General features: G+C 67.2%; 109 protein-coding genes and 2 tRNA genes (1 of these 111 running past the window's edge). 54 read left to right on the top strand and 57 right to left on the bottom strand.

Annotated elements, in window-relative coordinates; all coding sequences use genetic code 11:
* Window positions 1-114, top strand: the 3' portion of a protein-coding gene (locus tag NO876_RS15425) for a DUF5779 family protein (RefSeq protein ID WP_256422561.1). Its footprint begins 171 nt before the window's first position; the window shows 114 of its 285 coding nt (coding positions 172-285); its start codon lies off the left edge, out of view; the stop codon is at window positions 112-114.
* A gap of 142 nt (window positions 115-256) precedes the next feature.
* Here NO876_RS15425 and NO876_RS15420 read toward each other — a convergent pair whose 3' ends face one another.
* A complete protein-coding gene (locus NO876_RS15420; RefSeq protein WP_256422560.1) occupies window positions 257-1,033 on the bottom strand; it encodes a VOC family protein in 777 nt (258 codons plus the stop codon).
* A 129-nt stretch (window positions 1,034-1,162) separates the two neighbouring features.
* Here NO876_RS15420 and NO876_RS15415 point away from each other — a divergent pair, with 129 nt between their 5' ends.
* On the top strand, window positions 1,163-3,466 hold the full coding sequence (locus NO876_RS15415; RefSeq protein WP_256422559.1) for a hybrid sensor histidine kinase/response regulator: 2,304 nt from the start codon (window positions 1,163-1,165) through the stop codon (window positions 3,464-3,466).
* Between the two features lie 24 nt (window positions 3,467-3,490).
* Here NO876_RS15415 and NO876_RS15410 read toward each other — a convergent pair whose 3' ends face one another.
* The 3 genes from NO876_RS15410 to NO876_RS15400 all read right to left on the bottom strand — a co-directional run bounded on the left by NO876_RS15410 (window position 3,491) and on the right by NO876_RS15400 (window position 6,486).
* Entirely contained in the window at window positions 3,491-4,327 is an 837-nt protein-coding gene (locus NO876_RS15410; RefSeq protein ID WP_256422558.1) for an RAD55 family ATPase, read from the bottom strand.
* 91 nt (window positions 4,328-4,418) lie between these two features.
* Window positions 4,419-4,745, bottom strand: a complete 327-nt coding sequence (locus NO876_RS15405) for a cupin domain-containing protein (protein WP_256422557.1) — start codon at window positions 4,743-4,745, stop codon at window positions 4,419-4,421.
* Between the two features lie 49 nt (window positions 4,746-4,794).
* Window positions 4,795-6,486, bottom strand: coding sequence for a sensor histidine kinase (locus NO876_RS15400; protein ID WP_256422556.1), 1,692 nt, complete (start codon window positions 6,484-6,486; stop codon window positions 4,795-4,797).
* A gap of 631 nt (window positions 6,487-7,117) precedes the next feature.
* Here NO876_RS15400 and NO876_RS15395 point away from each other — a divergent pair.
* The 3 genes from NO876_RS15395 (at window position 7,118) to NO876_RS15385 (ending at window position 10,526) form a co-directional block, all read left to right on the top strand.
* The gene (locus tag NO876_RS15395) at window positions 7,118-8,353 is read left to right on the top strand and encodes an HD domain-containing protein (protein ID WP_256422555.1); all 1,236 of its coding nucleotides are present in this window, start codon (window positions 7,118-7,120) and stop codon (window positions 8,351-8,353) included.
* Window positions 8,354-8,458: 105 nt separating this feature from the next.
* The gene (locus tag NO876_RS15390; protein WP_256422554.1) at window positions 8,459-9,472 is read left to right on the top strand and encodes an amidohydrolase family protein; all 1,014 of its coding nucleotides are present in this window, start codon (window positions 8,459-8,461) and stop codon (window positions 9,470-9,472) included.
* Between the two features lie 127 nt (window positions 9,473-9,599).
* Entirely contained in the window at window positions 9,600-10,526 is a 927-nt protein-coding gene (locus NO876_RS15385) for a hypothetical protein (protein ID WP_256422553.1), read from the top strand.
* Window positions 10,527-10,559: 33 nt separating this feature from the next.
* Here the strand turns inward: NO876_RS15385 and NO876_RS15380 are convergent, their stop codons facing one another.
* The 4 genes from NO876_RS15380 to NO876_RS15365 all read right to left on the bottom strand — a co-directional run bounded on the left by NO876_RS15380 (window position 10,560) and on the right by NO876_RS15365 (window position 14,907).
* Window positions 10,560-10,892, bottom strand: coding sequence for a DUF7126 family protein (locus NO876_RS15380; protein ID WP_256422552.1), 333 nt, complete (start codon window positions 10,890-10,892; stop codon window positions 10,560-10,562).
* Entirely contained in the window at window positions 10,889-11,806 is a 918-nt protein-coding gene (gene guaA / locus NO876_RS15375; protein WP_256422551.1) for a glutamine-hydrolyzing GMP synthase, read from the bottom strand. The genes NO876_RS15380 and guaA overlap by 4 nt, the downstream gene beginning before the upstream one ends.
* Window positions 11,806-13,464: a glutamine hydrolyzing CTP synthase gene (gene pyrG, locus NO876_RS15370; RefSeq protein WP_256422550.1), complete on the bottom strand. Its 1,659-nt coding sequence runs from the start codon at window positions 13,462-13,464 to the stop codon at window positions 11,806-11,808. Before pyrG ends, guaA begins: the two co-directional genes overlap by 1 nt.
* Window positions 13,465-13,710: 246 nt before the next feature.
* Window positions 13,711-14,907, bottom strand: a complete 1,197-nt coding sequence (locus tag NO876_RS15365) for a saccharopine dehydrogenase family protein (protein ID WP_256422549.1) — start codon at window positions 14,905-14,907, stop codon at window positions 13,711-13,713.
* Window positions 14,908-15,010: 103 nt separating this feature from the next.
* Here NO876_RS15365 and NO876_RS15360 point away from each other — a divergent pair, with 103 nt between their 5' ends.
* Window positions 15,011-15,811: an aldo/keto reductase gene (locus NO876_RS15360; RefSeq protein ID WP_256422548.1), complete on the top strand. Its 801-nt coding sequence runs from the start codon at window positions 15,011-15,013 to the stop codon at window positions 15,809-15,811.
* Window positions 15,812-16,043: 232 nt separating this feature from the next.
* Here the strand turns inward: NO876_RS15360 and ppc are convergent, their stop codons facing one another.
* Window positions 16,044-18,737 (bottom strand): phosphoenolpyruvate carboxylase, encoded by a 2,694-nt coding sequence (gene ppc / locus NO876_RS15355; protein ID WP_256422547.1) that lies wholly within the window; start codon window positions 18,735-18,737, stop codon window positions 16,044-16,046.
* A 202-nt stretch (window positions 18,738-18,939) separates the two neighbouring features.
* Here ppc and NO876_RS15350 point away from each other — a divergent pair, with 202 nt between their 5' ends.
* Both NO876_RS15350 and NO876_RS15345 read left to right on the top strand, forming a co-directional pair.
* The gene (locus NO876_RS15350; RefSeq protein WP_256422546.1) at window positions 18,940-19,785 is read left to right on the top strand and encodes a ubiquinol-cytochrome c reductase iron-sulfur subunit; all 846 of its coding nucleotides are present in this window, start codon (window positions 18,940-18,942) and stop codon (window positions 19,783-19,785) included.
* A gap of 151 nt (window positions 19,786-19,936) precedes the next feature.
* Entirely contained in the window at window positions 19,937-20,488 is a 552-nt protein-coding gene (locus NO876_RS15345; protein ID WP_256422545.1) for a DUF7344 domain-containing protein, read from the top strand.
* 152 nt (window positions 20,489-20,640) lie between these two features.
* On the opposite strand, the gene NO876_RS15340 is transcribed toward NO876_RS15345, so the two are convergent.
* On the bottom strand, window positions 20,641-21,063 hold the full coding sequence (locus tag NO876_RS15340) for a disulfide bond formation protein B (RefSeq protein WP_256422544.1): 423 nt from the start codon (window positions 21,061-21,063) through the stop codon (window positions 20,641-20,643).
* A gap of 317 nt (window positions 21,064-21,380) precedes the next feature.
* On the opposite strand from NO876_RS15340, the gene NO876_RS15335 reads away from it, so the two are divergent.
* From NO876_RS15335 to NO876_RS15320, 4 genes are read left to right on the top strand one after another with little or no spacing between them, the layout of a single operon-like run.
* A complete protein-coding gene (locus NO876_RS15335) occupies window positions 21,381-22,319 on the top strand; it encodes a branched-chain amino acid ABC transporter permease (protein ID WP_390276923.1) in 939 nt (312 codons plus the stop codon).
* Window positions 22,316-23,650, top strand: a complete 1,335-nt coding sequence (locus tag NO876_RS15330) for a branched-chain amino acid ABC transporter permease (RefSeq protein WP_256422542.1) — start codon at window positions 22,316-22,318, stop codon at window positions 23,648-23,650. The genes NO876_RS15335 and NO876_RS15330 overlap by 4 nt, the downstream gene beginning before the upstream one ends.
* Window positions 23,643-24,545 carry an ABC transporter ATP-binding protein gene (locus NO876_RS15325; RefSeq protein ID WP_256422541.1) on the top strand — a complete coding sequence of 301 codons (903 nt, stop codon included), beginning with the start codon at window positions 23,643-23,645 and terminating at the stop codon, window positions 24,543-24,545. The genes NO876_RS15330 and NO876_RS15325 overlap by 8 nt, the downstream gene beginning before the upstream one ends.
* Entirely contained in the window at window positions 24,542-25,324 is a 783-nt protein-coding gene (locus NO876_RS15320) for an ABC transporter ATP-binding protein (protein ID WP_256422540.1), read from the top strand. Before NO876_RS15325 ends, NO876_RS15320 begins: the two co-directional genes overlap by 4 nt.
* Before the next feature lie 105 nt (window positions 25,325-25,429).
* Here NO876_RS15320 and NO876_RS15315 read toward each other — a convergent pair whose 3' ends face one another.
* The gene (locus tag NO876_RS15315) at window positions 25,430-26,845 is read right to left on the bottom strand and encodes an ABC transporter substrate-binding protein (protein ID WP_256422539.1); all 1,416 of its coding nucleotides are present in this window, start codon (window positions 26,843-26,845) and stop codon (window positions 25,430-25,432) included.
* A 302-nt stretch (window positions 26,846-27,147) separates the two neighbouring features.
* Here NO876_RS15315 and udk point away from each other — a divergent pair, with 302 nt between their 5' ends.
* Both udk and NO876_RS15305 read left to right on the top strand, forming a co-directional pair.
* A complete protein-coding gene (udk, locus tag NO876_RS15310; protein ID WP_256422538.1) occupies window positions 27,148-27,840 on the top strand; it encodes a uridine kinase in 693 nt (230 codons plus the stop codon).
* A 63-nt stretch (window positions 27,841-27,903) separates the two neighbouring features.
* Window positions 27,904-28,923, top strand: a complete 1,020-nt coding sequence (locus tag NO876_RS15305) for an AIR synthase family protein (RefSeq protein WP_256422537.1) — start codon at window positions 27,904-27,906, stop codon at window positions 28,921-28,923.
* Between the two features lie 22 nt (window positions 28,924-28,945).
* Here NO876_RS15305 and NO876_RS15300 read toward each other — a convergent pair whose 3' ends face one another.
* Window positions 28,946-29,440 (bottom strand): DUF309 domain-containing protein, encoded by a 495-nt coding sequence (locus NO876_RS15300; protein ID WP_256422536.1) that lies wholly within the window; start codon window positions 29,438-29,440, stop codon window positions 28,946-28,948.
* A 59-nt stretch (window positions 29,441-29,499) separates the two neighbouring features.
* On the opposite strand from NO876_RS15300, the gene NO876_RS15295 reads away from it, so the two are divergent.
* Window positions 29,500-30,318, top strand: a complete 819-nt coding sequence (locus NO876_RS15295; RefSeq protein WP_256422535.1) for a M14 family metallopeptidase — start codon at window positions 29,500-29,502, stop codon at window positions 30,316-30,318.
* 51 nt (window positions 30,319-30,369) lie between these two features.
* Here NO876_RS15295 and NO876_RS15290 read toward each other — a convergent pair whose 3' ends face one another.
* Window positions 30,370-30,819, bottom strand: coding sequence for a UPF0179 family protein (locus NO876_RS15290; RefSeq protein WP_256422534.1), 450 nt, complete (start codon window positions 30,817-30,819; stop codon window positions 30,370-30,372).
* 115 nt (window positions 30,820-30,934) lie between these two features.
* Here NO876_RS15290 and NO876_RS15285 point away from each other — a divergent pair, with 115 nt between their 5' ends.
* Entirely contained in the window at window positions 30,935-31,342 is a 408-nt protein-coding gene (locus tag NO876_RS15285) for a hypothetical protein (RefSeq protein ID WP_256422533.1), read from the top strand.
* A gap of 45 nt (window positions 31,343-31,387) precedes the next feature.
* Here NO876_RS15285 and NO876_RS15280 read toward each other — a convergent pair whose 3' ends face one another.
* The 4 genes from NO876_RS15280 to NO876_RS15265 form a co-directional block, all read right to left on the bottom strand.
* Window positions 31,388-32,425, bottom strand: coding sequence for a dipeptide epimerase (locus NO876_RS15280; RefSeq protein WP_256422532.1), 1,038 nt, complete (start codon window positions 32,423-32,425; stop codon window positions 31,388-31,390).
* Window positions 32,426-32,428: 3 nt separating this feature from the next.
* On the bottom strand, window positions 32,429-33,481 hold the full coding sequence (locus tag NO876_RS15275) for an N-acetyltransferase DgcN family protein (RefSeq protein ID WP_256422531.1): 1,053 nt from the start codon (window positions 33,479-33,481) through the stop codon (window positions 32,429-32,431).
* Window positions 33,482-33,560: 79 nt separating this feature from the next.
* The gene (locus tag NO876_RS15270) at window positions 33,561-34,463 is read right to left on the bottom strand and encodes a Vms1/Ankzf1 family peptidyl-tRNA hydrolase (RefSeq protein ID WP_256422530.1); all 903 of its coding nucleotides are present in this window, start codon (window positions 34,461-34,463) and stop codon (window positions 33,561-33,563) included.
* A 159-nt stretch (window positions 34,464-34,622) separates the two neighbouring features.
* A complete protein-coding gene (locus NO876_RS15265) occupies window positions 34,623-35,303 on the bottom strand; it encodes a helix-turn-helix domain-containing protein (protein ID WP_256422529.1) in 681 nt (226 codons plus the stop codon).
* A 220-nt stretch (window positions 35,304-35,523) separates the two neighbouring features.
* Here NO876_RS15265 and NO876_RS15260 point away from each other — a divergent pair, with 220 nt between their 5' ends.
* On the top strand, window positions 35,524-36,492 hold the full coding sequence (locus tag NO876_RS15260) for a VOC family protein (protein WP_256422528.1): 969 nt from the start codon (window positions 35,524-35,526) through the stop codon (window positions 36,490-36,492).
* Between the two features lie 72 nt (window positions 36,493-36,564).
* Here the strand turns inward: NO876_RS15260 and NO876_RS15255 are convergent, their stop codons facing one another.
* The 3 genes from NO876_RS15255 to NO876_RS15245 all read right to left on the bottom strand — a co-directional run bounded on the left by NO876_RS15255 (window position 36,565) and on the right by NO876_RS15245 (window position 39,854).
* On the bottom strand, window positions 36,565-37,683 hold the full coding sequence (locus NO876_RS15255) for a hypothetical protein (protein ID WP_256422527.1): 1,119 nt from the start codon (window positions 37,681-37,683) through the stop codon (window positions 36,565-36,567).
* Window positions 37,684-37,826: 143 nt separating this feature from the next.
* Window positions 37,827-38,606, bottom strand: coding sequence for a CehA/McbA family metallohydrolase (locus tag NO876_RS15250; protein WP_256422526.1), 780 nt, complete (start codon window positions 38,604-38,606; stop codon window positions 37,827-37,829).
* Window positions 38,607-38,696: 90 nt separating this feature from the next.
* On the bottom strand, window positions 38,697-39,854 hold the full coding sequence (locus tag NO876_RS15245; RefSeq protein WP_256422525.1) for an NAD(P)/FAD-dependent oxidoreductase: 1,158 nt from the start codon (window positions 39,852-39,854) through the stop codon (window positions 38,697-38,699).
* A gap of 145 nt (window positions 39,855-39,999) precedes the next feature.
* Here NO876_RS15245 and NO876_RS15240 point away from each other — a divergent pair, with 145 nt between their 5' ends.
* The 3 genes from NO876_RS15240 to msrB are packed head-to-tail and all read left to right on the top strand — an operon-like array spanning window position 40,000 to window position 41,583.
* The gene (locus NO876_RS15240; RefSeq protein ID WP_256422524.1) at window positions 40,000-40,704 is read left to right on the top strand and encodes an RAD55 family ATPase; all 705 of its coding nucleotides are present in this window, start codon (window positions 40,000-40,002) and stop codon (window positions 40,702-40,704) included.
* Between the two features lies 1 nt (window position 40,705).
* Complete coding sequence (locus NO876_RS15235; RefSeq protein WP_256422523.1) at window positions 40,706-41,119, top strand: DUF8057 family protein; 414 nt, start codon at window positions 40,706-40,708, stop codon at window positions 41,117-41,119.
* Window positions 41,120-41,175: 56 nt separating this feature from the next.
* The gene (msrB, locus tag NO876_RS15230; RefSeq protein WP_256422522.1) at window positions 41,176-41,583 is read left to right on the top strand and encodes a peptide-methionine (R)-S-oxide reductase MsrB; all 408 of its coding nucleotides are present in this window, start codon (window positions 41,176-41,178) and stop codon (window positions 41,581-41,583) included.
* 75 nt (window positions 41,584-41,658) lie between these two features.
* Here msrB and NO876_RS15225 read toward each other — a convergent pair whose 3' ends face one another.
* Window positions 41,659-42,093 (bottom strand): universal stress protein, encoded by a 435-nt coding sequence (locus NO876_RS15225; protein WP_256422521.1) that lies wholly within the window; start codon window positions 42,091-42,093, stop codon window positions 41,659-41,661.
* A 438-nt stretch (window positions 42,094-42,531) separates the two neighbouring features.
* On the opposite strand from NO876_RS15225, the gene NO876_RS15220 reads away from it, so the two are divergent.
* Window positions 42,532-44,112, top strand: coding sequence for a spermidine synthase (locus tag NO876_RS15220; RefSeq protein ID WP_256422520.1), 1,581 nt, complete (start codon window positions 42,532-42,534; stop codon window positions 44,110-44,112).
* Window positions 44,113-44,162: 50 nt separating this feature from the next.
* Here the strand turns inward: NO876_RS15220 and NO876_RS15215 are convergent, their stop codons facing one another.
* From NO876_RS15215 to NO876_RS15190, 6 genes are all read right to left on the bottom strand, one after another.
* The gene (locus tag NO876_RS15215; RefSeq protein WP_256422519.1) at window positions 44,163-45,455 is read right to left on the bottom strand and encodes a glycosyltransferase; all 1,293 of its coding nucleotides are present in this window, start codon (window positions 45,453-45,455) and stop codon (window positions 44,163-44,165) included.
* Between the two features lie 81 nt (window positions 45,456-45,536).
* The gene (locus NO876_RS15210; protein WP_256422518.1) at window positions 45,537-46,292 is read right to left on the bottom strand and encodes a hypothetical protein; all 756 of its coding nucleotides are present in this window, start codon (window positions 46,290-46,292) and stop codon (window positions 45,537-45,539) included.
* Window positions 46,293-46,519: 227 nt separating this feature from the next.
* Window positions 46,520-46,714 carry a cold-shock protein gene (locus NO876_RS15205; RefSeq protein ID WP_049987241.1) on the bottom strand — a complete coding sequence of 65 codons (195 nt, stop codon included), beginning with the start codon at window positions 46,712-46,714 and terminating at the stop codon, window positions 46,520-46,522.
* A 241-nt stretch (window positions 46,715-46,955) separates the two neighbouring features.
* A complete protein-coding gene (locus NO876_RS15200) occupies window positions 46,956-48,296 on the bottom strand; it encodes an FAD-dependent oxidoreductase (protein WP_256422517.1) in 1,341 nt (446 codons plus the stop codon).
* A 201-nt stretch (window positions 48,297-48,497) separates the two neighbouring features.
* Window positions 48,498-50,378, bottom strand: coding sequence for a PAS domain-containing sensor histidine kinase (locus NO876_RS15195; RefSeq protein WP_256422516.1), 1,881 nt, complete (start codon window positions 50,376-50,378; stop codon window positions 48,498-48,500).
* Between the two features lie 61 nt (window positions 50,379-50,439).
* A complete protein-coding gene (locus NO876_RS15190) occupies window positions 50,440-51,600 on the bottom strand; it encodes a PAS domain-containing response regulator (protein ID WP_256422515.1) in 1,161 nt (386 codons plus the stop codon).
* Window positions 51,601-51,848: 248 nt separating this feature from the next.
* Between NO876_RS15190 and NO876_RS15185 the strand changes: the two genes are divergently transcribed.
* A complete protein-coding gene (locus tag NO876_RS15185) occupies window positions 51,849-52,022 on the top strand; it encodes a DUF5786 family protein (protein WP_256422514.1) in 174 nt (57 codons plus the stop codon).
* A gap of 166 nt (window positions 52,023-52,188) precedes the next feature.
* On the opposite strand, the gene deoC is transcribed toward NO876_RS15185, so the two are convergent.
* On the bottom strand, window positions 52,189-52,839 hold the full coding sequence (gene deoC / locus NO876_RS15180; RefSeq protein ID WP_256422513.1) for a deoxyribose-phosphate aldolase: 651 nt from the start codon (window positions 52,837-52,839) through the stop codon (window positions 52,189-52,191).
* A gap of 91 nt (window positions 52,840-52,930) precedes the next feature.
* Here deoC and NO876_RS15175 point away from each other — a divergent pair, with 91 nt between their 5' ends.
* The 11 genes from NO876_RS15175 to NO876_RS15125 all read left to right on the top strand — a co-directional run bounded on the left by NO876_RS15175 (window position 52,931) and on the right by NO876_RS15125 (window position 63,082).
* Window positions 52,931-53,620, top strand: coding sequence for a hypothetical protein (locus NO876_RS15175; RefSeq protein ID WP_256422512.1), 690 nt, complete (start codon window positions 52,931-52,933; stop codon window positions 53,618-53,620).
* Entirely contained in the window at window positions 53,602-54,858 is a 1,257-nt protein-coding gene (locus NO876_RS15170) for a hypothetical protein (protein ID WP_256422511.1), read from the top strand. Before NO876_RS15175 ends, NO876_RS15170 begins: the two co-directional genes overlap by 19 nt.
* Window positions 54,859-55,014: 156 nt before the next feature.
* Complete coding sequence (locus tag NO876_RS15165; RefSeq protein WP_256422510.1) at window positions 55,015-55,836, top strand: DUF63 family protein; 822 nt, start codon at window positions 55,015-55,017, stop codon at window positions 55,834-55,836.
* Window positions 55,837-55,990: 154 nt separating this feature from the next.
* Window positions 55,991-57,178 (top strand): LolA family protein, encoded by a 1,188-nt coding sequence (locus NO876_RS15160; RefSeq protein WP_256422509.1) that lies wholly within the window; start codon window positions 55,991-55,993, stop codon window positions 57,176-57,178.
* 452 nt (window positions 57,179-57,630) lie between these two features.
* Window positions 57,631-58,002 (top strand): ArsR/SmtB family transcription factor, encoded by a 372-nt coding sequence (locus tag NO876_RS15155; protein ID WP_256422508.1) that lies wholly within the window; start codon window positions 57,631-57,633, stop codon window positions 58,000-58,002.
* Window position 58,003: 1 nt separating this feature from the next.
* Complete coding sequence (locus tag NO876_RS15150) at window positions 58,004-58,315, top strand: DUF7521 family protein (RefSeq protein WP_256422507.1); 312 nt, start codon at window positions 58,004-58,006, stop codon at window positions 58,313-58,315.
* 324 nt (window positions 58,316-58,639) lie between these two features.
* Window positions 58,640-59,005 carry an ArsR/SmtB family transcription factor gene (locus NO876_RS15145; RefSeq protein ID WP_256422506.1) on the top strand — a complete coding sequence of 122 codons (366 nt, stop codon included), beginning with the start codon at window positions 58,640-58,642 and terminating at the stop codon, window positions 59,003-59,005.
* A gap of 83 nt (window positions 59,006-59,088) precedes the next feature.
* Window positions 59,089-59,952, top strand: a complete 864-nt coding sequence (locus NO876_RS15140) for an ATP-dependent ribose-1-phosphate kinase (RefSeq protein WP_256422505.1) — start codon at window positions 59,089-59,091, stop codon at window positions 59,950-59,952.
* Window positions 59,953-60,105: 153 nt separating this feature from the next.
* Window positions 60,106-60,675: a hypothetical protein gene (locus NO876_RS15135; protein ID WP_256422504.1), complete on the top strand. Its 570-nt coding sequence runs from the start codon at window positions 60,106-60,108 to the stop codon at window positions 60,673-60,675.
* Window positions 60,676-60,825: 150 nt separating this feature from the next.
* Window positions 60,826-61,554 carry a guanosine phosphorylase gene (locus tag NO876_RS15130; protein ID WP_256422503.1) on the top strand — a complete coding sequence of 243 codons (729 nt, stop codon included), beginning with the start codon at window positions 60,826-60,828 and terminating at the stop codon, window positions 61,552-61,554.
* A 1-nt stretch (window position 61,555) separates the two neighbouring features.
* Complete coding sequence (locus tag NO876_RS15125; protein ID WP_256422502.1) at window positions 61,556-63,082, top strand: universal stress protein; 1,527 nt, start codon at window positions 61,556-61,558, stop codon at window positions 63,080-63,082.
* A 101-nt stretch (window positions 63,083-63,183) separates the two neighbouring features.
* On the opposite strand, the gene NO876_RS15120 is transcribed toward NO876_RS15125, so the two are convergent.
* From NO876_RS15120 to NO876_RS15090, 7 genes are all read right to left on the bottom strand, one after another.
* Window positions 63,184-64,416, bottom strand: a complete 1,233-nt coding sequence (locus NO876_RS15120) for an NAD-binding protein (RefSeq protein ID WP_256422501.1) — start codon at window positions 64,414-64,416, stop codon at window positions 63,184-63,186.
* 93 nt (window positions 64,417-64,509) lie between these two features.
* Window positions 64,510-64,770, bottom strand: coding sequence for a DUF7511 domain-containing protein (locus tag NO876_RS15115; RefSeq protein WP_256422500.1), 261 nt, complete (start codon window positions 64,768-64,770; stop codon window positions 64,510-64,512).
* A gap of 220 nt (window positions 64,771-64,990) precedes the next feature.
* A complete protein-coding gene (locus NO876_RS15110) occupies window positions 64,991-66,061 on the bottom strand; it encodes an AbrB/MazE/SpoVT family DNA-binding domain-containing protein (RefSeq protein WP_256422499.1) in 1,071 nt (356 codons plus the stop codon).
* Window positions 66,062-66,140: 79 nt separating this feature from the next.
* Window positions 66,141-67,064, bottom strand: coding sequence for a phosphate ABC transporter ATP-binding protein PstB (gene pstB, locus NO876_RS15105; RefSeq protein WP_256422498.1), 924 nt, complete (start codon window positions 67,062-67,064; stop codon window positions 66,141-66,143).
* Window positions 67,057-68,691: a phosphate ABC transporter permease PstA gene (gene pstA / locus NO876_RS15100; RefSeq protein ID WP_256422497.1), complete on the bottom strand. Its 1,635-nt coding sequence runs from the start codon at window positions 68,689-68,691 to the stop codon at window positions 67,057-67,059. The genes pstB and pstA overlap by 8 nt, the downstream gene beginning before the upstream one ends.
* Entirely contained in the window at window positions 68,691-69,833 is a 1,143-nt protein-coding gene (gene pstC, locus NO876_RS15095) for a phosphate ABC transporter permease subunit PstC (RefSeq protein ID WP_256422496.1), read from the bottom strand. Before pstC ends, pstA begins: the two co-directional genes overlap by 1 nt.
* A gap of 67 nt (window positions 69,834-69,900) precedes the next feature.
* On the bottom strand, window positions 69,901-71,115 hold the full coding sequence (locus NO876_RS15090) for a PstS family phosphate ABC transporter substrate-binding protein (RefSeq protein WP_256422495.1): 1,215 nt from the start codon (window positions 71,113-71,115) through the stop codon (window positions 69,901-69,903).
* A gap of 176 nt (window positions 71,116-71,291) precedes the next feature.
* Here NO876_RS15090 and NO876_RS15085 point away from each other — a divergent pair, with 176 nt between their 5' ends.
* The 4 genes from NO876_RS15085 to NO876_RS15070 all read left to right on the top strand — a co-directional run bounded on the left by NO876_RS15085 (window position 71,292) and on the right by NO876_RS15070 (window position 75,272).
* Entirely contained in the window at window positions 71,292-72,230 is a 939-nt protein-coding gene (locus NO876_RS15085; protein WP_256422494.1) for a halo transducer protein, read from the top strand.
* A gap of 195 nt (window positions 72,231-72,425) precedes the next feature.
* Window positions 72,426-73,679, top strand: a complete 1,254-nt coding sequence (locus NO876_RS15080; RefSeq protein ID WP_256422493.1) for a potassium channel family protein — start codon at window positions 72,426-72,428, stop codon at window positions 73,677-73,679.
* Window positions 73,676-74,959, top strand: a complete 1,284-nt coding sequence (locus NO876_RS15075; RefSeq protein ID WP_256422492.1) for a TrkA C-terminal domain-containing protein — start codon at window positions 73,676-73,678, stop codon at window positions 74,957-74,959. The genes NO876_RS15080 and NO876_RS15075 overlap by 4 nt, the downstream gene beginning before the upstream one ends.
* A gap of 37 nt (window positions 74,960-74,996) precedes the next feature.
* Window positions 74,997-75,272: a ubiquitin-like small modifier protein 1 gene (locus tag NO876_RS15070; RefSeq protein WP_256422612.1), complete on the top strand. Its 276-nt coding sequence runs from the start codon at window positions 74,997-74,999 to the stop codon at window positions 75,270-75,272.
* A gap of 49 nt (window positions 75,273-75,321) precedes the next feature.
* Here NO876_RS15070 and NO876_RS15065 read toward each other — a convergent pair whose 3' ends face one another.
* The 4 genes from NO876_RS15065 to NO876_RS15050 are packed head-to-tail and all read right to left on the bottom strand — an operon-like array spanning window position 75,322 to window position 83,088.
* Window positions 75,322-77,337 carry a SpoVR family protein gene (locus NO876_RS15065; protein WP_256422491.1) on the bottom strand — a complete coding sequence of 672 codons (2,016 nt, stop codon included), beginning with the start codon at window positions 77,335-77,337 and terminating at the stop codon, window positions 75,322-75,324.
* Window positions 77,338-77,363: 26 nt separating this feature from the next.
* Window positions 77,364-78,722 (bottom strand): YeaH/YhbH family protein, encoded by a 1,359-nt coding sequence (locus NO876_RS15060; protein ID WP_256422490.1) that lies wholly within the window; start codon window positions 78,720-78,722, stop codon window positions 77,364-77,366.
* Entirely contained in the window at window positions 78,713-81,016 is a 2,304-nt protein-coding gene (locus tag NO876_RS15055) for a PrkA family serine protein kinase (RefSeq protein ID WP_256422489.1), read from the bottom strand. The genes NO876_RS15060 and NO876_RS15055 overlap by 10 nt, the downstream gene beginning before the upstream one ends.
* A 2-nt stretch (window positions 81,017-81,018) precedes the next feature.
* Window positions 81,019-83,088 carry a PrkA family serine protein kinase gene (locus tag NO876_RS15050; protein WP_256422488.1) on the bottom strand — a complete coding sequence of 690 codons (2,070 nt, stop codon included), beginning with the start codon at window positions 83,086-83,088 and terminating at the stop codon, window positions 81,019-81,021.
* Between the two features lie 440 nt (window positions 83,089-83,528).
* Between NO876_RS15050 and NO876_RS15045 the strand changes: the two genes are divergently transcribed.
* Window positions 83,529-83,963: a DUF5820 family protein gene (locus NO876_RS15045; RefSeq protein WP_256422487.1), complete on the top strand. Its 435-nt coding sequence runs from the start codon at window positions 83,529-83,531 to the stop codon at window positions 83,961-83,963.
* A 25-nt stretch (window positions 83,964-83,988) separates the two neighbouring features.
* Here the strand turns inward: NO876_RS15045 and NO876_RS15040 are convergent, their stop codons facing one another.
* On the bottom strand, window positions 83,989-85,557 hold the full coding sequence (locus NO876_RS15040; RefSeq protein ID WP_256422486.1) for a glutamate-cysteine ligase family protein: 1,569 nt from the start codon (window positions 85,555-85,557) through the stop codon (window positions 83,989-83,991).
* A gap of 176 nt (window positions 85,558-85,733) precedes the next feature.
* Entirely contained in the window at window positions 85,734-86,561 is an 828-nt protein-coding gene (locus tag NO876_RS15035) for a PspA/IM30 family protein (RefSeq protein WP_256422485.1), read from the bottom strand.
* A 59-nt stretch (window positions 86,562-86,620) separates the two neighbouring features.
* On the opposite strand from NO876_RS15035, the gene NO876_RS15030 reads away from it, so the two are divergent.
* Entirely contained in the window at window positions 86,621-87,358 is a 738-nt protein-coding gene (locus NO876_RS15030) for an alpha/beta hydrolase (RefSeq protein ID WP_256422484.1), read from the top strand.
* A gap of 9 nt (window positions 87,359-87,367) precedes the next feature.
* Here the strand turns inward: NO876_RS15030 and NO876_RS15025 are convergent, their stop codons facing one another.
* The 5 genes from NO876_RS15025 to NO876_RS15005 all read right to left on the bottom strand — a co-directional run bounded on the left by NO876_RS15025 (window position 87,368) and on the right by NO876_RS15005 (window position 91,737).
* Entirely contained in the window at window positions 87,368-87,796 is a 429-nt protein-coding gene (locus NO876_RS15025; protein ID WP_256422483.1) for a hypothetical protein, read from the bottom strand.
* 353 nt (window positions 87,797-88,149) lie between these two features.
* The gene (locus NO876_RS15020; protein WP_256422482.1) at window positions 88,150-88,479 is read right to left on the bottom strand and encodes a transcription factor S; all 330 of its coding nucleotides are present in this window, start codon (window positions 88,477-88,479) and stop codon (window positions 88,150-88,152) included.
* A 33-nt stretch (window positions 88,480-88,512) separates the two neighbouring features.
* Window positions 88,513-89,037 (bottom strand): DUF8135 domain-containing protein, encoded by a 525-nt coding sequence (locus tag NO876_RS15015; protein ID WP_256422481.1) that lies wholly within the window; start codon window positions 89,035-89,037, stop codon window positions 88,513-88,515.
* Window positions 89,034-90,164 (bottom strand): hypothetical protein, encoded by a 1,131-nt coding sequence (locus tag NO876_RS15010; protein WP_256422480.1) that lies wholly within the window; start codon window positions 90,162-90,164, stop codon window positions 89,034-89,036. Before NO876_RS15010 ends, NO876_RS15015 begins: the two co-directional genes overlap by 4 nt.
* A 214-nt stretch (window positions 90,165-90,378) precedes the next feature.
* Window positions 90,379-91,737 (bottom strand): putative ATP-dependent zinc protease, encoded by a 1,359-nt coding sequence (locus NO876_RS15005; protein ID WP_256422479.1) that lies wholly within the window; start codon window positions 91,735-91,737, stop codon window positions 90,379-90,381.
* A 157-nt stretch (window positions 91,738-91,894) separates the two neighbouring features.
* Between NO876_RS15005 and NO876_RS15000 the strand changes: the two genes are divergently transcribed.
* The 5 genes from NO876_RS15000 (at window position 91,895) to NO876_RS14980 (ending at window position 96,568) form a co-directional block, all read left to right on the top strand.
* Window positions 91,895-92,911, top strand: a complete 1,017-nt coding sequence (locus NO876_RS15000; protein ID WP_256422478.1) for a succinylglutamate desuccinylase/aspartoacylase family protein — start codon at window positions 91,895-91,897, stop codon at window positions 92,909-92,911.
* Window positions 92,912-93,030: 119 nt separating this feature from the next.
* Complete coding sequence (sdhC, locus tag NO876_RS14995; RefSeq protein ID WP_103990319.1) at window positions 93,031-93,426, top strand: succinate dehydrogenase, cytochrome b556 subunit; 396 nt, start codon at window positions 93,031-93,033, stop codon at window positions 93,424-93,426.
* Window positions 93,426-93,797, top strand: a complete 372-nt coding sequence (locus NO876_RS14990) for a succinate dehydrogenase/fumarate reductase transmembrane subunit (protein WP_256422477.1) — start codon at window positions 93,426-93,428, stop codon at window positions 93,795-93,797. The genes sdhC and NO876_RS14990 overlap by 1 nt, the downstream gene beginning before the upstream one ends.
* 14 nt (window positions 93,798-93,811) lie before the next feature.
* Window positions 93,812-94,702, top strand: a complete 891-nt coding sequence (locus tag NO876_RS14985; RefSeq protein ID WP_256422476.1) for a succinate dehydrogenase/fumarate reductase iron-sulfur subunit — start codon at window positions 93,812-93,814, stop codon at window positions 94,700-94,702.
* A gap of 15 nt (window positions 94,703-94,717) precedes the next feature.
* Window positions 94,718-96,568, top strand: a complete 1,851-nt coding sequence (locus tag NO876_RS14980; RefSeq protein ID WP_256422475.1) for an FAD-binding protein — start codon at window positions 94,718-94,720, stop codon at window positions 96,566-96,568.
* 537 nt (window positions 96,569-97,105) lie between these two features.
* On the opposite strand, the gene NO876_RS18220 is transcribed toward NO876_RS14980, so the two are convergent.
* The 7 genes from NO876_RS18220 to cofD form a co-directional block, all read right to left on the bottom strand.
* The gene (locus tag NO876_RS18220; protein ID WP_486606392.1) at window positions 97,106-97,288 is read right to left on the bottom strand and encodes a DUF8106 domain-containing protein; all 183 of its coding nucleotides are present in this window, start codon (window positions 97,286-97,288) and stop codon (window positions 97,106-97,108) included.
* Window positions 97,289-97,534: 246 nt separating this feature from the next.
* Window positions 97,535-97,618, bottom strand: a tRNA-Leu gene (locus NO876_RS14975).
* Between the two features lie 91 nt (window positions 97,619-97,709).
* Window positions 97,710-97,952: a hypothetical protein gene (locus NO876_RS14970; RefSeq protein WP_256422474.1), complete on the bottom strand. Its 243-nt coding sequence runs from the start codon at window positions 97,950-97,952 to the stop codon at window positions 97,710-97,712.
* Between the two features lie 68 nt (window positions 97,953-98,020).
* Entirely contained in the window at window positions 98,021-98,734 is a 714-nt protein-coding gene (locus tag NO876_RS14965; protein ID WP_256422473.1) for an SDR family NAD(P)-dependent oxidoreductase, read from the bottom strand.
* Between the two features lie 78 nt (window positions 98,735-98,812).
* Window positions 98,813-99,418 carry an NUDIX hydrolase gene (locus NO876_RS14960; protein ID WP_256422472.1) on the bottom strand — a complete coding sequence of 202 codons (606 nt, stop codon included), beginning with the start codon at window positions 99,416-99,418 and terminating at the stop codon, window positions 98,813-98,815.
* 130 nt (window positions 99,419-99,548) lie between these two features.
* Complete coding sequence (locus NO876_RS14955; RefSeq protein WP_256422471.1) at window positions 99,549-100,307, bottom strand: tRNA-dihydrouridine synthase; 759 nt, start codon at window positions 100,305-100,307, stop codon at window positions 99,549-99,551.
* A gap of 73 nt (window positions 100,308-100,380) precedes the next feature.
* Complete coding sequence (gene cofD, locus NO876_RS14950; RefSeq protein ID WP_256422470.1) at window positions 100,381-101,373, bottom strand: 2-phospho-L-lactate transferase; 993 nt, start codon at window positions 101,371-101,373, stop codon at window positions 100,381-100,383.
* Between the two features lie 134 nt (window positions 101,374-101,507).
* Here cofD and NO876_RS14945 point away from each other — a divergent pair, with 134 nt between their 5' ends.
* From NO876_RS14945 to purF, 5 genes are all read left to right on the top strand, one after another.
* Entirely contained in the window at window positions 101,508-102,251 is a 744-nt protein-coding gene (locus NO876_RS14945; RefSeq protein WP_256422469.1) for an alpha/beta hydrolase, read from the top strand.
* 235 nt (window positions 102,252-102,486) lie between these two features.
* On the top strand, window positions 102,487-104,421 hold the full coding sequence (gene dnaK, locus NO876_RS14940; RefSeq protein ID WP_256422468.1) for a molecular chaperone DnaK: 1,935 nt from the start codon (window positions 102,487-102,489) through the stop codon (window positions 104,419-104,421).
* 152 nt (window positions 104,422-104,573) lie between these two features.
* Window positions 104,574-104,990: a DUF8059 family membrane protein gene (locus tag NO876_RS14935; protein WP_256422467.1), complete on the top strand. Its 417-nt coding sequence runs from the start codon at window positions 104,574-104,576 to the stop codon at window positions 104,988-104,990.
* Window positions 104,991-105,093: 103 nt separating this feature from the next.
* Entirely contained in the window at window positions 105,094-105,441 is a 348-nt protein-coding gene (locus tag NO876_RS14930) for a hypothetical protein (RefSeq protein ID WP_256422466.1), read from the top strand.
* A 106-nt stretch (window positions 105,442-105,547) separates the two neighbouring features.
* A complete protein-coding gene (gene purF, locus NO876_RS14925) occupies window positions 105,548-107,152 on the top strand; it encodes an amidophosphoribosyltransferase (RefSeq protein WP_256422465.1) in 1,605 nt (534 codons plus the stop codon).
* A 45-nt stretch (window positions 107,153-107,197) separates the two neighbouring features.
* Here the strand turns inward: purF and NO876_RS14920 are convergent, their stop codons facing one another.
* Window positions 107,198-107,593: a MoaD/ThiS family protein gene (locus tag NO876_RS14920; RefSeq protein WP_256422464.1), complete on the bottom strand. Its 396-nt coding sequence runs from the start codon at window positions 107,591-107,593 to the stop codon at window positions 107,198-107,200.
* 95 nt (window positions 107,594-107,688) lie between these two features.
* On the bottom strand, window positions 107,689-108,249 hold the full coding sequence (locus NO876_RS14915) for a DUF420 domain-containing protein (RefSeq protein ID WP_256422463.1): 561 nt from the start codon (window positions 108,247-108,249) through the stop codon (window positions 107,689-107,691).
* A gap of 118 nt (window positions 108,250-108,367) precedes the next feature.
* Here NO876_RS14915 and NO876_RS14910 point away from each other — a divergent pair.
* The 5 genes from NO876_RS14910 to NO876_RS14890 all read left to right on the top strand — a co-directional run bounded on the left by NO876_RS14910 (window position 108,368) and on the right by NO876_RS14890 (window position 111,794).
* Window positions 108,368-108,452: transfer RNA gene (locus tag NO876_RS14910), tRNA-Leu, on the top strand.
* 180 nt (window positions 108,453-108,632) lie between these two features.
* The gene (locus NO876_RS14905; protein ID WP_256422462.1) at window positions 108,633-109,151 is read left to right on the top strand and encodes a helix-turn-helix domain-containing protein; all 519 of its coding nucleotides are present in this window, start codon (window positions 108,633-108,635) and stop codon (window positions 109,149-109,151) included.
* A 114-nt stretch (window positions 109,152-109,265) separates the two neighbouring features.
* Window positions 109,266-110,471: an alanyl-tRNA editing protein gene (locus tag NO876_RS14900; RefSeq protein WP_256422461.1), complete on the top strand. Its 1,206-nt coding sequence runs from the start codon at window positions 109,266-109,268 to the stop codon at window positions 110,469-110,471.
* 89 nt (window positions 110,472-110,560) lie between these two features.
* Complete coding sequence (locus tag NO876_RS14895) at window positions 110,561-111,148, top strand: HAD family hydrolase (RefSeq protein WP_256422460.1); 588 nt, start codon at window positions 110,561-110,563, stop codon at window positions 111,146-111,148.
* Window positions 111,149-111,356: 208 nt separating this feature from the next.
* On the top strand, window positions 111,357-111,794 hold the full coding sequence (locus NO876_RS14890) for a DUF7969 family protein (RefSeq protein WP_256422459.1): 438 nt from the start codon (window positions 111,357-111,359) through the stop codon (window positions 111,792-111,794).
* 19 nt (window positions 111,795-111,813) lie between these two features.
* Here the strand turns inward: NO876_RS14890 and NO876_RS14885 are convergent, their stop codons facing one another.
* Together NO876_RS14885 and NO876_RS14880 are read right to left on the bottom strand one after the other, a co-directional pair.
* Window positions 111,814-112,701 carry a bifunctional methylenetetrahydrofolate dehydrogenase/methenyltetrahydrofolate cyclohydrolase gene (locus tag NO876_RS14885; RefSeq protein ID WP_256422458.1) on the bottom strand — a complete coding sequence of 296 codons (888 nt, stop codon included), beginning with the start codon at window positions 112,699-112,701 and terminating at the stop codon, window positions 111,814-111,816.
* A 99-nt stretch (window positions 112,702-112,800) separates the two neighbouring features.
* The coding region (locus NO876_RS14880; protein WP_256422457.1) for an aminotransferase class I/II-fold pyridoxal phosphate-dependent enzyme at window positions 112,801-113,375 on the bottom strand (575 nt) is incomplete at its 5' end.

Raw genomic sequence — 113,375 nt, 5'->3', positions numbered from 1 at the left:
CTGGCGAAGGGCTTCGCCCGCCCGGTCAGGGACATGGGCGGCAGCCTCACCCACTTCCGGGACTTCCTGATCGTGGCCCCGCCCGAGGTCGACATCGACACCGACAGACTCTGATCGGGGTTTCGCGCCCCAGCGGAACGTCCAGCGTCGCCAGCGACGCGACACCGACCGGGAACGAAGCGCACTGCGATCGCGAACGAAGCGCATCACAACTGAGAACGGATCCCGGTCCGACCGGGAAGCGGCGTCGCGCCGCTCAGGGTCGCAGAAACGTCAGGACGTGGCCGTCGTCGTCGACGACGCGGACGCCGCCGCCGACGGGTTCCGGACCGCTCGGCCAGGGCGCGCCCGACTCGACCGCGGCGTCGGGATTGGGGGTGGTAAACGCGAGGTCGACGTGCAGTCCGCCCCGGGCGTCCGCGATTCCCAGCTGCGGTTCCCAGAGTTCGAGGGCCACCGGGCCACCCAGACGGACGCGACGACGCTCCTCGCCCCGGTCGGCGACCTCGAACCCGAGCCGTCGGTACCGCGCCTCCGCCCGATCGAGGTCCCGAACCTCCAAGACGACCTCGAAGATTCCCGTGAGCGCCGGCGGCCGCTCCCCGTCTGCGCCGCTCGTCGAATCGGCGGTATCGACGTCGCTCTCTCTGTCCACGCTCCCGATCTCGACGCAGTGGCCGTCCGGGTCGTAGACGTACAGCGAGTCGCTCGCGCCGAACGAGAACTCGACGGGGTCGAGATCGGCGAGTCGCCGTCGCCACGCGGCGTACGCCGCCGGCGTCGTCGAGAACGCGTAGTGGGTGTGGACGCCGCCGCGCGGGACGGTTGTCGGCCGGCGGAGGAGGAGTTCCGTCGGGCCGGCGTCTCCGCCATCCGGACCGATCTCGTAGCCGACGGCCGACGTCGATTCGTCGGCTCCCGTCGCTCGGGGACCGGGACGTTCCGCCTCGAGACCCAGGCGTCCCTCGTAGAATTCCCGCGCCCGCGACAGCGATTTCACTTCGAGTCCGAGACGTCGGAGTTCGGTGAGCATACCCCACGTTGGCAACCCAGCGTCAAGGGCGTACTGCCCGAACCCGATCGCCCGGCCGGAATCCGGCAGCGGTATCAGTTCCGAGATCCGACGTGAATTTATATACCAGCCGTTTCAGTATAGTCTCGTATGTCTGAAACGACGGCGGAGTCACAGGACCCGCCGACGGAGATTCGGGTCCTCCACGTCGACGACGACCCCGACATCGTCGAGCTGACCGCCTCGTTTCTGACGCGCTTCGACGACGCGTTCTCGGTGTACACCTCGACCGATCCGGAGGCCGCCCTCGGACGCATCGAGGGCGAGCGGATCGACTGCGTCGTGAGCGACTACGAGATGCCCGTGATGGACGGCCTCGAACTCCTCGAACGGGTCAGGGAGTCCGACCGGAACGTCCCGTTCATCCTCTTCACGGGACGGGGCTCCGAGGCAATCGCGAGCAAGGCCATCTCCGCCGGGGTGACGGACTACCTCCAGAAGGAGACCGGCACCGAGCAGTACACCGTGCTGGCGAACCGCATCAAGAACGCCGTCGAGCAGGTCCGTTCACAGCGCGCGTTGGCGGAGAGCCAGCGCCGGCTCTCGCGGTTCATCGACCAGTCGCCGCTGGGGACGATCGAGTACGACGAGACCTTCACGATCGTCAGGGTCAACGAGGCCGCGACGGAGATCACGGGCTACGAGGCGGAAGAACTGGTCGGGGGGACCTGGCTCCCGATCGTCCCCGAGGAGGGATACCGACACGTCGCCGAGATCGAGCGACAACTGCTCGCCGACCGCGGCGGTTACCAGAGCGTCAACGACATCGTTCGCAAGAACGGCGAGCGGCGGCTCTGCTCGTGGCACAACCGGGTCGTCACCGGCGAGGACGGCGACATCCTCTCGATCTTCTCGCAGTTCGAGGACGTCACCGAGGAGGAACAGCGGCGAACGCAACTCGAACGAACCAACATTCTCCGATCGACGCTCTTCGAGACGTTGCCGGTCGGCGTGCTCGCAGAAGACGCCGACAGGAACGTGCTGCGGGTCAACGAGCGGTTCCTCGAACTGTTCGACGTCTCCGCCGAACCGGAAGACGTGATCGAGGACGACTGCGAGGCGTTCGCAGCGCGGGTGAGCGGTCTGTTCGCCGAACCCGAGGGGTTCGTCTCGCGGATCAACGAGCTGATCGACGCGCGCGAGCCGGTCTGGAACGACGAGCTCGTCCTCGACGACGGTCGGGCCTTCGAGCGGAACTACCGACCGATCGAACTCCCCGACGGAAGCGGGCACCTCTGGGTGTACTACGACGTCACCGAGCGCAAGGAACGGGAACGCCGCCTCGAGGCGCTGAACGAGACCGCCAGAGAGCTGATGACGGCGGAGTCCTGCGAGGAGGTGGCCGAGATCGGCGTCGACGCGGCGAAGACGATCATCGGCCTCGACGCCAACGTGGTCAACCTCTACAGGGGGGGCGAGGGGCTCGTCCCCGTCGCCGCGACCGAGACGGCGAGAGAGCTCGTGGGCGAGTTGCCGACGTTCGCGGAGGGCGAAGGGATCGCCTGGCGCGTCTTCGAGGATGGCGAAGCGAAGTCGGTCGACGACATCCAGGCCGATCCCGACGTGTACAACCCGGAGACACCGATCCGCAGCGAAATGTACGTCCCGCTCGACGAGTACGGCATCCTCATCGCCGGATCGCCGACGCCGGACGCCTTCGACGACGAGGACGTCGTGCTCAGCGAGATCCTGGGGATCAACATCGTCACGGCGCTCGAACAGGTCCGGCGGAACGAGCGGATCCGCGAGCGCGAGCGCGAACTCACCCGACAGAACGCCCGTCTCGAAGAGTTCGCCAGCGTCGTCTCGCACGACCTCCGCAACCCGCTGAACGTCGCCTCGGGGCGACTCGATCTGGCCCGAGAGGACTGCGACAGCGAGCAGCTCGAGTACGTCGCCGACGCCCACGGTCGGATGGGCGAACTCATCGACGACCTGCTCACGCTCGCTCGCGAGCGCGACACCGATGTCGAGCCGACGTCGGTCGAGCTGGCCTCGTTCGTCCGCTCCTGCTGGGGGAACGTCGACACGGGCGATGCGGCGTTCACCGTCGACGTCGAGGGGACTGTCGACGCCGACGAGACCCAACTCAGACAGCTCTTCGAGAACCTCCTTCGCAACGCCGTCGAACACGGCGGCGACGCGGTACGGGTCGGAACCCTGGAAGACGGCGACGGCTTCTACGTCGAGGACGACGGCCCCGGGATCCCGCCCGACGAACGCGGGGACATCTTCGAGTACGGGTACTCGACGACGCCGGGCGGGACCGGATTCGGCCTCTCGATCGCGAAGCAGTGCGTCGAGGCACACGGGTGGGAGATCCGGGTGACCGACGGCGCTGACGGGGGCGCGCGCTTCGAGATCAGCGGCGTCACCGTCGGCGACGCGGAGTGACGCCGAGAGCCACGTCGTTCCGCTTCACCTGATCTTCCGAACGTCGCTGATGTCGAACCCGCCCTCGTGGATCTCGGTCTCGAAACGGACGATGTTCTCGCGCTCGATCTGCGAGAGGACGCCCCGGAACTCCTGGACGACCATCGTCCGCGCGCGCTTGGAACCGCCGGACTCCCACTCGAACTGTAACGTCCCGTCGGCGGCGTCCATCAGGTGCCCGAGCTCCGTCCGTTCGAGGGTCTCGCGGCTGGCGTACGCCAGGACGAGGCCGTCCCAGCGGTGCGCGGCCTTCCCGAGGCCGCGGATCAGCATCGCGATGTCGTTCCACGTCATCTCGTCGGAGATGCCGGCCACCAGGTCCGTGATCGAGTCGACGACGACGAGATTCTCCGCTGCGTGCTCGTTGAGGTACTGGCCGAGCGCCGTGAGTACTTCCGAACGCTCCTCGCGGCCGCCGAGGTCCTGCAGTTTCGTCGTCGCTCCGAGATACCACTCTCGGGGAACCGGACTCAACTGGAAGTACTCGGGCGAGAAGTCGCGGACGGTGATCCGGTCTGCGGCCTCGCTCACGAGGTCGTCGTCGAGGACGTACGCCATCTCGCGGCGGAGGTTGTCCTCGTCGTCGGTGAACGAGAGGTAGTGCACTTCGGGGGGAAGTGCGGCGTCCTCGTGGAGGTCGCCGTAGTGCAACTCGAACAGCTCTCTGTCGCCCCGGGCGACGGCGTTCATCGTCGCGCTCGTGTACATGAACTCCCGCGCACCGGCACCCGGTTCGCCGACCAGAAGCACGACCGATCCCGACGGCGCTCCGCCGCCGATGACGCTGTCCAGGTGCGAGATACCGAACGGGATCCGGTCCATGGGCGGACCTCACGGGCGTCGCCGTTAACCGTTTCGGGCACTGACCGGCGGTGGCCTCCGGTGGACGGCCGGCGGCCTTCGGACACCGAACCTACGGGAGGGGACAGAGGCTCGCCGTGAAGACCGCGACTTCTCCCGAGTCGTTTCGCGCCCCGTGGACGGCGCCGCGATCGTGGCGGACGACGCCCGGTGCGCCGACCGTCTCGCTCTCGCCGTCGCGCACGACGACCACGGATCCCTCCAGCACGTGGAAGACGTTCGTGCTCTCGGCGTGCTCGTGGGGGTCCAGTTCCGCTCCCGGACCGAGCGCGAACGCCTTCACGAGCACGTCGTCGGTCACGACGAGTTCTGCGGTCTGGATCTCGCCGTCGGCTGGATCGAGCGCCTCACGCACGTCGTCGTACAGTTCGAGTGCCATACCGGAGTCGTGTGGGGGAACCGTCTATAGGCTGTCGGTCGTGCGGCCTTCACTCCTGGGCGTACTCCGACGCGGTCCGGATCTCGAAGCGCGCGCCGCCGGAGGCGGCCTCCGTCGCCCGGATCTCCCACTCGTGGGCGTCGACGATCTCCGAGACGATGGCGAGGCCGAATCCGGTGCCGTCGTCCGAGGTCGTATAGCCCGCCTCGAAGACCTCGTCGCGGTCTTCCTCGGGGATTCCCGCCCCGTCGTCCTCGACGTAGAAGCCGTCGCCCTCTTCCAGCGGGCCCACGCTCACGACGACGTCGTCGCCGCCGTGCTCGATCGCGTTTCGGAACAGGTTCTCGAACAGCTGTTGGAGGCGCTCGGGATCCGCGGAGACGGTCACGTCGACGTCGTCGTCTATCGAGAGCGACGCCTGCCCCCCGGCGATCATACCCCACGACCGCCTCGCGAGACCGGCGAGATCGACGCGTTCGGTCTCGTCGATCGAGACGCCCTCCCTCGCGAGAGTCAGCATCTCCTCGATGAGTTGCTCCATCCGCTCGTGCGCCCGGACGACCGGTTCCAGGTGCTCGGTGTTCCCGTCCTCGATCGCGAGGTCGGTCCGGCCCTTCGCGACCTGAAGCGGGTTCCGGAGGTCGTGGGAGACGATGCTCGCGAACTGTTCGAGCTTCTCGTTTTTGGCCTCCAGCTCCTGGCGGTACTGCTCGCGGTGCGTCACGTCCGAGAGGACGATCGACTGTCCCGTCTCTGCGCCCCCCGTCGTGAACGGGTTCGAGGAGACGTTGTAGTACCGGGTCGTCTCGCCGTCTTCGATCTCGAGGATCGACTTCTTCCTGTCGAGCACGTCCGCGAGTCTCGGAACGAACTCTGCGAGCGGTTCGTCGATCGAGTCCGCGAGCGACGGGAACAGACCCTCCGCGCGCCTGTTGTAGTCCCGGACCTTGCCGCCCCCGTCGACGACCACGATCGGATCGTCGGTCTCGCCCGCGACCCGGACGAACTGGAACCGGTCGAAGTACAGCGAGAAGACGCCGACGGCGAAGGCGGCCACGCCGATCGAGGAGTACGTGATGTCGAGGACGGCCGGCGACACCGCGCCCGCGACGTCGAGGACCACTGGGATGCCCGTTAGTCCGATGAGGACGAAGAGCGGGCGGGTGTCGGAGTTGACCCGGACGAACAGCTCGAAGAGCATGAAGAAGCCGACGAACGCGAGCGAGTACGCAAGCCCCATCGCGATCCAGTGAAACGCGCGGTGGTTGATCTCGAGATACGCGAAGGGGACGACCGCCGATTCGGCGACGAAGTACCAGTTGTGCACCGGGTTCGTCAGCTTCACCGCGACGATGGCGAGGAACACGACGAGAAACGCCCGACGGACGGCCGGGTCGCGGTGGACGGACCGACCGGTGTACGCCGCGCAGAAGTAGAGCCACGGTCCGACCGAGGCGATACCGACGACGAGTCCGATCACGTAGAAGGTGTACTGGAGCCCGACGGTCGGCATCGTGAGGTAGCCGACGTGTGCGGCCGCCCACCCGCCGCTCGTGACGAGAAGCCAGAAGAGACCCCTCCTGGTGTCCTCGTGTTCGATGTGCCGCGTGCGCGGCAGCATCGCGAGACAGGCGACAGCGGCGGCGGCGAAGGCGAACACGTACGCACCGTACAGCGCGCTCGAATAGGATAGTGACAGCATCCGTCCCTGTTGTGCTCCACCGTTAGCGGGCAACGGCATCAACCCACCGAATTGTCGAACCGGTCCCGGGCGCTATCGTGACGTCTGCAGTCTACTGCGCATCTGATCGCGATCGACCGCGAGCACGTGATCGAACGCGTGCAAACGACGTTTCCGAAAAGGGGTGTCGATCGTGCGGGCGTTCTCTCGCCCGCGGGAGCGGGTGCCTCTGTGGCCGGTCGCCGGGTGGGGCGACGACCGGCCGGCGCTCGGTGGCGAGCGGGTGGTCAGGCCCGCTCGCATACGTGCCGACGCCCGCCGGGACGGGAGAACCGACGGGCGTCGGCGCGTCGGAGCCGCGGCCGACGACACGGAACGCGGGTTGATCGCGTTCCGGTGCCAGCCCCGGGAAGCGGCCGCCGCGACCATCCATCGGGACGACCGCGTTGCGACGCCGCGCCACGAGGCACGGCGACGCGGTCGACGCTTGCGGGCCGGAACACTTCAACCGGGACGATACTCAAGCCGAATTCACCGCCCCCCGGCGACGAAAACCCGGTTAATTCGGATAAAACGTGGCGCGAGATCTGCCGGTACCGATAGGGTGGCCCGCCGACACTGCTGGGTCCCGGCCTGCCGATACCGCTGGCGCGGCCGACTGTTTTTGTACGAGGGCGCGCCTACCCGACGTATGGCGACGATCAAGGACAGCGTCCACGACCACATCCAGGTCGAGGGCGTCGCTGCCGCCCTCCTCGACACCGAGCCGGTACAGCGGCTCCGGCACATCAAGCAACTGGGAACCGTCCAGTTGGTCTACCCCTCCGCGAACCACACGCGGTTCGAGCACTCTCTCGGCGTCTACCACCTCGCGGATCGCGCGCTCGATCACCTGGGGATCGGCGGGCGGCAGGGCGAGCGGGTCCGCGCGGCCGCGCTGCTCCACGACGTCGGCCACGGGCCGTACAGCCACAACGTCGAATCCGTCACTCACCGGCACACCGGAAAGTACCACGACGACGTCCACGAACTGCTCGCGGCGGGCGCGGTCGGAGCGGTCCTCCGCGATCACGACCTCGACCCCGAGCGCATCGCGGACCTCGTCGCCGGCGAGGGCCAGTACGGTCAACTCGTCTCGGGAGAGCTCGACGTCGACCGGATGGACTACCTCGTTCGCGACGCCCACCACACGGGCGTCCCCTACGGCACGATCGACCACGAGCGGCTGATCCGGGAGCTCACCTTCGTCGACGGCGAACTCGTCCTCGCGGAGGGGAACGTCCAGACGGCCGAGTCGCTGCTGCTCGCGCGCGCGTTGATGAATCCGACCGTCTACCAGCACCACGTCGCCCGCATCTCGAAGGCGATGCTCAGGCGGGGGGCCGAGCGGCTGCTCGAACGGACGGACACCACGCCGAGAGAACTCCGCCGGATGGACGATCACGACCTGCTGGTCGCGCTGCGGACCACGGAGGCGACGGGCGAACTCGCTCGCCGGCTGCGGACCCGCGACCTGTACAAGCGCGCGGTCTGGGCCGAACTCGAAGCCGTTCCCGCGGACGTCGTCGACGCCGACTACGCGACGCTCCGGGACCTCGAGGCGGCGATCGCCGATCGGGCGGATCTCCCCGCCGAGCAGGTCGTCGTCGACGTCCCGAAGCGACCGTCGATGACCGAGTCCTCCTCGCGGGTGATGGTGAGCGGCGAGATGCGACAGCTCGGCAAACAGTCGCCGCTGGTGTCGGCGCTGCGGACGGCACAGAAGCAGCAGTGGCGGCTCGGCGTCTACGTCCCCGCCTCGGAGACGGACCGGGCGGGACGGTCGACCGCGGAGACGCTCGGCCTCGACCTCGACGGGGCGCTCGTCTCCGACGTGCGCCCCGGTGTGACGGCGACGCTCGACGAATTCACGGACGCGGAACCGTGACTGCCGATCTCTCCGCGCTTCCGCCCACAGCGACTCCCACCGCACTCCGAGAGCTCCCACCACACTCCGGGAGTTTCAAGCCGCTGTACCGGCGATGAATCGCCAATGATCGCCGAGGGAACGGTACTGCGCGGTCCGGAACTCGAACCCGTCCGGGGACGCGTCGTCGTCGAGGACGGCGAGATCGTCGCCGTCGAGGAGGCGGACGTCTACGCCGACGACGTCGTCCTGCCGGCGTTCGTCAACGCCCACACCCACATCGGCGACTCGATCGCCAAGGAGGCCGGCGCGGGGCTCTCTCTTGACGACCTCGTCGCGCCGCCGGACGGGTTGAAGCACCGACTGCTCCGGGCGGCGGGTCGCGAGGAGACCGTCGAGGCGATGCGTCGCTCGCTGCGACTGATGGGAGAGACGGGGACGGCCGCGTGCATCGAGTTCCGCGAGGGCGGCGTCGAGGGCGTCGAGTACATCCGCGAGGCCGCCGACGGTCTCCCGATCGAACCGGTGACGCTCGGTCGTGAGTCCGAGGCCGCGATGCACGAGTCCGACGGTTTCGGCGCGTCCGGCGCGCGCGACGGCGACTTCGACCGTCTCCGGAACGCCACGCGCGAGGCGGGCAAACTGTTCGGAATCCACGCGGGCGAGCGCGACCCGCACGACATCAACCCCGCGCTGGATCTCGACCCCGACTTCCTGGTTCACGTGGTCCACCCCGAACCGATCCACTACGACAGGATCGCCGACGACGACGTCCCCGTCGTCGTCTGCCCGCGCTCGAACCTCGTCACGGGCGTCGGCGTGCCGCCGATCCGCGAACTCGTCGAGCGGACGACCGTCGCGCTCGGGACCGACAACGTGATGCTGAACTCTCCGTCGATGTTCCGCGAGATGGAGTTCGCCGCCAAACTCGCCGACGTCCCCGCGACCGAGGTGCTCAAGATGGCGACCGTCAACGGTGCGAATATCGCGGGACTGAACTGCGGCGTCGTCGAACCCGGCCGCGACGCGAAACTGCTGGTCCTCGACGGCGAGTCGGACAACCTCGCCGGCGCGCAGGATATCGTCCGCGCGGTCGTTCGTCGCGCGGGCGCGAGCGACGTGAAGAACGTCGTGCTGTAGCCGACGGCCGTCGTCCCGGGGTGTCTGCGGCGGGGGATCCGTCGGCGCGGTCCGCACGTCGTCGCTCGTCTGCACCGGGAGTGGGCGACGGGCAACGGCTTTGTGGCTGGGCGGACGACTCTCGGCGATGCGACGCAGACGACTGCTCGCCGCCCTCTCCGTCCTCCCCGCATCGCTCGCCGGTTGCGGCGGTCGCACCGGACCGACTACGGACCGCCCCACCGAGACCGACACGACGGTTCCGGGGCCGACGGCGACGCCGCTGTCGGAGACCGAACCCCTACCGAACCCCCCAGAGTCCCCGTCCCCAGCGGACGCCCTCGCGTTCGTTCGCGAGTACGAACGCGTCGCCGTCCGCAACGCGCTCGTCGAGTACGCCGGCGACGCGCCCGCGAGGCGACCGGAGGTCGGCGACCCCGCCGCGACCCTCGTCGTCGAGAGCGACGCGGGGTACTTCCTCTTCGGCGCGTGCAGCGCGGCCGCGCAGTACGGCGAGCGCGGCGGCTACGGTCGAAACCGACACGAGGTTCCCCACTTCGTCGGCCGCGGCGGCCACCACGAGGTCGCGCCCTGGAGCGCGGTGGTGTGTGAATCAGCCGACGAGCCCTTCGCCGCGGCCGATCCGGGTGCGAACGCCGTCGATCCCACCGAGCACTACGGCGCAGAAATTCACCTCTTCCGCTTCGACGGGGCCGAACACCCGGTCACGGTGTCCGTCGACTACCTCGACGACGGCGCGCCTCGCGCCGTGTTCTCGACGACAGTAGCGGCGAGCGCTGACGCGCCGGACCCGGCCTACGAGTACGTCCTCGGCAACCTCGCGGTACGGAGAGGGAAATACCGAGTCACCGTCGACGTCGCCGGAGCTTCGGCGGCGGATCCCGATGCGGTGTCGACGTGGACGCTCTCGACCCCCGAGGCCCCCTCCTGGACGGGGCTCTCGGTCTTCGTCGACGACGACGGCCGGCCGCACATCGGCCTCCCCGACACCGACAACGACTCGCTCGTGCCGGGGCCGTCGCTGTGTGCGCGGCAGTTGCGACACGGGGAATAACGTGGTCGGTTCAGAAGGGGCCGCGTCCTCCCGCTACTCTTCGACCCGTCCGTCGGCCAGTTCCTCGGCGACGACGTCGGGCGTCAGGAGGTCGGGATCGACGGCAAGATCGGCCTGTCCGCGCGCGAACTCCGGGAGCGAATCCCTGGAGTAGGCGACGATCCGGACCTCGGTGTTCGCCTCCTTCGCCACCGGAATCGCGGAGGCGTCGTCCATATCGGTGAGGACGAGCGTGTGGGCCTCCGCGAGTCCGGCCGCGTCGAGCGACTCCCGGGTGGCGACGCCCGTGACTCGGACGACCTCGACGCCGAGCGATTCGAGCGCTTCGCCGAGGCCCTCCGCGTCCGCGCCTGCGACCAGGATCATTCGTACTCGATCGTCGCGGGCGGTTTGTGCGTCACGTCGTAGACCACGCGGGCGACGTTCTCGTTCTCGCCGGTGATCCGCGACTGGATGCGCTGGAGCGTCTCCCAGGGGAGCTCCTGCGCGCGCGCGGTCATCCCGTCGCGGGACTCGACCGAGCGCACCGAGACGATCCAGCCGTGGACCCGGTTGTCCCCCTTCACGCCGGTCGCCTTGCCGACGACGGCTGCGAACGCCTGCCAGGGGTCGTGCTCGGCGGTCTCCTCCTCGACGATGTGACACGCCTCGCGGGCGATTTCGACCTTCTCTCGGGTCACCTCGCCGACGACGCGGATCGCCAGCCCCGGCCCGGGGAACGGCATCCGCTCGGAGATGATCTCTTCGAGGCCGAGTTCGCGGGCGACGTCGCGGACCTCGTCCTTGTACAGCTCGCGGACGGGTTCGACGAGCCCCTCGAAGTCGACGACCTCGGGGAGGCCACCGACGTTGTGGTGCGATTTGATGTTTCCTTCCGATTCGATCCGGTCGGGGTAGATCGTCCCCTGAACGAGGTAGTCGGCGTCGGCGGAGACGGCCTCGCGCTCGAACTCGCGGATGAACTGTTCGCCGATGGCGTGACGCTTCTCCTCGGGGTCGGTGATCCCCGCGAGCGCGTCGAGGAAGCGGTCCTGCGCCTCGACGACGCGCAGGGAGTCCATGTACGAGAAGGTCTCGCGGATCTGGTCGGTCTCGCCCTTCCGCATCAGCCCGGTGTCGACGTAGACCGGCGTGAGCCGATCCCCGATCGCGCGGTACGCTAACGCGGCGGCGACCGAGGAGTCGACGCCGCCCGAGAGCGCGATGATCGCGTTTGCGTCGCCGACCGCCCCCTCGATCTCCTCGACGGCGTCCTCGATGAACGACGGTGCGTCGACCATCAGGCCTGCACCTCCCTGTCGGCCAGATCACGCGCGTCCAACTCCCCGGAGACAGCGTCCAGGAAGCCGACGAACGGCGGACTCGCCCGGTCCGGCCGCGAGCGGAACTCGGGGTGGAACTGCGTCCCGAGGAAGAACGGGTGGTCGGTGCGTTCGAGGATCTCCATCCGGTTGTCGGCCCGTCCCGAGAAGTCGAGTGCGCCCGCCTCCAACTCGTCGATGTACTCGGGGTTGACCTCGTAGCGGTGTCGGTGTCGCTCGGTGCAGACCGTGTCGCCGTAGACCCGCTCGGCGAGCGACCCGGCCTCGATGTCTGTCTCGTGCGCGCCCAGGCGCATCGTCCCGCCCATGTCGTTGACCTCGTACTGCTCGGGGAGGATGTCGATGACGGGGTGATCGGTGTCGGGGTCCAGTTCCGCGGAGTGGGCGTCCTCGAACCCGAGGACGTTTCGAGCGTGCTCGACGACCGCCATCTGGAAGCCCAGACAGAGACCCAGGAAGGGCACGTCGTTCTCCCGACAGTACTCGACGGCCTTCAGTTTCCCCTCGATTCCGCGGGAGCCGAAGCCCCCGGGGACGACGACGCCGTCGGCCTCCTTTAACCGGTTCTCGTGTCGGTCGAGCATCTCGTCGGAGTCGACCCACAGGACGTTCACTTCAGTTCTGCGCTCGATGCCCGCGTGCTTCAGCGCCTCGTGAACGGACATATACGCGTCTTCGAGGTCGTACTTGCCGACGAGGGCGATGTCGACCTCCTCGGTCCGCTCGCGGGTGACCAGTTCCCGCCAGCGGTTCTCCCGCTCTTCGGGCGGCAGCGCCTCCGAGTCGAGTTCGAGTCGCTCCATCACGTACTGGTCGAGACCCTCCTCCTCGACCATCAGCGGGACGTGATAGACGTCGTCGACGTCGGCGTTCGAGAAGACCGCCTCCGTCGGGACGTCACAGAAGAGCGCGATCTTCTCCTTCGTCTTCGGTTCGAGTTCGTTGTCACAGCGCCCGACGAGGATGTCGGGCTGGAGGCCGATCGAGCGGAGTTCCTTCACGGAGTGCTGCGTCGGCTTCGTCTTCTGCTCGCCGTTCTTCGAGTACGGGACGAGCGTGACGTGCGTGAAGAGAATGTCGCCGTCGTCCTCCTCGTGGGCGAACTGCCGCAGCGCCTCCAGGTAGGGCATCCCCTCGATGTCGCCGACGGTGCCGCCGACCTCGACGATACAGACGTCGGTCCCCTCCGCGGCCTCCCTGATCCGACGCTTGATGTCGTCGGTGATGTGCGGAATGATCTGGACGGTCTTGCCCAGGTAGTCGCCCGCGCGCTCCTTCTCGATGACGTGTTGGTAGGTCTTCCCCGTGGTGACGTTGTGATCGGAGGTCATGTCGACCCCGAGGAAGCGCTCGTAGTTTCCGAGGTCCAGGTCGACCTCGCCGCCGTCTTTCAATACATATACCTCGCCGTGCTGGTAGGGGTTCATCGTCCCCGCGTCGACGTTGAGGTACGGATCGATCTTGACCGCGGTCACGTCGAAGCCCGCGTTCGACAGCAGACGGCCGGTACTCGCGGCGGTGATCCCCTTGCCCAGTCCGGACATCACCCCGCCGGTCACGAAAATGAACTTCCGACCCAGCGTGGGGTCGTACCCGGTGTCGGGTTCCTTCGGCATACCGAGTGTCCGCGAGGCCGCATCAAAACCGTTTCGGAGCGACGGAGCGTCTGTGATCGAACCGCACGGATTCCGCAGTATCGTCCGCTCCGATTCTGGGATATCAGTGGCGCTTTCGGCGCAACAGTGAACGAGCGTTCAATTCCGGTTTCGCCCCCTCGTGAAGCAACCAGTCGCTGTCGCGGTCGCGACGGATCGCCGGCTCGTTGCTCGGTCCGCCGACCCGCTACTCGACCCGCAGACTCGCTACTTCACCGACCGAGACGCGCTCGGTCCCGACGCCCGCTCGACGATTTCGTCGTTTTGGAGATCGACGCGCTCGACGCCGGGAATCTCCAGAATCAGGTCCGGGCCGAACGCGCCCGCGGGCGTCTGGTAGCCCGCGGGGGCCCCGCCGTCGAGCACCTTCGTCGCCGTCAGCAGCGCCGTTCGAACCGTGAGATGATACGTCTCCGGCGTCCGAAGCCGCGAGACGACGCGGTCGTCGGGAGATCGTGCCTCGCCCCAGACCCGCGCTTCTCCGGTCGAGCGCGTCTCCGCGTCGGGGCCGTCGACGTAGCGGTCGACGAGCCACGAGAGCGCGCGCTGGAGGGTGTCGCTGTCCAGGCCGCCGCCGAGGTACGACGAGACTGCGACCGCCCGCCGCGCGTTCGCCGGCAGGGAGAGGTACACGTCCACGTTCGGAATCCCGGTGGTGTGATACGCCGTCGAGACGTCCCCCCAGGGGATCGAGACCGCGCGGCGGAGTCCGTCGCCGAAGTCGACGACGCGCGTCCGCGCGCCGACCCGCTCGTGTCGGAGTCGACCGTCGCGGCGCACCGCGCCGCCGGAGCCGAGGTCCGAGAGGACCGTCTTCAGCGTCCCCGGCGAGACGCCGCCGTCGGCCTCCAGCGCCAGCGAGAGGTGCGTCGCGTCCGGCAGGCGACGGTGGAGGTGCGCCGCCAGACAGTCGGTGGGGACGACGTCGAAGCCGACGCCCGGCAGCAGCGTTACCCCGGCCGCCGCCGCATCGGCGTCGCGGCGGCGGATCCGCTCGAAGACGGCCAGTTCGCCGGTGATATCGAGGTAGTGCGTCCCGCACTCGACGCAGGCGTCGGCCATCGCGTCGGCGGTCTCGGCGAACGGCCCGGCGCAGTTGAGCACCGCGTCGACGTCGCCGAGGTGCGCGGCCGCGTCCTCGACGGGGAACGTCCGCGCCTGCAGACCGTGCGCGGTCGCGACGCCCCGCGTCTTGGTGACGTCCCGTCCGGCGACGACGGGGTCGAGGCCGCGTTCGACCGCGGCCTCGACGATCAGGCGACCGGTGTAGCCGTACGCGCCGTAGACGAGGAGTCGGGCGTCGGAGCCGGCCTCCGTTTCGGAGTCGGCACCGCCCCGTGTTTCGGAGTCGGCGTTCGCGGAAGGGTCGGAATCGACGTCGGAGCGGGATTCGGAGTCGGTCATACTCCCGAGTTCGATCGGGACGGACAAAGGGACACCGGCGTCGGCTCCGACGCTTCCCCGTCGACACCGAAACTGTCGAAAGCGTGGCCGCCGTCGAACGAGTATGGAACTCCCACCGCTCGGTCTCGGCACGTACAAACTGACGGATCCCGAAGACACGCCAGCGGCCGTCGCCACGGCGGTCGATCTCGGCTACGACCACGTCGACACCGCGCAGATGTACGGGAACGAGGCGCTCGTCGCCCGGGGGCTCGCGCGCGCCGACCGCGACGCCGACGACGTGTTCGTCGCGACGAAACTCGACACCGGGAACCTGGCGTACGACGACGTGCTCGCGACCGCGCGCGAGAGCGCGGAGCGCCTCGACGTCGACTCGATCGACCTGCTGTACGTCCACTGGCCGACCGAGACGTACGACCCCGAGGAGACGCTGCCCGCGCTCGACGAACTCGTCGACGAGGGCGTCGTCGAGCGCGTCGGCCTGAGTAACTTCCGCCCCGATCAGTTGGAGGCCGCCATCGACCGACTCGATACGCCGCTTTTCGCCCACCAGGTCGAGATGCATCCGTTGCTCCCGCAGACGGAACTGCACGAACTGGCCGTCGAGCACGGTCACCGCCTGGTCGCGTACTGCCCGATCGCCCGCAACCGGGTCGCCGAAGTCGATACCATCGCCGACGTCGCGGAGAAGCACGGGGCCACGCCGGCGCAGGTGTCGCTCGCGTGGCTGCTGGCGAAGGAGAGCGTCACGCCGATCCCGAGGTCCGGGACGGCCGCACACATCCGCGAGAACTACGAGGCGCAGGACCTCGAACTCGACGACGGGGACGTCGCCGCCATCGACGACGTCGACCGCCGGCACCGCATCGTCGACTTCGAGAGCGCGCCCTGGAATCAGATCTGAGCGGAGGTTTATATACCGAAGCGGGGCCAGAGCCCCAGTGACGTAGTGAGCGTCCCGCGTCGGTCCGCGATTGTTTCGACACGTCGACGTGGGGACAGACGCCGGCGGCGAGGTCGTCGTCGCGAGCGGGTGTCGACTGTTCGCCCTCTCGGTAGGCCAGCGTCGCGATCGCCCGGTGTCGCGATCGCCCGGTGTCGCGATCGCCCGGTGTCGCGATCGCCCGGTGTCGCGATCACCCGGTGTTCTTCATCCCGGCGGCGATGCCCTTGACCGTCAGCCGCAGCGTCTGCTCCTCGTCGTCGGTCCGGTGCTCCAGTCCGAGCAGGTGCGTCTGCAGCAGGTTCAGCGGATCCACGTAGGGGTTCCGCCGGCGGAGGCTCTCCTCGAGCCACTCGCGCTTCAGCAGCGAGTTCCGGTCGGTCACGTCGAGGACGACCTCGCGGGCGCGCTCGTACTCCTCGTAGAGGTGCGGGAAGAACTCCCCGCGGAGGTCCTCGTCGGCGAGGTCGGCGTAGTAGGCCGCGATCTCGAAGTCGGTGCGGGCGAGCGCCAGCGACGCGTTGTCGAGGGTCGTCCGGAAGAACGGCCACTCCTCGTACATCTCCTGTAGCGTCTCGAGGTCGCCGCCGTTCTCGAGGTACGTCTCGATGCCCGTTCCGAGGGCGTACCAGCCCGTGATGATGCAGCGCGACTGCGTCCAGGAGAACACCCACGGGATCGCCCGCAGGTCCTCGACGGTGCGTTCGCCCGACCGCGAGGCCGGTCGCGACCCCAGGTTCAGGTTCTCGATGACGCCGATCGGCGTCGCCTGCCCGAAGTAGGTGACGAAGCCGTCAGATTCCAGCAAGTCCCGGTACTGCGCGCGCGCCGTGGGAGCCATCTCGTCCATCGCGTCGAGCCATTCGTCTCGGACGTCCTCTTCGGGTTCGCGGATCGCCCGCAGGCGCGAGCGTACCTGCGCGTTCAGCATCTGCTCGACGTTTCGCTCGGCGATCTGGGGGTTCGCGTACTTTTCCGCGATGGCCTCGCCCTGCTCGGTGAACTTGATCTGGCCCGTCACCGTCTCGTTCGGCAGCGCGAGCATCGCCTCGTTCATCGGGCCGCCGCCGCGGGAGATCGATCCGCCGCGACCGTGGAACAGCCGCATCGTCACGTCGAAGTCGTCACAGATCGTCGCGAGACGTCGCTGGTTCTTGTAGAGGTCCCAGTTGGCGGCCAAAAACCCGTTCTCCTTGTTCGAGTCCGAGTAGCCCAGCATAATCTCCTGGACGTTACCCCGGGCGTCCAGCGCCGTCGCGTACGCCTCGTTCTCGAAGAGCGTGCCCATAATGCGCCGCGCGCCGTTGAGCGCCGACTCCGTCTCGAGGAGGGGAACCACGTCGAGTCCGCAGTGGTCGGGCAGGGAGACGACGCCCGCCTGGTCGGCGAGGAAGAGGACCTCCAGCACGTGGCTCGGCTCTTCGGTCATCGAGATGCAGTAGGTGTCGATGGCGCTGACGCCGAACTCCCGCTGCCACTCGCCGAGCATCTCGAAGCGCTCGAGGACGCGCGCGGCCGTCTCGGAGATCTCGCCGGGGTCCTCGAGGTCGACGACCCGCTCCTGTTGCAGGATCGACTCGGTCAGGACCTCGATCCGCTCGTCCTCGTCGAGGGCGGCGTAGTCGATGCCCTCGTTCGCGAGCGCCTCGTGGACGGCTTCCGTGTGGTTCTCCTGGTGATCGCGCAGGTCCAGGCTCGCGAGGACGAGGCCGAACGTGTCGACCTGCCGCATCAGGGGTTCGACGTACTCGTCTGCGACGACGTCCGCGCCGATCGAGCGGAGGCTCTCGTCGATGACGCCCAGGTCTTCGAGGAGTTCGCTCTCGTCGGCGTAGCCGTCTGGGCGGACGTCCTCGATCCGGCGGAGGCGCTCGCGCATCAGTTTGAGCTTCTGACGGTAGGGCTCACCCGGGTAGCGCGCTTCGGCCTCGGCGGCGACGCCGGGGAGTCGGTCCCGGTCGGCTTTCAGCGACCGTTCGAGACCCGCGCCGACCTCGACGCGGCGGCCGTCCTGACTCAGCACGCCCGAGAGCCGTTTGAGCGCTTGGCTGTACTTCTCGAGGACGACCGAGCGTTGCCGCTCCAGCGTGTCGGTGGTCACCTCGGGCGTGACGAACGGGTTGCCGTCGCGGTCGGAACCGGCCCACGAGCGGAACTCGAAGAGCTTCGGGACGTCGACCTCGGGGTACTCCTCGGCCAGGAGGTCCTCCAGTTCGGCGTAGACCTCGCCGACGACGTCGAAGAGGATCGACTCGAGGTACCACTGGACGTTCCGGGCCTCGTCCTGCGGTTCGGGGCGTCGCTCCCGCACCTGGGAGGTCTGCCAGAGGCTCGTTACCTCGGCGTCGACCTTCCGCCACAGCTGATCGTGCTCGCGGTCGGTGAGTCGACGCTCGTCGAGTTCCTCCAAGCGGCTCGCGATGGAGCGGAGCTTCGCCTTCACCGTCTTCCGGCGGGCTTCCGTCGGGTGGGCCGTGAAGGTGGGCTCGATGAGGACGTCGTCGAGGACCTGCTGGACTGTCTCGGGATCGGCGTCGGATTCGAGGAGCGTTTCGACGGTGGCGACGAGGCCGTCTTCGAGTTCGCCCGCCTGGGACGCCTCGCGGACGACGCGGGCCCGCTCGCGCTCCTCGGCGAGGTTGATGAGCTCGAAGTAGGTGGTGAACGCGCGGGCGACGACGCTCTCGTCGTCGGGCGAGAGCCCGTCGAGGCGCTCGTCCAGTTCGGTCCGCGAGTCGCGTTCGTCCTTCCGGTAGTCGATGGCTGCGGTTCTGATGTCTTCGACGGTCTCGAAGGAGTCCCGAGAAGTCTGTTCGGCCAACACGTCGCCGAGGAGGGCACCGAGTTCGTGGACGTCCTGCTTGACGTCCCTGCTGTGCAAGTCCATACCGAGCGATATACTGTCATCCGAGTAAAAACCTCCGTGTTATCGAGAGCTTTAAGTTACGGCAGAGTCGGACGCCGAAATCTCTCATCGCGGGCCGGACCGACGGGTTCGACGGCAGGCGATCCGATAGCGTCGGTCGATCGGGATCGGACGCGACCGCGCTTTTCGTCATCCTTTTTACCGGCGGGACGAAGGTTCTGGTATGAGCGAGCGCGACAAGTACCCGGCGGAATCGGGTCGCCGCCGGTTCGTCAAGGGTGTCGTGGGGGGCGCGGCACTCGCGGGCGTCGGCGCGACAGGCGCTGCTGCAATCAACTCCGCGACGCAGGCATCCGGCGCCGGTGGCGGATCCACACAGGCGTACGCCATCGAGAACACCGACGGTCCCGCACCGCGCGGGATGCCACAGATCCCCGTCGAGATCGACGACGAAGGCTATCTGAAAGGCGTCTGGCCGGAGGTCAAGACCGTAGAACAGCAGGGTGTGCAGGTCACCATCGCCGAGACGGAGGACTTCAAGGGCTCTGGTGTTACCTACAGCACGGACTGGTTCCAGTTCTGCGGCGTCGAGTCCTACGGGGGGATCAACCCCGACTACGACTCGGACAACTACTTCCGGTCGGGGAGCTCGCCGGGGTACGAGTGGCAGAACGAGGCGTACTCGGAGGGCGACCGACTGCACGTCGACGACTTCTCGGACTACCGAGAGTGGTCCAACGGCGTCGGGTCCGACGGTCTCGGCAAGCCCGCGACCGGTCGCTGGCGCTCCGAGGACGCCGAGGACGTCATCCCGATCCAGGTCATCAAGTCCGACCGAGTGCAGGAGATGGCGCAGAACGACCCGTGGCTCGAAGCCTCCACCGAAGAGGGCTACATCGCCTGGCTCAACAAGTGCACGCACTTCTGCTGCGTTCCGAAGTTCAAGTCCGAGGGGTCGGCGAAGTTCGGCGCCGAAAACGACGTCTACTGTCAGTGCCACCAGTCGATCTACGACCCGTTCAGCATCGTCCAGACGCTCTTCGTGGCGCGTCCGCGCCCGACCGAGTAACACGGCGATCTGAACCCTCCGAGCCTCGACGCGGACGATTTTCGAACAGTGTCGGACCGTCCATTTCGAGCGCACGTGTCATCGAACCGTTCCGTTTTGATATTTCGATTCGGATACATTCATGTAGGACCCACCACGAGGGTAACGTAGTATGACTGAACTCGAGGCCGCACCGGAGTCCGACGGTGAGAACCTGGCGGCCTCGGAGATCCACGACGTGCTCCGGAACGATCGTCGGCGACTCGTCCTCGAACGGCTCCGTGCGGACGGGGGAGTCGAGACCGTCGCCGACCTCGCAGAGCGGATCGGCGCGATCGAGTCGGGCGAATCTCCGCCGCCGCGGAACGTCCGCCAGAGCGTGTACGTCTCCCTGCACCAGACACACCTCCCGAAACTCGACGAGCTCGAAATCGTCGAGTACGACCCCGACGCGAAGACGGTCACGCTCGCGGAAAACGCCGACGACGTCGCCGTCTACATGGAGGTCGTCCCCCAGTACGGACTATCGTGGGCGGAGTACTACCTCGGACTCGGTGTCCTGGGGGTCCTCTCGTCGTTCGCGGCGTCACTCGGTGTTCCGGTCCTGCGGTCGCTCTCTCCGGGCGCGATCGGAGCCGCGCTCTCGCTGGTGCTGGTCGGCTCTGCCCTGTATCAGCTCTCCGAACAGGAGAGTTCGCTCTGGCACCGGCTCCGAGACACGTAGACGGCGTCTCTGCGACCCCGTCTACGGAATCGAACGGCCGACCCCGAATCGTCCGGCGACGATCCGGTGTGATCGATGGGCGCTACGTCACCGGGAAGTACGCCTGTGCCCCGACAGCGAGCACGTCGACTTCGACTCGCCGAGCCCGGTGACTACGACGTCGCCGAGCGCGCGGACCACGCCGCCAGCGTGAGTACCGCCACGAGCGTGAACGCGATCAACGAGAGCCGCGGAATCGTGAGAAGGCCGCCCGCCATCGGGTAGAGGACCGACGAGCAGCCGCCGCCGACCGAGCAGGTCGCACCCATCGTCGGCCGAAGTTGCAGCAGGACGTGGTACGCCGAGACGACGACGCCGAGCCCCGAGAGCGGGAGCACGGTTCGCACCACTCGCGGGCGGTCCTCGAAGGACGCGACCCCGAGGACGACCGTGAGCGGGTACAGGAGGATCCGTTGGTACCAGCAGAGCTCACAGGGGACGAGCCCGAGGCCGAGACTGAAGTAGAGACTCCCGAGCGTTCCGACGGCCGCGACGAGTGTCGCGATGCCGAGCGGTAGACGCGTCCGGGAGGGCACAGTGGTCCGGTATCTCCGCTCCCGCTTGAGACTGTCGACGCCCCCGTCGATTCCGGATGATCGATAGACCGGATCCACGGTCGGGTCAATCGCGGGAGGAAAGACTTATCATCGTTTCCCGACCGCACACATCGTGAGGATAGTTATCAATGGGTATCGCCGAGACATACACACGCGGACGTCAGTTCGCGATCACGCGGCCCGGCTCCGTTCTGGTGGCGCTCGTCGGGGCCGTCTTGCTGTTCGATCTGGTCGCGGGACTCGCGACCGGACGGCACTCGTTCAGCGGGATCGGGTCGCTCGTGTGGGACGGACTGATGCGCGGGCTGGTGGTCGGTCTCGCGGGCATCGGGCTCTCTATGACGTACAGCATTCTGAACTTCGCGAACTTCGCGCACGGGGACTACATCACCGCGGGGGCGTTCTCCGGGTGGGCGACGACGTACCTCGTCGCGGGGTTCGGCCGCGCCGACGTCGGGGCGCTGTTGCTCGTCGGCGCGGGCGGATCGGTCTTCGGAGGGACGCTCGGCATCGGGGTCACGACGACTCCCGTCGCGGTCGTCGCCGGTATTCTCGTCGCCGGGATCGCCACGGTCGCGCTGGCGCTTCTCGTCGACCGGACGACGTTCCGCCCGATCCGTGACGCCGACGGGATCACGCTTCTCATCACGAGCGTCGGCGTCGCGTTCGCGCTCCGGTATCTGATGCAGTTCGTCTTCGGGTCGGACGTCCGCGGCACGACGTCGCAGCCGCCGGCGATGGCACTCTATCTCGTCGACGGCGCGGTCCGCATCAACGCCCACGACGTCGCGCTCGTCGTCGTCGCCGGTGCCCTGATGCTCGGCGTCCACCTCCTCCTGCAACTGACCAAACTCGGGAAGGCGATGCGGGCGATGGCCGACAACGAGGACCTCGCGCAGATCACGGGCATCCCGACCGAGCGGGTCGTCCGCGCGGTGTGGGTGATCGGCGGCGGCCTGACGGGCGTCGCGGGCTATATGTTCATCCTCTGGAAGGGCACGCTCGGATTCAACGACGGCTGGCTGCTCTTACTCTTGATCTTCGCGGCGGTCATCCTCGGCGGCATCGGATCGATCTACGGGGCCATCGTCGGCGGCCTCGCGATCGGGCTGACGGCGTCGGTCTCGATCGTCTGGATTCCCTCGGCGTTCGCCCGCGCGGCGGCGTTCCTCGTGATGATCGTCCTCCTCCTGGTGAAACCCGAGGGACTGTTCTCGGGGAGGTCGACGGCATGAGCGTCCGCGACGACGTCGCCGAGCGGATTCCCGGTGGCGACGCCGGGCTCATCGTGGCCGTGCTCCTCGTCATCTACGCCGCGTACGTGTTGGCCGGCGTCGGCCTCGGCTACTCCGTTCGCGGCCAACTGAACACGATCGGCGTGTTGACCTTCTACATCGGCGTCTTCGCGATGCTCGCGCTGGCCCTCAACCTTCAATGGGGGTACACGGGGCTCTTCAACATCGGCATCGTCGGGTTCATGGCGGTCGGGATTTACGTGATGGCGCTGGTCTCGAAGCCGCTGTACGAGTCGGGCGGCGCGGCCCAGGTCGGCGGTCTCGGATTGCCGCTCATCGTCGGCATCGTCGCCGGGATGGTCGCCGCGGCGCTTCTCGGGGCGGTGATCGCCTTGCCGGCGCTCCGGTTACGCGCGGACTACCTCGCCATCGTCACGATCGCGATGTCGGAGATCGTCCGCTTCTCGTTCCTCTCGGGGGAACTCCAGCAGTTCCGACTGTTCGGCGAGCGCGTCGGCTTCGGCGGCGGATCGGGGCTCATCCTCGACTTCACCAACCCGCTGGAGGCGTTCTTCCAGTCCTTCGGCCTGTGGGACGCGTACCTCGGGTTCGTCTCGGTCTTCGAGGTCATCATCCCGAACAATCCAAAGCCGGTCGTCGACGGCCTCGTCTACGGCGCGGTGCTGCTCGGCTTCGTCGCCGTCTACTTCTGGCTGCTCAAGCGGACCGGCGAGTCGCCGTTCGGGCGCGTCCTGAAGGCGATCCGCGAGGACGAGGACGCCGCCAATTCGCTGGGGAAGAACACGAACCGGTTCAAGATCAAGGCGTTCATGCTCGGGTGTGCGCTGATGGGGCTGGCGGGCATCCTCTGGCTGATGACAAGCGGCGCGGTCACGCCGAACTTCTTCCGGCCGCGGATCACCTTCTTCGTGTGGATCGCGCTCATCATCGGCGGCGCTGGCTCCAACACGGGCAGCGTTCTCGGCGGGGCGGTCTTCGCCGCGCTGCTCTATCAGGGGCCGCGCTACCTGAAGAACCTCATCGACACGGTCATCCCGAACGCCGACGCGCCCTCGGGGTTCGGCCCGGCCGTCTCGCCGCTCATCTCCAACTTCGATCCCGCGCCGCTGTTCTTCTACACGATCGACAGCGTCCGACAGCTCCAGCTCGTCTTTATGGGTCTCGCCCTGATCTGGCTGATGCACAACCGGCCGGAGGGGATGCTCGGACACCGCAAGGAGACGGCCGCGGGCATCCCGCTGACTGGCTCGCGAGCGAGCGCGTCCGCGGAGACCGACGGCGGCGACGCCGGTGGTGGTTCCGATGAGTGATCCGGACGCCACGAACGTCGGATCGGACCACGCTGGTGGATCGAACGGCGGCCGGGACGTCCCCGGCAGGACCGACGCCGCCTCGAACGGGCTCGATCTCGGCTCCGGCGGGCCGAACGTCGACGAGGAGTACCCGCTCCAAGTGGAGGGGCTGTGCAAGACCTTCGGTGGGATCACCGCCGTCGACGACGCGTCCTTCCGGGTGGAACGCGGGACCCTCACCGGCCTCATCGGCCCCAACGGCGCGGGGAAGTCGACGACGTTCAACCTCATCACCGGGATGCTGCGCCCCGACGCGGGGACCGTGACGTTCGACGGCGAGGACATCACCGGGCAGAAACCGCACGCGATCGCGAACAGAGGGCTCGTCCGGACGTTTCAGATCGCCCGGGAACTCCAGGAGATGACGGTCTTGGAGAACCTGATGTTGGCCCCGAAGGACCAGCGCGGGGAGGCACTCTGGCGGTCCGTCACTCCCGGTTTCCGCGGCGACGTCGTCGAACAGGAGGAGGAACTCCTCGAACGCGTCTGGGACGTGATCGAGTTCTTCGACATCGACCACATCGCCGACGAGTACGCCGGGAACCTCTCGGGCGGACAGCGGAAGCTGCTGGAGCTGGCGCGGGCGCTCCTCACCGATCCGGACATGCTCCTCTTGGACGAGCCGTTCGCGGGCGTCAATCCGTCGCTGGAGAAGCGGCTGCTCGAACACGTCCACGAACTCCGCGAGCAGGGCTACACGTTCCTGCTCGTCGAACACGATATGGATCTGATTATGGAAAACTGCGAGCGCGTCATCGTGCTCCATCAGGGGCAGGTCCTGACCGAGGGATCCCCCGACGAGATACAGGCGAACGAGGAGGTCATCGAGGCATACCTCGGGGGGAACGTATGAGCACAGACACCGAGCGCGATCCGCCGGCGTACGACGCCGACGTCTCCAAGGAGACGATTCCCGACCGTGAGGACCAGGCGCTCCTAGAGGTCCGTGACCTCGACGCCGGCTACGGCGACCTCCAGATCCTGACCGACGTGGACTTAGACGTCGCCGACGGCGAGTACGTCACGATCGTCGGGCCGAACGGGGCCGGCAAATCGACGGTGATGAAATCCGTCTTCGGCCTCACGAGCCACATGGGCGGGACGGTGATCTTCGAGGGCGAAGACATCACTGGACGCCGCCCCGAGGAGATCATCCACGAGGGCATCGGTTACGTGCCCCAGAACGACAACGTGTTTGCCTCCCTGACGGTCCGGGAGAACCTGGAGATGGGCGCGTACATCCTCGATTCGGTCCCACAGGACGCCCTCGACGCCGTGTTCGAGCGGTTCCCGATCCTCGAAGAGCGGCAGTCGCAGAAGGCCGGGACGATGTCCGGCGGCCAACAGCAGATGCTCGCGATGGGTCGCGCGCTGATGCTCGATCCCTCGTTGCTCCTGCTCGACGAACCCTCTGCGGGTCTCGCACCGGACCTCGTCGACGATATGTTCGACCGCATCGACGCGATCAACGACGACGGAACGGCCGTTCTGATGGTGGAACAGAACGCCAAGGAGGCGCTGCGGCGCTGCGACCGCGGCTACGTCCTCGCGAACGGTCGGAACCGGTACATGGACGACGGCGACGCGCTCCTGACCGACGAGCAGGTCCGTCGGGACTTCCTGGGCGGATAGAACCGACTTCGACGCGGGTCTCACGGCGGATGAAACCGGATCCGACGCGAGGCTCGCGGCGCCTTCTCCGCCAAAGAAACGGGGATCGAGACGACGGCTCTCTGCCTAGCTGTCCGGCGCCGACAGCGCGTTGCTGATGACCGACGAGTACGAGGACTCGCCGATGTTGAACGCGACCTGTCGGTAGACTTCGCCGTCGAACGTGTCCTCGAACACGCTGCTGAACCGCTCGGAGAGCTGTTGGCCGTAGTCGTTGTTGACGTACAGCGTCGCGACGTTGTCGACGCCGAGCCGCTCGGACATCACCTGCGCCATCACGCGCCCCTGCAGGATGTCCGAGGGAGCCGTCCGGAAGATGTAGTCGTTGTCGTCGAGGTTCGTCACCGACAGCGCCGTCGACGACGGCGAGCAGCCGACGACCTCGTTCGGAATGAACACCTCCTGTGAGACGGGCACGTTCACGCCCGAGGACGCCGACCCGCAGACGCTGGGGACGCCCGCGCTCACGAGCGATTCGGCCGCGGCGGTCCCCGCGCTCGGCGACGTCTGGCTGTCTTCGATCTGTGCGTTGACCGAGAGTCCCGCCGGGCCGGCGTCGTTGACCTGCTGCACCGGGAGCTGTGCGGCCTGGATCATCGGGCCGCCGACCGAGGCGAGGTCGCCGGTCTCCGGGAGGAGGATGCCGACCGACATCTCGCGGTCGCTGCCGCCGGGACCGCTGTCCGCTGCCGGACCCGCCCCGTCGGGGTTCTCGCCCTCGAAGTTCTGTACCTCGACGTTCTCCGCGGCGCCCTCGTCGGCGTTGAACTCCCAGATGGCGTACGCCGCCGAGGCCGGGTCGCCGGCCTCGTTGAAGTTCGTCGCCGACGACGCGCCCTGGTAGTTGACGTCGTCGCCGTTAGCCGCCGCCTCGATGCCCTCTACGAGGTTCTCGGGCGTGACCTCCATCCCGCCGGGGTTGGCGACCCGGCGCATCTGATCGCGGATCGCGGTCCCGGAGTTCTCGCCCGCGGCCGCGTTCGCGAGCAGTTGGATCGCGACCGAGTCGTACGACTGGGAGGTGAACACGCCGGGCGAGGAGCCGTACTCGTCCTGGAACAGTGAGTTGAACGCCTCTTGGTTCGGACCGCCCGCCGCCGGCGCGGTCCCGGTCACGTTCTCCATGTCGTTGCCGACCTGCCCCGGCATCGCGCCGTCTCTGAGTCCGTCGGGGACGACGATCTCCTCGCTCCCGTCGGACTGGCTGTAGTAGTCGCGGAACAGCTGGATCCCACTCTCGGGGTAGCCGATGACCACGAGACCGTCCGGCCCGTCGCCGGAACTGCCGCCGTCGTCGCCACTGTCGCTGTCGCCACCGCTGTCTCCGCCGCTGTCTCCGCCGCTGTCGCCGTCGCCGCTGTCACCGCCACCGTCGCCGCCGTCGTCGGGGCTCCCGATACAGCCGGCCAGTCCAGTCGCACCGATCGCTCCCGCTGCACCGACCCGTTTCAAAAACCTGCGCCGTACGATATCACGTGCCATAATCACGGAAATGGGACACCTCAATATAAATGTATTCGTTGCGACACTGATCGGAGCTAAATACCCGATGACCAACGATAGACGTCACTCGATGGCTCACCCTCGCGTGAGGCACCGTTTCTGTATCGTGTGTACCGCGTTAGGCGTCCATATCCTCTCGACGTTCTGGCACGTTGTGGTCTGCTACGACAGGACGTCGCGCCATCCAGGCACTGCGTGGTGAGTGTGATCGGGCACCGAAGCCAGGCGGTCCGTTCGACGAACCGCCACGCTCAAGCGCGCGGCGACGACTCTCTCTGGAAATGAGCATCCCCTCGTTCGTCATCGGGATCGCGGGCGGCACCGGTGCAGGGAAGACGACGATCGCGCGTCTCATCACGCAGAACGTCGGCGACTCCGTCGCGCGGATTCCGATAGACAACTACTACGAAGACCAGAGCCACCTGGCGCTCGAAGAGCGCGAGGACGTGAACTACGACCACCCCTCCGCGTTCGAGTGGGAACTCCTGCGGACGCAACTCTCGACGCTTCTGGAAGGCCGGCCCATCGAGATGCCGACCTACGACTTCGAGATCCACAACCGGACCGACGAGACCGTCCGGGTCGAACCCACGGACGTGGTCATCCTCGAGGGGATCTTCGCGCTCTCCGACGAGCAGATCAACGAGATGCTGGACCTCCGGCTCTACGTCGAGACCGACGCCGACGTCCGGATCATCCGACGCATTCAGCGGGACGTCATCGAACGCGGTCGCGACCTCGAAGGCGTCATCGAGCAGTACCTCTCGACGGTCAAGCCGATGCACGAGCAGTTCGTCGAACCCACGAAGAAACACGCCGACCTCATCGTCCCCGAGGGCGCGAACAGCGTGGCCGTGAACCTGCTCGCGGAGAAGATCCACGCCGAGGTGGGCGGCGCGGCCGGGCGCGACTGGGAGCGGACGGTGACCGACGAGGCGCTCGCCGACCAACTCGTCGTCGACCCAGACGAGTAACTGAGTGCCCTCACCTCTCGACGACAGCGTCACGTTCAAATCGAGTCGCTGAGAGGGACGCGTATGGCGGATCTCGGAAAGGTCGACCGATCGTTCTTCGAAGAACACATCTTCCCTCGACTCGGTGCCGACCGCGACGACGTGGCGCTCGGACCGGCCCACGGCGTCGACTTCGGACTTCTCGATATCGACGGGACGGCGGTCGCGATCGCGACGGATCCCGTCTCCGTGTTGCCGGGGCTGGGCTTCGAGCGCGCCGGCCGGTTCGCGCTGGATTTCGTCCTCGCCGACGTCGCCGTGTCGGGGCTCGCGCCGTCGCATCTGGCCATCTCCTTCACGCTCCCGCCGACGCTCTCCGACGATTCCTTCGCGACGCTCTGGGCGTCGATGCACGCGGAAGCGGCGGATCTGGGCGTCTCGATCGTCACCGGTCACACCGCCCGCTACGCGGACTGTTCGTTCCCGTGGGTCGGCGGGGCGACGGCCCTAGGCGTCGGCGACTTCGGGGACGTGATCCGTCCCGACGGCGCGCGGGTCGGTGACGACGTCCTCGTGACGAAGGGCCCCGCCGTCGAGGCGACGGGACTGCTCACCACGCTGTTTCCAGAGACGATCGACCTCGACGGTGCGACGCTCGAAACGGCACAGAAACGCCTCGACGAGGCCTCCTGTGTCCGCGACGCGATGACCGCCGCGGCGGCGGGCGGCGTCCACGCGATGCACGACGCAACCGAGTGCGGGCTCTTCGGAGCGTTCGTCGAGGTCGCCGACGGCGCGGGCGTCCGACTGGATCTCTCGACGGACGGGATCCCGATCCGCCCGGGCGTTCGCGAGACCTGTGACGCGCTCGGAATCGATCCCTGGACGACGACGACCGGCGGCACGCTCGTGCTGGCGGTCGATCCCGATCACACCGGCGGCGTCCTCGACGCGCTCGAGGCCGAGGGAACGCCCGTGGGGATCGCGGGTACCGTCGAGGCGGGTTCGGGGGTCGTCGTCGACGGCGAAGCGATCGGGCATCCCGACGTCGATCCGTCGTGGGCGGCCTACGAGGAACTCGCACGGGCGGCCGAAGAAGAGTAGGCGATTCTCCGATGCCCGAGAGTCAGTCCAGTCGCTCGGCGTACTCGCGATCCAGTCGGTCGGCCTCCGGACGCGATCCGTCGAGTTCGATCCGCCACTCCTCCAGCACCCCGGGATCGTCGAGCGCGTCTTCGAGCGTGTTCCGGACGTCGCCGACGTCGACGCCGTAGTAGTCGTTCGGAACGCCCCGAAGGTACTGCAACGCCGTCCGGAACAGCGAGCGCATACCGCCCTCGTCCTCGAAGTCGAAGTGCTTGTACGCGCCGGCGGCGACCTGGACCATCCCGTGGAGGAACGCGCTCTCTGTCGTCCCGGACCCGTAGTTGTACCACTCGTCCTCGAAGCAGTCGTGGGACGCGTGAAACGCCCGGGAATTGTAGAGCCGAACGCCGTGGACCGTCGCGCGGCGGAGCGTGCCGTGCTCCCACCCGTTCGATGTCGTACGCGCCGGATCCCAGCCGGTCGGCTCTCCGGACGTCGGCGGTCCGACGGTGTCGTCGCGGGTGTGATCGTTCACATCCCCAGTTCGCTCCCATAAATAAAGAGATTTGACCCTCCGTCGCCTGGTGAATAGCAATGCGAATCTACGAACTCGGGGAGGGGACACCCGAGGTCGCCGTCGTCGGATCGGTCCACGGGGACGAACCCTGCGGAGAGCGGGCGATCGAACGCTTCGTCGCGGGCGAGCCGTCGGTCGAACGGCCGGTCAAGCTCATAGTCGCGAACGAGGAAGCGCTCGACGCCGGCGTCCGCTACCTCGACGAGGACCTCAATCGGGCGTTCCCGGGCGATCCGAAGGCGCAGACGCACGAGGGGCGGCTCGCACACGATCTGGTGCGCGAGCTCCGCGGAAAGACGGTGCTCTCGCTGCACTCGACGCAGTCGTACGCCGAGCCGTTCGCCCTGGTCGACGAGGTCGACGCGGTGTCGAGGGCGATCTGTCCGCACCTCCCGATGCAGTATCTCGTCGAGACCGGGCCGTTCGCGACCGGCCGGCTCATCGACCACGCGCACACGATCGAAGTCGAGTGCGGGCTGCAAGGAAGCGAGGAGGCCGCGACGAACGCCTACTGGATCCTCCGGGCGTTCCTCTCGGCGACGGGCGTCCTCGCCGCGCCGGTCGAGGGCGACGTCGAACCGCCGCTGTCGCTGCACCGGCGCGACGAGGACGAGGTGACGGTCTTTCGCCTCCTCGATCAGATCCCCAAGAACCCCGCCGAGGAGTACCGAATATTCGTCGACAACTTCCAGCGCGTCGCTCCGGGCGACACCGTCGCCGCCGCGGACGGCGACGCCTTCAGCGCGGACGACGAGTTCTACCCGGTCCTGCTCTCGGCGAACGGCTACGAGGACGTGTTCGGCTACGCGGCCGATCGGCTCGGCACGCTCGCATAGCGGGACTCCGGGCGGGACGGTCGAGCTTAGGGACGGCAGTGAGAGACGACGCTACTCCTCGGGCGGTTCGAGGTCGACGAGCGTCAGCTCTCGGTCCAGGTAACAGAACTCGTGGGGCGGGTCGCCGAGGACCGCCTCGATCCGGTACTCGGCGTCGAAGTCCGCACCCTCCGGGACGCAGTACTCGTGGCTCGGACACTCGGTGTGCGGGCACGGACCGGGGAGCTCCACCTTGCTGCCGGCGTAGGCCCCCTTCGAGGCGACGTTGGCGGTGATCGATGCGGGTTCGACCTCGACGGCTCGGACCCCGGTGTCGTGGACCGCGCAGTCGAGTAGCTGTCCGTTCTCGCGGACGTCGGTCACCTCGTAGCGGACGCCCTCGGAGAGGTTCAGACACTGCTGTCGGTAGGGACAGCCCTCACACGCCGTCGACTCGCCCTCGTAGACGAACTCCGTCCCCGGGGACGCGAGGCGGTCGCCGATGAGCGTGACCTGGGTCATCTACGCGTGGATACTCGGCGCTCGCTGTTAAGCCTGTGCGTCTCTATGCGGTACTTGTTTGCGGTGGCGACGTGAGATCAGTGTTGACCTCGGAAGCCCCCGCGCGCTGGACTCGATGCGCTCGCTGTGGTCCTCGCTCACTGCGTTCGCTGCGGTCCTTGCGTCGCGCGTCTTCGTCCAGCGCGCGGCCCCTTCCAGTCCCACCCGGTCGATCGTTGGTCGGCAATCGCTCGCGGAAGGACAGGTTGACCGTCGACGTGGTGGTGGATTAGTCGTCGACGCGTGGCTGGTCAGGTTTGGCGAACAGTCGGCACCCGCTCGCGACGGCGTCCTCGCCAGCGGCGCGGTCGGTTTCCGCAACGCCGACCGCGTCGTCGCCGTCGCCGTCGCTCCCCGCGTCGACGTGCCGAGCAACCGCGACCCGACGCGGGGCAGTCTCTACGTCACGGGGACGCTGGCCGCTCGTTCGTATATAAACGCTCGCCGGAGCAGAGCAGATCGGGTCGACGTCGGGGCGGCGTAGATCGGGTCGACGTCGAGGGCGACATCGCCTCGTCGACGTCGAGCGCTACGTCCGTCGTGCGCCCGTTCCCGCGCGGTCGACCTCTGTGAGTCGGATCACGCTGCCGTCGATCGGAACCCCCTCGTACTCGTCGTCGTCGAGCAGCAGCGCGCCGTCGAGGTCGGCGTAGTCGACGAGCGGCGCGAGGTGACAGGCGGCAGCGATGGCGGCGTTCGTCTCGATCATACAGCCGAGCATCACTTCCAGTCCGTGCGCACGGGCGGCGTGGATCATCCGACGCGCCTCCGCGAGCCCGCCGGTCTTCATCAGCTTCAGGTTCACGATGTCCGTCCGGTCGGCGACCGCCGGGACGTCCGGGAGCGTCACGCAGGACTCGTCGGCCGCGATGGGGAGCGCCGATCGCTCGTAGACGAACTCGAAGCCCTCCGGATCGCTCGCGGGAACCGGCTGTTCGACGAATTCGACCCCGTACGCGTCGAGTCGCTCGGTCATCCGGACCGCCTGGCGCGGCGTCCACGCCTCGTTGGCGTCGACGCGGATTCTGGCGTCGGGAGCCTCCTCGCGGACGGCGGAGACGATCGCCTCGTCGCGGTCGGTCCCGAGTTTCACCTTCAGGACGTCGTAGCCGTTTGCGACGGCCTCCCGCGTCTTCTCGCGCATTCGCTCGGTCGTGTCGAGACCGATCGTGAACGACGTCTTCGGTACCGTGTCGGGATCGAGCCCCCACTGGCGGAAGAGCGGGACGCCGAGGCGCTTCGCGGCCAGATCGTGCAGCGCGACGTCGATCGCGGCGCGCGCGGCCGGGTTCCCGTTTACGGCGTCGCGGAGTTCGCGCTCGATCCGCTCTATCGCGTGCGGGTCGCCGACGGATTCGACGACGTCCAAGAGCGGTGGTAGCACGGCCTCGACCGTGTCCGGGGTCTCGCCGTAGTGACCCACCGGTGCGGCCGCGCCGACGCCCGTCATTCCGCCGTCGTCGGTGAGCCGGACGACGACGTTCTCTGCGACCTCCTGCGTTCCCCGGGAGATGGTGAACGCGTCCGCGAGCGGGAGCGAGACGCGCTCGAATTCGGTCGAGAGCATCTGTCACTCCGCCCCGAGGATCGAGTCGAGGACCGCGTCGGCGTCGAAGCGGACGACGTCGGTCGCGGGCTGGCCCAGTTCGTCGGCGTACGCCTCGACGGCCGCACGCGCCGCGTCGTCGTCGTCGATCCCGGACGTGTTCAGCGCGCCCGCGACCACGCTCCCCTCGTGGACGGGAGCGGCCAGCCCCTCGTAGAGGTCGACGTACTCCGAGATTTCGGGCAGCGAGAACGACTCGTAGCCGTGGATCGCCTCCCGACCAGCCGCGTGACAGAGGACCATCGAATCGGGCATCGATCCGTGGAGGATGCCGCAGGTGACCGCGGAGTACGCCGGATGGACGATGCTCCCCTGGCCCTCGACGAACAGCACGTCGTAGTCGTCGCCGACCTCCAGGAGCATCTCCTCGACCGCGCCGGCGGTGAAGTCGGAGACCACGCGGTCGATCGGGTTGCCCCAGCCGGCGATCATGATCCCGGTCTGGCCGGTGGGAACGAACCCGGCGTCGACGCCGCGCTCGCGGGCGGCCTCGACGAGTTCCAGCGCGACGGTCATCTTCCCGACCGAGCAATCGGTCCCGACCGTCAGCACCACCTCGGCGTCGATATCGGCGCTCCGGCCGCCGGCGACCGTCAAGTCCTCCTTGGGCTTTCGCACGTCGCGGAGCGCGACGTCGTGTTCGGCCGCCAAGGTCGCGAACTCCTCGTCTTCGGAGAGGAAGTAGTGGAGGCCGGCGACGACATCGCACCCGCGCTCGATCGCGGTCCGGACGTCCGGTCGCCAGGAGTCGTCGAACGCGCCGCCGATGGGCGAGATTCCGATCAGCAGGGTGTCGGCCTCGGGCGCGTCCGCCATCGAGGAAACGATCGGGACTTCGGGGAGGTCCGCACGGTGGTCGGTCGTAACTGTCCCGGCGCGGTCGCGGTCGAGGACGGCGACGACGTCGTAATCGGCGTACTTGAGAACGCCCGTGGCCGTCTTCGCCCGCTCGGGGAACTTCTCGTGTGCGAGCACGACGACCCGCTCTGCGTCGGTTTCCGGTGACGTGTCGGTCATACGTGAACCGACGCCGACGGTGGTTTTAACGGTCGTGATCCGTCGGTCCGACGGTCCGACAAGGAGCGATCGGCCCGAATCACAGAAGCGAGAGTCGAACCGTCCAGAACTCTCGAACGGCACTCTGGAGCGCCTCTTTCGGTTCGCCGGTGGCATCGACGGTCGCGGTCCGGTCGGCGAGGTCCGTGAACCGCCCGAGGACGGTCCCCTCGCCGAGCACGATCAGGTCGCGGTCCTCGCGTGGTCCGACGTGGGTTTCGAGGGCCTCCCGCGCCCGGTCGAGGTGCTCGTCGACCTGCTGGTCGCGCCGACGCTCGAAACGCGCCTGCGAGAACCCGCCCTTCGAGTGCGTCCCCATCACGTCCGATTCCACCTCGTCGACCAGCGACACCGACTCGCCGTCGTAGACGCCGAGGGCGAACAGGTCCGAGCGCACCAGCGCGACCCACGTCGGATCCACGGGTGCGAACCACGACCGGTCGATCCGGAACCCCGAACCCCACTCGTCGAACGCCGCGGGCGGCGTCGGCGAGTCGAGCGCGGCGGCGACGAGGCCGGCGTCGTCGACACAGACCAGACACGGGGCGGCCCGGCGGACGAGCGCCGACCGCTCGCCGAGGGTCTCGGCGACGGCGCTGGGGACGTCGTCGTGAACCATCGCGGTCAGCGCGCCTTCGGCCCCGGTCTCGAACGACGACAGGCGCGCGAGAACCTCGTCGCGACGGTCCCCCCGCAGTTGCTCGGTCCCGCGGAACGCGACGTCGACGTCGTCGGTCGCGGAGAGACGTTCGACGCGCTCTTCGAGGCCCTCGATCTTGTCTTCGAGTCGGTTGACCTCGGCTTCGGCCTCCTGGCGCTCCCGGGCGGCCTCGGACCGACGCTCCTCTTCGGCCGCCGCGCGGCGTTCGAGGTGACGCTTCTCTTCTTCCAGTTCCTCGATCCGCGCTTTGAGCTCCGCGCGACCGAGCAACTCGTCGAGCATACCTCGACGCGCGGCCGCGGGTCACTTAGCGGTTGTCGTCCGTCGACGGCGACAGTCATCGATCAGACGCCGCTCCGGGCCGGACAGAGAGGCTGCGGGAAGTGCGACCGGGTTCCGGGAGAATCGATCGACCGCGATCGGGCGGTTACGAGCGGACGGTTACGAGAGGATCGACGAGAGGAGCTTGCCCTGTGCGGCCGAGAGGTGCTCGACGAACGTCGAGTCATCGACGCCGAGTTCGTCGGCGACGTCGCCGGCGTTCGCCCGCTTCGGATACTCGAAATACCCCATCTCGTGGGCGGTCTCTAGGACTTCCCGCTGGCGTTCGGTCAGTTCGCCGCGGTCGACCAAGACGAGATCCGAGCCCTCGCGGCCGGCATCCGACCGGACGAGCCGACGCACGGAGACGTCGGACCACCGGTCGTCGAGGCGCGCGACGACCGACCGGAGCGTATCGACGTCGGGCGCGTGAAAACTCACTGTCAGGGATCCGTCGCGAGAATGGACGTCGCGCACGGGACAGCCGAACTGCTCGATACACTCGCAAAAGCACGTTCGGTCCTGCGCCCGCTCGAACCGATACACGCGCTCTGAACCGTAGGAGAACACCTCCTCGAACTCCAGATCCGAACCCTGCGGCTCTCCTGTGTCTCCCGAAGTCTCGTCGGCCACCAGCGGCCGGTCGCCCTCCAGTGTGAACTCCTCTGTCACCGCCTCGCCGGGGTCCGTGGGGACCGATTTGGTGACGGACGTGGCTGCGGCTCCCGCCGCCTCTGCGGCCGTCGCTGCCGGACAGTCCGGGGGCGATTCGACGCTGATCTCCGCTCGGATCCCACTCACGGCCGGTGAGACGCGTCGCGGGGGCAAGAATCGTTCGGGGGTCGCAACATTGACGCGGCGACAACCCGCGAGGCCCGAGGATACGGACCTCTTTCGCGATCGGTGATTTATAAAACACCCGCAAATACGGGGTGGTTCTATACTGGTTTTCCAGGTGAAACAACGCTCGTCGAGTGACGACTACCACCACCGGTTGCGGAACGATCCAGATCAAACTCATATGAAACGACGAAACTCTCCCGTTGCAAAGCTCGGACACGTCGCGGCACACACTCCCGACCTCGACGAATCGCTGTGGTTCTTCAACGAGGTGATGGGACTGCAGGTCACCGAACGCGACGGTGACACCGCCTATCTCCGCGGGATGCGAGACTGGGAGCACCACACGCTCAGCCTCACCGAGAGCGGGAAGGAGGGCGTCGACCACTTCGCGTTCCGGACGGCCAGCGAAGAGGCGTTAGGCGAACTCGAACAGCAGTTCGAGGACGAGGGCGAGGAGATCACCTACGTCGAGGCGGGCGAGGAGAACGGCATCGGCGAGGCGATTCGCGTCGAGAAGTTCGGCCACAACTACGAGTTTTACTGGGACGTCGAGAAGCCCGACGCCCCCGAGGGCCAGCGGTCGGGGCTCAGAAACCGCGTCTACAGCGAGTCCGTCGGGAACCGGATCGCGCCGCGGCGGATCGACCACATCCACGTGAACGACCCCGGTCAGAACGCGTTCGACCACGACGAGTGGCTGCGGGAGACGATGGACTTCCAGCTAAACGAGCGATTCGAGGCCGAGAACGGAGAGTACTGGGGCTGGTGGTACGCCGTTACGCCGCTCCCGCACGACATCGCGATCCACCGGGAACCCGAGGACGACCCGACGCAGTTCCATCACGTCGCCTACCACCTCGACAGCCTCCAGGACCTCTGGACCGCCGGCGACATCTGCAGCGAGCACGGGATCGAAATCAACAACCGGAGCGACGGTCCCGCGATGCACGCGATCACCCGCGCGGACTGTATGTACGTCAAAGACCCCGCCAGCGGCCTCCGCCTGGAGCTGTTCGCCGGCCCGGGCTACCTCAACTTCGAGCCCGACTGGGAGCCGATCGAGTGGAAGGAAGAGACCCTCGGCGGCCCGACCAACCACCAGTGGCACGGCGGCGGCCCCACCTGGGACGGCATCGACTACGTCTGAAACGCGGTTTTCGACGGGTCTGCTACGCTCTTTTACGACGGGTGGGTGGCGCTGAGTGGAGCACTACCGGTCTCAGAGCACGCTGTCGAGCCATCGGATTCCCCATTGGATGACGAGCGGCACCACGCCGCTTATGAGAATCTGTAGCCACATCGCCGTCGTCGCGGGGAACTCTCTCGTCTCGCGGACCTGTCCGATCCGGTGTTGCTCCCGCTCGAACCGTTCCAGTTCCTCGTTGTCCTCCAGCGCGTCCCGCACGTTGTACGGGTCGTTGACCAGTTCGTGAAACCGAGATTCGAGTGACTGCAACTCCGTCCGCCGTCGATCTCGCATATATCTGTGTATTGTCAGGAGAGAGAATCCGATCGAGAACACGCCGATTGCCCACAACGCGGTGAGTACGCCCGTTATGAACCACTCCGGCGGTTGATACGGGGTGTACAGCACATCAGGGAACAGAAACGGGGCGTACAGCAGGACGGTGAGTGCCACCAGGGCGATCACGTACAGATAAAACGAGTGTTTGAGCAGCTCTCCGATCGGACGGAGCCCGCCGAGGTTGTGCGGGTCGAAGTAGTAGATTTTCACGTCGGCGCGCTCGAAGCGCCGCGGCAGCGAGAAGTGCAGACTGAGGTAGATCGACGCCGTTTCGAGCAGTATCGGCGCGTACGCGAACGGGATGATGACCAGCCACCCGAACAGCCCCGCCAACCCCTCGTATTCGATGATCGTCGGGATCCTTCCGGAGAGGATCATATAGGCGTAGTACCCGGCGACGGTCACAGCGAGGAGCGCGCGCTTGAACCGACGGGGAACTAACCGCTGGAATTCCGTCGACCCCGACGCGGTCCGCGTCTCGATCCGGATCTCTCGACACGCTCTGTCGTATCGGTCTCGTGCGTATCGGTTCATGAAGACCGCCAGGAGCACCGTTCCCGGCAGTGCCAACCACGACGGGTTATCGAGGACCGTGTTCGACCCGACCGTCAGCTGCTGGATCGAATGCAACACGAAGATGTCGAACAGGACGACGGCCCCGACGAGGCGATACGGTCGCGGGACGGCTCCCAGCCGTTCGACTCCCGGTAGTGTCTCGAACCGCGGACCGATTCCATCGACGGCCGTGGTCACCCGGTCTGCCGCTATCTCGATCCAGAGCCGCTCGCCGTACCTCGGTATCTCCCCCGGCATATCCGTCACTCGCGTGGGGGGAGTTGTTCCCACCGTCGTATAATCGTTCACCTTGGAGCGGAAGCGCAACGGCGCTCGCCAAGCGTTCGCATTACCCGGTCGCAATCGGATCGCTTCCCCACGACCGAGATTGACGCCCGAAACTACCCCGACAGCGGCGAGATCCGATAGAGCATCCGCGCGGCTTCGAGCGCACCGGTCTTCGCGAGCGCACCACTCCGGTAGGCACCGTACTTCGCGTAGAACCCGCTCTTTCTAGCACCCGCGCCGGCGTAGTGGCGGGCGGACGTCGGAATCGGCGTCCGACGCCCCTCGACGCGGGTCGATCCGTCTCTGATCGCGTCCAGCAGGACGTCGGCCGTCAACTCCGCGCGCGTCACGTCGTCGATTTCGATCTCGGTGTACGCGCGGCCGACGTAGCCGACCTTGTGCGCGTCGCTGCCGGCGACGCCGGGATAGCCGTAGGTGTCGGCGTAGCGGCGCGCTCGCCGGTTCTTCCACCCCGTGAACGCCCAGGAGTTGTACACCTCGATCGCGTCGGGATCGACGGTCTGCAGCCGGCTCTTGCGGACGCCGTGTCGGCTGCGCTGGAAGGGGTGGGGAACGATCGCGACGCCCCCGCGTTCGCGGACCCACTCGGCGGTTTCGCTCATCGGGGCGCGCCGGGGAGGCATCTCCTCGATACCGAGCGCGAGCAGATGCCCGTCGGCGGTCGAGACCTCGACGCCCGGGATCCCGACGAGGCCGTACATCGGGGCCAACTCCGCCGCCCGAACTGACTCGTGGATGACGTCGTGGTCGGTGACGACGACGGCGTCGAGACCGATCTCTGCGGCCTGTTCTAAGAGCAGTTCGGAGGGATCCGCCCCGTCGTAGGAGGCGTCCGAGTGGACGTGCGGATCGATTCTAACGGTGAGCGACACGAGCAGGCGTAGGAACCGACGAGAGTAAAGCCTGTCTGCTTGCGTCGGCCGGCGGGGAGTCGCGGCGGAAGCCGTCGTCGACGCCCGATCCTATTGCAGGTCCACGGCGATCCGTTCGCCGACGCCGTGGCCGTTCCAGAGCGCCTCGGAAACCCGGCCCTCGCCGACGACCCAGTCGCCGGCGACGTACAGTCCCGCGTCCTCGACGCGTTCGATCGGGTCTCGGTCGACCGCGGCATCGGGGAGCGCGTAGCGCCAGCCCTGATCGTCGATCCAGTCCGGATCGCGGTACCGCTCGTCCCCCAGCAGTGCCGCGACCCGGTCTGCGACGTCGTCAGCGACCGCAGAGAGCGGATCGTCGTACCGCTCCGTCGACCACGCGGGACTCATCTGGACGATCAGGAGACTCTCGCCGTCGGGGACGTGACCGGCCTTGCACTCCTCGCGTGACAGCCACCCGATGGCGTGTTCCCGATCGGTGTTCACGAGGCCGTACCACGGGGAGGAGTCGCGGAACGGGTAGTGGAGCACGACCGTTCGGATCGTCCGGTAGGGAACCGCTTCGGCGGCCTCGGCGAGCGGACCGATCCGCCCGTCGTCCCACTCGCTCGTCCGCAGCAACGCGGCCGTCTGCGGTGCCGGCGGCGTCAGGAGGAGCGCGTCGAACGGACCGTGGCGGTTCCCGTCGGCGTCGAGGAGCGTCCACGCGCGTCCGCGCGCTCGTCGTTCCTCTGAACTGGTCGCCTCCCCGTCGCTTCCAGTCCTGTCGGCCGCCCCGTTGCGGAGGGTCTCGTCGGCCGCGGCTCCCCCCACCTGGCGCTCGATCTCGACGACCCGCGTCCGCCGGTGCACCGTCGCGTCGGTTCGAGCGAGCAGGCGCTTCGCCAACTGGGTGATCCCCTCGGTCCACGTCCACTTCCGGGAGTCGCGGCCGTCGCCGGGAGTGATCTCGCCGCGCCCGTCGAACGTCCAGACCGGCTCGTCGATCTCGGCGAGGCCGTCGTCGCCGAGTTCGCGAATCAGCGCTTCGGTCCGTCGGTCCGCGTCCTTCAGGTAGTTCGCGCCGTGGTCGTAGCGACACCCGTTCTTCCGGCGCGTCGCCGCACGGCCACAAACGCCACCGCTCTTCTCGACGACGGTCACGGAAGCGTCGGCGTCGCGGAGCGCGTACGCCGCTCCGACGCCCGCCGCACCCGCGCCGACGATGCCGATGCGTGTGGCGGCCTCGTCCTCGACTCGGTCTGTCACGTTCGGAGGGCAGTCCCGGACGGGCTTTACCGTTCGGGCCGAGCCCGTCGCGTCAACTCGGAGAACCCGTCGGGATCCCGCTCCTCGTTACGACAGCTGAGAATCGGCCCGGAATCGTTTTACGGGCGTCCTTCGAGATTCCACTATGCGGATACCGAGCGGCGTCAGCGGGTTCGATCACCTGATTCAGGGGGGATTTCTTCCCGGACGCCTGTACGTGCTCTCCGGTCCGCCGGGGAGCGGGAAGACGACCTTCACCGCCCAGTTCGTCGCCGAGGGGCTCAGAAACGGGGAGAACTGCCTCTACGTCACGATGCACGAGTCCCGCGAGGAACTCGTCAACGACATGTCCAGCTACGAGTTCGGCTTCGAGACGCTCGCGGCCTCCGAGCAGTTCCGCTTCGTCAACCTGGCGAACAAGAAGGGCAAGCGGCTGTTGAGCCAGTCGTCGTCGAGCGGGAGCCCCTCCAGCGTTCAGAGCCTGACGGACAAGATCGTCGCGTTCGTGAACTCCCGCGACATCGACCGGCTGGTGATCGACTCGACGATGCTCCTCGAGCTCTTCTTCACCGACGGCGAAGAGGAGATGGCGCGGTTTCTCACCGCGCTGAAGGGCTGTGACGCGACGACGCTTCTCATCTCGGAGATGACCGACCCGAGCGCGTACTCCGACGAGCACTTTCTCGCCCACGGCGTCGTCTTCTTCCACAACTACCTGGAGGCGACCGGTATGACTCGCGGGATACAGGTCGTGAAGATGCGCGGGACCGACATCGACTGCGATATCCGGTCGCTGCGCTTCACCGACGAGGGGCTCGTCGTCGATCCGACGAAACGCGTGGACTTCTGAGATGTACGAACGCGCCTTCGACACCGGCTGGGACTCGCTGTCGGGCGAGGAGGCGATCCGCCGGATGTACGCGCTCGGCATCGCGACGGAACTCGGGCACCGATTCCCCGAGGAGCGCTCGCGGATCCGGGCACTCGCGTCGAGCGCCTACGAACGAAGCGTCTTGGATCTGGCGTTCGAGGAGGGGAAACGGGAGGTTCAGGAGGAACATCCCCACCACGAGAGCGCCGAGGAGACCTGGGAAGTCCTCGTCGAGGAATCGGACTCACCCGCCCCGTCACGAGAGTCGCTCCAGACCGACCGTCACTCGAACGACGTGCCCGACGCGGTCGGGCAACCGCCGCTGCTCGACGGATTCGATATCGACGACCTCGAACGACTCCGGTTGCCGTCGTTCCTCACGCGCGAAGAGTAGGGCGACCAGGCGAGGCTCGGGGAGAGGTTCTTGCCGCTTCGGCTCCAACGGGGCGTATGGAACACGACACAGACGACGAGCTCCCGACGTCGGACTCCGAGTGGCGCGAACGGCTCACCGACGAGGAGTACGAGATACTGCGCGAGCGCGGTACCGAACCGAAGTTCAGCGGCGAGTACCTCGACGTCCACGAGGACGGGACGTTCAGGTGCGCCGGCTGTGGTGCCCCGATCTTCGACAGCGAGACGAAGTTCGACTCGGGTTCCGGGTGGCCCTCCTTCTTCGACGCCGACGAGGAGGCGGTCGAGACCCGGACCGACACGCGACACGGGATGCGACGGGTCGAAGTCCTGTGCCGGAACTGCGGCGGCCATCTGGGGCACGTCTTCGACGACGGTCCGGAGCCGACCGGCAAACGCTACTGCATCAACTCGGCCGCCTTGGATTTCGACGCCGAGGAGTGACCCCGTCGGCGTCACGTCGACACGTCCGAGGGTGTAATCGACCGGTCCGGACGGCCGAGCCTACGTTTTCGACTCTCACTCCTCCGTCGCCAGGTTCGTCGTCAGAACCGGCGTCGTCGACCGCGCGACGACCTTCTGGGAGACGCTTCCCATCAGGTTGTTCGTGTAATCGCCGCTGCGGGTGCCCATCGTGATGAGGTCCGCGTCGATGGTCTCCGCGTACGCGAGGATCTGGTCCGCAGGGTCGCCCTCGCGAATCGCCGTCGTGACCTCGATTCCGGCCTCGCGCAGCCGGGCCGCGGCCCGATCGGTCGCGGCTTCGCCCTCGCCTTCCAGTTCCGCGAGCACGTCGGTCTTCATCTCGTCGTGCAGAGTGAGGAACGCTCTGTCGTCGATGACGTAGAGGACGTGGACGTCGGCCCCGCGCAGGTCGGCGATGTCGGCTGCGGTCTGGACGACTGCATCCATCGAGTCCGTCCCGTCCGTCGGCAGCAAGATTCTTCCGAACATATGGCTCTGTCGCACGTTTCACCTCCGGGGTCCTATATCCTCCTTTCTCGGTTCGCCAATCCGTCCGTCTTCGCGCCCCTCGATAAGCTCTCGCCCCCCCTTCATCTCGATCGAAAAACACGCTTCGAGTTGAGGGGTGTCTGGCTTCGAACAGGCCCGGGCGTTTATATCTGATTGGGCGGCCAGCGTCCCCGTGACGTAGAGACTGCCCCGCGTCGGGCCGCGGTTGCTCGGCACGTCGACGCGGGGAGCGACGGCGACGACGCGGTCGGCGTTGCGGAAACCGACCGCGCCGCTGGCGAGGACGCCGTCGCGAGCGGGTGCCGACTGTTCGCCACTTCGGGATGGACGTTGTTCCGCCGGGCCGCGCCCAGAGCCTCCAATTCCGCGGTCAGACAGCCGCGGCGTTGAAGTCGCTCCCGCCCTTCGCTACGAGCGATGGATCCGCGGTTCTTCCCGGAACGGTGGCCGACCCGACCCGAAACGGCCGTGTTCGTCTCGGGCGTCACGAGCATGGGTCTGGAGATCCTCGCCGGTCGGATCCTGGCCCCCGAGTTCGGCAACAGCATCTACACGTGGGGCGGCATCATCGGCGTCTTCCTCGCCGCGCTCAGCCTCGGCTACCACCGCGGCGGGAAGCGGGCGGCGACGAACGCCTCCCACAGCCGCCTCGTCGGGGTCTTTCTGGCGACGGCGCTCTACGTCGCGGGCGTCGTCCTCCTGGGCGACCTCGTCGTCCAGTCGACGGGCGTGTTGCCGCTTCCCAGCCAGTTCGCGTCGCTGCCGGCGATCACGCTTCTCTTCGGCCCGCCGACGTACCTCCTGGGATACGTGAGCCCCTACGCCGCCGAGCTGGCCGGCGGCGACGTCGGCGCGACCGCGGGCCACGTCTACGCCGTCGGGACCGTCGGGAGCATCGTGGGCGCGTTCGCGACGACCTACCTCCTCGTGCCGCTGCTGTCGGTGCCGCAGATCGGCCTCGTCCTCGGGCTTTCCGCGGTCCTCGCGGCGGCCGCGGTCGCCGCACCGGACCTCGACGGAACGACCGGAATCCGCGTCGGCGTCGTCGCCCTCGCTCTCGTCGTGGCGACGGCCACCGGCGGCCTCGGCCCGGGCGTCGGCGGCGACGTCGTCCACGCGGAGCAGACCGCCTACCAGGAACTCCGCGTCGTCGACCGCGGCGACACCCGGACGCTGTACCTCGACGGCCAACCGCACAGCGCGATGGACCTCGACGACCCGACGAGACACGTCTTCGAGTACACCCGTTACTTCCACGCGTCGCTGCTCTTCACCGACAGCGCCGACGACGTCGACCGCGTCCTGTTCGTCGGCGGCGGCGGCTTCACCGGCCCGCGGATCTTCCACGAGCAGTACCCGAACGTCACCGTCGACGTCGTCGAACTCGACCCCGCGGTCGTCGACGCCGCCGACGAGCACTTCGGCGTCCCCGACTCCGAACGGATGAACGTCCACGTCGGCGGCGGTCGCCAGTACCTCGAAGAGACGAATCACACCTACGACGTGGTCGTCCTCGACGCCTACCGGAAGGACAACGTGCCGTTTCAGCTGACGACGGTCGAGTTTATGCGACTCGCTTCCGAGCGCCTCGACGAGGACGGCGTTCTCGTCGCGAACGTCATCTCCGCGCCCAGCGGGCCCGCCTCGGAGTTCTACCGCGCGCAGTACAAGACGATGCGGCAGGCCTTCCCGCGCGTTTACAGCTTCCCGACCGCCGGCGGCCCGGTCGTGCAGAACATCGAGGTCGTCGCGACGAAGGACGGGACCCTTCTCACCCGCGAGGAGCTGCAGGCCCGCAGCGAGCGTCGCGACATCGGGATCGATCTCTCGTCGGATCTGTCCTCGTATCGAACCGACGAACCGACCGACGACGTGCCCGTACTCAGAGACGACCGCGCGCCGGTCGAGAGCCTCCTCGACGGAGCGGTCGGGCAGCGGTACGTCCGCGTCCGCGCGAACGAGTCCAACGGAACGAGCGTAGCGACCGCGACGGCGTAAGCAACCTCGAGAAGCGCGGAATCAACGCGCTCGAAGCCACGCGCCGGGACCTACGGCGAGCCGACGCCTCCGGGAACCGAGCGTCGGCACCGGCCCAGAAAACCGCGACCCTCCTCTACCGCGGCCGAGAGACCGTCTCTGAGCGCGGCCGCGAGACCACTGCCCGAGCGGATCGCGAACCTGCCCGCCCGCTTCCCTCCACCGGCGACCCGAGTCGCGGTCGTTCGGATTTTCCGGCCGATACGAGACGGTGCGACGGCGCTCGTCGTCGTCGCGAGGCACACCGCCGCGAGCGTCGGGATGGTGGCGGTCGACCGGAGCCGTGAGGTCGCCTCGACGTCGGGGTCGGCGGCGGGAGACTGGTCGGGAGTCGGAGTCGCGTACGGGTCCGGATCTCGCAAGTCGAGCAACACCTTCCGTGCGATGAACCTCGCGCCGTTCGGGAATTCTGGGGATGCGGGCGGCGCGGCGACGGCGTCCAGAACGTCGATCGGCTCCGGCGCGACGGTGAATCCGGTGACGTCGAACCGGTCCAGCCAGTCGGCGACGGCGTCCTGTTCGTCCGTCGCCGGGTGGACGACACAGGGCGTCCCCGCGACGGCGGCGTCCATAACCGTCGAGTATCCCGAACAGACGACGACGTCGGCCCCGCGGATGTACGGCAGCAGTGATTCGACCGGCGACCAGCCCTCGTCGGCGACGTTGAGGACGTCGTATCCCTGCCGCCGGAGATGATCTGAAACCCGAGACAGCGAGGAGTAGTGACTCGGCACCACGACGACGTCGGCGTGATCTTCGACCGGCGGTTCGCCGTCCAGCGCGACCGGTGGAATCCGAGTCGCGTCCTTCGGGTCCGCCGAGGACTCCGGCCAGACGACCGGGTAGAAGAACTCCCGGGCGGCCGAAAGCTGAAACAGGGTGTGGAACCGCGCCCCCGCCCGTTCGGCGAAGTCGTCGTACAGGCCCGGCATATCGTGTTTCAGCACGTACAGCGGGACGTCACAGCGGGTCGCTGCCATCGCGGCGAACATATCGTCGGTGACCAGCGCGTCCGGTTCGGTCGCCGAAAGCCACGCCTGATAGTCCGCAATCCGGCCGAGACTCGCCGGGAGACTTCGCTTTGTGGCCTGCCACAGCGACCCGTTCTGGTACGCGTCGATGTAGTCGACGTTCGTCGGTTCGAACTCGTCGTAGCCGTTGAGTGCGACGAACTCACGTCCGGCACCGCCACCCGCCATCCGCACTGACCCGCCGGCGGAGTCGATCGCCTCGGCGATGGCTAACATCCGCGTCGCGTGTCCCGCACCTTCGGGGTAGTGCGCGACGGCTATCGTCGGTGGCATTGGCTCTGTGGGGATGTTCGGATCGGCAGATATGGATCTTTTGGTGGATGCGGTTCGAGGTCCGAATCCCGCGCGCCCGAGTTACAAGCCGAACCCGCCCCAGCGGATGTACACCATCACCGCGACGATGCTGAGCTGCAGGACGCCCTGCACGCCGCTCAGTTTCGCGTTCCGCATCCCGATCGCGCCGATGAGATCGGCGTCGGGGTCCTCGGAGATCATCTCCAAGTACATCCGCGCCTCGCCGGGCAGCAGGATCCCGAACCCGGTGATCGTGAGCACGCTGACGATGACGAGCGCGAGAAGGATCGGTGCAGCCGGGACCGCGAACGTGCCGAGATTCGTCACGAGCGACGCGGCGCCGCCTCCCACGACGACCGCGAACAGCGCGAGCCATCGCCAGTCGGTGAAGGCGTCGAACTGGTAGCCGACCGCCAGCAAGGCCGGTCCCATCGCGACGACCGAGAACAGTCCGCCCCACGCGGCGAGACCGGGGAGTAATCCCATTTGCGCAGCCAACACCATCCCGCCGAAGATGGTCGTGAAGGCGAGCGTCGGCATCAGAAACGCCATCTTCGGCGTGAACCGCTGGAAGACCGCCGCTCGCTTCTCGACGTCGAGGCCGCCGAGAACCGGACCGAGAACCATCGCCATAAACAGGTCGATGCCCGTCCAGAGCACGCCGGCCATCACGTGGACGTACGTCAACTGCTCGACAGTACCGAACAGAACCGCGGCGACGAACAGGACAATCGGGATCAGGACCGCACCCGCGCCGAAGACTGGGTTCGCTCTGTTCGCCATCCCGCGAATCGTGCCTGTGACAGAAACGCTCACACTGTGGATCGAGCGAATGCGTGGTAAATATATTACCGGTTGTCACGATTATGTGCCGACACGCTCGTCGCGGTCCGATCGGTTCGCGCTGGTTCGACCGGTTCGTGCGTCGCTGCCGGGACGGGAATCAGCAAGCCCGCGTGCGCTCTACGGCTGTCGCTCTCGGGCGTAATTTGGTGGAAAATCGCGGATCGTGCGTCGCCGAGACGGCGACGGTCAGAACCGGATTAGACGCGGACGACGTTCGTCGCGCGGGGGCCCTTGGGGGCCTGTTCGATCTCGAATTCGATCTCCGTTCCCTCGGTGAGGTCCTCGCCGCCGACGTCTTCCATGTGGAAGAACACGTCCTCGTCCGCGTCCTCTGTCTCGATGAAACCGTAGCCGCCTGTGTCGTTGAAGAAATCAACCGTACCGTTTGCCATTGCAGATAGACGGACGCCCGAGGAACGCATAAGGCTTCGGTATTCGTTTTCAAAAGACTGCCTCTGATACACAACTGTCTCGGTGTCGGAGAACACAGTGAACGTTCTCGTGTGTGGTCGGTTCCGGCTGGAGAACGAAGATTGTTCGACGGATGGCGATTCGAATCCGACCGAACCCCCAGTTTCGAAAGCCTGCCTCCGACCGTATCCGGGCAGTCCCCCGCGAGCGTCTTTTCGGTCGCTACGCGCCGCGTGGGAAGTTCTCGATCGTCTCCGCGCGGAAGGCGTCCTCGTCGAACTCGTAGTCCTCCTCGAAGAACTCCAGAATCGTCTCGGTGTCGCGCATCGCGTTCTTCAGGCTCGTCGACGCTCCCGGCGAGGGCGTGATGTTGAAGATGATGTCGTCGCCGACGATCTTCGCCTCGCCCATATCGAGGGACCGCTCGCTCGTGTCGACGATCTGCGGTCGGACGCCGCCGTAACCCTTCGCGCGCTCGATGTCGTCGAGTTCGACGCTCGGGACGACCTTCTGGACCTCCGGGAGGAACGCCCGCCGCCCGAGTTCCGGCACGTCGTAGAGGAGGTTGGTGAGCACGTACGGGAGGAGGATCCGATCGGCGAGGATATTGGCGTAACTGAGGAAAGACGCGGCGTTCAGTCCGAACACGTCGAGGAAATCACTGACCGTCGAGACGCGACCGCGCTCCAGTGCGGGGACGAGTTTCGCCGTCGGCCCGAAGCGGGTGATACTCCCGTCGTGGACGTCGGCGTCGCCGTGGACCGCCGCGAACGGCAGTTTCTTCATCTGCAGCGTATAGACCTTCCCGTTCAGGAGATCGTCGGCGAGGAAGAAGCTCCCCGCGACCGGCAGCAACACCATATCCTCGCCGTAGCCCAATTCCTTCGCGATCTGGAGGCTGTGGGAGCCGGCGGCGACGACCGCGACCTCGCAGTCGAACGGACCACGGCCGGTCGTGAGCGTGTAGCCTTCGGTGTTCTCCGTGACGTCTTCGACCTTCGTGTCGGTGAACACGTCGACGTTCGCCTCCTCGCGCGCATTCTCGACCATCGACTTCGCGGTCTCGCCGTAGTCGACGACGTAGCCGTCCGGCGTCTGCAACGCGAGCATCTCTACGTCGGGATCGCGGTCCTCGACGACCTTCGGCTCGATTTCGCCGATCTCATCGCGACCGATCGGTTCGAGTTTCGGATAGAGGTCGCCGAAGCCCTCCTCGTGGTACCGGCGTTCGAGTTTGTCGACCTCCTCCCCGCCGACGCCGAGCACCATCTTGCTTCGCTTCGCGTGCATCTCTCGGTCGGGGTCGTGATTCTCCAGATACCCCGCCAGCAGTTCCGCGCCCGTCTTGACGCCTTCGGCTTTCTCGAGGGTGTAGTTCGTCTCGATGTCTCCGAAGTGAAGCGTCTGTGAGTTGTTCGTGTGGTGGGAGTTGATCGCCGCGATCTCGGACTCCTTCTCGATCAGCGCGATCGAATCGATGTCCGTGAACTTCGCAGTGGTGTACAGAAGCGATGCCCCGCTGATGCCGCCGCCGACGATAACGAGATCGTACTTTCCAGACATAATCGATTCCTGTGAGGGTGTCTACCTCGTCGAGTGCACTCCAGCGGGATAACTCCATATTTTTCCGACTGGCGGTTAGACGATCGACGAAGTGGTTTTTCGACGGAATTGGCGTCTCCGGGAGCGACGCCGTGGCGGATCGTCGTGAGAGCGCCGCGGCGGTACCACGGGGGGTCCCGAGGAGGACGGGCGTCGCCGTCCTCACTCGGTCTCGAAGACGAACTTCGCGCCGCCGGATCGGCCGGATTCGACGGTCATCTGCCACCCGTGTCCCCCGGCGATTTCGTTGACGATCGCCAGTCCGAATCCGGTCCCGTCCGCGTCGGTCGTGTACCCGTGTGCGAGGACGTCTTCTCGGTCCTCCTCGGGGATTCCGGGGCCGTCGTCCTCGACGGCGAACCCCGAGTCGGCCGACGTCACGCGGACGGTGACGTCGTCGCCGCCGTGCTCGACCGCGTTCGTAAAGAGGTTCTCGAACAACTGCTGCAGTCGGTCCGGATCGGCCTCGATCTCCGCTGCGGTGTCGATCTGAAGCGTGGCGTCCGCCGTCGCCGTGCTCGTCCACGCACCGTGCGCGACCGCCGCCAGATCCACGGAACGGACCGCGTCGACCGACGCGCCCTCGCGAGCGAGTTCGAGGAGGTTCGCGATCAACTCCTCCATCCTGTCGAGCGCGTCCTCGACTCGTACGAGCGCCGCCTCGTCGCCCTCGCGGGCCAGTTCGAGGTAGCCATCGGCCACCGAGAGCGGGTTTCGGAGGTCGTGGGAGACGATGCTGGTGAACGTCTCGAGCCGCTCGTTCTGCTGTTGGAGCCGCGCCTCGCGTTCGGCGCGTTCCATCGCGGCCTCGACGTTCGCGGCCAGGATCTTTGCGAGCGAGAAGTCCGACTCGTCGAACGCGTGCGGGCTCTGTGCACCGATCAGCAGGACGCCGAACCCGTTCAGCGGGACGATCAGTTCGCTCGCCAGCGTCGAGTCGTCGTTGTACGCCCCGCGTTCGGCACTCAGATCACCAACGTAGCGGGGCGTCCCGCTCTCGAAGACTTCCCACGCGATGGCTTCGCCCGCACGGATCGTCGGTGGTGCACCGATCAGGTCGTCCATCCGTTCGGTGTGCGCGACCGGACAGAGGGCCTCCCTTTCGCTGTCGTACTGGTGGATGCTGGTAAAGTCGAGTTTGAGGATCGCCTCGGCGGCGTCGACGGCCGTTCGCGCGACCCCCTCGATCGAACCGATAGTCATCAGCTCCCGCGTCGCCTCGTGGAGTGAGGTCATCCGCTCCTCGTACCGGTGTTCGGCGGTGACGTCCGTGTAGACGGCGTACCCGTCGGCGGCCCAGGACGTGGCGTCGAGCGGTATCGCCTGCAACCGGAACACGCGGACCTCGCCGCCGGCAGTCCGCCGAGTCAGGCCGTCGATCTCGAACTGGTCGCCGCGGTTCGCTCGCTCGCTGATCACGCCTGCCATCCCTTCGTCCTCGCTGGGGACGATGACGTCGTCGATGCATCTTCCCCGGACAGCGTCGAGATCGAGCCCGAACGTCTCACAGAAGGCGGGGTTGACATCGCGCACGAGCGGCCGGTCGTCGACGAACTCGATCTCGGCGATGCAGTCGGAACTGTTCTCGAACAGCGCCATCATCTTATCGCGTTCGGTCACGACTTGCTCCTCGCGTTCGCGTCGCTGGCCGTCGTAAAAACCGACCGCGAGCCCCGCGACGGCGCCCATCGAGACGACGTGGCTGAACAGAATGTGCGGCTTGATCTGCCCCTGTGCGACCTGGAAGTAGTACACCCAGCCGGTGATCCCGAACAGCGACACCGCGCCGAGAACGCTCCACGCCGTCGAGCGCGTGACGAACTCCTCTGGGACGGAGTCGTCGCTGACGAGGAGCAGGCCCGCGGCGACGAGTCCGAGATTGAGAACCAGCGGCAGAGAGTTCTCGACGAGGGTGAGAACCAGCGGATCGCCCTGCAGCGCGAAATCTTCGTAGACGTCGAAAAGCGTGACGGTGGCGAGTAACGCTCCGAGCGTCGAGAGCGCACCGCCACCGACGATCCGTCGCTTCGAGTCGACACTCATCTACTCGGATCGAGGGGCAACGACCTCAAAACGTTTCGGTCCGCGCGGACCGGTGCCTCGATCAGTGACCGTCGTCCGTCGCTTCCCGTCCGATCCCGCAGATGCCGAGTAACTCACCGTCGTCTTCTATCGGTGATCCGGTGAACTCGTACTCCCGGCTCTCCCCGTTCTTCGGGGAGAGTTCGGCCGTGACGGTGACCTGCCGACGATCGGAGATCGCGGTCTCGATCGCGTCGGCGACGCGTGGTGCGTCGTCGTCGAACAGGGCCAGCGGCGACAGTTCCTCGAGTTCGTCGCCCGAGTAGCCGGTCGCCTCCTCGACGCGGTCGTTCCAGCGGAGGAAGTTCAGGTCCTCGTCGAAGACGTAGAACAGGTCGCCGAGCGCGTCCAGTACCGTGCGCAGAAACTGCTGTTCGCGGCGGAGTTCGCGCTCCCGGGCCTTCCGGTCGGAGATGTCGCGGACGATGCAGACGTGGCCACCGTCGTCCATCTCGGTGAGTGCGAGCCGCTCGGGGACCCGCTCGCCGTGCTTCGTGACGCCGACCGATTCGCCGACCCAGGTCCCGCGCCGTTCCAGCGCCGGCAGGATCTCGTCGTGGAACCGTTCGGTCTCCTCCTCGGGGTAGAGTTTCTCCCAGTGGTCGCCGACGAGTTCCATCGGGTCTCTGTCGTAGACCTCCGCGTACGAGCGGTTCACGTAGCGGTAGGTGCCGTCCTCGCCGATGATCCCGATCCCCTCCCGTGCGGACTCTATCGCCAGGAACCCGCGGTAGACTTCCTCTTCGGCCCGACGTCGTTTCACCGCCTGCTCGATCCGGTTCGCGAGCACGGCGTACTGATCGGTCCCACGCTCCTTCTGGAGATACTCGGTGACGCCCGCCGAGATCGCTTCGCTGGCGATCTCTTCGGAACCCTTCCCGGTGAAGAGCACGAACGGGAGCTCCGGGTCCCGCTCGCGGACGATTTCGAGGAACTCCAGGCCGTTCTGTCCGGGCATATCGTAGTCGCTGACGACGCAGTCGACGTCGTGTTCGTCCAGGGCGGCCCGTCCCTCTTCGACGGTCGTCTCGGTCAGCACTCGGATCGAACTCGACTCACGTTCGAGAAACGTCGCGGCCAGATCGACGAAGGCCGCGTCGTCGTCGACGTGCAGGACCGTAATCGCCGCCCCCCGGGCGACGATGTCGAGATGATTCAGTGAGGCCCCCTCTCTCACGGTCATTTGTGTGTCGGAATCTCTGACACCGTATCAAAAGGCTATTGAAATGTCATCCACTCACATACACAATCGCGAGACGAATCTACGCTGTCGAAATATTCCGCGGAGGCGAGCTCTCAGACCCGATGAGACGCTGGGGCGATCGCGGAATACACAAACGCATATTGAGGTGTCGGTGTGCTATCTTGTCACGCTCACTCGTTCCTCCGGCACTTCGTGCGTTTCTTCTACGGCGGGCGGCACCACGAGGTATGGGCTTTGGAAGCTACGACGAATCCGAGCAAAAGGAGCAGACCACCGAGGAGGACGACGACAGCGAGGCGGTCAACGTCCACGAGCACGACCACGACGGCGACGTCAACGTCGAATCCGACGTCGACACCGACGCGCTCGTCGACCGGCTCGGCGAGATGCGCGAGGAGTAGCGCGGTCGCGACGACCGGCCGCGAGCGCGCGACGCGCCGTTCCGCCCCTGGTGGCGTAACGACCTCTCTTCTCGGCCCGGGGGGAGTAGCGACCTCTTTCCTCGACTGTCGTGAACCCGTTCGCCCGAGCGTCGATCGGTTCCGTGACCGGACCGCCGCTACTGTTTCATCGGGGGTCGTCCTCGTCCGGGAACCCCTCGACGATCTCGACGCCGGACGACGCGCCGATCCGTTCCGCGCCCGCGTCGAGCATCGCCGTCGCCTCCTCGTAGGATCCGATCCCGCCGCTGGCTTTGACCGGCAGGTACTCCGCCATCAGTTCGACGTCGGCGACGGTGGCCCCGCCGTCGGCGAATCCGGTCGACGTCTTCACGAAGTCGGCACCGGCGTCGGCGGCCGCCTCGCAGGCGCGGTGCGTCTCCTCGTCGTCCAGCAGCGCCGTCTCGATGATGACTTTCACCGGGACGGGGACCGCCGCGACGACTTCCGCGACGTCGGCGGCGACGGCCTCGTCCTCGCCGGCCTTCAGGCGACCGACGTTGAGCACCATATCCACCTCGTCCGCGCCGGACTGCCAGGCGTCGACGGCCTCGCCGTGCTTCGCCGCCGTCGAGTGCTGGCCGTGCGGGAATCCGACGACCGTCGCGAGCGTCACGTCGGGCGCGTACGCCGCCGCCTCCGGCACGTAACACGGCGGGATGCAGGCGTTCATCCCGTACGCCTCCGCCTCGTCGAGGACGGTCTCGACGGCATCGAGCGTCGTCGTCGGCCCCAGCACCGTGTGGTCGATGCGCGCGGCGAACTCCGTTCTGTTCATACCGTCACCTGGACACCGAGCGAGAAAAAGCGAGGGGTCGCAATAGTGAAGTACGACAGCCGACAACACAAGCGGAGACGACGCTCGATCAATGACACCGATATTTGGGTACGGCAGTCTGATCCTCCCGACGAGTCTGATATCCAGGTTCGAGAACGTCGATCCGACGCTCGACGACGTCTACGAGGGCAACACCGAGCGGAACGTCAGGGCGAACGCCCTGGAGAAGTGGGAGGAGCGACGGGAGCGCATCGTGTACGTCCCCGCGAAGATACGGGGATTCCGCCGGTACTACTCGCTCGAATCCGATCGGGGAGGGACGATGTTGGAGGCCGTCCGGACCGACGATCCCGACGACTGGATCAACGGCGTCCTCGTATTTGGGCTGACCGCGGAGGAGAAAAACCAGATCAGGGAGACGGAGACCCCGTACGACTACACCGGCGTTCGGGACCCGGAACTGGAGTACTACGTCGATCCGGACCGCTTCGACGAGTACGACGTCACCGACATTTCGGAGGTCCGATTGTTCGCAAACAGCGCCGAGAGTGCAGACATCACCGCGGAGAAACCGCGAAACGGGACGTATCACAGCCGGATCGTCAACGGCATTATGATGATCGGAGAGACGTACGGCTCGGCGGTGGCCACGGAGTTCTACAGGGACTTCTGTGCGAGCACGTACGAAACCGCGTACGACTCGACTGACGCGACCGATTTCAACACGGTCGCGGAGAACGACGAGATCTCGGGTGATTCAGCGTGGACGGTGCGAGAGTAGTCTCGAAGACGATTTCGGACTTCCGGAACCACTGTTTCGAAGAGGGCGACAAGTTCCGGTACGCGGCGATCGTCCCGCAGTCGACGCTCTCGGGGCTGGACGACACCGAGGAGTACGAGTACGTCGAGCTGTCCGCCCCGCAAGCGGACGCCGACGGGACACTGGCGCAGATCATCGCTTTCAGCGACGATCACGACGTCGCGGAGTTCTCGACGGACGAGGGTCGGCCGTGGGCCTGCATCCGGACCAGGCTCCAGCGGGAGATCGGCCTCGATCCGGACGACGGCGACGAGGACGAGAATATGGAGGTCGTGATCCGCGAGTGCGACACGGAGACGCTGGACGACCTGACCGTCCACCGCGTCTCGGCGTGGGAGCAGGAGGATCGCGACATCACGACCGAAGGGCTCGCCGGATACATCTCCGCGGGCGACATGGACGATACGGACGCGTTGCAGCGGGGCGACGTCTGTGAACTGATCAACCCGAAGACGGGCGCTCGAATCCAGTTGCCGATCGAAACGTACGATCACAAGGGCCGGAAAGACAACACGATCAGGATCAACGGCATCACCCGGAAGCTCCTCCGCGTGGACTCGAAAGACGAGGGCGACACCAACGAGGTCAGACTCCGGATACTCACCGAAGTCGACGAGGCGGAGGGAATCCTGGAACGGGCCTCGAAGTGGCTCGGCCGGCGGTTCGTCGATTACAGTTACTCGAACTTCCGCGTCCTGCCGGGGTACGACCGGGACGAGGGCCGAAACGTCGTCCGGATGAACGAGGACGCGATGAAGGGGCTCGGCATCGAGGAGAACGACCGCGTGCTCCTGAGTTGGCTGCGGGACGAGAAGCGACGGCGCAACGTCCGCTGTCAGTCCGGTTGGGAGGAGGACACAGACCTCGAACCCGAGGCCACGCCGGACAGTTCCTACGGCGAGGAGGAGTCGCTGTCCGTCCGGATCCCGAGCACCGAGCGCGACAACCTGAACATCAGCGTCGGCGACAGTATTCAGATACGTCGAGATATGCGGTATCAGGCCGGAAAACAGGTGTCGCTGTCGGCCTTCGGTATCCTGGGCGTGATCGTCGGAACCGGCCAACTCATAAATATGGTCTTCCAGCGGATCACGCTCGCCTACGTCGTCTCGTCGGTGACTCTCGTCCTCGTGCTGTCGGTACTCACCGTCTGGCTCGTGATGAACCCGATCCGGCAGAAATGCCGGACACCCGAGTAAGCCGTCGGCACCCGCGGTCGTCGCGAGTCTCTGCCGTCGAATGAGCCCCGGACCTCCGCGGTCGAGTTGGTCCCGGATTCCCGACGCCGAGTTCGTCTCGGGGCGGGGGTCGGACCGGTTCGGTACCGTTTTGCCCGCGGGTCCGGATCCGCCAGTATGGCGATACTCCCGGAAGGGTTCGCGCTACCGCCCCCGACGTACCTCGTGGCGCTCCTCGCCGCCGCCGCGGTCGTCGCACGCGCCGCGCTCCGACGACGTCCGGCAGTCACGACCGCTCGCGTCCTCGCCTTAGCGCCCTGGATGGCCCTGGGGTCCGCACTGCACGTCCTCTACGTCGAGGATGCGCTCCCGACGCTCGCTCGCCCGCTCGCGGGAACGCCCGCCGTGTACGTCACCGTGGCCGTCGCCGCCGTCGGTGCCTGGCTCGTCGCGGACGCCGTCCTCAACGCGGACCGCGTCGCCCGCGCCCTCGCGCTCGTCGGCGGCGTCCTCGCGCTCGTCGCCGTCGTCCGCGTCCTCGCCGTCGGTGCGGCCGCGGGCACGTTGTCTCCGGTCGTCCCCGCAGGCAGCCTCGTCGTCGCCGCGATCCTCGCCGCCGTCGTCTGGTTCGCGCTCACCCGCGTCGCTCCGGAGACCCGGGCCACCGGCGCGCTCGGCGCCTTCGCGGTCTTCGCGCACGTTCTCGACGGCGTCTCGACGGCCGCCGGGATCGATCTCCTGGGGTTCGGCGAGCGAACCCCGCTCTCGCGGCTCATCGTCGACTTCGCCGCCGGGCTACCGACCGAACCGATGCTGGGGTCGGGGTGGCTGTTCGTCTTGGTCAAGATCGCGGTCGCCTCGCTCGTGGTGTGGCTCTTCGCCGACCTCGTCGAGACGGACCCGACGGAGGCGCGGCTGCTGCTCGGCTTCGTCGCGGCCGTCGGGTTCGGACCGGCGACGCACAACGTCCTGTTGTTCACGATCAGCGCGCCCGCGTGAGCGGTGCGGTAGCGCCGCCCGGCGCGTGAGCGACGTGTCGCCGGCGGCCGTCTCGCCCCGCGTTTCCCGCCTCGGGGGATGACTTCCGTTGGCGGAATCAGCGGTATTTATCTGCTAGCAACCGCAGCGAGTAATTGTATCACGCCCCCCGCGTATGATCGACGACGTCCCTCCACGTAGCCGGCGCACATTCGTCGTGCTGCTGTTGCTCACCGTCGCCCTCTCCGCGTTCGTCTGGGCCTCGGGAGCCGCTGTGATCGACAACGAGCCACAGGTAAGCGCCAACGTGAGCGAGCGATACCACTCGGTTGACACCCTCACAGCGACCCGCTCAGTCGTGGTTCGGACCAACGGGACGGCGGCCACGCGCTCCGTCGCCGACGTGACGCTCGTTCCCGGGACCGACCGCGAGCGCGTCAGGTTTCGCCGAGCCGGATCAAACCGCTACGAGCGGCGCGTCTCCAACGGTTCGGTCCTGTGGCTCTACGACCGCGACCGGCAGGCCGTCACGGTCGTCAACCTCACCGGACCGCCGACGAGATCGGTGCTGCCCGGCCGGCTCCAGCGACTCGTCGCGGAAGCCGGACTGACAGATCCGTCCGGGCGACCACAGCAACCGGGCGTCGCACCGCTTCCGGTCGTACCGCGGCGCGACGGCGCGCAGCCAACCCCTGGCGCTACCGGAGAGTACACCGTCGAGTACGTCGAGACGACCTCGGTCGACGACCGTGAGGCCTACGTTCTCAGCGTCACCCCGACTGCGAACCACACGGACGAGGGGTATCGACAGCGACTCTGGCTCGACACGGAACGCTTCTATCCGCTCCGCACGCAGACCGCGTGGACCGCCGACGGAACTCGGCGGTCGGTCACGACCACCTACACCAACGTGACGTTCGACGCGTCGGTCCCGGCGGCCGCGTTCCGTCCCGACTTCGGCCCCGGAACGACACTCGAGCGGCTCGAAACCCCCGACACCGAGTGGTATCGCAGCGCTGCTCGGCTCTCCGCTCGGAGTTCGATCGCCGTTCCGGAGCCGTCGGTCCCGTCCGAGTTCACGCTGACGTACGCCACTCGTACGACCGGGCGCGTAGAGGGGGTCGGACTCCGGTACGCGACCGAGGGACGCCGACTCACGGTCGCCAAGTACAACTTCACCTACGCGCCCGACGGGGACGAGCGCGACCTCACGATCGACGGCCGGCCGGCGACGCTCGATCGCGGGCCGACGACCTCGCTGTCGTGGGCGTGCGACCGGTACCGATACACGGTGCGCGGCACGGGTATCGAGACGGAGCGGCTGATCGCGGTGGGTCAGTCGATCGGCTGTCCAGCCGGGTAAGCGCCTTCGCTCTCGCGAGCCGCAACGACGCACTCGATCCGCCTCCGGCCGCGTCCGCGTCGGGAACTTCTGACTCGGAAACTGCGCCCGCCATTATATCTCCCGCCGTTCCCTCCCGTCGAGTGCGATGGACACAGCCGACGGACGCCGGGCGGTGAGACCGATTGTGCCCCCCTTTCGCCCGTCGTCGATGTCTCCGTCGTCACCGCACCCCCGCTGACGTGTTCCTGCGCCCTCCGCCGGAACTTCGCTCTCCGAAACCGCCCGCTCCGGCGTCGAGTTCCCGTTCGCGGTCTCGCATCGAGCCGGTTCGGCACCTCCGACAGGGACGGGCACCCGCTGGATATGTCCGACAGGGACGGGCACCCACGCTCACGACACTCGTCGCGCGGAATTTCTGGGAGAGAAATCTGTGGGGCTTTTTATTTCACCGGCGATCATTCAGTCGATACGTGAGTGAGGACCCGGCACTCGGTGACGTTCTCGACGTCCTCAGCGACGAGTACGCCCGGGCGATCCTCGCTGCAACGAGTGTCAATCCAATGTCTGCACAGCAACTCGCCGACGAGTGCGAGATGTCCAAACCGACAGTGTATCGGCGGGTCGAACGGCTACGGGACCACGATCTCATCGAGGAACGCACGGAGATACAAGACGACGGGAACCACTACAGCGTCTACGCGGCGACGCTCGCGGCGTTCTCCGTCGAACTGGAGGACGGATCCTTCGAGGCCGACGTGACGCGACGCGAACCCGAGTCCTTCCCGGGGGAGCGCGAGGCCGACCCCGCCGATCGCTTCGCAAGGATGTGGGAGGACCTCTGAGATGTTCCCACTGGCTGCCGTCATCGACTGGCTGATCGGCGCGTTGTCCCTCGGGTCGACACTCGTCGGTGGATACGTCGGCTACCAGGCGTACCGGGGCTACCGCCGACACGACAGTCGAACGATGCGGGCGCTCTCTGTCGGCCTGCTCTTGCTCACCACCGTCGCGTTCGGGATCGCGTTCGGCGGATCACTGCTCCTCCGGGAGGGATACCTCGGCCTGCAGTACCAGCGTCCACTGACACTCGTGACGCGGGCCCTGCAGTTTCTCGGGGTCCTTCTCATCGCGTACTCGCTCCACGCTCGGGAGTGAGCCTGTCGGCTATCGCCACCGCAGAACGCTCGCCGTTTCGAGGTCGAAAAAGCGCTCTTCGAGTCCAGCCTGGGGTCCCCGCGGATAGAGAGGCACGGACTGCCACGTCGATCCCCGATAAATAGTCGGGGTGGTTTCGGAGCGAGAAACTGTGCATACCGTCTCTTGTGGGTGCGGTCCGCAGACGATCGTATGTTGGACGTTCGGTGGAATTCAAGCGACCCTCCGTGCGATCAGTCGAACGGCCGGCGTTCCGGACCGGTCGTTCCGCGCGCTGAAACGTCAGCTGACTCCCGCAACGCGGGCACCCCGCGCAGGTGACCGATGTCGGGTTTGCTACCTGCCCGTCGATCGGTCGATCACCCACCGCGGAATCGAACCGAGATCGTCGTCGACGGAAGCGGATCGGGCACGGTGCTTTCCGTCTTGGCCTCGGAGACCGCCCACGCGATTCTCAGCACTCTGCGGGAGGAACCACAGCCGGTCTCTGCGATCGCCGAAACGGTCGAGACGTCGCTTCAAAACACGAGGTATCACGTCGAGCGCCTCTGCGAGGCCGGGTTCGTCGAGCCGGTCGACACGTGGTATTCGCCGAAAGGGAGGGAAATGACCGTGTACGGGTTACTGATCGATCGGCTCGTCATCCGGTTCGAGGACGGTTCTCGGTCGGGAGATCCGGCCGCTGATTGATACCGATCGACGCCGCCGACCGCGCAACGCTGCCTTCGGTTCGTCCGAGCGTTTTTGTCGCTAGCCCGCTTCCCCTCGGAGACATGCCCCGCGTCATCTGTGCCGGCCACGTGAACTGGGACGTGACCCTCCGCGTCGAGGCGCTGCCGGATCCGGACGGCGAGGTCGCGGTCGACTCTCGACGCTCCGGCGGGGGCGGCAGCGCCGCGAACGTGGCCACCGGACTCGCAGACCTCGACGTCGGTCCGGTACTGTTCGGTAGCGTCGGCGACGACGAACACGGGCGGGCCGCGCGCGAGGAACTCGCCGGCGCCGGCGTCGACGTCGACCAAGTGGTCACCGACTCCGAGGCCGAGACCACCACGAAGTACATCATCGTCGAACCCTCCGGCGAAGTGATGGTCCTCGGCTGTTCGGGGGCCAACGAGTCGTTCGCGGCCGACGACCTCCCCGAGTCGGCGTTGGCCGCCGCGGACCACCTCCACATGACGAGTCAGGCTCCCGAGACGGCGATCCGCCTCGCCGAGCGCGCCCGCGAACGCGACGTCCCGGTGAGTTTCGATCCCGGGCGACGGATCGATCAGCGGGGGTACGGCCCCGCGATCACGTCCGTCGATTACCTCTTCTTGAACGACCGGGAGGCCGCGCTGGCCCTCGACGCGTTCGACCTCGAAGCGCAGACGCTCGTCCTCAAACACGGTCCCGACGGGGCCGAGATCCGACGGGGCGACGGCCGCACCGCTCACCCCGGCTATCCGATCGAGGTGGTCGACACGACCGGCGCCGGCGACGCGTTCGCCGCGGGGTTCATCGCCGCGAACGTCGGCGGCGCGGGCGACGACCGCGCCCTTGCAGTCGCGAACGCCTGCGGGGCGCTGGCGTCGAAAGCCCCCGGCGCGCGGACGTCCCTCACCTGGGAGGACGTCCGGGCGTTCCTCGGCGAGTGAGAAATCGCGCGTCCCTCGACGTGGCGTGTCCCCCTGAGAATTAGATCCGGCGCGCCCCTCCGAGAATGAGACGCGTACGTCCCCCCGGCGGGCGAAGCGGCCGGTCGCGTATCAGGAGCGTTTTTGACCTTCGGCGGTGACGTGTGCGTACTCGTGCTCTCTGCGTCCGCCGCCACAGATCTCCTCGCCGAGACGTCGTTATCTGTGCTCGCCACCGTAGCCCCGGCCCTGGCTGGTCTCGGTGGGAGTGGCGGCGACGTCGGTCGGTTCGTCCTCGTCTGCGTCGCTTGCGGGCTTCTCGGTGCGGTGGTGATGGACTTCCCGATGTCGAAGCAGGAAGACGGGTTCGCGCCGGCGTACGTCGCCGCCGCGCTCCTCCGACGCACGCCGCCGGGGGAGGTCCCCTTCCGCGAGGCGGTCGTCGTCCACCACGCCACGGGCGCCATCGCGGGTGGACTGTACGCAGTCGTGTTTCTGCTGTCGGCCGCGGTCCTCCCCGCCGGTGCCGTCGTCGGCGGCGTCGAGGCGATTCCGCACGTCGTCGCGGCCGCCGCGGTCGCGGCGTTCGTCTACGGGTTCTTCGCCCACGTGGTGCTCCCTCGCGCGGGCCGGGGCATCTACGAGGAACGGGCGACGGCGGTTCGCGGGCAGTGGCTCCGATCCGCGGTCGTCTTCGGCGTCGCAATCGGCGTGACCGTTCCGGTCCTCACGAGCGTTCTGTAGCAACTGGACGCCGGTCGTCTCACACCGGGCGTCAAGCCGCAATCGACGGCGGCGTCGTTCACTCCCCTTCGAGACCGGTACAGGCGGTCCAGTCCGTTTCGACGCGGCACTGACCGCGTCGTTTTTCACCGCCTCGCGTGAGATGGCGGTATGGCCAAACAGCCGCATCTGCTCGTCGAACCGGGCGACGTCCACGACACCGCGCTCATCCCGGGCGACCCCGGGCGCGTCGACCGCATCGCCGCGCAGTGTGACGACCCCGAAACGGTCGCGGAGAACCGCGAGTACAAGGTCGTGAACGCGACCTACGGGGGCGTGCCGCTGACGGTCTGCTCGACCGGAATCGGCTGTCCCTCCGCCGCCATCGCCGTCGAGGAACTCTCCCGCGTCGGCGTCGAGACCGCGATCCGCGTCGGGACGACGGGCGCGCTCCAGCGCGGCATCGAGATCGGCGACATGGTCGTCGCGACCGGCGCGGCGAAGGAGGAGGGCACCTCGAAGCGCTACGAGGACGCCGTGATCCCGGCCGTCCCCGACTACGACGTGCTGTCGGCGCTCGTCGACTCGGCGGAGGAGCGGGGGGAGGACGTCCACGTCGGGCCGATCGTCTCCGACGACGCGTTCTACAACGAGAGCGACGCCTACGTCGAGGAGTGGGAGGCGGCGAACCTGCTGGCGATCGAGATGGAGGCCGCGGCGGTCTTCTCGCTCGCGCGGCGGAAGGGCCTCGCGGCGGGCGCGATCTGCACCGTCGACGGCAACCTCGTCGAGGGGACGCAGAAGGGGGCCGACTCCGATTCGGAACTCCCCGAGAAGGCGAAGAACAACGTCGAGCGCGCGATCGCGCTGACGCTCGACGCCGTCGTCGACCTAGCGTAGGATGCGCGGGCGGCGACTCCTCGACGCGGCCCTCGATCGCCTCGTCGCCGCGCGGAGTCGCATCCGGCGGATCGAGCGGCGGGAGTTCGGGGAGTTCCGCCGCTGGGTCCAGGACACGAGCAACCTGCTGCACCTCTCGATCGTCCTCTTCGTCCCCGTCGTCATCGGCTTCGTCACCTATCTCTCGAATCAGGTGCAGACGCTGTCGTTCCTGCTCTTCCCGCCGCTGGCCTCGGGGACCTACACGCTCGTTGCGGACCCGGAGGGGGAGTACGCGAACCCGGTCCGATTCGTCGCGAGTCTCAGCGCCGGCGCACTGTGCGGGCTCGTCGCATACACCGCGACCGTCTGGGCGTACGGGGGCGTCGACGCCGGCGTCGTCCACCCCGAGAGCGCCGCGCTCGCGGTCTTCCTCACCGGGCTGGTCACCTGGGCGGCCGACATCGAGGCGCCCTCGGCGTTCGCCACGGCGCTCCTGGCGCTGGTGACCGGCGACGTCGACCCGGAGACGTACCTCGTCAGCATCGTGCTGGCGTCCTCGCTCGTCGCCGGCGCGTTCGTCCTCTGGCGCGAGCAGTTCTACGAGCAGCGCGCGAAATACCTCTACGAGACGGTGCGGGGCGACGACCACGTTCTGGTACCGGTGCGGGGCGAGACCGGCGAGCGGACCGCCCTGTTCGGGGCCCGCCTCGCGGCCGCCCACGAAGCCGGGAAGGTCGTCCTCTGTGACGTCGTCGACGAAGCGACGGCCCAGGAGAGCGGACAGACCGATGCGACCGATGCCGAGGCGACCGCGACCGGCGCTCCCGAAACCGACGACGCGACGACCGCGGTCGAGGCTGCTGAGGGAGACGACGCGGCGACTGCCGCAAGCGGTATCGGAGGCGACGCGCTGGCCCCCTCGACGGCCGAACGGGTCGAGCGGCTCGAACGGATCGCCGGGACGGTCCGGACGCGGATCGGCGTCCCCTGCGAGGTCGTCGTGGTCGCCGGCGACCCCGTCTCGGCGACGCTGCAGGCGGCGCGAAACGCCAACTGCGACCTGATCGTGACGCCCTACGAGGCCGACCGCGGCGCGCTCTCGCCGTTCGTCCGCGGGGTATTCGACGGCGACCTCGACGCGGTGGCCTTTCGGTCGTCGGCAGCCCGGCGTCGCTGGCCGCGCGTGCTGGTCCTCGTGGCCCGACCCGGCGACACGGCCCACGCGATGATCGACTTCGCGACCCGACTCACCCACGGCCGCGGGGTGGTGAGCGCGACGACCTGCGTCGGCAGCGAGGTCGAGCGGCGCCGGGCGGAAACCCGGCTGAACCACCTCGTCGAGACGGTCGAGGGGAACGTCGAGACGCGGGTCGCGCGGTCGTCTGTCGACGACTTCATCGCCGCGAACGCCGAGCACTACGACCTGCTCGTGCTCGGATCCAGCGGGGAACGCTCGCCCGCGTCGCGCTTCGTCTCGCCGCCGATGTTCCAGCGGCTGCAGGGCCTCGACTGCGACGTCGCCGTGTTCGACCGCGGAGCGCCGTAGCGGAGTCGTTATGCCCTCGGTTCGTCCGTCGCGTCGTCGTTATGCCCTCGGTTCGTCCGTCGCGTCGTCGTTATGCCCTCGGTTCGTCCGTCGCGTCGTCGTTATTCCCTCGGTTCGTCCGTCGCGCCGTCGCTATCGACCTCTTCGACGATCTCGGCGGCGGCCTCGATGTCGCCGCCGCCGTCGTCGCCGAGCAGGTGTTCTTCGAGGGTTTCCGCCCCTTTCCGTCCCAGCGCGGACTCCGCGAGGAAGTGCGCGCCGAGCGTCGCGGGGCTGATGACCGTGTCCGCGCCGGCTCGTTTCAGTTTGTTGATGTTCTCTCGTTGAGTCGCGGCGGCGACGATGGTCACCCCGGGATTGAGCTGCCGGGCGGTCAGGATCGTCAGCGCGTCCTCCGCGTCGTTGTTGGTCGCGGCGACGACGGCCCGGGCGGCTCCGACCTTGCCGCGGTGCTGGGCCTCCTCGTCGCTCGGGTCGTCGGTGAGGACCGTGTACCCGCGCTCCGAGAGCCGCCTGGCGCGCTCCTCGTCGTCGGTCACGACCAGCACGTCCGCCTGCGTCGAGAGTTCTTCGAGAATCGGTTCCGTCAGGTCCCCGAATCCGAGCACGAGGACGTGGTTGTCGAGTACGTCGAGTTGTTCTTCTGTCATACGTCCGAGTGCCTTCGAAAACCGCGCTTCGATGAGCGGCGTGAACACGACCCCGAGCACGACGGCGAACGAGGAGACGGTCACGAGAAGCACCGACAGCGCGAACAGTTTGCCGACCGCCGTGTTCGGGGTGATGTCGCCGTAGCCGACCGTACTCCCCGTCACGAGCGAGAAGTAGAACGCGTCGAGGATCGTGTCGACGTCTCTGAACTCCTCTCGCAGCGCGAACGCGCCCGCGGTCCCGTACGCCTGCGCGCCCCCCAGGGCCGCCAGCGACGCGATCTGACTGGTCGTCAGCGACAGCTCCCGGTCGAACGCGCGGACGTTCACCCCGACGATCACAAGAGCCAGCACCGAGAGCGCGACGAGGGGAAGCGACAGCTGCGAGGACTGCAGCACTCCCTGTGCGGCGGTGATCGGAAACAGGAGGACGGTCGCGTACCACGCCGCGCGCAGGCGTCGCTGGAGGCCGAACGCGCTCAAGAGCAGGACGAACCCCGTGAGCGTTCCGGTGAACGCCGTCGCCTGCCGGACGACACCCGGAACGAGGACGCCCAGGAGGTGGAAGTCCGCACCGCCGCCGACGCCGATGTTGGCGATGCCGGTGACCACCGACAGCAGGCCGACCAGAAGCGTCAGCGCGACGGACGCTCGCGCCCCGACCCAGTCCCGTGAGAGCGCCATACCCTCCCCTCCCGCGTCATCGACTTAAGAATCTCGCACTGGGAGAGCGCCCGGGCGCTCCGGATCGGTCGTCCCCGACAACGACCCGCCGCGTCAGCGCCAGGCGTATAGGTCGACGACGGCCGAGAGGTCGACCGAGAGCCACGTCTCCATTCGCTCCATTCCGGTCGCCCCCGTCGGGTGGACGGTGCCGCGGTCCGCGCCGTCGTCGCGTTCGGCGATCGACAGCCGGAGTTCGGGACCGATCCGACGAGACTCTGACTCCGAGGTCGCCGGAGGGTCCGTCGGCCGGGTCGGCGACCGTCTCGATCGGCGGGCGTCGTCATCGTCGGGAGCGCGGGGTGAACTGCTCATCGCTCGGTTACGTGATTCGTCGTCGGATACAAAGTCGCTGCTAAGAGCGGGGTATATCTCTCCGTGCGTCGGATAGCCGAACTGATCGATATATAGCGCTCCGGGACGATCCGATCGATCCGTCCGACACGTGGTGGGACGGGCCTTCGGAGGACTGCGACGGTGACGGATCGGCGGACGCCCCACGAGACAGACGCGATCGCGACGCCGAGGGAGAGCGTCACCCGTCCGCGTCCGTGGTGACCGCGGAGCCGGTCGTGTCACCACTCTCTGCCTCGGCGGTCCGATCCCCTTCGAACCGGCCGCTTTGCACGGCGCGTCGGAGCCCGATGGAAGCGATCGACGCCGCGCTCTCGGCCGTTCGCCGAACGGCCGAGAGAACGCGACTGGTCCGGTAGTTCCCGTCCGACGAATTGAACACCCGCCGCTCGACTTCGTCGAGGGTCTCACAGACGGCGTCGCACGTCTGTAGCACGGACCAGATCTCGTCGGGATCGGGGTCGAAGACCGATTCAGTGGCGGTCTCGGCGACGTCGCGCGCGTCGATCGCGGCGGCCTCGATCTCGGCGGCGACCTCGTCGTCGTACAGGTCGCAGAGCGACTCGTCGAGTTCGAGAGCGACGGCCGCCATCCTATCCGCACACGACGCGATGCGGGCCAGTTCGTCCGCCACCTCGAACAGACTGAAGAGCTCCACCCGGTTCTCTCCGAGTTTGTCGACCGCGTCCAGACGCGAGAGGCTCCTGACAAGATACCGCTTGACTAACATCGCCAGTCGATCACTACGGGCGTCGTCCGGGGGAGCCGCCTGCGTGCGGTCGGCATCGAGCAGCGCCCCCGTCGCTTCGCGATGCCGCGACAGCGCGACGAACTGGAGGTGGCGAACCGACTGCCGAACCGACACCTGCTCGGAGTCGATGACGTTTCCGGCGGTGATCAGCGTCTCCGATTCCTCACCGATCGCTATCCCCGAGAGCGTCCGGACGGTGGATCGAAGCGCCGTCCGCTGACGGTCATTGAACCCCTCCTCCGAGGAGAAGCGGATTCGGAGCACCCCGAGGACGTACGCGGTCCGGAGCAGGTGAGTCAGCTGTTCGGGTGATTCGTCGTCGATCGCGAGATCGATGTTCGCCGTTTGATCGGCGGCGGGCTGGATCGTCAGTGTGCCGTCGAGAGACGTGTGAACGTGCACGACGTCGCCCGCGGAGAGCCCGGTCTCCCGGGCCCAATCGCGCGGGATCGAAACCGTGAACGTACCCTTGCTGACCTGTTGTATCTTGCGTGTCTCCATCCGTTGGCTCCGCTCTCTCCCGCTAGTGTTTCGGTGGACTCCGACGTCGGACCCCGAAAGGGGCCCCGTCGAACCCCGATCAGCCGAACTTCCCGTTGATGTAGTCCTCGACGCGCTGACTCCGCGGACTCTCGAAGATCTGGTCGGTGTCACCGTACTCGACCAGCTTCCCGCCGGTCAGGAAGACCGCCGTCTGATCGGAGATTCGCTCGGCCTGTTGCATATTGTGGGTGACGATGACGACCGTGTACTCTCTGGAGAGCTCGTGGATGAGCTCCTCGATCTTCGAGGTGGCAATCGGGTCAAGCGCGGAGGCGGGTTCGTCCATCAGCAGGACCTCGGGATCCGTCGCCAGCGCCCTCGCGATGCAGAGCCGCTGTTGCTGGCCGCCCGAGAGGCCGAGCGCGTTGTCGTCGAGACGTTCGTTGACTTCATCCCAGAGCGCTGCCTGCTTGAGTGAACGCTTGACGAGCCGCTCCTCAGCCTCTTCGTCGCTTCGACCGGACAGCCGTGCGAGCAGGCTCGTGTCGATGTCGCCGTGTTTCCGCGGGCCGTAGGAGATGTTCTCCCGGATCGACTTCGGGAACGGGTTCGGGGACTGAAACACCATCCCGACACGCTTGCGGAGTTCGACGAGGTCGACGCCGTCTTGATAGATTTCCTCGCCGTCGAGCTGGACCGATCCGTCGACACGAGCCGACTTGATGCGGTCGTTCATCCGATTGAGACACCGGAGATACGTCGACTTCCCGCACCCGGACGGACCGATGAGAGCCGTCACGCTCTTTTCGGGGATCTCCATCGAAACGTCCTTGAGGGCGTGATCGTCGCCGTAGTGAACGTCGAGCGTCTCGACCGCGAGCTTCGTCTCGCCGTCGAAGCGGTAGTCGATCCACTCCTCGTGTAGCTGTTCCTCCGATTCGCCGCTCGTCGTCTGGAGCGGCTGGGCCGAGCCCGCGTCTGTCTTCGTCTGGGTCTGCTCTGTTGGTTCGATTTCACTCATAGCTTAGTTTCCTCCGGAAGTAGTACCGCGTCGCGATTCCCACCGCGTAGAACGATAGCACCACGACGAGCAGGATCAGCGCCGTCGCCCACCGGAATTCCTCCGGGTTCGCGACGTTTTCACCGAGCCCGACTCCCGCGGTGATGAGCGCGAATAGCTGGTACGGGAGCGCCGACGTCGCCTGGAGCAGTTCGGGGTTCGTCACGAACGGCGGCGAGGCGATGAACTCGAAGCCACCGATCACGTCGGCGGTCTGGCTCCCGGGGACGAAGGTCCCGCCCGCCATCGTCAGCAGGATGGGTGCCGTCTCGCCCGCGATCCGCCCGACGCCGAGGATCACTCCGGTCACCACGCCGGGAAGCGCCGCCGGCAACACGACGCTCTGGATCGTCTGCCACTTCGAGACGCCGAGGGCCGCGCTTGCGTCGCGGTACTCGTCCGGGACCGAGATCATCGCTTCGCGACTCGTGATGAGGACCAGGGGCAAGAGCATAAAGCCGAGCGTCAGCATCCCCGCGAGCAGCGACTTGCTGTTGCCGAACCGGGGAATCAGGAACGCGAAGCCGAAGAGGCCGAAGACGATGCTCGGGGTGCTCCAGAGGCCGTTGGTCGCGATCTCGACGACCTGCGTGAACGGCCCCTGTTCGGCGTACTCCGTCAGGAAGATCGCTGCCCCGATGCCCAGTGGCACCGCGAACAGGACCGCGCCGACGACCAGCCAGATCGTCCCGACGATGGCGGGCAGGACGCCCTGGAAGTCGTTCATCAACGCGACCCCGTTCATCACGAACGGCACGGAGAACGGCAACGAGAGCGTGAAGCCGAACCCGCCCACTCCGACCGTCGTCCCCGGACCGACACCCCAACCGAACTCGGCGCCGGTGAGGAGTCCCGGGATGCCCCGCACGACCGTGAACGCGACGAGGACGAACAGGAAGGCCACGATCGAGAGCGCGTTCAGGTAGACGAGCACGTACGCTCCCACGTGCCGGCCGCGAGCGCCGAATCCCCCGTACGCCTTCGCCGCCGCCCAGCCCGCGTACATCGCGTTCAGGAGCGTCAGAACCGGGATGACGAACTCGGCGGTCAGCGACGCGGTCTGCTCCCACCCGAGATCCCACACCCACTCGGGGCCCAGGACGCTCGTCAGGAACACGAGGCCGGTGACGATCGACAGTGCGCCGATCGGGACGGTCGAGCCGACGTCCTCGCGCGGGAATGCCGTCGCCGCGAAGGCGGTACCGCCGATCAGGACGCCGACGGCGAGGCCGGCGACGGCACCGAGTCCGAGCGTCTCCGAGGCGAATCCACCGCCGATAAGGAACCAGGGGATCCCGGCGGCGACGGCCGCGATCAGGCCGGCGCTGTGGTCCGCGTTCGTCTCGACGTATCCGAGCCGGGAGCTCACGCCGAAGGACGCGACGGTCCCCCCGAGGAGCACGAGGAGCCCGCCGAGCAGCGTCACCGTCGGTACGCCGGAGATCGAGCCGGTGATCGACAGCTGTTCCGCCAGCGAGGCGACCGACAGGACGAACAGGATCGTCGAGAGGCCGATCGCCGCCGCGGCCGCGAGGTCGGTCCCGGAGGTCTCTTGATTGGCGAGCGTCGATCGCGTCGCGCCGGCCATCAGACGTCACCTCCGAACTGCCGCCTCATTCGCCACTCGATGTACTGCGACCCGATCGAGATGAACAGGACGGTGACGAAGAGGATGACCCCGGCGATGAACAGCGCGTCCATCTGGAGCCCGTCCGCGTCGCCGTAGTTGCGGGCGATGATCGACGTGAGGGTCTCCTGCCCGTAGAAGACGTTGTACAGCGGATCGGTGAGCCGCGGGACTCCCTTCAGCATCACCGTCGCGGCCATCGTCTCGCCGATGGCGCGCCCCACTCCGAGGAGGACTGCGGCGGAGACGCCCGAGAACGCCGCCGGGAGCGTGATCGACGTCATCGTCTGCCAGTCGGTCGTCCCGACCGCGAGCGAGCCGCTCTTGATCGACTCCGGCACGCTCGACAGCGCGTCCTCGGCGACGGAGACGACCGTCGGCAGCGCCATCAGACCGACGACGATTCCGACGAAGAGGTACGTCCCCTGACCGTTGAGCCGGAACTGGTCGGAGGCCCAGGGGCTCAGAATGGTGAACCCGATGAACCCGTAGACGATCGACGGGATGCCAGCGAGGATCTCGACGCCCGGTTTGACTACCTCTCGGACGGGTGCGGGGGCGATCTCCGAGAGGAAGAGCGCGGCGGAGACGCCCAGGGGGGCGGCCACCGCCGTCGCGATGAGGGTCACCATCACCGTCCCGTGTATCATCGGGACCATCGAGAACCGCACGGGGTCGCTGACGGCGTCCCAGCGCGTCTCGACGAACAGCCGGAGCCCCGGCACGGTCACGCCGAACACGGTCGCGCTTTCGTAGCGGACGATCGGGATCGACTCCAGGAAGATGAACACGATGATGAGCCCCAAGATCAAGAGCGTCGAGACTGTCGTCGTTAGCGTCAGGACGCGCGCCGTCACCTCCTGGTGGCGGAACCAGCCGTAGACGGTGGCGACGACGAACGTCGCGAGGGGAACGACGGTCAGCGCCGAGACGAGCAGGAAGCCGACGAGCGCGGCGACGAGCGAGAGCGCGACGACCGTCACGACCGCCAGGGCCTCGGATTCCGTCTCGTCGACGAAGTCGCGTGCCCGTCGGCCCTGCCGCCGAGCGACCTCCCGGAGCCTCGATCGTCCGCGTTTGATGAGTGTTGTAATGAATGACATTTGGTATCAAATATGGCCGACCGCGTGCCGCGTCGCGAACCGCGGTCCCGCTACCGAGCCCTCCGGCTCAGTAGTCGATCCAATCGCTCAGCTTCTCGCGCTCGGCCTCGATGTCCGCGGTCGGGAGAGGGATGTAGTTGACGTCCTCGACGAACAGCCTCTGCCCGAACTCCGTTAGGAACATATTCATAAACGCGGCCTCGCGCTGGTCCGTTCCGCTCGGCGTGTCCTCCGTGATCTTCGTGTACATATGGAGGTCGCGATTGAGCGGGTACTCGCTGTCGAAGATGGTGTTCTCCGCGTCGCGGTCGGGCTCGTAGACGGTCCCCTCGAAGTCGATCGCGATCGGCTGGACCTGATCGCCCGTGAACGCGAGCGCCATATATGCGATGGCACCGTCGTTCTGCGAGACGAGCTGGGCGACCTGCTGGTTCTGCCCCTGTCGGGTGTCGACGTCCATCGACGCGTCGGCGTCGCCGAGCATATTGAGCCGGAACGCAGTGTCCGTTCCCGAGCCCTCCGCGCGGCCGATCACGTACAGCTCCTGGTCGTAGTCGATGCCGTCGAGATCGCTCCAGTTGTCGACCTCGCCCTGGAAGATGGCTCGGACCTGTTCACCGGTGAGCTGGTCGATCCCGGCGTCGGCGACGTCGCTACTGACGACGATCGGCTGTCCGTCGCGGCCGACGACGTGGTCGACGACCTCCTCGTCCCGGCGCTCCTCGCTCCAGTCGAGTTCGGCCGTGATCGGCCCCGAGGAGTTGCCGATGTCGACGAGTCCGTCGACGACAGCTTCACAGCCGGTGCCCGAGTGCGAGAGGCCGACCGTCGTCGGGAACGGCGGTTCCGAACGCTGTTCGGTCGGCTCGAACCCGGCCTGGCTCGCGAAGTAGTCGGCGATCATCATATCCGGCTCGCCGAGTGCACTCCAACCAGGCACGGTGCTCTCGTCGTTGGATCCCCAGTATTCGCCATCGCTCGGCGGCGCGTTGGAGTTCCAGTACGAACTGCCCTTGTTCGAGATCGGGTAGACCGTCGACGAACCCTCCGCGTTGAGGAGGGAGGTATCGACGCCGCTTCCGTCCCCGCCCGAGGAGCCAGACTGGGACTGCGTCGGCGTGCTCTCGCCGCCCTCGCCGTCCCCACCGGACGCCGACTCCGTGTTCGATCCGCCCTGTGAGCCACCGCAACCGGCGAGCCCAGCGACTCCCACCGTCCCCGAGGCAACGAGGAATTCCCGACGTGATACGCGGTCTCCGAGGCGCTCTGATTCGCGCGTCATCAACTGCATCCATCCGTGATCTGTTAAAAGCGGTTTATAATAGGTGTCTACGGTGGTACCGTCCGATAGGGACGTCTCGTATCCGGACGTACCAGAATGATCGAACGCGAGCGCTCTATAGGTCTATAGACGCCTAATAGCAGGACGCAAACCGTCCCGGCGATAGCAGCCGAACGATGAGTTCGAACCGATGGGACGGCGACCGAGCGGTCGTGGGACTGTCGACCGAGGAGGCGGTGGAGGCGATCGCCGCCGCGGACCCGACCCGCGACCCCGACGAGGTGCGGTCGCTCCTCGATCACGTCACGACGGACGATCGGGTAACGCGGGATGGCATCGATTCGACCGTCTCGGACGTCGCGAAGCGCCTGGCGACGGCGGAGACCCGCGTCGAACTCGCCGGATCGGCGCTCGACGACGCGACGGCGGCCGCCGACGGGGTGCGGGATCTCGACGTCGTCGCGTCGCGCTTAGAAGGGTATCGGGCGACGCTCGACGCGGCAACAGCGCAGGTGGAACGGCTCGGCTTGGAACTCCAAGAGATCTCGACTCCCGCGGACGACCCCGACGCGGTCTACGAGTCGGTCGTCGAACTCCGGCGGATCGCCACCGAAATCCAGGAGCCACAGCGGCGGGCCGACGAACTGCAACTGGATCTCGAAGACTTCGAGCGGTGGCTCGACTCATACGAGCGCAGACGCCGCGCGTTCGAGGAGGACGTCGACGCCGTGGCCGACTCGCTCGAAGCGGCCCGGGATGACCACGAGGACGCCGAATCTTGGCTCGATGCGTCGTTGCGGGTCGGGCTGATCCCGGTGTTGATACGGGATCTGCGGTCCGAACTCGCCGACCTTCGCGAGATGGCCGACCGGGACGGCGTCGCGGGCGAACACTGGGACGAGGAGCTCCGGAGCCGGTTGAACGAACTCGAATCGCGAGCCGAATCGGTACGGGACGCGCTCGACGACGCCGGGGACCCGGCGTGGACGGAGGCGTACGGCGACCGGATCGACGCGTTCGCGCGTTCCCTCGACGGGGTCGAACCGCACGTGAACTGGGGGGCAGTCCAATCCGAGCTCGAACGGGCCCGTGCGCTCGACGAACCGTACCCCTGATCGGTCCACCGGATGCTCGGACACCGGCGGGTTCCCCCGGTCGGTTCCGGTACGACCGAACGGTCTCGTCTCACGCACCGTCGACGCAGCGCGACCCGAAGAGTGTCGGTGGCGCGGGAGCACGGAAGGCCTTTGCGGCCCATCCCCGACAGTGTGAGCGACAACTGTAAACCGGTTCCCCGAGAGTAGCCGTCGATGGCATCTCTCCCCGTCGAAATCCTCTACGGCCTCTACCTCGGCGTACTGACCGGGCTCGTGCCGGCGCTCATCGCCTGGCTGCTCGGCTTCGGATTCAAGTACTTCACCGGAATCACGATTCCCGGGCTCGGCGTCGTCGGCCTCGGCGTGATGATCGCCGGACTCAACGGCGGGCTCCTCGCGCTCGCGGACCCGTCGCTGACGGGATCGGCGAATCAGCTCCGTCTCACGGTCGCCCTGCTCGTCGTCCTGATGGGAACGCTGTACGCGCACGGCCAGGGCGACAAGATGGGCGCGTCGCTCCCGCGCCGGATGACGCTCCGCGAACTCACGAAGCGGACGCTCTCGGCGGACGTCGTCGAACTGGTCGGCGGTCGCGGCCAGGCCCGGATCACCGTCGTCGGCGACGTGGGCGACCTCGAGGGCTACCCGCCGCTCCCGGCGGCGCTGCGAGAGGCGATCCGCGCGGAGACGTGGACGTTCCCGGCGGACCTCCCGCTCGTGGAACTGGAATCCCGCGTCGCGGCCGCGCTCCGGACCGAGTACGACCTCGTGGAGGTGTCGGTGACGCTCGACGAGCGCGCCCGCGCGACGGTTTCCGCGGCACCGCCGACGAGCGGGCTCTCGAAACACCTCAAACCGGGCGAGCGGGCGGTGTCCGTGGACGCGTTGGTTCCGACGGGAACCGCACGGGGCGACGAGGTGACGGTCCTCGCCGACGGCGAGCGGTTCGACGCGCGGTTCCTGGGAGTCCTCGAAGAGGCGGGCTCGGACGCCGGGGGCGTCGCCCCGGCGGGAAGTTCACCGGCCGCCGAGACCGACGGCGGCGACGAGACGGCCGACCCACCGACCGCAGCGGGAGAGTCGACGGTTCCGACGGCGACCGGCGGCCCGGCGCGGGTCACGCTCGCGGCCGGGCGACAACCGGCGACGGACCTGCTCGCGGCCGACGACGTCCGCCTGGTCGTCGAGTCTCGGGGGAGCCGGCGGGAGTTCGAGCTGGTCGGACTGCTCCGACGCACCGGCAAGCGGTTCCGTCGGTTCACGGTCGGCGTGGGGAGCGAGTTGGTTGCGACCACGATCGGGGAGGCGGGCGTCCGGGAGGTCCACGGCGTGATCGTCCTCGCGATCAGGCACGACGGATCGTGGTCGATCGCGCCTCGCGGGTCGCACGCCATCGCGTCCGGCGACGACCTCCTCGTCGTCGGGAGCAAGGCGGACCTGGACGCGTTCGGGGAGGTGACGGCGTGAGCCTCCCCCTGGCGGCCGGCGTCTCGTTCCAGATCGGAGCGGGGATCCCGGACGATCCGACGCTGATGGGTGCGCTGACCCGGGTGGTCGGTCTGGCCGTTCTCGCGGCGATCCTCGCGGCGCTCGGGGCGATTCTCTATCGGTGGTACACGCGCGATGAGATCCCGGCCTGGCTGGCGACGCTCTTCGGCGCGTCCGGCGTCGCGGTGTACCTCAACGCCGTCGGGCTCTTCCAGCGGGCCGTCGGCTCGGACCCCGCCGACGTGTTCGATCCGACGGTCGTCCTCGTCAACGCGGCGACGCTCGCCGCCGCCATCGCCGTCTCGCCCGCCGGACGAGCGGTCGGGGACCGACTCGCGACCAGCGTGTTCGCGCTCGTCGGCACGCGCGAACTCGACACCGAGGTGAGTCGACTGGTCAGCAACGTCGGTCGGATCCGCGCGATCGAACTTCCGGAGGAGGCCGACGACGTGGCGGACATCGAGGGGTACGAGCCCGTGCCGGGGGCGACGAAGGAGGAACTGGCGGGGAAGACGCTCCTCGTGCCCCGGAACCTCCGCGGCGAGGCGCTCCGCGACCGCGTCGTCGCGCGTATCAAGGAGGACTACGGCGTCGGCTACGTCGACCTCGAACTCGACGACGACGGCACGGTGACGAAACTCGGACTCGGTCGGCGGGTCGCGGGCCTCGGAACGACGCTCGCGCCCGGGTTCGCCGCCGTCGCGGTCCGGGCGGATCCGGGAGCGGGAGCGTCCGCCGGCGACGCAGTACAGTTGTGGCGGCGGGTCGACGCGAGCAACGGGGGCGGCGCGAACGAAGACGGAGACAGCGGCAGAAAGCCCGCCAGACGCGTGGCGAGCGGCGAACTGCGGGCTTCGACCGACGACGTCGCCACGGTGATCCTCGACGAGACCGATGCGGCGGCGCTCGCGCCCGACGAGTCCTACCGGCTGCTTACGCTGCCGACTGATCCCGGCGCTGAGCGCGAGTTCACCGCTCTACTGCGTGCGGCCGACGAGACGATGGTCGTCGTCGCCGTCGAGGCCGACAGCGCTCTCGACGGCGCGACGCTGAGCGACGTCGCCGCGACGGTGGTCGCCGTACGGCCGCCGGGAAGCCCGATCGAGGCGATTCCGGCGCGGAGCAGGGTACTCACCGCCGGCGACGAACTCTACGTGGTCGCCCGTCCCGAACGGCTCCGCGAGGTCGCCGTACTCGCGGCGGCCCCGGCCGCGGACGGCGGCGGAGCGCGTCCCGACGGCGACGATCCGACGGCGTAACGCTCAACTCGTCCGGGACGCGAGTGGAGGTATGCAGATCACCTGGCGGCTGTTCGCCGATCTCGCCGAGGTCGCGGGCGGACGAGAACACGCGGTCTCCGTCGACGGCGACGGCACGATCGACGACGCGATCGCCGCGCTCGTAGCGGAGTGTGACGGGCTCGACGATCGGATTCTCGACGGCGACTCCCTCGCCGACGACGTGAATCTGATGCGGAACGGCACGCCGGCCTCGCCGGCGGATTCGATCGAGGACGGCGACGAGCTCGCGATGTTTCCGCCGGTGACCGGCGGGTCCCGAGCCACCGTCTGACCGGCGACGAACGGCTTCTGCCGTCTGACCGGCGGCGGAGAGCTATCGACTACGACAGCCACTCGTCGGGCTTGGTGTCGTAGTCGATGTCGTCGGCGGCGATCCGCTCTTTCAGCCCGGGATCGAGCTCGAACTCGTCGAATCCCTCGCCGTCGTACCGGATCCGAACCCCGACTTCGACCGGCTCCGGTTCGCGGTTGCGTCGTCGCGCGATCTCGACGTCGTGATCGTCGTACTCCTTGCGGATCGTCATCAGGTTGACCGGTCGACCCCAGAGTTCGTGCACGCGTTCGAGGACGTCGCGCGCCTCGTCGAGGTCGAGCATAATCCCGTTGTATCGGTGTCCGAGGAGCAGTTCCCCGCGGTTCTCGAAGTTGTCGTCGAAGACGGCGATCGTCGGCTTGCCGAAGTTGGTGAACTGCAGGAGCAGCTTCTTCTTCACGTCGTCGGGGTCCGTGGAGGCGACGCGGAAGTCGCCCGTCGAGCGGGTGTACTCGTAGGTGAAGTAGTCGTTCGACTCGACGAACTCCGGAGAGAGGAACGCGTCGAGGAACGTCACGTCGTTGTGACTCTCGCGGACCTCTCGCATCCGGTCCCAGCCGACCGTCTTCCCGACGTCGGCGACGGCCTCCTCGACGCTCCCGTACTTCGCGTCGTCGAACATATATCTGGATATCTCCTCCAGTTCCAAGCGTCTGACACGCCGGAGAAAGCCACGGTTCTGTGGTTTCACGAGCGAGAAGTGGCGCTCGGCCAGCCCCTCGTAGGTGAGAACTTTCCAGGGGTAGCGGCCGACGTCGACGGCCACGGGGTCCGACAGCGCCCGGTCGAGCGTCTCCCAGTCCACGCGGGGGTCGTCCTCGGAGAGTGCTGCGAGGTTCTCGAGGGTATCCGGGCGAATCGCGTCGATCGCCGCCGGCGGTTCGAGCAGCGACTGAACCCGATCGAAGTCGACGACGTCGTGGAAGTTCCGCCAGGTGACCCCCTCGACGCGGAGGAGTTTCTCCGCGACTTCCCGTCTGTTGGCCGTGTTCTCGACGTACTCCCAGAGTTCTTTCCCGAGTTTGTAGGGATTGAGTCCGGGCGACCCCAGGACGCGGGCCTGGTGGTCGGCGTAGGTGAGAAACTCGTCGGTGCCGGCGAAGCGCTCCTCGCCCATCATCAGCGACTCCCAGTAGGCCGCCCAGCCCTCGTTCATCGTCTTCGTCATCTTCTGCGGGGCGAAGTAGTACGCCTCCCGGCGGAGGAGTTCGAGGACCTCCGTCTGCCAGGGCTCCATCTCGACGGCCTCCCCCGACTCCTCGTCGTAGACGGTCCCGTGTTCGAGGAGGAACCCGAGGACGTCCGTTCGCGGCCGGTCGAGGTCCGCCGCGGCGGCCTCCGCTTCCGCGAGTTCGTCGAGCCACTCGTCGTCGAAGACGGCCCCGCTGACCGTCGGGGAGAAGTCCATCTCGTCGAGGCGCTCGCGGAGGTCCTCCGGCTGACTCCGCTCGCCGTCGCGGTCGGCCGCCAGCGGCCGGTGCTGATCGATCGTGTCCTCGAGGCAGGTCACGGCGTCGACGAAGCGCTCGACGTCCTCGCGGTCGATCTCCGGGTCGCTCACGTAGCGCTGGATGGTCTCGGCGTGGCGTTCGAGCATCGCGGCGGCGTCGAGGTCGCCGTCTCCGGAGAACCGGCTGAACCACTCGTTGTTGCGGAAGAAGTCCGCGTGCGCCTCGACGTGGGTGATGACGGCCTTCTGGTCCGCCAGGGTGTTCGATTCCTGGAGGAACGCGTGGCTCGGATCGTCGTTGTTGACGATCTCGAACGCCTTGCCCATCCCGAACTGGTCCTGCTTGCGCTGGCGGTCGTAGGTCATTCCCCACCGCCAGTGCGGGTAGCGGGCCTGGAAGCCGCCGTAGGCGATGAGCTGGTTCATCTCGTCGTGGTCGACCACCCAGTAGTTCACCGGGTAGGGGTCGAGTCCGAGTTTCCGGGCGAGCGCGGCGGCCTCTCGAACCGGCTCTTCGAGCCGATCGGCCTCCTGTCGCGCCACCCGTCTGAAGCGTCGCGGTCTGGTTGTCATTGTCTGGTGTGTTGGTCTCGCATCTCTCAGGACGATCCGGCGGGCGACGCCGTCGACGCCTTCGACGACGCCGGCTGAAGGATCTCGTAGATCGCATCGGTGACGTCCTCCGGCCCGCTCACCCGCGCGACGACGACGTCGCCGTCCTCAGAGAAGGCGTCTTCGACCTCCTCGGCGTGCGTCGCGTTGATCGCCGTTCCCCCGGGCTGGGTCTCCACGTACGCGTGGCGGTTCGCGGGGATCTCTCTCATCAACGGAATCACTTTCTCCGTCGTGTCGTTCGAGGAGTTCTCCGAGTCGCCGGCGGCGAAGACGTAGCGGTTCCACTCCGACCAGGGGTACTGTTCCTCTAAGATCTCCTTCGCCAGTTCGTACGCGCTGGAGATTCGCGTGCCGCCGCCCGATCGGATGCCGAAGAACTCCTCGCGCTCGACCGCCCAGGCGTCGGCGTCGTGAGCGATGTAGACGAACTTCGCGTTGTCGTACTTCCCCTGGAGGTACCAATCCAGCGGCGTGAACGTCCGCTCGACGAGTTCCCGCTTGGTCTCCCGCATCGACCCCGAGACGTCGCGGATGTTGACGACGACGACGTTCTTCTGCTTCTTCTCCTCGATCTCGGGGTGACGGTACCGCTCGTCGTCGCGGCGGAACGGCACCTCGCGTAGCCCCTTCCGCCGGATCCGCTGGACCGCCGTGGTCCGCTCGACGTTCGACTCCATCTCCGCGAAGGAGTCCCACTTCTCGCGCTCCTCGGCTTCGATCTCGTCCCACTCGGACTCGATCCAGGCGAGTGAGACGAGGATGTTCCGCTCGCGGCACCACTGGAAGACCGACTGGGGAGTCTCGCCGGCGACCTTCATCGCCTCGCGGACGAACTCCTCGTCGAAGTCGGTCGCGAGCTTCCGCTTGAGCCCCTGTTTGAACAACCGCTCGAAGTCGAGCGTGCTGTTCGGCCCCGTTCGCGTGACGTCGGTGAAGTCTCCCTCGACCTCCTCGATCACCTCCTTTCCCTTGGGTTCGAGGTCCAGACCGAGCTTCTCGTCGAGTTCCTCGGCGAACTCCTCGGGATCCATCTCGTAGTAGCCGTGTTCGCCGCCCTCCTCGCCGGGCTCGCCGTCGTCGCCCTCCTCGTCGCCGTCCCCGTCACCCGGTTGCGGCTGTCCGACCGGCTGGCCGACGTCCGGCGTGCCGCCGTCGCCCTGGCCCACCCCGCCGCGGTCGAGCCTGTCGTATTCGAACTCGGGGAGGTCCACGACCTTGATCGGGATCTGGATGTGGTCGGTATCGGAGCCGCTGAGGTCGCCGTAGCGGATGAACGATTCGAGGTCCTCGCGGCGCTCCTCGCCGACCTCACGGAACCGTTCGAGGTCCTCTCTCAGTCCCATCGGTGGCGCACCTCCCGCATCACGGCGCGGCTCGTCAGCTCCGCCGAGGCCGGCGTGTAGCCGCGGCCGATCAGCTCGTCGATGGCCTGTTCCTTCAGTCGCGCCGTCTCCGTGTTCTCCGGCGGATCCTCCCACTGGGTCGGGTCGAAGTCCTCGTAGAGACGCCGGACGTCGGCCCACTCGTGCGAGTCGAGCACCGACCGGATCACCGGGATCTCCGAGAGGTCGACGTCGTCGACGGCGAACCCCTCGTCGCGGTTCTCCCACGCGTACCGGTTCAGCGCGGTGATGATCCGCTCGCGACGGAAGCGTTTGACCGTCTCGGTGGGCTGGTTGCCGAGGTAGTCGTCCGAGCCGAAGCGACCCAGCTGTTCGGTCTCGAAGAGCTTCATCCGCAGCGGGTCCGGATCGATCGGTCCGTGTCTCGTCTCGACCTGCTCGTCGCCGTCCCACGCGTAGACGTGCTCGACGTACTCGGCGACCGTCTCGCGCTCGACGGAGTGCTCCGCGAGCAGCGCCGCGAGGACGTCCTCCTCTTGTCTGTCGAGGACGTACTCCTTGGCCATCGCCACCCGGCCCTCGTACTCCGCCCGCTCGGAGCGGGAGAAGACCGGCGCGTTCTGTAGTCCTCGGGCCATCGCGTCGAGGACGTCCTCGGGGAGGACGACGCGCTCGACGTCGAGGTCGGGGTGCCACCGGTCGGCGTCCTCGTGCAACAGGTCCGCGATGACGTCGCGGGTGAACGTGACGGGGATTCCGTGGATGCCCTCGCCCTCGCCGTCGAAGGAGAACTCCTCGACGCCCGTCCGGCCGTCGTCCTCTCTGACGTACCCGTAATCGAACAGCAGCGCCTTGTCGACGAGGTCGTAGCCGGCGGGGACGTCCTCGCCGTCGAGACGCGTGAGCACGCTGTACATCGCCGCGGCCTCGACCGCGTGCGGTGCGAGTTCCTTCGACCGAACCGCTCCGACCCCGCTCTGCACGTCGACGAGGAGCGGGGCGCGAACCCGTTCTCGCAACTCCTCCTCCTCGTCGACGTCCCAGACCGCCGTCTCGTCGGTGAGTTCGCGGCGGATCAGCTCCGCCTCGAGGGAGAGGTTGGTGAGGTACCGGAACTCGTGTTTGTCGAGCCGGCGCTTCAGCGCCTTCAGCGGATCGCGGCCGTTCCGATCCGAGTACTTGTCGAGTTCGGCGTCGAGGTCGGGGTTCGAGATGATGAGCAGTTGGGTGTCGACGTCCATCCCCGTCCCCTTGTCGAGTTTGACGTGCCCCTCGTCGGGCACGTTCAGGAGCTTCTGCAGCAGGTCCGCGTGCTGGGCGGCGTCCTCGACGATCGTGAGGAGGCCGTTGCCCTGCGAGAGCACGCCGTCGTAGCTGAACGCCTGAGGGTTCTTCCGACCGCGGGAGTCGAGTTCGCGGAGCATCCCCGGCATCCACGACCCCACGAGGCGCTCCTTGGGCGAGCCGTCGTCCTCGGAGTGGAGGACGCCGATTCCCCGTCCCACGTCGACGACGTAGTTCTTCACGCGCAGGTGCGAGGGATCGGTGACCGCCGAGAACAGCTCCCGCGTTCCGTCTCTGCGGTACTTCTCCTCCAGGTGGTCGTAGGCCTCCCGGCAGAAGGGATCGAGCTCCGCGTCGACCGCGACCGGAACGTGTTCGTCGGATTCGCGGTTCAGCGCCGCCAGCAACTCCCCGCGGACGTCGGCGGGAAAGACCGACAGCGGATGCGACTGCACCGGGCTCTCGTACCAGTCGGTCTCGCGCTCCGCGCCGCTGGTCTCGCCGCCGTAGGAGAGCCCGCGGGTGTCGCTCGCGCTCGCGACGTTCCACTCGACGGTGTACCGGCGACCGGCCTCGGTCTTCGAGTACGCCCGTAAGCCGTTGATCAGACAGCGCTTCAGTTCGGACTTCCCGGTCGCGGTAGGACCGTCGAACCAGAGGATCTTCTCGGATTTCCCCCGCTCGGCGGCGATCGTCCGGAGGTCGTCGACGAAGCCGTTCAGCACCTCCGTGTTCCCGAGGACGGCGTGTTCGCCGTCGTTCGCCGGGTCGTCGAAGAAGCGGTACCGCTCCCTGGTCTCGCCCTCCTCCAGCACCGTTCGCGTGCCCATCGACTCGATCGCGTCCAGCAGGTACTTCGAGGCGTGCGCGGCGATCGACGGCCGCTCGAAGGCGGCCTCGACGTAGGCGTCGAGGCTCATCGGCTCCTCGTAGGTCCCTCGGAGGTGGTCGTCCGCGCGCTCGACGTAGTCCCGCGCCGGGCCGGGGTCGGAGGTGTGTTTAGCGGTCATACTCACTCCTCGAGTTCGCTCTTGGCCACCTCCGCGCCGGCGAACTCCAGGATCTCGCGTGCGCCCTCGGGGGAGTATCCCTGCTCGATCAGCGCGTCGACCCAGGCGCTGCGCTCGTCGTCGTCGAGTTCGTTCGCGCTCACGAGCGCCGAGAAGTTGATGTTGTGTTTCTTGTCCTCCCAGAGCTTCCGCTCTAAGGCGCGGCGGAGGCGGTCGTTGTCCTGCGGGTCGAAGGAGGTGCCGTCGCGGGCGCGCCGGGAGACCCAGTTCGAGACCTCCTGGCGGAAGTCGTCCTTCCGGTCCTCGGGGATCTCGAGTTTCTCCTCGACGGACCTGAGGAACGTCTCGTCGGGGTCCTGCTCGCGCCCGGTGAGTTCGTCCTCGACGGTGGCGTCGTCGATGTACGCCATCACGTGGTCCATGTACTTCTCGCCCTGCCGTCTGATCTCGTCGATGTCGTAGGCGAGGGCGTGCCGGACGTCCTCGATGGCCCGGGCCTTGTACTCCTCGCGGACGAGTTCGAGGTAGCGGTGATACCGGTCGAGGTTGTCCTCGGGGATCGACCCGTGGTTCTCCAGGTTGGCCTCGAAGTGCGAGAACACCGACAGCGGCGAGAGGTACGACCGGCCCCGGTGCGTCGAGTCCATGATCGCCTCGGCGATCTCGTCGCCGATGAACCGCGCGGAGACGCCGTCCATTCCCTCGCCGATGTCGGCCTTCTCCTCGCCGTTCTCGCGGAGCTTTCTGACGTCGACGTCGTCGCTGTCGTCGATTTCGCCGTTGTACGCCTTCGCCTTCTGCACCAGCGAGACCGACCCGTCGGGCTCGGTGAGCCGCGTCAGAACGCCGAACAGCCCCGCCATCTCCAGGGCGTGTGGCTCGATGTGCATATCCGGCACGTCGGCGTTTCTGAGCATCTTCCGGTAGATTTCGGCCTCCTCGTCGTACTCTAACACGTACGGGAAGTCGATCCGCTTCGTCCGGTCGTTGAACGCCTCCATCTTCTCGTCGCCCTTCTTCTCTCTGTACTCGGGCATGTTCGTCCGCCCGACGATCACCTGGTCGATGTCGATTCTGGGGTTGTTCTTCGGCTTGATCGTCTGCTCCTGGGAGGCGTGCAGGAAGTCGTACAGGAACTCCCGCTGAAGCTTCAGCAGCTCCTCGCCCGAGAAGAGCCCCCGGTTGGCGTTGCAGAACGCGCCGGAGTAATCGAACGCGCGCGGGTCCGACTCGCCGTAGACCGCGAGTTTCGAGTAGTTGACGTCGCCGGTCAACTCCGTCTCGTCCTGGTTCTTCTTGTCCTTCGGCTCGAACGTCTCGACGCACTGTCGCTTGTTCTCGCTCGCGACGAGGCGGACGATCTCGACGTGGTTCTCTAAGACTTTCTGTAAGTCGTCGTCGTAGTGCGCCAGCAGTTTGTCGAGGTAGAACTCCGAGGCCGGATCGAGCGTCTGGTCGTTCCGGATGGTGTACGGCGCGTCGAGGCGCTCGTTGAGCCGCTCGATGACCCCGTCGCGCTGTGGCTGCGGCAGCAACACGAGCGGGTCCTGATTCATCGGCGAGGTGACGACGTCGTCCTCGGGGTCCTGATCGCGGATGACGTCGCCGAGGTCCGTCCACCGGAAGGTGTACATCCGCCCCGCGTCCGTCGCCGTGTAGTCCTCGAAATACCGCCTGACCATCCAGTCGAAGTGCGACTTCCCGGAGCCGACCGGGCCGAGGAGGAGTTTGATACGCTTCTGGGGGCCGAGTCCCCGCGCACCGGATTTCACCTTGTTGACGAACTCGTGGATCGACTCGTGGACCTCTCGTCCGTAGAAGGTGTTCTCGCCGTCGTGGAGCGGGTCCTCGGCGGCCATCCGATACTCGACGACGCCGGCGTCCTCGTCGTAGTCGGTGCCGTAGTGGTCGAACATGTCCGCCACCCGCTGGTGGGCGTTGCGCGCGATCCGGGGGTCCTCGTACACGGCGTCGAGGTACCACTCGAAGCGTTTTGCTTCGCGGAGGTCTTCTGGCACCGAGTCCTTGTACTGCCGGCTCAGGGTTTCGAGGGTTTCTCTGTCACCGTTCATTGTTTGTCCGTCTCGGGGAGCGACAGGCCCCACCGCCGTTCGGCAGGCGGGGCGCGGCGAGCGGGTCGTTCGCTCACCGTCGAATATGGTATGTATAAACATACCAATATACACACGCGCAACGGGACATCACGGGGCGACGGCGACGAGACGGCGACGGGCGACAGAACGTCGATTTCGGCTGGCGGTACGTGTGCGGGCGGTCGCTCGGTCCGATTGACCGAGACTGAAAGTATGTGAGTGATCGACACACATAAGCCTTCCTTCGATTACGGCACCCGTGTTCGGGGTCGATTTCGGTCTCCCTATGGAGGGGTCACGGTCGGCCCACGGTATTTGTAGGAGGGGGAACGAAGGGCAGGTATGATCGGACACCCGGAGGATGGAACGGGCGGGGCGAGACCGTCCCGACGAGGGACGCCGGGAGCGGGCACGGCGCGATGAACGACGACGATTCGGAGGGCACGAAGGGCGACGGCGGTTCGAACGGGGCGGCCGCCGACGAACCGCCGGCGGGGTGGACGCTCTGGAACGACGAGCCGCACGGCCGGCGCATTCTGGTCTTCCGCCCGGACGTGTTCAACGAGGGCAACGACCTGCCCGCCGAGTGCATCCCGACGATACTGGTCTCGAACCGCTCTCGGGCGCGACGACCCGGGGCGTCACAGATCGCGACCGACACCTGGCACGTCGCTCTGACGCTCGAACCCGAGGTCGAGGCGGTCGTCGAATCATACGAGACCCGCGAGGCCGCCGTCGCGGGCGCGAACGACCTGGCCGGACGCTTCGCTGACGGGGACGTCGACTACCGGGAGGCGTATCAACTCCCGCGCGAGACGTACCTCGACAGACTGGACGACGTCCTCGGCGAGTGAGAGGTCGCTGACGCGCTCCGGCCGCTCACCACTGCGCGAACGGCACGCCGCTCGCGGACCGCTCGATGTACGTCGCCTGCATCTCGCGGACGGCCGCCGACGCCGACGCGCCGTCGTCGACGGCGTCGCGGACCCTCGCACGCTTCCAGGCGCTCGGCGCGGTGTGAGTCGACTCGCGGCGCGCTTCGATCGGTCCGAGCGCCCACTCGACCGTCTCGGCACCGACGCCGAGTTCGTCGAGGCCGCGCCGCGCGAGCGCGAACAGTTCGTCGTAGATCCGCCCGGTCGCCGTCGTGCGCTCGCCGTTGCGGGCGACCCACCGGAGGTCCGCGTCCGAACCGTCGTCGACCGCCGCGTAGAACGATTCGCGGGCGTCCTCCCACGGCAGGGTCGCGAGCGGGTGGTCGGCGGCGTCGACGCCGACGAGGGCGCCGACGACGAGCGCCTGCACGCCGACGGTGTCCCGCAGCGTCGGCTGCGTCGGGAGCGGGCGGTACTCGATTCGGACCGATCCCTCGTCGGCCCCGGCCGACGGCCCGCCGTCGGCACCGCGGGGGACGTCGCCGCCGAAGACCGGACGGATCCACCGCCAGTACGTGCCCCGCTTCGCGCCGAACGCGGGGTACTTGTCGCTCCCGACGTCGCCCTTCCCCGCCGGATCGCCGCTCTCGACCGGATCGTCGAGGTCCGGCGGGGCGACGAGCGTCGGGTCCGTCGCGATCCGATCGATCAGTTCGGCCATCGTGTCGACGTCGCGCGGCACACGACACTTGTGCGACCCCTCGTCGACGGAGCGCTCGAAGATCGGGATTCGGAGTTCGTGGGGCGTGCGCGAGAGGACCGATTCCCAGCCCTCGCGGTCCACCCACCCGCCGTACAGGTCCGCGGGGAGGAACGGCGAGTTCGCCGTGAGCGAGAGGATCGGGCCCATCGTCCGCGTCGCGACGTTCAGAAAGTGCGGCACGTCGTCCGGGTCCGGGATCTGCAGGTGCGGTTGCATCGACGTCGCGAGAGACTCGGCGAGCATCGACTTTGCCGTCTCCAGGCCGGGGAGGTCGAGGTCGGTCCGGCCGCCGTTGAGCTCGCGGATCTTCCCGTCGAGCGCGACGTACCGGGGCACGGGTCGCATGTTGTCCGCGAGAAAGATTCCGTCGGACTCCTCGCCGCGTTCGAGGTACCGAACGGTGCCCTCAGACGGCGGCACGGTCCACATCGCGTCGAGCACGAACCGCCGATCGGATTCCGCGAGGATCCGCTGGACGGCCTCGTAGATCCCGTCCAGTTCGTCGAGTTGCCGGCGGAGCCCGGCGTCACAGACCACGTCGGGTCCGGTGTGTAGTTCGGCGTTGTGGACGCCGAGTTCGCGGCTACAGCCGTCGGTCTCGAAGAGGCGTTCGGGCGCGGACGCGAGGCGCCCGTCCCCGTCGACGACGTAGCCTTCGAGTTCGAGACCGACCGCGAAGTCGGGGGCGTCGAACAGTCCGCCTGAGATGTCCTCCCGTAACGACGCTGCTTCGCGCTCGACGCGTCGTTCGAACGCCGCGCGTCGCTCGGAATCGAGTGCCGCGCGAACGGCGTCGATCGTCTCGGTCATTGCGTGGGTATCGCGGCCGACGGCTACTGATACTGTCGGCTCGTATCTGGCGGTCACTCGCCCGCGTCGTTCCGATCGGACACTTCACCGCTCGTCGTCGGCAGAATCAGTGGGCCGATCGCGAGCGTCCGCTTCGCGGTCGGTCCGGTCCGCAGGACGAACGAAATCGCCCCCGTTCAGTTCTCGTCGTCTTTCAGCTCTTCCAGTTCGGCTTCGACCTCGGTGTCGGAGACGTCGACCTCGGCGGTGGGGTCGTCCTCGACGTCCGCGGCCGGTTCCGAATCGGCCTCGCTCGCTTCGTCGGCACCGCCGCCCATCTCGGTTTTCAACGTCTCCAGCTCCGAGTCGACCTCGGCGTTCGTCCGGCCGCTCTCGAGTTCGCGGTCGATACTGTCCTTATCGGACATCGCGTCCTCGAACGCGCCGGTGTCGACGAGTTCGTCCATCGCCTCCGAGCGGGCCTCCATCTCGTCGGTGCGCTCCTCGGCGCGCTCGATAGCCCGGGAGACGTCGTTCATCTCGTCGCCGACTCCGGTCATCGCCTCGGAGACGCGCGACGACGCCTCGGCGGCCTCGTAGCGCGCCTTCATCGTCTCCTTCTTCGTCCGGAACTCCTCGATGCGGTTCTGGAGTTCGTTCTTCTTCTCGACGAGGTCGTCCTGCGTCGACTGGAGGTCGGCGATCTGCCCCTCCAGTTCCTCGATCTGGTTCATCTTCGCCTGCTTCTTTTCGAGGGCCTGCCGCGCGAGGTCGTCTCGATCCTGTCTGACCGCCTCTCTGGCCTGCTCGTTGTGCTTCTCGACGTTCTCTTCGAGGCGTCGCTTCTGGATCTCCAGGCGCTTCTTCTGGGTCGTCAGGTCGGCGATGCCCTGTTTGACGTCCTGGAGTTCGTCGCGCATCTGTTCGTAGGAGTACTCGAGCGTCTCCGTCGGGTCCTCCGCGCGGTTGAGGAGGGCGTTGAGCTTCGAGCGAACGACGTAGGACGCGCGTGAGAGGATTCCCATACGTCCCTCGTTGGGCACGCCGGAGTTAAAACCTCACGTCCCCAACCGGACGAAACCGAATGTCAGAGACGATCCTACTGCCCGGCGGCCGCGACGCCCGCGGGACGCTCGACGTCGCGGCCGGGGGCTCGGATCGGGCGACCGGGACGGCGGACGGCTGCGATCCTGAGCAATCAGATCAGCCGGGCGGCGCGGCCGAAACCGCTCCGGCGTGCGTCGTCGCCTGTCCCCCGCACCCGCAACACGGTGGCCACCGCGGCGACCAGCGGCTCCGGGCCGTGAGCGACGAACTCGGAGAGAGGGGGATCGACTGCCTTCGGTTCGACTACGGCCCGTGGGACGGCGGCCGCGGTGAGCGCGCCGACGTCCTCTCGGCGGTCGGGTGGGCGAACGAGCGGTACGAACGCGTCGGGCTCTTCGGATTCAGTTTCGGCGGTGCGGTCGCGCTCTCTGCGACGGCGCACGGCGCGGACGTCGCGGGCGTGGCCGCGCTCGCGGCACCCGCACGGCTCGGCACCGCGCGGACTGGTCCCGACGCCCCCGACGAAACGGAGATCGGCGGAGTCGACGTCGTCGCCGACCTCGACTCGATTCCGCCGGAGATGCCGGTTCAAGTCCTCTACGGGACTCGCGACGACGTCGCCGAGGTCGGGCCGGTCGTCGCGGCCGCCAGAGAGCGCGGGTACGAGGTCGTCGAGTTCGCGGCGGACCACTTCTTCATCGGTCAGGCAGGGAAGGTCGCGACCGCGGTCGCCGACTTTCTGGTTCCGACGCTTCGGCCCGGTGGGTCGAAATAGCGACCCGCTTCACGCCGACGCTTCGCTGTACCCGGCAGCCAGGGAGACGGCGGCCGCGACGACACCAGCGGCGACGACGAAAGCCCAGAACCCGGCCCAGGCGGCCGCGCCGAGGTTCGACGTCGTCGCGTACGTGAGCAGCAGGCCGGCGAGACCGCTACCGACGGGCACGAGGAACGGCAGGTCGGTCCACTGTCCGCCCGCGTTGGCGTACTCGACCGCGTAGGCCCAGAGGTTGCCGACGGTGAAGCGGAGAACGACCACGGCCAGGAGGCCGGAGACGACTGCGGTGACCGCTGTAAGCGGGGTGAGCGCGGCGAGTTCACCGAACCCGTCGGCGGCGCGCCAGAGCGTGCTGCTCGCGCCGAACAGAAACGCGAGGACGTCGAGGAGGTACCACGGGCGGAGTCGATCGCTGAGACGGCGGTGGAGGGGCATAGGTCTCTGTTAGTCGGACGTCTCAAAAACATCCGGTAACGAGTGCTGGGACGCTCCGACCGAAGTGGAATCTACGTCCTCGCGGAGGCGGTGGTGGCGGTGGGCGGAGACAGGGCGGTTGCAGTGCGGTGGCGGAGCGGTGGCAGGGCTGTCGCAGTGCGGTGGCGGTGTCCCAGTGTTCGTACCGCGAGGCGAGCGGATGCGAGCCTCGCGGTCTTTTTCCCTCCGCCGTGAGACGCACAGCGTCTCACGAGCCTTGCTTCGCTACGCTCAGCAAGACAGGTTTTTGCACGGTGGGTTCCCGCAGCGAACGCAGTGAGCGAGGAAACCCACCGCTGGAAAAAGGTGGGGCGTTAGTTATACCCTCTCCACCGGTGGCCGCACTCGGTACACTTGAAGAAGCGCGTCGGCGGTTCGTCGGCCGATCCCGTCTGCTTGATCGTGTACCACGCCTCTCGATTCCCGCACTCGTCACAGACGACGTCCGTCGCGGTCGGCTTCCCCTCGAAGTTCGCGTCCTCTGTCGTCTCGATCACGTCGCCGTCGGTCTGTTCCTCCGTCGAGACGAACTGTGCCGCCAGGTCCTCGTCCTGTTCGGCCCGCGCGCCGCAGTCGTCGTCGGTACAGACCATCGATCCGTCCCGAGAGACCATCATCGAACCGCATTCGTCGCAGAACTGCATTTCCCTCGAGTTCGCCCTGCGGACACAAGTGTCTCACTCTTCGACCATCGGACACTCCCGGACGCGGAAGTGCTCGCTGTCGACGACCTCGATGATTTCGGTGCCCCCGTGAGTACACGTCAACTCGGGGGGATCGCTCAAGTGCGGACACTTCTGGCAGTAGGCCTCTTTCGAGACGACGTGTTCTCGCGGTTCGGGCGGAGCACGGGGGGTCCGTCTCGTCTCCGACTCGCCGGCGGTGTCTGCCCCGACGCTCAGTTCCGGCCCCTCGCCGGCGTCGTCGGCCAGCGACGCCCAGAGCGTCTCCTCGTCGATCTCCGAGACCGACATCTCCTCGAACGGATCATCGTCCGAACCGGGATCCCCGTCGGCGGCTGACGCCGCGGGATCCTCGGCGGTCCCCTCATCGCTCGTTCCGCGCCCCCCGGAGGCCTCCCGACGCCGGCGCTCGGAGATCTTGTCGGCCAACTCCGAGAGCGGAGCCTCGCTGCCGCCGGACGGTTCGATCGGTTCCGCCTCTCCGGTCGCGTTCCCGTCCTCGCCGATGTCCTCGCTCACTGCCGGACCTCCCTGTGATCGCTGGGGGGTCCGCCACCGGTCTCGTCCGCTCGACCGTCCTCGCCGTCGGCACCCTCGGGTTCCTCGTCGGGGTCGGATGGCTCTCGGTCGTGCGTGTTCTGCTCCTCGGGTTTCGGTGGTGTCGTCGCTTCCGATTCCAACCGTCCCCCTTCGGAATCCCGGGTTGGCGTCCCCGACGCTGACGGTGATCTGTCGGGGTCGACCGGGTTGTCTCCCGGGACCGACGCGTTCGCACCGGTGTCAGCCCGAGCGTCGTCGGTATGATCGTGGGTGGCGGGGTCGTCAGTACGGTCGTCGGTATCGGGGTCCTCGTCCGGTGTCGGTGCTGTGGATGTCCCCTCGTCGGTGGCTCCCGACGCACCCGCCGCGGACTCAAGCGCCGGCCGGTCGCCAACCGTCAGCCGGTTCGAGCCGAAGAACCTCCGTTTCGGTTCAAGGCCGTCGAACGGGGCGTCGCAGTGCGGACAGCGCGGTTCGTCGAGCAGGCCGAGGTGTACGGTCTCCCCGCAGGACTCACAGGCGGCCTTGGTCACGCCGCGGCTGTTCGCCTCCCGGCGGAGATCCGCCGCCGCCTCCCGCGTCTCTACCGCGCCCTCGAGCGCCGACAGGCGCGATCTGACCGCGAGCACCGCCGATCCGAGCCGGTCGAGTTTCGACCCGTGTTCGTCGGTCGTGTCGGTGAGGTACTCGAGGATCTCCTCGTAGTTCTCGAACCCCTCGGACAGTCGGCGGTCGATCTCCGGGTGGTCGTGCTCGGCCGGCGCTTTGGCGTCCGTCTCCCGCTTGACCTGGATGACGCGCTCTCTGACGTCCGTGATCTTCTCGTCGAGGTCGGCCTCCAGGGCCGCGACCCGCTCGACGATCTCGTCGAGTTCCCGCTCGATCGATTCGGCGTCCGCCTCCCGCAGTACGTCGTTCACGGTCTCGAAACCCTCGTCGCCGGCGAGATCGGTTCCGCCGTCTCCGCCCCCCCGCTCGTCGAGTTCGCGATGTGCGGCGATCAGCCGATGCACGACTTCCTCGCGCGTGCGGTCCGTGGCTGCGGCTCTGTCGTCCACCCACGACTCGAGCTCGTCCGGCAGGCCGTCGACGCGCTCGCTCCCCATCTACGCTACGTTCACCCCGGCATACTTAAATTAATACCGGCGTCGGGAAGAATCGCCCTGTGACGGCTCTGTCCGCGACTGTCGGGCGTCCGGTCTCATCGATTCGACCAGCCCCGAGTGGTTTCAGTCGGCTTCGGGTGGCCCCGATCGGCTTCGGAGACTCCAGTCGACCCCGATCGGCTGTCGCCCTCGGAACGTCGCCGTGGCGGCCACCCTACTCCAGGTACTCCTCTTCGCGCTCGTCGTCGTCGGGACCGCCCGAATCGGATCGGCGGTTCACGTCCACCTGGTAGTGCTGGAGGATGTCGCGGCCGAGGAGCAGCGGATAATCCATATGCGAGCGGTCCTCGATGCTCGCGGTGACGGTGTGCTGGGTGCCGCCGATACCGACGACGAGGTCGACGACGGGGCGGGCCTTCCCGGACTTCACCGATCCCGACCGGACGCGCGTCATACTCTTGATCGGTCCGGCACCGATCTCGGCGGCCAGCGCGGTGTCGAGGCTCGTCCGGGTCGCCCCGGTGTCTGACTTCGCCTTCGCCTGCGTCGACCCGCTGGTCCCGGAGACGACGACCTCCTCGATGTACCCGATCGTCGGTCGATCGCCGACCGGATCCGAGGTGATACGTGGCATCCCCGCGGGCCGGGAGTCGTCGAGCGTCGCCGACAACTCCTCCACGCGCTCGTCGTCGACCTCGCCGCCGATCTCCTCGATCGCGAGTTTGGCGATGTACGGTGCGGGGCTGCGGCCGGTCGCCTTGTGAAGCCCCCTGAACCCGGCGGTCGGGTTGACTTCGAGGACGAACCAGCCGTCGTCGCCCTCGATGAGGTCGACGCCGACGTAGTCCAGTCCCATCACTTCCGTCGCGTAGAGCGCGGTCTCTCTGGCCTCTTTCGGCATATCCTCGGTCGCGTCGATGACGTCGCCGCCGAGCGCGACGTTGGTCCGCCACTCGCCCTCGGGCGCGTAGCGGTACATCGCGCCGATGACCTCGCCGTCGACGACGTACACGCGGAGGTCGCGGTGCTCGTTCTCGTCGCGGTCGATGAGGTCCTGGAGGAACGCTTGCCGGCTCCCGACTTTCGGGTTGACCGCCTCCGTGAGGTCCACCTTCCACGTCCCTCCGCCGTGGGTCCCGATCGCGGACTTGTAGACGCCGACCTCGCCGAAGCGGTCCCGGCCCTTGTTCAGTCGCTCGTTCGAGAGCGCCAGGAGCGCGTCCGGCACCTTGATGTTCCAGTTCGCGAGCGTCGCCGCCGTGGCGAACTTGTGGATCGCGGTGAGCACCGACGCGGGTTCGTTCAGCATCGGCCGGATCCGCTCGAAGGTCGTCGCCAGCCCCAGGAGTTCCGCCGGTTCTTCGGTGTTCGAGAGCAGCAGCCGGTTGGCCACGATGTCTACTTCGGGCTCGATGGCGACGTCCCCGTCCTCGACGCTGATCGCGGTGTTCTCCCGACGCAGCCAGATGCCCTCGTGGCCGAGGTCGTCGACCGCGTTGAGAATCGCCTTCGTCTCCTTGCTGTTGTGCAGTGAGAGGACGCCAACCCGAACCGGATCTCCGTCAGTAGACATACCCTTCTGTACACGCCCACGTCAAGAAAGAGGTGCCGATCTGAACCCCTCTCGGCCGGTGTGAACGTTTCGCACCGATCGGACTGCACGGAACTCCACGATCGGGTCGCGACGTCGGGTTACGAGCGTTTATCCCGTCGGGTATCCGATGGCGCGTATGAGCACCGACGGGACCTTCACGTACAACGGGGGGAAGGTCGAACCGGGAGAGCGGCAGAACCTCCGGTACGGTATCAGCGAGACGTACCTCGGCGATCCGGTCCGCATTCCGGTCACCATCATCAACGGCGAGCGATCGGGGCCGACGGTGTTCCTCTCGGCGGCGGCCCACGGCGACGAACTCAACGGTATCGAGGTCGTCCGCGAGGTCGCCCACGAGTGGGACCTCTCGGACCTCGGTGGGACGCTCGTCTGCCTGCCGGTGATGAACGTCCCCGGCTTCCTCGCCCAGCAGCGCTATCTCCCGATATACGATCGGGACCTGAACCGCTCGTTCCCCGGTCGGGAGGACTCGACGAGCGCCAAGCGGATGGCCGCGCGCATCTTCGACAACTTCGTCGCGCCGTGCGACTTCGGTATCGACTTCCACACCTCGACGCGCGGGCGGACGAACATGCTCCACGTCCGCGCGGACATGTCCGACGGCGCGGTCGATCGGCTCGCCCGGGCGTTCGGGTCGAACGTGATCATCGACAGCGAGGGCAGCGACGGGGTCCTCCGGACGGAGGCGACGCGGGTCGGCATCCCGACGGTGACCGTCGAGATGGGCGAGGCCCACCGGTTCCAGCGCGGTCTCATCGACGACGCGCTCACGGGCGTCGAGAGCGTCTTCGCCGAGTACGAACTGCTTGAGTCGCCGTCGGTACGCTGGCCCGGTTGGCGGACCGTCATCGACGACGCGAACGAGAAGACGTGGATCCGCGCCGACGCCGGCGGTATCGTCGATATGCACCACGAGCGCGGGTCACTCGTCCGCGAGGGCGAGCAGATCTGCACGCTCACGAACCCGTTCAAGGACGACAACGTCGCGGTCGAAGCGCCCTTTACCGGCCTGCTCGTCGGCGTCTTGGAGAACCCCGTCGTCTACCCCGGGAACCCCCTCTGTCATCTCGTCGAACTCGAACCCGGCGTCCGACGGGTCGTCGAGCGCGAACAGGCGACCCGTGGAGTGTAGGACGCCCCGAATCCGTTCGTTCAGAAGTCACCTCCACGGAGTCATCCGGTTTCCCCGACAGCGGGTCCCAGCCGCACACGTAAGTTCTATAGTGGGTCCGGCCTGACTCTCAGAGGAGTATGAGTCAGTCTTACAATCGGGGCCTCATCGAGGACTTCGGCCGCTGGCGGGAGTTCTCAGCCGGAATGTGGGCCTGGGTGTTCCACAAGTTCACCGGATGGGTGCTCGTGGGGTATCTCTTCACCCACATCGCCGTCCTCTCGACGGCACTGCAGAGCCCGGATGCGTACACGACGACGATCCAGTCCCTGGAGAGTCTGCTCGTCGTGCGCATCCTCGAGGTCGGGCTGCTGTCGGTGGCGGTCTTCCACATTCTCAACGGCCTTCGGCTGCTGTTCGTCGATCTCGGCGTCGGGCTCGAAGCACAGGACAAGAGCTTTTACGCGTCGCTGCTGCTGACGGGTGCCATCGCCGTCGCGAGCGTGCCGACGTTCCTCGCGGGGGTGTTCGGCTGATGGCCGAGCGCTACTCCTCCTTCGAGGCCGGCGGGCGCCGCTGGCTCTGGCAGCGCATCACGGCCGCGTTCCTCGTGGTCGTCCTCGCGTTCCACTTCTTCCTGCTTCACTTCGTGAACCACGCCGACGAGGTCACGTTCGCGATGTCGCAGGCGCGGATGCAGGAACTGACGTACTTCTCGCTGATGATCCTCTTTCTCCTGACCGCGACGTTCCACGGCGTCAACGGCGTCTACAACGCCCTCATCAACCAGGGCCTCACCGGCTCCCGCAAGACCGCCGTGAAACTGGTTCTCGTCGTCGCCAGCGCCGTCGTGATCGTTCAGGGCGTCAGAACCGCACTCGCCTGGGCCGGAGGCGTCCCGATCTAACCGCCCGTCCACCAATGAGCACGCAACTTCCAGATCAGACCGAGGATGAATCGTCCGCCGGCGAGGCCGAACCGACGTCCGCCGCGCAGGAGCGCCGGATGGCGAAGAAGCGCGAGCGCGCCGCGGAGCGAGACGAGAAGCGGCAGGCAGAGGAGGCCGAAGCGGCCCTCGCCGACGAGGAGACGTACCACCTGAAGGTGTTCCGGTACGACCCCGAGATCGAGGGCAAGAAGGAGCCCCGCTTCGACGACTTCCACGTCCCCTACCACAAGGGGATGACCGTCCTCGACGCGCTGATGTACGCCCGCGACACGTACGATTCGAGCCTCACGTTCAGACACTCCTGCCGGCAGGCGGTCTGCGGGTCGGACGCGATGTTCGTCAACGGGAGACAGCGGCTCTGCTGTAAGACGCAACTGTCGGACCTCGAAGAGCCGGTCCGCATCGAACCGCTCCCGCACGCCGAGGTCGTCAAGGACCTGGTCGTGGACATGGAGCACTTCTACGACCAGATGGAGGCCGTCGAGCCGTACTTCCAGACGAACGACCTGCCCGACGGCGAACTCGAAGAGCAGCGGCAGTCCCGGGAGAACCGCGAGAAGGTCAAGATGTCGACGCGCTGTATCTGGTGCGGCGCGTGTATGTCTTCCTGCAACATCGCGGCGGGCGACAACGAGTACCTCGGCCCGGCGGCCATCAACAAGGCGTACCGCTTCACGATGGACGAACGCGAGGGCGAGGATATGAAACAGCAGCGCCTGGAGATCCTCGAACAGGAGCACGGCGTCTGGCGGTGTCAGACGCAGTTCTCCTGTACGGAGGTCTGTCCGAAGGACATCCCGCTCACGGAGCACATTCAGGAGCTGAAGCGCGAGGCCGTGAAAAACAACCTCAAGTTCTGGTAATTCAGAGAGCACACTATGCACGAACACGACGTCATCGTGGTGGGCGCGGGAGGCGCAGGCCTCCGCGCGGCCATCGCAGCGCAAGAAGAGGGGGCCGACGTGGCCATCGTCTCGAAACTCCATCCCGTACGGAGCCACACCGGCGCGGCCGAGGGCGGCATCAACGCCGCGCTCCGGGAGGGCGACTCCTGGCAAGATCACGCCTACGACACGATGAAGGGGTCGGACTACCTCGGCGACGCCCCCGCCATCGAGACGCTGGCGCAGGACAGTCCCGAAGAGGTCATCCAGCTCGAACACTGGGGGATGGCCTTCTCCAGAGAGGACGACGGCACGGTCAGCCAGCGGCCGTTCGGCGGTCTCTCGTTCCCGCGGACGACCTACGCGGGCGCGGAGACCGGGCACCAACTCCTCCACACGATGTACGAGCAGCTCGTCAAGCGCGGCATCCAGGTCTACGACGAGTGGTACGTCCTCGATCTCGCCGTCAGCGACGAGGAGACGCCCGAAGAGCGGAGTTGCCACGGCGTCGTCGGCTACGACGTCCAGTCGGGGAACATCGAGGGCTTCCACGCCCGGGACGGCGTCATCCTCGCGACCGGCGGCCCCGGCCAGGTGTACGACCACACGACCAACGCGGTGGCCAACACCGGCGACGGCGTCGCGATGGCCTACCGCGCGGGCGTTCCGATCGAGGACATGGAGTTCATCCAGTTCCACCCGACGACGCTCCCCTCGACGGGCGTCCTGATCACGGAGGGAGTCCGCGGCGAGGGCGGAATCCTCTACAACAGCGAGGGAGAGCGGTTCATGTTCGAGCACGGGTACGCGAACAACGACGGCGAACTGGCCTCCCGCGACGTCGTCTCCCGGGCGGAGCTGACGGAGATCAACGAGGGTCGGGGCATCGAGGAGGAGTACGTTCACCTCGATATGCGGCACCTCGGCGAGGAGCGAATCGTCGATCGCCTCGAGAACATCATCCACCTCTCGGAGGACTTCGAGGGCGTCAACCCGCTGGAAGAGCCGATGCCCGTCAAACCCGGTCAGCACTACGCGATGGGCGGCGTCGAGACCGACGAGAACGGCGAGACGTGCATCTCCGGACTCTACGCCGCCGGCGAGTGCGCCTGCGCCTCGGTCCACGGCTCGAACCGCCTCGGCGGCAACGCGCTGCCGGAACTCATCGTCTTCGGCGCTCGGGCGGGCCACCACGCCGCCGGCCGCGACCTCGGCGAGGCCGAGATTCCGACCGGCAAGCGCGGCGAGTGGGAGGCCGGCGACGTCGAGACGCCGGTCGAACCCGGCGCGATCGAACCGAGCGTCGAGGCCGACGCCACCGGCGGCGACGCCGTCGCGGACGGCGGTTCCGGCCTCGATCCGGCCGGCCTCGTCGAACGCGCGACGGAGCGTGCGAAAGAACGCGTCGAGGCGCTGCTGGACAACGAGGACGGCCGCAATCACGCGGAGATCCGCGCCGAGGTCCAGGAGTCGATGACGGAGAACGTCAACGTCTTCCGCGAGAAGGAGCGCCTCGAAGAGGCGCTTCGGGACATTCGCGAGGCGCGCGAGGCCTACGAGGACGTCGGCGTGGCCGATCAGTCGCGGACGTTCAACACCGATTTACAGCAGACCATCGAGACGCGGAACGTGATCGATCTGGCGGAGGCGATCACCCTCGGTGCGCTCGCCCGCGAGGAGTTCCGCGGCGCGCACTGGCGCAAGGAGCACCAGGAGCGCGACGACGAGAACTGGCTGAAGCACACGCTGCTGTCGTGGAACGAGGGCTCGCCGGAACTGTGGTACAAGCCGGTGCTGCTCGAAGGCGAGAACAAGCGGTACGAGCCGAAGATCCGGAGTTACTGAGGTCGGATCCGGATCTCTCTCGAGTCCCGATCGCTCGGATCTCCTGTTTTAGGCCCGTGTCGGAATCCGTAGCTGTTGCTGTTTGTAGCGTTCCAGCCGTTCGATCCGGGGTATGTCGGTCCCACCGAAGATATTTGGTCGATCTTGAGCTATCCAGAAACGTGGAACAAAATCTGTTCACGTATCTGAAAGGGATCGGATTGGTTCTCGCTCTGTTTTTCGCTCTCTATCCAGCTATCCTCACCGTTCAATTACTAACGAACACGGTCACGGAGTCAATTGGCCAAATAACGGTTCTCTTGGTCCTGTCTGTCATCGCGTGGGTCTGGATCATTCGCCTGTATCGGGCGTATCGTTCCGTTGGATTGGCGATGAAAGCCTCTGAATAACAGGATTACCACGTACAAACCTCTGTTAGCGGTCAGTTCGCAAGTACAGGGAACTGGTCAACCGATTCAACAGAGCGATAATTCAGGGGCTGAAGCGATGTCCGGACACCAGCGAACAGCGTGAAATACTGGGCGGTCTGCGTATGAATCAGTTCTCGGCGAACTGAAGCGATCCACCACTCTTTTCGGTCAATTCTTCTTGATCCTGACGAGAATCAATCACCGCACCACACGTCGTGCATTCGTAAATAAGGGAATCGGCGAGTACGTGGACGAGCCAGTCTCCGTCAATGCGACTCTCGTGACCGCAGTCGGGGCAATAGAGCGTCATCTTGTCGGGGGGCTGTCGGTCTGAACTGGACGTAGAGGGCGTCATTCCCGAATATTCTCTCCGGACAGGGATAACTATTCGTAATTGGACCAGAGTGCCGACAGCTTATTCACGGCGAATGTGATGGATCTGGAGACGAAATCAGTGCGAGGGGAGGGATATTGAACCACGGTCGCAGCGGAACCGCTCCCTGATTCTAATCCCTCTGTACGGCAAATAGCGCTCGCTGTCGCTCGCGCAATTTAGTGCGAGGGGAGGGATTTGAACCCACGGACTCCTACGAGAGCGGATCTTGAGTCCGCCGCCTTTTCCAAACTCAGCCACCCTCGCGCGGTCCGGTGTTCGATTTCGTGGAGGTTTAACCCTCCGATTCTTCGCCGTCCCGGCGGACGATCCAGATCCGGATGCCTGCGGGTTCCCCCTACGCGAACCGGTCGCGGAGTCGAGACGGGAGTTCGAGCGCGATAGCGGCGGCGATAGCGGGTGCGACGACAGCGAGAACGACGAGCGCGACGCCGCCGCCGACGACGAGAAACGCCAGGAGACCGAGCAGTAGCACTGGGACGGCGACGACCACCGCGCCGCGAGCCACGACGTCGGCGACGCCGGACACGTAATCTGCGATCGCCCCGGGTATCTCGCGGAGAGTCGCGTCCTCTGACATACGCGACTCGACGCGGTCCGGAAGCAAAGAACTGTCCCATCGACGCCGGGAACCGTAGTCTGCCCGCCTCACCACTCGATGGGCTCGCGGTCCTGCCAGAACCGCCCGGCCGGCGATTCGGGGCGGAACCGGCAGAGCCACGTCGGCGTCTCCGCGCCCGCCTCGACGGATCGGTCGGCGTTCTCGCCGCCCATCTCCGTGCGGACCCACCCGGGCGACACGGAGTTCGCGAGCAGCCCCTCGTCGCCGTACTCGCCGTGGAGGTACGCCGTGAGACCGTTCAGTCCGGTCTTCGAGACGCGGTAAGCCGGCGACCCGCCGGACTGCGCCTCGCCGAGCGCGCCCATCCGCGAGGAGAGGTTGACGACGCGGCCGCCGTCGGTCTGCAGCAGCAGCGGGACCGTGTGCTTGCAGACGAGCATCGGGCCGCGGAGGTTCGTCGCGAGCGTGCGATCGATCGTCTCGACCGGCTCGGAGACGATGTCCGTATCGGACCCGCCGACGCCCGCGTTGTTGACGACGATATCGAGCCGTCCAGCGGACTGGAAGATCTCGTCGGCCGCGTCGGAGATCTCGCCCTCCTGGGTCACGTCGACGAGGAGGTGCTCCCACTCGTCGGGGACGTCGTGGGTGATCGACCGCGTGGCGGCGAAGACCGTCGCCCCGAGGCTGTGGAGGTTCTCGGCGATCTGTCGTCCGATCCCGCGGTTGGCCCCGGTGACGAGCGCGACCTGCCCGTCGAGGGAGTCGTATAGCTCCGGCTCCGGTGAGTCTTCGGTCATAGTTCGTGTGAGGCGGCGGGCGTAAAAGGGGATTCCGTCTCGGTCGCGGCAGCGCCGCCGCGGAGGACGCTCCGCGGATCAGTCCTCGAAGTCGCGACGCATCGCGATCTCGAACCACGGGCACAGCCGGAGCTGACGGTACCACTCGGGGTGCTCGTGGAGGTGCTCGTAGTCGGCCCACAGCAGTCCCGCGATCTCCTCCTCGTCGGGATCGAGCGAGGTGTCCTCCAGGGTCACTTTCAGGACCGAGCAGACCTCCCACTCCAGGCCGGCGTTCTCGTAGTAGCGCTTGTACTCGAACTTGTCCGTCACCCGGAGGTCGTCGTACTGGTCGGAAGTGATCCCCAGTTCCTCCCTGAGACGCTGTTTCGTCGCGTCGGTCTGCGTCTGCCCCTCGACGGGGTGGGAGGCGACCGTACCGTCCCAGTGGGTGTCCCAGAGGCGCTTGTTCGGCGCGCGCTGCCCGAGCAGGATGCGCCCCTCGTCGTCGAAGACCAGACACGTGAACGCGCGGTGTCGGACGCCGTCGCCGGTGTGGGCGTCGAGTCGGTTGGCCAGTCCCGTCCGGTTATCGTCGGGGTCGACAGCGATCACGTCCTGGAGGGCGTTCTCGTGGACGTCGGCGTCGTCGCTCGCGTCGGCTCCGCCGGCCGCCGCGGCGTCGTCGCGCTGATCTGCACTCATACTCTCCCTCTCGAAGAGGGAGAACAAGGAGTCTTCGATGCGTCGTCGCGGGCCGCGCGGGAGCGGTGACGTCCCACGCGTCCGCGTCACCCGTTCCGTCGGTCTCGATCACCGTTTCGTCTCCGCGGGACTACTCGTCGACCGCCGTTTCGACTTCGTCGAACCACTCCTCGGTCGCCACTCGAACGCGGCGTCGGACTCGCGGGTCGGTGCTCGGACGACCGATGCTCACGGCGTCGGCGCCGTATTCGAAGTACTCGCGGACGCTCTCGCGTCCCCTGACCTCGTTGTTGGCGACGACGAACAGCGACGGGGCGGCCGCGGCGACGTCGGCGACGACGGACTCCGTGTCCATCGCGTCGACGTGGATCGCGTCTGCACCCGCGGATGCTACCGCGCGAGCGGTGGCAGCGAGATCGACGCCCGGGACCTCCGCGCGAACTTTCGCGCTCACGTCGGCTCCGGCGTCGCTCGCGGCAGCGACGTAGTCGCGGAGTCGGTCGGTGTCGCGGAGAAGCGCCTCACCGCAGCCGACGTCGCACATCTCCGACTGCCGGCAGTGGGCGTTGATCTCGACGATCGCCTCGCGGTCGGCGCAGACAGCCGCGACTTCCGAGATCGGGTCGAGCGTCGCGCTGCGGACGTTGACGCCCGGTCGGATCGGAGCGTCCGAAAGCGCGTCGAGTTCGCGCTCGACGAACGCGAGCGGGCCGTCGGGGAGGAACTCCGTGCGGTCGCGGGCGACGAGCGCGCGGACGGCGTCTCTGGTCGCCTCGTCGAGAGCGATGCCGCCGAGGAACGCCGCGCCGGCGTGGTCGCTCCCAGTTCGCGCCCAGTCGGCGTCCGCTTCGCCGCTGAGACTCGCGAGCGCGACCCGCGGTTCGAACATCAATCGACCCTCCAGTGCGTACATCTCACGTAACTACAGTGCGTGCGTCTCACGTAACTACAGTGCGTGCGTCTCACGCAACCGCCTCCAGCGCGCGCTCGACCGCGCGGGCGACCCGCTCGGCGTCGTCCCGTCCGTCCATCTTCGTATCCGTTCGGACGACCGGCCGATCCAGGTCCGTCCCGTCGTCGCTGTCGAGGACGAACGCGTCCGCGAAGGGGTAGGCGTCCGCGACGCCCGCGGTCGAGGGGTCGCGGCCGACCCCCGCCATCAGTTCCGCGGCGGGGCCGGAGAACACCTCGCTCTCGACGAACGGCGAGACGGCGACGACCGGCGTCGACACCAGCGCGTCGGCGAAGGCGTCCATCGCGAGCATCGGGCCGAGACTCGTGACCGGGTTCGAGGGGCCGACGACCACGGGAGCGTCGAGCGCGTCGAGCACCGCCGGCGTCGGCTCCGCCGACTCGGACCCGCGGAACTCGACGTCCAGAACCTCGGGATCGGCGCGGCGGTGGACCCAGTACTCCTGGAAGTGCATCGGTCCCTCCGGGGTGTGAACGATCGTCGCCACCGGGTCGTCGCTCATCGGCAGCAACTCGATTTCGAGGTCGAACGCCCCGGCGAGGACGCGGGTGACCTCGGTCAGCGAGCGCCCCTCGTCGAGCAGCGAGGTCCGCGTGACGTGGACCGCGCGGTCGTGGTCGCCGATCTCCATGAACTCCGCGACGCCGGAGAACCGCCGCCAGCGCGCGATGTCGCGGCCGGCGGTCTGGGCGTCCTCGGGGAGGTACCGCGGGCCCGAATCGAGGCCGGCCGCGTCGGCTAGGTGGTGAAGTTCCTCGTGCGTCGCGGTCGTGTCACCTTCGATTCCCCACCACGTTTCAGTGTCGAGGACGCCGCCCCCGTGGAAGAGCACCGTGTCGACGTCGGGACAGACGAGGTGACCGCCGAGTTCGACGTCGTCGCCGGTGTTCGCGACGACGGTCGTCGCCCTTGGATCGAACACCCGGTCCGCGCCGTCGAGGAGCTTCGGAGTCCCCGTCCCCCCGGCGAGAAACGTGACCATATCCCGCCTTTGTCGGGCGATGGTTTGAACGTTCGCTCGCCGGGAGCGGATCCGTCCCGGGCAACTGCGATTGCGACCGGCCGGCCGGTCACGCCGTCCGAGGACTTTTGCTCGCTCAGAACCCTCTTCCGACCGTGAACCTCCCGCTTGCGACCCGGTTCCGCGAGACGCCCCGGATGCGGATCACGCGTCGAGGTGCCGACGGCGAGGACCTCCTCGTCGTGCTCGGATGGGGCAACAAGCCCACACACGAACACGTCGCGTGGCTCCTGACCCGACTGCTCGACGCCGGCTACCGCGTCCACGCGGTGACCCTCCCGACGAACGGCTGGAACTTCGAGGCGCAGTACGTCGCGCCGCTGGACGACTATCTGAACGACCACGACATCGACGTCGCGCTGAGCCACAGCACCGGCGGCCTCGTCGCCGAATACCTCTCGGAACGGCACGCCCTGCGGAACGTCTTTCTCAGCCCCTGGTGGGGCGTCCGAACGGACGGGGCCGTCGATCGGGCGGTCCTCGCCGCGTTCGAGCGACTGCCGACCGCGAGGCGGCTGTACGCTCCGGATCTCGACGCCGAGGCGATCGGCGATCTGAAGTCGAGCGCGGAGGCGGCCGCCGGCCCCGACGGGCTCTCGCCCGCGTTCCTCGCGGCGATCCGCGACGCCCAGTCGCGGCTCGGGTCGTTCGACGACGGCGACGCCGTCTTCTACACGCCCGAAGACCGGGTGGTCGACCCCGCGGAGATCGAGGAGCGGACGCCGCCCCGGAACCGGCGATCCTACGACGGCGGTCACGAGTTCTTCGCCTCGTCGGGCCGGGATACCGTCCTCGACGACGTGCTCGCGGCCCTCGAGGCGGGACCGGACGCGATCTGACCGTCCCGCAGGTCGATCCCACTGTCTCGCAGGTCGATCTCACTGCCCCGCAGTTGGACCCCGTTGCCCGCTCTCGATTCGGACGCCGAGTCGCTGACCTGCGCTTCGATATAAATCCTACTACTTGACAACTTCTCACACGGGCAAAGCGCGAGACAGCGGAGACCCCGTGTTGGACCGCGACTGCCAACGTCTAGTAACCTTTAACCGATTTAGACCAGTAGTTGAGGCCAAGATGGCCAGCAACAAGATCCTCGGTATCGACCTCGGCACCACGAACAGCGCGTTCGCGGTGATGGAAGGGGGCGACCCGGAGATCATCGTGAACTCCGAGGGCGACCGAACGACGCCCTCCGTAGTGGCGTTCACCGACGACGAGGAGCGACTCGTGGGCAAGCCCGCGAAGAACCAGGCGATCCAGAACCCCGACAAGACGATCGGCTCGATCAAGCGGCACATGGGGGACGAGGACTACACCGTCGAAATCGACGACGACGAGTACACGCCCGAGCAGATCTCGGCGATGATCCTCCAGAAGATCAAGCGCGACGCCGAGGAGTACCTCGGCGACGAGGTCGAGAAGGCGGTCATCACCGTCCCCGCGTACTTCAACGACCGCCAGCGACAGGCGACGAAGGACGCCGGCGAGATCGCCGGCTTCGAGGTCGAACGCATCGTCAACGAGCCGACCGCGGCGTCGATGGCGTACGGCCTCGACGACGACTCCGATCAGACGATCCTCGTCTACGACCTCGGCGGCGGGACGTTCGACGTGAGCGTTCTGGATCTCGGCGGCGGCGTCTACGAGGTCGTCGCCACGAACGGGGACAACGACCTCGGCGGCGACGACTGGGACGAGGCCGTCATCGACTGGCTGGCCGAGCAGTTCAAAAACGACCACAACATCGATCTCCGCGAGGACCGGCAGGCGCTCCAGCGGCTGAAGGACGCCGCCGAGGAGGCGAAGATCGAGCTCAGTAGTAGAAAAGAAACGACGATCAACCTCCCGTTCATCACGGCGACGGACACCGGCCCGGTCCACCTCGAGGAGACGCTGTCGCGGGCGAAGTTCGAATCGCTCACCGAGGATCTGATCCAGCGCACCGTCGGCCCGACGGAGCAGGCGCTCTCCGACGCCGGCTACGACAAGGGCGACATCGACGAGGTCATCCTCGTCGGCGGCTCCACCCGGATGCCGCAGGTCCACGAGAAGGTCGAGGAGATGCTCGGGACCGAACCGAAGAAGAACGTCAACCCCGACGAGGCCGTCGCGCTCGGCGCGGCCATCCAGGGCGGCGTCCTCGGCGGCGAGGTCGACGACATCGTCCTGCTCGACGTGACGCCGCTGAGCCTCGGAATCGAGGTCAAGGGCGGCCTCTTCGAGCGCCTCATCGACAAGAACACGACCATTCCGACGGAGGAGTCGAAGATCTTCACGACCGCCGCGGACAACCAGACGTCCGTGAACGTCCGGGTCTTCCAGGGCGAACGCGAGATCGCCGAAGAGAACGAACTCCTCGGCGAGTTCCAGTTGACCGGCATCCCGCCGGCCCCCGCCGGCACGCCGCAGATCGAGGTCTCGTTCAACATCGACGAGAACGGCATCGTGAACGTCGAGGCCGAGGACAAGGGCTCGGGCAACGCCGAGTCGATCACGATCGAGGGCGGTGCCGGCCTCTCCGACGAGGAGATCGATCGGATGCAGGAGGAGGCCGAGGAGCACGCCGAGGAGGACAAACAGCGCCGCGAGCGCATCGAGGCCCGCAACGAGGCCGAGAGCACGATCCAGCGCGCCGAGACGCTCCTCGAAGAGAACGAGGAGGAGGTCGACGACGAGCTCCGCGAGTCGATCGAGGCGAAGATCGAAGACGTCGAGGAGACGCTCGAGGACGACGACGCCACGAAGGAGGACTACGAGGACGTCACCGAAGCGCTCACGACGGAACTGCAGGAGATCGGCAAGCAGATGTACGAGGCCCAGCAGGCCGCCGGCGGCGCGGGCGGTGCAGGCGCCGCGGGTGCCGGTCCGGGCGGCGCGGGTCCCGGCGGCGCGGCCGGTCCCGGCGGGATGGGAGACATGGGTGGCGCTGCCTCCGACGGCGACGAGTACGTCGACGCCGACTTCGAGGACGTAGACGAGACGGACGACGAGGACGACGACGAGCAGTAAGCGAGGCGTTCGCCTCACTGCTGCTGTACCGCCTGTCGAGAACTATTGTTGTGCCGCCCGGCGGTCGGACGAATCGCCACACATTTTGCCGAAATCGATAGACGGCATAGGGTTACATTTATGTAATTCAACTAGTGTATCCAGATTGTCGTATGACGAAGGCACTCAAAGCATCCGGCTTTCTCGGATTGGCCGTGATGATGGCAGTCGGGTTGCACCAGTTCACGATCGTGGCCGGCGGGGACCCGGTCCCGCCGTGGATGATCGGCGGACACGCCCACCTGGGCGTCCTCTCGATTCTCGCCATCGTGATGGGATTCGCTGTCCCCGCTCTCGGGGTCACCGGAACGCTTCGGACGGCGGTCACTGCTCTGTTCATCGCCGGACAGTGGGGGATCCCCGGTATCGTCTGGCTCGGTGAGGGCTTCGGCCTGCTGTTCCTGATGCCGACCGGCTTCCTGTGGGGAATCGCGCTGATCGTCTCGATGCTGATTATGCTGTACGCGACGCTCACCGGCGACGTTGATGCCGGCGGCAGCCCCGTCTCGATGGCACCGAGCGACGACTAGTTCGCCGGACGGCCGTACTCACCGCTCGGTCGGCGACCGGCGGTGACCGACGCTCGTCTGACATCGAAGAAACACTTTTTGCGCCCGTGTCCGATCATCGCGTATGCCCATCAGCGAGGACGAGTGGGAATCGGGAAAGCAATGGGACGACGTCGAGCGCGCGGTCGCGGAGTTCCTCGAGGCCGTCGAGCCCCGCGCCTACACCGTTCAGGAACTGCACGACCTCCTCGTCGACGGGGGAACGGTCGTCCCGCCGGAGACGGATTCGTGGGACGACGAGGGCGACGAGACCGACGACGTCGACGTTGCCCCGATGGACGTCACCGAACGACAGGTCCGGGCGGCCGTGACCGACCTGCGCGACGCCGAGTACCTCGAATCGAAGCGCATCCAGGTCAGCGGTGGCGTCGTGACGTACTACCGTCGGGGCGAACACGCCTTCTTCGGGTGACGGCTGACGTCGAGTAATTACACGTTCGTGTATAATCACGCCGGGAAACGGCACCGAAGGTAGCATATGGACGGGTTTTTAGCCCCTGGCTACCGTAGCTACGCGTATGCCTGACGGGCGGGACTCCTCGAACCCCACTCCCGGACGCGAGCCGACGAACGCGGAATCATCGACCAACGACCCATCGACCGCCGCCTCGACGCAGGCGACGCCGCCGGGGGCGGACCTCTCCGGCCCGACCGAGAAGTGCGGAGTCGTCGGCGTCGCGCTCGAGGACCGCGCCGCGTCGCGCCCGTTGTACTACTCGCTGTACGCGCTCCAGCACCGCGGACAGGAGTCCGCCGGAATCGTGACCCACGACGGCTTCCAACAGCACAGCCACGTCGAGATGGGCCTCGTCGGCGACGCGTTCGACGAGTCGGATCTCGATTCCCTGGCCGGTCAGACCGGAATCGGTCACGTCCGCTATCCCACGTCGGGCGGCGTCAATGCCTCCTGCGCCCAGCCCTTCTCTGTCTCGTTCAAGTCGGGGTCGCTCGGACTCTCGCACAACGGCAACCTCGTCAACGCCGACGAGATCCGCGAGGAACTGGCCAACCTCGGCCACGCCTTCACGTCCGACGGCGACACGGAGGTCATCGCTCACGACCTCGCGCGGAACCTGCTCGAAGCCGACCTCGTCCGCGCCGTCAAGCGAACGATGGACCGCATCCACGGCTCCTACGCGCTGACGATAATGCACGACGAGACCGTGCTCGCGGTTCGAGACCCGCAGGGGAACCGACCGCTCTGCATCGGGAAACTGGAGGACGGCTACGTCGTCGCCTCCGAATCCGCCGCGATCGACACCCTCGACGGCGAACTCGTCCGCGACGTCCGCCCCGGAGAACTCGTCGTCCTCGAGGCCGACGGGTCCGGATTCGACTCCTACCAGCTCGTCGAGCGCGACGACACCGCCCACTGCTTCTTCGAGCACGTCTACTTCGCCCGACCCGACTCGATCATCGACGATTCGCTGGTCTACGAGGCCCGCCGCGACCTCGGCCGGAAGCTCTGGGAGGAGTCGGGAATCGAGACCGACGTCGTGATGCCCGTCCCCGACTCCGGGCGATCGTTCGCCTCCGGGTACGCCGAGGCGGCCAACGAGACGACCGCGGAGGGAACTGAACGTCTCGCCGGGGAGGACGCCGTCGAGTTCGCAGAGGGGCTGATGAAGAACCGGTACGTCGGCCGGACGTTCATTATGCCGACACAGGACGAACGCGAGCGCGCGGTTCGGCTGAAGCTCAACCCCATCAGGAGCACCATCGAGGGGAAGTCGGTCACGATCATCGACGACAGCATCGTCCGGGGGACGACCTCCCGGCAGCTCGTCTCGCTGCTGAAGGACGCCGGCGCGGAGGAGGTCCACGTCCGGATCGGTGCGCCGCCGATCGTCGCCCCGTGTTACATGGGGATCGATATGGCCTCTCGCGAGGAACTCATCGCCGCGGATCAGTCGATCGAGGAGATCCGCGAGGAGATCCGCGCGGACAGCCTCGGGTACCTCTCGATCGACGCCGTCGCCGACGTGCTCGGAGAGTCACGGCTCGATCTCTGTCTCGGCTGCGTGACCGGCGAGTACCCCTACGACATCGACGGCGAAGACACGGACCGCGACGTCCGACGGCCGGTCATCGGCGACGGTGCGACCGCCAGCGCCGACGACTGATCGCCGGCTTCAGAGACCGGACGGGGAGTCAGCAGCAGACCGCGTTCACAGACAGAACAGGAACGGGTTGACCAACGCGACTCGGTCGCCCGCGTTCAGTTTCGTGTCGAAGCCGGCGAGGTTCTCGTTGAACTGCCCGTTGACGAGGATCCGCGCGTACGCTCGCGTCTGCTCGCCGTCGGGGTTCTTTCGGAGCTCACCCGGCACGTCGTCGGCGTCGATGGGCGCCCACCCGCGCGTCGCCGACTCCGCTTCCGTCTCGGCGATCACGAGGTCGCGGACGTCGTACTCGGCGAAGAAGGCGTCGACGAACTCCCGGAGCGTGTCGCCCTCGAACGTGAACGAGAGTTTCGGCGTCCCGAGGGCGTCGCGAACGTGTCCCGTCGCGCGCACCTCGACGGTCGTCTGTGTCGTCTCCAGGGCGGACTGCGACTGAGCCATAGCGGACGTACGACGCGCACGGACAAATCCCTGTGTCCGAATATGTTCGTGTTGCTATTCATTTCGGCGACGCGACCGGGACGGCCGCCACGGGGTCAGTACACGACGTAGAGCAGGACGTAGACGACGTCCCCGAGTGCGAAGGAGACGAACCAGAGTGCGGCCGCGACTCGCCCGACGCGTCGGTGGGGCGTCTCGTAGAGTTCCGCGACCGGGCGAGAGAGCGCGAGGAGGAGCACGTAGAACAGGAGCGGGATACAGACGATCGCGAGCAGGACGTGGACCGCGAGCGTGGGGAGATAGACGAACTGGTAGACGGCGTCGGGACCGAGGAACTCGGCGGGGCCTTCCAGCGAGATCCGATAGAGGTAGAGGACGAGGAAGGCGACGAACAGCGCGAACGTCGTGAGCATCATCGCCCGGTGTCGTCGGACGTCGTCGCGCCGGATGAATCGGACGCCGAGGGCGATGGTCACGAGCCCCGTCGTGCTGAGCACGGCGTTGACGTGCGGAATCGCATCGACAACCGAGTCGGGGACGACGGGAAGCAGCGACGCGGGGACGACGCCGCCAACGGCGGCGAAGACGGCCGCGAGCGAGACGACCGAGAGTACCGCTGTGAGTTCGAGCACGTGGTCTCGTGCGCGCAGTTCCATACCGGAATGGCCGGACGGAGCGGTGAAAACGGTGCCGACTGCGGATCGGCTCGCCGTCGAAAGGAAACTCATTTAAATTACCCCGGACAACCAGATATTGCGCGACAAGACACAGCGAGCGTGGGTAGCCAAGCCAGGCCAACGGCGCAGCGTTGAGGGCGCTGTCCCATAGGGGTCCGCCGGTTCAAATCCGGTCCCACGCATCGCACGGCGTTTCGCGCCACTCGATGCAGGTGCTCATCCCTTCGGGGACACAGCACCCACGCACAATCCTTCCGACGCTATCTTCGCGAGCCGCGGTGCTCGATATCACGACCACTCTCCGTCGAGAGACGGACACCGCTTGGGATACGTTTTAAACCGTCGAGTCGGTACTGGACGCTATGGCCAAGTACTCCACCGGCAGCGGCGGAGGCGGTGGCGACGGCGACAGTTGTGAACTCTGCGGTCGCTCGACCGGCAACCTCCGCCGGGCGAACGTCGCCGGCGCGGAACTGCTCGTGTGTTCGGACTGCGCACCGCACGACGATTCGAAAAAACGCAACGATAGCACCTCACAGTCCGGATCCGACGGTCACGACGGTGAGACACCGCGTCGGAAGCGGGCGGCCCAGCAACAGGCGCGGATGTACGATCAGACGAAGGGCGACGCCGCCCACTGGGAGGAGGGGACCGACTACGAGGAGGATCAGCTCCCGTATCTCGTGACGGGATACGGTGAGCGCGTCGAATCAGCTCGGCAGGACGCGGGACTGACCGTCGAGGAACTGGCGGCCGAACTCGACGTCGACGAGTCCGACATCGACGCGGTCGAACAGGGCCGCGCGACCCGGGCCGGCGTCGGGGGGTCCGTCGTCCGCGCGCTCGAAGAGCGACTGGACGTCGAACTGGTCGACGAGTAGCGGTCTCGACCCGAATTCAGGTCGAGAGGCCGTCCCGCGATCCGCCGCATCGACGAGGCCCCTCGTCGAACCGGAAGTTAACCATTTTTGTCTCCGACTCCCCCAGCGGGAGGTATGCAGACACGCGCCCCCGAGGAACCGGAGGTCCGAGAGTTCTCCGCCGAAGTCGTCGGCGTCGACGACCGGACGGTAACGCTCGATCACACGTACTTCTACGCCGAGAGCGGCGGCCAGCCGGCCGATCGCGGGACGCTCGATGGCACACGGGTGGCCGACGTCCAAAAGGGGGAGGAGACGGTTCGACACACCCTCGCGTCGGTCCCCGAGTTCGACGTCGGCGACACGGTGACCGGCGTCATCGACGACGACTTCCGTACCTACTGCATGCGGGCACACACGGCGAGCCACGTGCTCTACGGGGCGGGTCGGCGGCTCCTCGAAGACCTCGGCTACGGCGGGTTCGACATCTCCGGGGAGAAGGTCCGCGTCGACTTCACGACCTCGACTGACATCGACGACGAGACGCTCGTGGAACTCGAACGACTGACGAACCGCACGGTGTGGGACTCACGGGGCGTCGGCTGGGAGGCGGTCCCGACGGAGGAGGCGACCGCCCGCGAGGACGTCGCGTTCAACACCAAGACCGAGGAGGGCGTGATGGACGACGCCGACACGGTCCGGATCGTCGACATCGACGGCTGGGACGTCGCCGCCTGCGGCGGCACGCACGTGTCGAACACCCGCGAGATCGGGCCGGTCACCGTCCTCGACCGCTCGAACCCCGGCGAGGGCCTCACCCGCGTCGAGTTCGCCGTCGGGCCGAGCGGCATCGACCGTGGCGCCGATCGCCATCGGGCGCTCCGCGAGACCGCCGCGGCGCTCGAAACGAACGTCGACGACCTGGCGGAGACGGCGGCGGCCATCCGGACGGAGCGCGACGACCTCGAAGCGCGCGTCCGCGATCTCGAACGCGCCGCCGTCTCGGACGCGATCGACGACTTCGAGACCGTCACGAGAGGCGACACGTCGTGGCGGCTGGGCGTGCTCGACGGCGTCGACCCGAACGACGCCGGCGAGGCGGCGAAGGACGCGGTCGGCGATTCGGACGTCGTCGTCGCGGTCGGCGGCGACGAGCGGCCCTACCTCGTCGTCGCCGCGGGCCACGACAGCGACGTCCACGCCGGTTCGGTGGTCGACGACGTCACCGACACCTACGGCGGTGGCGGTGGCGGCGGCCCGCCGTTCGCGCAGGGCGGCGGCCTCGATGCGTCTCCGGACGACGTTCTCGACGCCGTGCGCGCGTGGGAACCGCGGGAGTGAGTTGACCGCCACGACGGCGTCTCGGTCGTTCCGGACGCTCACCGCCACGTCCGAAGCGCCTTTTCCCGTCGGGGCCGTAGACGTTCCCAATGACTGATCGGCCGACCGCGGCGGAGACACGTCCGCTCGACGAGTTCGACACCGTCGTCTGGGACTTAGACGGGACCCTCGTTCGACTCGTCGTCGACTGGGACGTCGTGACCGGGGACGTCGCGGCCGTCTTCGAGGCAGCCGGCGTCGACGCCGACGGATACGACCTCTGGGGGATGATCGACCTAGCCGACGAGACTGACCTCCGCGCGGACGTCGAGGCCGTCATCGGCGGCTACGAACGGACGGGTGCGGAGCGCTCGGAGCGCCTCCCGCACGCGGACTTCGTCGGGCGGTTCGACGCCGAGGGCGTCTGCTCGCTGAACGCCGAACACGCCTGTCGGACCGCGCTCGACGTCCACGGACTCGCGCCGCACGTCGACGCCGTCGTCGGCCGTGACAGCGTCGCGACTCGGAAACCCGATCCGGCTCCGCTGCTCGAAACGCTCGACCGGCTCGATGCGGACCCGGGCGACGCCGTGTTCGTCGGGGATTCGATTCGAGACGAGGAGGCCGCTCGACGGGCGGGCGTGGCGTTCCGCTACGTCGACGAGGACCGAGAGATCGACGGTCGCGCCTCCGAATAGGGGCGAACAGGCGGTACGGGTCGGTCACGAGACGCTGTACCGCGCACCCGCAGCACGCCCCGTGGCTGTCGTCATCGCACGGCGTCTGTGGTCCCACAATTGTATATGAACCCTCGGCCGGACCCTTCGAGTGACCGGCCGCTCCCCTATTCGACAGCGATACGCCGCCGGCGCGGGCGTTAAGTCGCTTCGACCCCCAAATCTGACGATGAGTTACCCGGTCAGATACTACTGTCCGCACTGCGGGGCCGTCTTCGAACTCCAACGCGAGGGATACCTCGCCGATAAGTCGGTCACACCGTACCCGCTCGTCGGTTGGGAGTACGTCGCTCCCGACGAGGATTTCGAATCGGCCGACGGCGTCCGCCTCGTCTGCGGTGAGGACATCGCTGGTGGCGAAGAAAGCGACGGCGACGTCGTCCGCTGGACCGGAGAGCGAAGCAGCGCCGACGATGTCGAGGATCCGACCCGCGAGTCTCCCTGCGGCGAGGACCTGTACCTGTCGTTCGTCAGGTTCGTCGACGGTGAGGAGGTCGAACCGGAACCGGAGCGGACCCACACGACGATTGCAGGCGACGGCCCGTCCGGACCTCGCGGGACGAGCGGGCCGCGGGGGCCCTCCGGTCCGAGTGGCTTCGGCCGCTAGTCGAAAACGAGTCCGGCGCTCACGGGAGGTCGACGTCGATTTCGGCGACGTCGCTCGCGGACTTGACCGTGTTCCACAGGAGCATCGCGCGCGTCATCGGACCGACGCCGCCCGGCACGGGCGTGATCGCGCTCGCCTTCTCCTTCGCGCTGTCGTAGTCGACGTCGCCGACGAGTTCGGAGCCCTCGTCGGTCTCGACGCGGTTGATCCCGACGTCGATCACGACCGTGCCCTCAGAGAGCATCTCGCCGGTGATCATCTCGGGGACGCCCGCGGCGGCGATGACGATGTCCGCCGCGCGAGTCTTCTCTGCGAGGTCCTCCGTCCTGGAGTGACAGACAGTGGTCGTGGCGTTTCCGCCCTCGTCCTTCTGGATGAGGAGGTTCGCCATCGGCTTGCCCACGATGTTCGACCGACCGACCACGACGGCCTCCGCGCCCTCGGTCTCGACGTCGGCCGCGGCGAGGAGTTTCTGGACGCCGTGCGGCGTGCACGGCTTGTATCGCGCGTTTCCAGCGACGAGGCGACCGACGTTTTCGGGATGGAAGCCGTCGACGTCCTTCGCGGGGTCGATGCTCCGGAGAACCTCGCGCTCGTCGACGTGGTCCGGCAGCGGCATCTGCACGAGGATGCCGTGGACCTCCGGGTCGGCGTTCAGTTCGTCGATAGTGTCGAACAGCTCCTCGGCCGGCGTTTCGGGGTCGAGTTCGATGTCGCGCGTGGCGATGCCGACCTCCTCGCAGTCTTTGTGTTTCATCGAGACGTACGTCTCGCTGGCGGGGTCGTCGTTCATCAGCACGGTCGCGAGACACGGCGTCGTCCCTGCGTCGGTGAGCGTTTCGATGCCGTCGAGCAGGCCGTTCCGAATGTCTTGGGCGACGTCGTTGCCGTCGATGATCTCGGTCATATTACGAAGGGAGTGGGTAGCACACTTCAAATGTGCGGGTTTGCGTGCGCTATCCGATTCCCCCGGACCGTGCGGGAAGACGGCCGACGACTCCGATCGCTACTCGTACAGCGGGTATTCGTCGGCGAGTTCGTCGACGCGCGCGGCGACCTCCTCGACGACCGCCTCGTCGTCGTAGTCGTCGACGATCCGCGTGATGAGGTCTGCGACCTCTCGCGTGGCTGCCTCGTCGAAGCCACGCGTCGTGATGGCGGGCGTGCCGAGGCGGATGCCGCTGGGGTCGAACGCCGAGCGCGTCTCCCCGGGGACCGTGTTCGCGTTCATCACGATACCCGCCGCGTCCAGTGCCGCTTCGACGTCTTTCCCAGTCGTCTCCGGATGTGAGGGCCGCAAATCCACGAGCACGAGGTGGTTGTCCGTCCCGCCCGAAACCAGGCTCAGCCCGTTCTCTTGCAGCCGCTCTGCCAGCACTTGGGCGTTTTTGACGGTCTGTTCGGCGTAGGCGTCGAACTCCTCGGACAGGGCTTCGCCGAACCCGACGGCCTTTCCCGCGATGTTGTGCATCAGTGGGCCGCCCTGTGCACCCGGGAAGACGGCTTTGTCGATGGCGTCGGCGTACTCGGCGTCGCACATAATGATCCCCCCGCGGCCCGCGCGAATCGTCTTGTGCGTCG

Origin of the sequence: Halobellus rarus (genome assembly GCF_024494595.1) — an archaeon.
Taxonomy (GTDB): Archaea; Halobacteriota; Halobacteria; order Halobacteriales; family Haloferacaceae; genus Haloquadratum; species Haloquadratum rarum.
This window is presented reverse-complemented; position numbering and strand designations above follow the sequence as displayed.

Coding starts and splice junctions, on each gene's coding strand:
- NO876_RS15420 (WP_256422560.1), bottom strand. CDS start 1,033: ATGCTCACCGAACTCCGACGTCTCGGACTCGAAGTGAAATCGCTGTCG.
- NO876_RS15415 (WP_256422559.1), top strand. CDS start 1,163: ATGTCTGAAACGACGGCGGAGTCACAGGACCCGCCGACGGAGATTCGG.
- NO876_RS15410 (WP_256422558.1), bottom strand. CDS start 4,327: ATGGACCGGATCCCGTTCGGTATCTCGCACCTGGACAGCGTCATCGGC.
- NO876_RS15405 (WP_256422557.1), bottom strand. CDS start 4,745: ATGGCACTCGAACTGTACGACGACGTGCGTGAGGCGCTCGATCCAGCC.
- NO876_RS15400 (WP_256422556.1), bottom strand. CDS start 6,486: ATGCCGTTGCCCGCTAACGGTGGAGCACAACAGGGACGGATGCTGTCA.
- NO876_RS15395 (WP_256422555.1), top strand. CDS start 7,118: ATGGCGACGATCAAGGACAGCGTCCACGACCACATCCAGGTCGAGGGC.
- NO876_RS15390 (WP_256422554.1), top strand. CDS start 8,459: ATGATCGCCGAGGGAACGGTACTGCGCGGTCCGGAACTCGAACCCGTC.
- NO876_RS15385 (WP_256422553.1), top strand. CDS start 9,600: ATGCGACGCAGACGACTGCTCGCCGCCCTCTCCGTCCTCCCCGCATCG.
- NO876_RS15380 (WP_256422552.1), bottom strand. CDS start 10,892: ATGATCCTGGTCGCAGGCGCGGACGCGGAGGGCCTCGGCGAAGCGCTC.
- guaA (WP_256422551.1), bottom strand. CDS start 11,806: ATGGTCGACGCACCGTCGTTCATCGAGGACGCCGTCGAGGAGATCGAG.
- pyrG (WP_256422550.1), bottom strand. CDS start 13,464: ATGCCGAAGGAACCCGACACCGGGTACGACCCCACGCTGGGTCGGAAG.
- NO876_RS15365 (WP_256422549.1), bottom strand. CDS start 14,907: ATGACCGACTCCGAATCCCGCTCCGACGTCGATTCCGACCCTTCCGCG.
- NO876_RS15360 (WP_256422548.1), top strand. CDS start 15,011: ATGGAACTCCCACCGCTCGGTCTCGGCACGTACAAACTGACGGATCCC.
- ppc (WP_256422547.1), bottom strand. CDS start 18,737: ATGGACTTGCACAGCAGGGACGTCAAGCAGGACGTCCACGAACTCGGT.
- NO876_RS15350 (WP_256422546.1), top strand. CDS start 18,940: ATGAGCGAGCGCGACAAGTACCCGGCGGAATCGGGTCGCCGCCGGTTC.
- NO876_RS15345 (WP_256422545.1), top strand. CDS start 19,937: ATGACTGAACTCGAGGCCGCACCGGAGTCCGACGGTGAGAACCTGGCG.
- NO876_RS15335 (WP_390276923.1), top strand. CDS start 21,381: ATGCGCGGGCTGGTGGTCGGTCTCGCGGGCATCGGGCTCTCTATGACG.
- NO876_RS15330 (WP_256422542.1), top strand. CDS start 22,316: ATGAGCGTCCGCGACGACGTCGCCGAGCGGATTCCCGGTGGCGACGCC.
- NO876_RS15325 (WP_256422541.1), top strand. CDS start 23,643: ATGAGTGATCCGGACGCCACGAACGTCGGATCGGACCACGCTGGTGGA.
- NO876_RS15320 (WP_256422540.1), top strand. CDS start 24,542: ATGAGCACAGACACCGAGCGCGATCCGCCGGCGTACGACGCCGACGTC.
- NO876_RS15315 (WP_256422539.1), bottom strand. CDS start 26,845: ATGGCACGTGATATCGTACGGCGCAGGTTTTTGAAACGGGTCGGTGCA.
- udk (WP_256422538.1), top strand. CDS start 27,148: ATGAGCATCCCCTCGTTCGTCATCGGGATCGCGGGCGGCACCGGTGCA.
- NO876_RS15305 (WP_256422537.1), top strand. CDS start 27,904: ATGGCGGATCTCGGAAAGGTCGACCGATCGTTCTTCGAAGAACACATC.
- NO876_RS15295 (WP_256422535.1), top strand. CDS start 29,500: ATGCGAATCTACGAACTCGGGGAGGGGACACCCGAGGTCGCCGTCGTC.
- NO876_RS15290 (WP_256422534.1), bottom strand. CDS start 30,819: ATGACCCAGGTCACGCTCATCGGCGACCGCCTCGCGTCCCCGGGGACG.
- NO876_RS15285 (WP_256422533.1), top strand. CDS start 30,935: ATGCGCTCGCTGTGGTCCTCGCTCACTGCGTTCGCTGCGGTCCTTGCG.
- NO876_RS15280 (WP_256422532.1), bottom strand. CDS start 32,425: ATGCTCTCGACCGAATTCGAGCGCGTCTCGCTCCCGCTCGCGGACGCG.
- NO876_RS15275 (WP_256422531.1), bottom strand. CDS start 33,481: ATGACCGACACGTCACCGGAAACCGACGCAGAGCGGGTCGTCGTGCTC.
- NO876_RS15270 (WP_256422530.1), bottom strand. CDS start 34,463: ATGCTCGACGAGTTGCTCGGTCGCGCGGAGCTCAAAGCGCGGATCGAG.
- NO876_RS15260 (WP_256422528.1), top strand. CDS start 35,524: ATGAAACGACGAAACTCTCCCGTTGCAAAGCTCGGACACGTCGCGGCA.
- NO876_RS15255 (WP_256422527.1), bottom strand. CDS start 37,683: ATGCCGGGGGAGATACCGAGGTACGGCGAGCGGCTCTGGATCGAGATA.
- NO876_RS15240 (WP_256422524.1), top strand. CDS start 40,000: ATGCGGATACCGAGCGGCGTCAGCGGGTTCGATCACCTGATTCAGGGG.
- NO876_RS15235 (WP_256422523.1), top strand. CDS start 40,706: ATGTACGAACGCGCCTTCGACACCGGCTGGGACTCGCTGTCGGGCGAG.
- msrB (WP_256422522.1), top strand. CDS start 41,176: ATGGAACACGACACAGACGACGAGCTCCCGACGTCGGACTCCGAGTGG.
- NO876_RS15225 (WP_256422521.1), bottom strand. CDS start 42,093: ATGTTCGGAAGAATCTTGCTGCCGACGGACGGGACGGACTCGATGGAT.
- NO876_RS15220 (WP_256422520.1), top strand. CDS start 42,532: ATGGATCCGCGGTTCTTCCCGGAACGGTGGCCGACCCGACCCGAAACG.
- NO876_RS15215 (WP_256422519.1), bottom strand. CDS start 45,455: ATGCCACCGACGATAGCCGTCGCGCACTACCCCGAAGGTGCGGGACAC.
- NO876_RS15205 (WP_049987241.1), bottom strand. CDS start 46,714: ATGGCAAACGGTACGGTTGATTTCTTCAACGACACAGGCGGCTACGGT.
- NO876_RS15200 (WP_256422517.1), bottom strand. CDS start 48,296: ATGTCTGGAAAGTACGATCTCGTTATCGTCGGCGGCGGCATCAGCGGG.
- NO876_RS15195 (WP_256422516.1), bottom strand. CDS start 50,378: ATGAGTGTCGACTCGAAGCGACGGATCGTCGGTGGCGGTGCGCTCTCG.
- NO876_RS15190 (WP_256422515.1), bottom strand. CDS start 51,600: ATGACCGTGAGAGAGGGGGCCTCACTGAATCATCTCGACATCGTCGCC.
- NO876_RS15185 (WP_256422514.1), top strand. CDS start 51,849: ATGGGCTTTGGAAGCTACGACGAATCCGAGCAAAAGGAGCAGACCACC.
- deoC (WP_256422513.1), bottom strand. CDS start 52,839: ATGAACAGAACGGAGTTCGCCGCGCGCATCGACCACACGGTGCTGGGG.
- NO876_RS15175 (WP_256422512.1), top strand. CDS start 52,931: ATGACACCGATATTTGGGTACGGCAGTCTGATCCTCCCGACGAGTCTG.
- NO876_RS15165 (WP_256422510.1), top strand. CDS start 55,015: ATGGCGATACTCCCGGAAGGGTTCGCGCTACCGCCCCCGACGTACCTC.
- NO876_RS15160 (WP_256422509.1), top strand. CDS start 55,991: ATGATCGACGACGTCCCTCCACGTAGCCGGCGCACATTCGTCGTGCTG.
- NO876_RS15150 (WP_256422507.1), top strand. CDS start 58,004: ATGTTCCCACTGGCTGCCGTCATCGACTGGCTGATCGGCGCGTTGTCC.
- NO876_RS15145 (WP_256422506.1), top strand. CDS start 58,640: ATGTCGGGTTTGCTACCTGCCCGTCGATCGGTCGATCACCCACCGCGG.
- NO876_RS15140 (WP_256422505.1), top strand. CDS start 59,089: ATGCCCCGCGTCATCTGTGCCGGCCACGTGAACTGGGACGTGACCCTC.
- NO876_RS15130 (WP_256422503.1), top strand. CDS start 60,826: ATGGCCAAACAGCCGCATCTGCTCGTCGAACCGGGCGACGTCCACGAC.
- NO876_RS15125 (WP_256422502.1), top strand. CDS start 61,556: ATGCGCGGGCGGCGACTCCTCGACGCGGCCCTCGATCGCCTCGTCGCC.
- NO876_RS15120 (WP_256422501.1), bottom strand. CDS start 64,416: ATGGCGCTCTCACGGGACTGGGTCGGGGCGCGAGCGTCCGTCGCGCTG.
- NO876_RS15115 (WP_256422500.1), bottom strand. CDS start 64,770: ATGAGCAGTTCACCCCGCGCTCCCGACGATGACGACGCCCGCCGATCG.
- NO876_RS15110 (WP_256422499.1), bottom strand. CDS start 66,061: ATGGAGACACGCAAGATACAACAGGTCAGCAAGGGTACGTTCACGGTT.
- pstB (WP_256422498.1), bottom strand. CDS start 67,064: ATGAGTGAAATCGAACCAACAGAGCAGACCCAGACGAAGACAGACGCG.
- pstA (WP_256422497.1), bottom strand. CDS start 68,691: ATGGCCGGCGCGACGCGATCGACGCTCGCCAATCAAGAGACCTCCGGG.
- pstC (WP_256422496.1), bottom strand. CDS start 69,833: ATGTCATTCATTACAACACTCATCAAACGCGGACGATCGAGGCTCCGG.
- NO876_RS15090 (WP_256422495.1), bottom strand. CDS start 71,115: ATGACGCGCGAATCAGAGCGCCTCGGAGACCGCGTATCACGTCGGGAA.
- NO876_RS15085 (WP_256422494.1), top strand. CDS start 71,292: ATGAGTTCGAACCGATGGGACGGCGACCGAGCGGTCGTGGGACTGTCG.
- NO876_RS15080 (WP_256422493.1), top strand. CDS start 72,426: ATGGCATCTCTCCCCGTCGAAATCCTCTACGGCCTCTACCTCGGCGTA.
- NO876_RS15065 (WP_256422491.1), bottom strand. CDS start 77,337: ATGACAACCAGACCGCGACGCTTCAGACGGGTGGCGCGACAGGAGGCC.
- NO876_RS15060 (WP_256422490.1), bottom strand. CDS start 78,722: ATGGGACTGAGAGAGGACCTCGAACGGTTCCGTGAGGTCGGCGAGGAG.
- NO876_RS15055 (WP_256422489.1), bottom strand. CDS start 81,016: ATGACCGCTAAACACACCTCCGACCCCGGCCCGGCGCGGGACTACGTC.
- NO876_RS15050 (WP_256422488.1), bottom strand. CDS start 83,088: ATGAACGGTGACAGAGAAACCCTCGAAACCCTGAGCCGGCAGTACAAG.
- NO876_RS15045 (WP_256422487.1), top strand. CDS start 83,529: ATGAACGACGACGATTCGGAGGGCACGAAGGGCGACGGCGGTTCGAAC.
- NO876_RS15040 (WP_256422486.1), bottom strand. CDS start 85,557: ATGACCGAGACGATCGACGCCGTTCGCGCGGCACTCGATTCCGAGCGA.
- NO876_RS15035 (WP_256422485.1), bottom strand. CDS start 86,561: ATGGGAATCCTCTCACGCGCGTCCTACGTCGTTCGCTCGAAGCTCAAC.
- NO876_RS15030 (WP_256422484.1), top strand. CDS start 86,621: ATGTCAGAGACGATCCTACTGCCCGGCGGCCGCGACGCCCGCGGGACG.
- NO876_RS15025 (WP_256422483.1), bottom strand. CDS start 87,796: ATGCCCCTCCACCGCCGTCTCAGCGATCGACTCCGCCCGTGGTACCTC.
- NO876_RS15020 (WP_256422482.1), bottom strand. CDS start 88,479: ATGCAGTTCTGCGACGAATGCGGTTCGATGATGGTCTCTCGGGACGGA.
- NO876_RS15010 (WP_256422480.1), bottom strand. CDS start 90,164: ATGGGGAGCGAGCGCGTCGACGGCCTGCCGGACGAGCTCGAGTCGTGG.
- NO876_RS15005 (WP_256422479.1), bottom strand. CDS start 91,737: ATGTCTACTGACGGAGATCCGGTTCGGGTTGGCGTCCTCTCACTGCAC.
- NO876_RS15000 (WP_256422478.1), top strand. CDS start 91,895: ATGAGCACCGACGGGACCTTCACGTACAACGGGGGGAAGGTCGAACCG.
- sdhC (WP_103990319.1), top strand. CDS start 93,031: ATGAGTCAGTCTTACAATCGGGGCCTCATCGAGGACTTCGGCCGCTGG.
- NO876_RS14990 (WP_256422477.1), top strand. CDS start 93,426: ATGGCCGAGCGCTACTCCTCCTTCGAGGCCGGCGGGCGCCGCTGGCTC.
- NO876_RS14985 (WP_256422476.1), top strand. CDS start 93,812: ATGAGCACGCAACTTCCAGATCAGACCGAGGATGAATCGTCCGCCGGC.
- NO876_RS14980 (WP_256422475.1), top strand. CDS start 94,718: ATGCACGAACACGACGTCATCGTGGTGGGCGCGGGAGGCGCAGGCCTC.
- NO876_RS18220 (WP_486606392.1), bottom strand. CDS start 97,288: ATGACGCTCTATTGCCCCGACTGCGGTCACGAGAGTCGCATTGACGGA.
- NO876_RS14970 (WP_256422474.1), bottom strand. CDS start 97,952: ATGTCAGAGGACGCGACTCTCCGCGAGATACCCGGGGCGATCGCAGAT.
- NO876_RS14965 (WP_256422473.1), bottom strand. CDS start 98,734: ATGACCGAAGACTCACCGGAGCCGGAGCTATACGACTCCCTCGACGGG.
- NO876_RS14960 (WP_256422472.1), bottom strand. CDS start 99,418: ATGAGTGCAGATCAGCGCGACGACGCCGCGGCGGCCGGCGGAGCCGAC.
- NO876_RS14955 (WP_256422471.1), bottom strand. CDS start 100,307: ATGTTCGAACCGCGGGTCGCGCTCGCGAGTCTCAGCGGCGAAGCGGAC.
- cofD (WP_256422470.1), bottom strand. CDS start 101,373: ATGGTCACGTTTCTCGCCGGGGGGACGGGGACTCCGAAGCTCCTCGAC.
- dnaK (WP_256422468.1), top strand. CDS start 102,487: ATGGCCAGCAACAAGATCCTCGGTATCGACCTCGGCACCACGAACAGC.
- NO876_RS14935 (WP_256422467.1), top strand. CDS start 104,574: ATGACGAAGGCACTCAAAGCATCCGGCTTTCTCGGATTGGCCGTGATG.
- NO876_RS14930 (WP_256422466.1), top strand. CDS start 105,094: ATGCCCATCAGCGAGGACGAGTGGGAATCGGGAAAGCAATGGGACGAC.
- purF (WP_256422465.1), top strand. CDS start 105,548: ATGCCTGACGGGCGGGACTCCTCGAACCCCACTCCCGGACGCGAGCCG.
- NO876_RS14920 (WP_256422464.1), bottom strand. CDS start 107,593: ATGGCTCAGTCGCAGTCCGCCCTGGAGACGACACAGACGACCGTCGAG.
- NO876_RS14915 (WP_256422463.1), bottom strand. CDS start 108,249: ATGGAACTGCGCGCACGAGACCACGTGCTCGAACTCACAGCGGTACTC.
- NO876_RS14905 (WP_256422462.1), top strand. CDS start 108,633: ATGGCCAAGTACTCCACCGGCAGCGGCGGAGGCGGTGGCGACGGCGAC.
- NO876_RS14900 (WP_256422461.1), top strand. CDS start 109,266: ATGCAGACACGCGCCCCCGAGGAACCGGAGGTCCGAGAGTTCTCCGCC.
- NO876_RS14895 (WP_256422460.1), top strand. CDS start 110,561: ATGACTGATCGGCCGACCGCGGCGGAGACACGTCCGCTCGACGAGTTC.
- NO876_RS14890 (WP_256422459.1), top strand. CDS start 111,357: ATGAGTTACCCGGTCAGATACTACTGTCCGCACTGCGGGGCCGTCTTC.
- NO876_RS14885 (WP_256422458.1), bottom strand. CDS start 112,701: ATGACCGAGATCATCGACGGCAACGACGTCGCCCAAGACATTCGGAAC.